Below are 115,343 nucleotides of genomic sequence, written 5' to 3' on the forward strand. Positions count from 1 at the left end.
TAAAATGGCTCTGGCATTGTTACGCATCATCCCCATCCAATGACCTAAGCTTAATGCTGCAAATAGCTTTTGATTCATTTCTTGTGGGTCAAAGTTGGGATCGGTATGCTGAAGCCATTGGTGCATGCTGATGGTGGTAAATTTAATGACAACTTCTATGATATCTTTGAGTTGCAAAATGGCAGTGATAAAGGTGCCTTCATCTAAAATGGTTTGCAATCGATGGTATTCATGAGCAATAGGGGCTGGCCAATTATTCAGGATTTCTTTTTGCCATAGTTCACTGTTTGCTAAGCTTTTACAAAAGTCTTTTTCATTTATTATTTTATCTTCATTTGCGCTTAATATTTTATTCTCAGAGGCAGTTTGTATGGAAGCATTCCATTGATGTTCACAGTCTTCACATGTGTATTGTTGTCTTTTAGTAGATAAAACTGTGTCATCGCTTTGACAATTGGGGCAGATGCTATCAATAGATTGATTTGGCATTTGATTTCCTTTTAGATTATCTTATTTTTATAAATATTTAAATCATTTTTTAATAAAAAACCTTAAAACCCATTTAAATGCAGAAGCATCTGTAGTTCCCATTTTAGCTATTAACAATCTATAACCTTTGCCATACACACTGTCTGAATTTTTATGTGCATCATTACCTACTCTAACATGTGCTAACCTTTCATCATCAAATTCAGCATAAGGCTTTTCATTTAAATAATCTAAAAAAGACTCTTCAGCCCATACAGCATGCCCCTCTATAATATGTTTTCCATATTTACTCTCTAACTTTACATAATCTGTATATTCATATTGCCATATATGGCATAACTCATGAACTAAAGTCCCAGCAGTATTTTCGATACTATGACCAGATTCAAGCATTACTTTATATTTACTATTGCTCAAAGAAGTAGCTGAGCTTAAAATACCTTTACTCACTGCAAGTCCAATCGCTCGACTATCAAAACGAGAGGTAGGAATAAAAGTTGTATTCTGTTGCTGAGATATCTTAGTTTGATCTACCAACTGAATCTGTAAATCAGGAAAATTGCTTATTTCGTGTTGGCTACTATAAAAATCTAGAATTAAGTTTTGATATATTTTTTTTACTTCCGCAACATCAGTAACTCCTACTTGATAACACTCATCACAACTAATGCGTCCATCACTGAGTACAAAACTTGTTTCTTCTTTTGCAATTACTTTTTGACATATATCACACTCATAAATCAAACCTGTGTCATTATCAATGAGCTTATATTTCTCAGCCTGCTTTTCTATACGTCTTCTTCTAGAAGTAATCTTAAACTCATGAGTACTACCAAATAAATTTTTAATAGCCTCTCTTAACCCTAGTAAATCTATTGCATCATCTACCACATGACTACCATAACTAAACCAATTACTAGAAGGATAACTAATATTCTCCAAGCAGACTTGCTTTAATCTTCTATCAACCTCCACTTTAGAATCAACCAAAAACCATTCTAACCAATCGTAACATAAATCTAATAAATGCTGAAAGTTATCATAAATTGTTCGTATGATACCCAAATCTGTATGACTATCTTCAAATATCCATACACAACTTATACGTTTCACTCCATCACTACTAAAATTTAACTCTGGAATACAAATATTTGTTACGACATCTTTTGGTCTATTATTATTATCAACCAATTGGGGGGCACTGACAAAAAATGGATGTATCTCTGGTAACAATGTTATTATTGACTCATTTAGCCATGCGGAAAGAGCAATAGCCGATTGATCTGTTAATAATGATTGGTTGTTATTATTAAGCAGCTTGATACGCAAAACACGCCCAAACGGATAATCTCGTTCAACAAACTCATAATCTGATTTAACAGTTATCGATGGATTTTTCCACATACTATTATTACAGATAATTTCATTGCCACAGTGAACTGAAAAATTCAAAATATAACTATCTATAACTAGCTTTCCATCTTTATATGAAGTGACACTAGAAAGAGAACGAACCTTAGTCCATTGTGCTGGAAACTGTGCAACTGTAATATATTTATCAAGGCGATAATCAAGCAAACTGACATCATTACAATGGGTGACATTAATTAGATTATTGTGTGCATCAATACTCTCAACTGTAAATACTTTCCCAAAAAAAAGTACTTGTTTACCAACCCAATAATACTGATAAATATGATCTTTTAAAATAGTACTGAAATGGTTATTACCGTCTCTAACTTCTACTGATTGCAACCAATCTATACTTCTATGCAAATAATTTTCATCAATAGATACAAAGCCTTTATTTAGATAACCCTGCTTTTCATCATCCCATTCATTTAATAAAGTAAACCTTAACTGATTAGCAACTGTCTCACCAAAATATTTACCCACCAAATATTTAAACTGACCAAATATATCATTTTCATAATAATTACTATCGCCATTTTGAGTATCAATTTTACTCAATAAATAGCTAATATTTACTAATGATAATCGTGAAGAGTGTTTTAAACGCTGCAGTAAAACTAATACTGTATTATAAGGTGAATTTCTCTTTATCCTAGGTGATAGAGGTTGGATTGGTACTGTTGCAAAGCAATGAGCATTTGCTAAAAAATATTCAAGCATTAGAGTTTGTTTAGCCACAACATTTGAAATAGTCAAATCAGGAAAGCTAAATGCTAAACTTTTTAAAGTTAACCATGGATTACCAGTATTATCAGAAATAGTAACAGCACCACTAAATTTTTCATACTTTGCAAAAAACTGCCAAGAAACATTATCTTGCATTTTATACATCACTTGACTTATGTTTTCATCAAGATTTTCCAGTCTATCTTTTTCTCCACTTTCATTGGTAAATACTGCTAGATTATTCGTACGTTCTATCCCCCAACGCCCTGCAAATTGAGCCAAAGGTGCAATAATTCCTATTGATTGACCAGAATTATTGGGAATCAGCTTATTACGGTAATCATCACTTTCACAAGAAGACCAAATTGTCCACCAATGTTTTTTCACTTCATCTGTAGTAATATTGAAATATGTTTCACGCCACAGGGTTGTTTCATTCTTAGCCTTAGAGTCATATAAAGGTAATACCTCCTTTAATGCAGGCTCTACAGAATTTCTCGGTTTAATAAGAATAAGCAAGTTAGGGAATGCTTGCACTTTTAGACCTACCAATTTATCTTGTAATAGATAAAAAGCAGTTTCCCAAATATTGGGTTCATAAAATACATCATCACCTGACTCAATAAGAATTAATCTTACTTTCTTTATCCAAGAATTATACTCATCGTCTTTTAATATATCTATTAAATCATAAATAGAACATCGATAACCAAAACCATGATTAAATGGAGTAGTTATATAAGTTTCATCCAAAAATATATTTTCATGTATTTCAATTTCATTAATTTTTTTAGAGGTATAACCTTTTAAAATTAAAACATGCTCCCCTTTATCTGTAATACTATTTATTTTATTTTTAATACTTATAGCGACCTTCCTATTTGGATAAGTATTGATAACCAAAGCACCTTCCTTATCCATCAACCCTTCAATAGTTTTAATTTTCGCCATTTTTTTTAGGTCCTGTAGATATATTACCAGCTACTAGCCATTTTTCCTTCCAAAATTTATGATAACGTTTCCAGAGATCTTCATAAAGTAAGTTTTTCTCTACATCATCATCTTTCTGCTCTTCAAATTTAGGTTCATAGCTATATTTATGCACCGTACCACTTAACCATAAATACCAATCAACAGCAATCACAATAAAGAAATCAAAAAACCAAACCAACCATGGAATTGGATAAGCAGAGTAATAGACACCACTTGAAAAGTACCATATAAATAAACCACATCCAAGTATCATAAATATAAACGCAAAAGGTTTAGAAAATGTAACCCACGGCTTTAGATAAGTACCTGACAGCTCAGTAATATATGCAATATCATAAATATTTTGAAATATTTTTTTAAAAAAATCTTCATTATTATTTATAATATTTATAAATGAAGCTCTTAACATCAAAAGAATACAAGAATATACTAAACTGAAAATTATAAATATTTCGAATTGCAATTTAGGTATCGAAATATGAAATGATGACAATATATAATTAACAATATTTATTGTAGTACTAGGAGTATTGTTAACTAAAGCACTATACTGATTAATAAAAATATATAATAAAAGAAAAAATATAAGCGTTATAATTATATCAAATATAATAACAATTGAATGCTGAAACCTCTTATTTTTATTTGATTTAAACATAATTAACCAACTAATTATCCATAATAACAATAGGAAAATTCCTAAAGTTGGTATTTTAGAAGTCACATATAACACTATATTTAGAGTAGAAATTATTGACAGCCAAATCCCAAAATGAAATAATATTTTTTTTAATATAGGCATAACCAACCACCCTAGTAAGTTAAATAAAAATTTATTTTAATTCGATACTCTCAACACCTATCAGCTTATTAAGTATACTATAGTGTTGAATACTAGGATTAATAATCTGATTTCCCTGTTTTATGGTAGGATACTGGGGGCTAGATCCTCTCCAACCTAACTCCGACGAAAAAATTATATTTTCCAATGGATTGATATCATAATAGTTGTTTTCATTAATATTATAAATAATGAAATCCTCATTATTATTAGGTATATAACAATATTTGATGTAGTTAATAAGGTTTGTTTTAAAATAAGAGTACTTGCTGTCTTTATTCTTTTGGTATTTTTCAATATTCTCAATTAGGTTTCTATTTTTACCTAGCATTTGAATTTGAAGATTTTTTGATCTAGCATTAATTTCACTCTGACTATCTATAATGATACTATTATGTATATTTGCTAAGTTAGCCTTTATCTTGTTATATTGATCAATGGTTCTACGGTGCTTTATTAATAATAAAATTAAAGAGATTACTATCATTAAAAATAAGCTTATGAGTAATACTGGAATAAGATATTGATATTGTATGGGTAAATATGTAATTGGCTGAAATAGCAACGATGTATTATTTGTGGCATATAAGAGTATAAATAATATAATAAATATAGAGGATACCAAAGTCACATATAATACAGTAGTTGTTGGTCGCAAACGTAATGTATCAATCATTACTTCTCTATTATTTTGCTGCCAATCTTTTAATGTTTTTTCAAAACTTATTATATGTCTAGAAAAATGATTATTATCCTCTGTTTCACTAAGCGTCTGTTTATGTATAGCAATACTTTCATCAATTATACTTTTTATACAAGACAGCTTCTTTTGATTTGAGTTTGACTCAAAATCTTTTAATTTAGGATTACCATCTAGTGAATTAGCTAGCTGCTGAATAGATTGTTGCTGTTGAACTTGATTTAATGCTGCTAAACAGTTTTCATAATCTTCGTTTAACTTAGTCTCAAAATTATGACAACTTGCTAAAGTCTTCTTAATTTCACTATCAAACCACTCCTCAACTTTTCTCTCATCGAGTATTGGATGATAAAAGTAAGAAATATCTATGTCATTTATTATAAACTCTGGCAACTGAGTTTCGATAGTTTGTGCAATGTTTAGTGAATAAAAACTATTATTATCTAAATTATATACATATCTATCATAAGTATCAGACCTTCCAATAAAATCTCTAACTGCTTGATAATATTGCTGCATATAACTCACTGCATCAAATAGTATCTGTTGACTGGATTTTAAATAAAGCTCTTGGTATAAGTTTACTGTTCCAACATGTCCCAATATATTATTTTGATATTTTAAAAAAACCAATGCCATTGGCAACATAAATCTATTAGCAATATTCGTTTGATTATGAGGATTTAAGAGTGTTTTTATTACTACTGGAGGCAGATAAGATATATCTTCTTCATAAGGAACACTATATGTAATTTCTGTATAGCTGTCTATACGACCTAATAATGGAAGTGGCAACCATACTAAAGGCTTTATTTTTATCAAACCTGAGCGCAGACTATCTTTAATGATACTTGGTATATTATTGAGTAAATCACTCCCTAAATAATCATTCAAATTTAAGACATTATAATCATTATTGTTGTACTCATCTATTTCATATAAAAACCAAAATTCAATTGGCATATGTTGATGTTGTATACAGTAGTGCACTAAATTACAACATTCTCTCCAAGCAGTTTTATTAATTTCTGCTGGAGAGAATATCAAAAATCCATCTGAACATTCACTATTTAAATGTGGACTAAATTTATCTAGTTTTCCATCTATATCGAAAACTACTATTTTTCTCATACTCTAGTCCATATAATTATCAATGTATGTCAATACATTATTAACGTATGATTCACTTGTTTTATCTTGTAAACCTACCACGTCTAACTTTAAGCGATTCATTACATTATTAAAGGTCTGTTTGGTTAGATTATTTTCATATCTTGAGCTTATCGTGTTATAAATACTCTTTAATAAAACATTAATTAAAGTCATCTGTCTATCTCGACCTATATTCAAATCTGTGGTCTGAGAAGGAACCTCATAAATTAACTCTAGCAACGCTACAGCATGCTTAATAATTGGAGCAGCTTCAGGTTTTTTATGCAAGTCTTTTAAGCGTTGCTCTTCCCTATCTTTAATTTCTTGCACTAGATGATAATTAACTGCAAATACATCTACTAAGTTAAATAATGTTGCTTCAGCTGCTTTTCTATTTAGACCTGGAATAGGTACAGGATGCCCTTTACTAACATTCCAATGCCATAATGCAATCAAATCAAATTTTAATGAAAAAACTAATGGTTTTTCATTATCATCTAAACGATAGGCTTCATTTAATAATGTGGCTTCAAAGATACTTTCAATTGCTTTTTCTTGTTTTATATCATCTACTTCTGGCAGAAAAGCAGGCGAATCCCAATGATCATCTAAATGAGGGGTAGTAGATTTTCTAGGTACTTTTCTAGAAGCTGCTACTCTTTGCTCATAAGCAAGTCGATAAACACCATTCTCATCACCAATATCACTAATATCTACCGCACACAAACCATACTTCATCGCAAGTTTACTAATTTTATATTCTGAAAACCCACTATTCACAAATGGTTTACCAATAATAGCTTCAATATTATTAGGTGTCCACGCATCTCGAACATCAGGGTGCATACAGACAAAGTTAAAATCCTCTCCTTGTGAACCAGTTTTAAGATTAATGAGAGGTACTGCTAATGCATTCAATTTATTAATATAACTTTGTAACTGATAAGCAGGCTCTATATCACTTGGTATTGCTCCCATTCGTTGATCTATTTCTAGTTCTTTTCTAATAGCTTCAGAGACATTCATATTAATGTTGTCAGATTTCGCTATCTCTTGTTTACACCAACTTAAAACATAATTTTCAAAAACTTCACTAACCCATTTAGTCGATTGCTTTGGTGGTAGTTGATCAATATACTGCTTACCTTTTTGTTTATAAATAGAAGTGTATATTTGTTTTGAAATATCTGCTGGGAACTGATTATTCGCTTTTTGTGTCTTTTCAATTTCCCACAACTTTTCTTTAATACTTTTACTGGCGAGTACATATACTACAGTTGGATTAGTTTTATTATCATGTTGACTGGCAAGCTTGTTGATTGTCTGTTTATTTTGGTTAACCACATTTTCTAAACGATTGAACCAAATACGCCAAGTTTCAGCAAAATCTTCTAGATAACCTAATAGTGTTTCATAGCAATCAATCTGTACTAATAGCCTTGCATTTAATTCGATATTATTTTTTTGTGCTTTAGATTTACTTTCATATTCTTCTGCAAATCTTTTAAGATCACCTTTTAAACGACTCCAAACACCTGTACTTTCTCTTGCTTTATCTACTGCTGACTCTATAGCCTCCGTTTTAGGATTATCATAAACTATACTATAATTATCAAGATTCTCTTCGGTCTTAACTTGTCGAGATTTACACTCTTGTAATTTAGCTGTTAAAATTTGGATAGATTCACATAAGAAATAGCGCATAGCAAGAGGATGCATAGCCTCAGACTGAGATAATAACCATGTATTTAACTGAATCTCTTGTTGAGGCAATACATCCATATTTTTTTGATAAGGTGACCATATGACCTCTTTAGCGACCGCTAATCCTGAGTTTTGTACTCGCTGTTCCATCTCTTTTTGGTAGCGTGATAATGCTTGCTCATAGCCCCTAACTTGTGGTTCAACATTTTCTGAGTCTTTTAGAGCATCTAAATTCAGCACCAACATTTTGTTTTTCTCATCAACTGCTTGTGCTACGATCTCTTCAAGACGCTTTGCAATTTTATTTAGCCACAATATATGTTTAACTTCAGTACGTTCCCCTCTTTCATTAAGCACATGTAAATCATTATATATATGACGATAAAATGGAGTTGGCTTTTGTACTTCACATTTTTCACGAACAAGCTCAGTAAAGCGTTTATTTTGATCAGGAATTTCTTGCAAAATACCTTCTTTGCGTAAGCTCTCTACTCGACGTACCTCTTCTAATATTTGTTCATCTATTTCTAGCCAATCAGCAGATATACCATCAATTGCCCAACGTAGCGACATATACTCAATCATATCTTTTATAGGATATTCTATGCTCGCCACTCCCGCTGAGGAATAATTTGAGCGATTACCTGAAGCAATATGATGATTAATGAGATTATCAGTTTGTGAACCAATACCACCTTTACCAATCAATGGAGAAAATAAATGCAGCCTTATTGTATCAAAAGCATTTTCAATATAATTGTTTTTACTGTTAATATTACCACCTTTAGCATCTGCATAATCAAATAATGTGACCACATCAAAAGGTGGTGTACCTATACCAATTTCAACAGCATCAGTTTGGTTTGGTTGATATTCTAAAGCGATGGGATATAACGTCTTACTACCACTTATGGTATTGTTTTGGCTAGTTCTTATTGCACATACAGCATCCAACTCTTTGAGCGAGGCATAGCCATTTGCTCGAACATTTTCTACTAAACTTTGGCTATTGTAGTCACCAGATTGAATAAAAACCTCTGGCATAACAATAAAGCTGCGAACAGTAATACCCGTTACTCCTTTTTGTTCAAAAAATGCTCTAATATATAACGCCAACTGTAAAAAACATCCTGACCCTGTACCGCCTGCAATTGAATTAATCATAACAATACGGGCAGGCTCCACTAGTTGTTGATCCCTTCTAGCCAAAAGCCGTTGTAATTTGTTATTTAAAATATTAATTCGATTACTTTTTATCGTATCTAACATAGCAAGGCGAGAAATACTACGCACCTGTGCCGCCCCCTCCGGCATAATCTTATATCCTAAGAAACCATCTAATAAATCAACTGGAAACCATTGCTCCACACCTTTACTAACTCGTAATCTATTAACACAAGACATCACCACTTCATTCGGACTGGTTTGAATCATAGAGTTACTATTTTTTAATGTCTCATATATATCCTCTTTTAATTCATGTACGTCTGTATCTAATACCACAGCTTCGACATATTTTTTTTGTTCATCAGAGAGCTCCTCATAAAGGCTATTGGCCATATAACAACCAAGCCCTCCTAAACCAATAATTAAAGTAGGTGCATCACTAATAAACTCATGTATATTACGATTAGTATTATCTGACATATTTTTTTATCCTTAATTAGGTTGTTTTTGATATAAATATAAGCTTTAAAAATAACTATTACTTGGCCAGTTTGGGGTCGTTGAACTAGTTGTATACTGCATACGGTATTCAGGTGTATTATAATTAACCCCTTCTTTTACAATAAGACCACCATCATCTAGTCGTACGTCTGCCTGTACCTTAGCATCTGGATCATACATCCAATTACTTATACTGTGTTTTTCCTCCAAAGACTTACCACTTACTAGCACTGAATGTCCACTGCGACCTACTGCATAAAAAGTAATACCATTTATAGATTTACTTTCACGTTTACTAGGCCATAACCAACGTTTTAATAGATCTTTGCTTCGAACTAAAGGCTCACTATTTCTAAAACCATCACGTTCAATATGAACTCTAGCCTTTCTACCAAAGCGATCTTTAGTAAAAATTATCCTAAATAGATAAGCTAAAAGTAATAAAAATCCAATGAGTACTACAAAAGGACAGCCATATAGCCACCAATACTTTTGTATACCACTCGGCAAACGCCACTCATAGCTTAAATTATTTGGATACTTGATAGTGTCATATTTATTATTTGTATTTACAGATAATATAAAATTACCTATATAAGCTTGAGGGCGAGACCATATAAAAGCACAACAAGTCGTTTTGGGGGTAAATACCACTTTAGAATCTATTATTTGCATTTGCCAACGATCTTGGTCATATTTCCAGTTCCAAGACTCAATCTCATTTTGGCTAACGGCTTTACCATCAATCAAAATACTAAAGGTCATTGCATCTTCATTGCTTAACTCATTAATATTTCGCACCCACATCAAATCACTATCTAACTTTGTTTCATTGACTATCTCAACTTCACGTTCACAATTAATTGGTTGAATATTAATCGTATCGCTTTGAAAGTTAAAATAACCTGGAAATTTAGCATAAGGATTTAGTAAAACTTGATTTTGAGCTGTTAGTATAGTTGTAAAAACACCTGTGGATTTATCATAAGTAGAGAGTAATGGCTGATTACCATTGGCAAAGCCAACTTCAAATTTGCTGCTATCATTGGTATATTTGAGCAATGAATTATTATTATTATCTGTGAGAGAAGACTGAAGCCTAATATTCTGTCCCATACAAACTTCATAGAAGCCACTAGCATTTTTTGCAATGGGTTGCAACTTATCATCTACAACATTCACATTCAGCTTTGCTGCCACTTCAGGTAAGATTGCTAACTCTATAGAATTAATACTACCATCAAACTCAATAACTGCTTTTTCATCACCTAGGTCTATTGGCTGCTCAAAATCTAAATGCGTCACTGTTCCATATTTATGTATCTGATTATTATCTTTTCGTGATTTAATTTGATAGTTAATATTATTCAGAGCTCTATTACCAGCATTAGATTGTAAATAAGCCTTATCAACCTTAATATTATTCTCACCTTGGCTCACAACGACCATACTACGTAATGGAAAAATAGACTGAACGAGTACTTTACTACCTTGTTTATTAAATTTTAGACCATTTGGATCTCTATCTGTTAGCTTGGCTGCCAATATTTCCATTTGTTTGGGTAGTTGTGATGCTTTAGGAATAATAATTTTCTCACCCGCTACTTCTTTGACCCATAAATCTGCTAGCTGTTCATTTGCTCCTTCCTCAATTAACACAAATGAAGTTTTGATACCTGCTCTTTTTATTAATTCCATGTCAGGTTTTAATAATTTTTCATAGTCTTTCTGAGTAAGCCCCTTATCTGGATCATCTTCTCCTTGCATTTCACCATCAGTAATGACAATTAACCATTTAGCAGGTTTATTAGATTTATCTAAGGCTTGTAGAAGTGTAGAAATACCTGCATAAGGAGTACCACCATCTGGGATTGGCTCTTGTTGCATACTCAAAATAAAATGATTGATCTCATTTTGGCCTTGAATCAGTTGGAAATTTTGAGGACTGTTTGTTTTAGCAACATACAACTCATCATCGACTGAAATAAGTCCAGACAATAACTGCATTGAATAGTTAGCAGCAAGCCATCTAGTTTCTGGACCTTTCATACTACCTGAAACATCATAATATATAGCAACGGCTTTACCAGTATTGCTAGTATTTGCCTTTACTGTTGTAGATAAGCCAAAACCAAGCAAAACAAGTAAAAATAAATTAATCAAAAGTTGCTGACTTGTGAGTTGACTGATCATTATTGTCCTTAATAAATACCGGGATACTAAAAAGAAGGTTACTCTGACTTGCTTTAGCTTAACATTACCTTAAGTTTTTTTCTATTAAATATACTGCTTCATTTTTATATATGTAAAATTGTAAATAGCTTCAATTATGTTAACATGTGTTAACAATGTCAAGTTCAATACATACAAATCAACAACCCCTTTTGATTAGGAATAAAAGATAACAATAATCTAAGATTTAATGACTGCACCTTAGTGTCTGTTGAACACTCATCTTCATAAGAAAAATTGAGTTACTAATTTTAACAAGCAATGTCTTAATTAATTAGTCAAGGCAATAAACGCAGATAATTATTGGAATAATAACCTATTTATTAATGCAGAATAAAGCCAATTTTTACATAAAAGAAAAAATAGCTATATCCCTTATGGATATTAGCCTAACGGGGTGAAAGTTCAACAGACCCTATAACAATAAAGTTAAAACTGAATATATAGAATTTCAAATTTTGTTATTAAAAAAGCTCTAGCCTAACAGTAACTGCTAGACCAGAGCTTTTTGATACAAACTCAAGTTTTTTATTACAAAACTAGATATAAATCATTAATCAATATTACCAGACATAAACTTTATTATTGGGTCAATGCCCTCATACACAGGTGCTAGGGCAGACACCATATTATCCTCAGCCATTTCTTGATAGCTTTTAAAAGCGGCAGACTGATCATCTGTTATGTCACTTTCCTGACTTTGCTCTATCTCTTGCAGCTGCATCAGATCATCAAAATTCTGAAACTGGCACATATCATAAGACGGCTCTTGAATAGGCACGCCAATCAACTGTATATACCCCATACTGAGTAGGTATTCTAAATTAACTTTTTCAAGCATCTGTAGTCCGATATAGCGACTCATTTTATCATCGCTTTTTAATAACATACAAAACTGTCGCTCACGTCCCGTTAACTCTGTATTACAAAACTCTGTACTAGTAGCTAGTACTTTTAAACATTTTTTAGTACAACATATGTTCTGATTATTGAACAAATTGTCTGTATAAATACTCATAATAACCTCGATAGAGAAGGTAGATATCTAAGATTAGGATTTGCTTTGTGCAGTATCTACAACTTACAATTTACCATGAATATCTTTCAAAATATACATAAAAGTTATTAATAAAATTAAATTAATAAAAAAAAGTTTTTAATTAGTTGCATACCTCAATTTATAATTTACTCATATATATTTGATTATGTTAATTTATTTTTTAAATATAAATGATTATTAATCATCATAAAACCATAAGTTATGGTTTATAGGAGATTTGTAACTGCTGAATATATTATCGCTGATTGATGCTCATACTGATAAAACCTGCTTAAAAAGCATCGTTATGATATAGAGAATATAAGTGAAATCGATAACAGAAATGAGTGTTGAAGTAGATGGTTAAAATAGATAATTGAATAGATAACTCTGTTTTCAGATAGTTTTCAGATAAGAGTCATTTTATGCTCGTTTTCAGCCATACCAAGGCTATTTATTATGCTGATTAAAACTGGCAATCACTGCCACCATAACAACTGACAATAACACCAAAATGAGCGACATAGTATGAGCAACCTCATAGTTTAGCGCTTCAACCTGCTCATAAATAGCGATGGACACCACTTTGGTCTCCCCTGCAATACTTCCACCAATCATCAACACCACGCCAAACTCACCAATGGTATGGGCAAAACTAATCAAAGCCCCCAAAATAATACCGATACGGGCTTGCGGCAAAGCAACCCGCATAAAGCGTCGCCATGCCTGCGGCTCTAAAAGACGGGCAGCGTCATAGACACTTTGGGGTGTACGCACAAATTGCGCATACACAGGCTGTACAAAAAAAGGTAAGGAGTAGATAACCGAGGCAATAACCAAACCTTCAAAGCTAAACGCCAATGAGCCAACACCATGATTAACAAACCATCGCCCCACAACATAATTGGGGCTAAATAGTAATAGTAAATAAAACCCAATCACTGTTGGTGGTAATACTAAAGGTAAACTTACCAGCCCTAATACCAATATCTTAAATTGCGCCAGTAGTTTTGACTGACTTTTTTTAGCTAGCCAATAAGAAAGAGGTGTCGCCAAAAATAACAAGCACAAGGTTGTCACTGTGGCTAATTTGATGCTTAACCACAGTGGCAATAGCATATCTACAATCTGTGCAGACGCTAATAATGGCAATGATAAAAAAGCGAAGAGCATACTACCCTTATATAATTAGCAAAGCATAAAATAAGGGTATATTGAAAGCTCAATATACCCCCTAAAATGATTGGGTTAAATAAGACAGGCAGTGTCAGTAATATTAGTGTGATTGTACTGGCAAATAGCCTGCTTGTGCAAAATATTCTTGCCCCTTATCAGACTGCAAATAGCTGGCAAAGTCTGCTGCCAGTGTATTATCTGTAAGTAGCATTCCATCTTGCAATATGGCAGGATATGCAGTCACAGGAATTATTTGATAATTATTTAATACTGGTTTGGACTCTTTATTTTCTAACCCCTTTATCTGCGATAAAGCCACAAATCCCAAATCGGCATGTCCTGTGTTGGTAAACTGAAATGCCTGTCCGATATTCTCTGCCATCACCAGCCGCTTTTGTGTACTGAGGGGCTCATACACATTTAATCCTGCCAAATAAGTCTGTGCTGCCTTCCCATAAGGAGCAAGCTCAGGGTTGGCAATGGCAACTTTAAAGTTTGCATTATTCAGCAGCTTTAGATTATCCGTATTCGGATTAATGGTTTGGGTGCTGCTATAAAGTACAAGCTGCCCCTGAGTATAGGTAAATGGCTGCTGGTGTTGCCTCTTATCTGCCATTTCATTTACCAATTTTTGTGGATAAGACTGATTCGCTGCCAAATATAAATCATAAGGCGCACCTGCAACGATTTGTGCGTATAATTTTCCCGATGAAGCATACGTCGATTCAATGGGACAGTCAGTTAATCCCTTATCCGTACAGTAACCCTCGATAATACGAGGCAGCACATCAGCAAGATTGGCGGCGGCAGCAATGGATAGAGTTTGACTATTTGTTGTATCAGCGATTTCTGTAGAAGGTGTTTGTGGTGGCTGGCAGGCGCTTAGGCAAATGCTGGCACTAAAAAATAAAAGCCGTGGTTGGGTAGTAAATGATACAGATTTTAATATTGACTTCATCAAAAGCTCTCACTATCAGACATAACAATCATTATCTAACATAATAGACCAAAACGATACTCAATATTTTTTGTTAGCAACAGACGCCTTTTAGTGTCAGCTAAACGGCGACACATATTCAGGGTATTATTAAAAACACCCTCACAGTGATAACTGTAAGAATCGACTCAGCTCGGCTTTATTTTGGGTAATATCAGCTAAGGTATAGTTACTCAGCACCTGTATAAAAGCTTGCGTGGCTTCGGCAAAGACATGCTTTAGCTGGCAGGTTGGGCTGATAAAACAAGCTTTTTGATTATCACTCTTTACCACCACAGAGGCTGTTTCTTTGTCCGCTGTTTCTTTGTCCTGTATAGAAGTTTGCCCATCCATTTTTTTATCAGCATGCTTTGTTTTAACCGCCCCATTTTCTAGCAAACACGGCACAATAGCAAAATCTGCTTCAGTATGGCGCAGCACCTCTCCAAGATTAATGTCTTTGGGCAGTTTCGCCAGTCGTATGCCACCATTTTTGCCCCGCACACTGTCAATATAACCAAGCTGTGCTAACTGATGGATAATCTTAGTCAGATGACTTTTAGAAATCTGATAACCCTCCGCAATATCGGCAATGGTCGCTAATTCATCAGGGTTGGGCATCACTGCCAGATACATCAAAGTACGCAGCGCATAATCACTATAACTGGTTAACCGCATTACTCGCTATCCTAGAAAATTCATGGGAAAAATAAAGAGTCATCTTAAATGAATGTTATAATAATTCATTTGCATTCATAACGATACAACATAGCAAACACAATAGCCAATACAACCGAACAGACAACCACAGTAGGTAGCGTATATGATTAACATCTTGCTCGTCACCCATCTGGTCGCCGCCTCTATATGGGTCGGGGGGCATTTAATTTTATCCCTAACCATATTACCCAAAGTCTTAGCCACCGATGACGTTGCAGGGCTGCTTGCCTTTGAGCAGCGTTATGAAAAAATTGGTATGCCAGCATTATTACTGCAAGTGATTACTGGTATTTGGATGGCATATCGACTGCTGCCCAGTGTCTCTGCTTGGTTTGCCGCAGATAATGATATCAGTCAACTTATTTGTCTTAAACTCGCCATTTTAACCGCCACCATCATTATCGCCTTACATGCCCGCTTTCGGGTGATTCCCACTTTAAGCGCAAAAACCCTACCCTTATTTGCAGCACATATTATCTTAGTAACCCTACTCTCCATCGCCTTTGTGATTGTTGGTAGTTTATTTCGCACAGGGTTTTAGCTAAGGCGTCACGATTAATGAAAGCAAAGTTTGCAATAAAAAAGGGCAATGCGTATCCACATTGCCCCTATTTTCTATAAAGTCAGTAACTATAAAATCAGTTTATGACTGATAGGTTCTAGCCAAATAAACCATCGGTTCTAGGTGCTACTAGCATCGGAATATAGCTGATAGCAAATAAAGCAAAACAGCCTATCCATGCGCTTTGCGCTATCATCAACCATACTATATAGTGCTCTATATCAAATAATGGCATAATCACTCGAAATACAAACACAATTATCATTAAAATAAACATCGCATAGACAGTTTTGGGCGGCTGATGAATACTACGCCCCGTATGCCCAAGCGATACCCTTGCCATCATCGCCACCGTCATCATACCAATGCCAGCCACAGCCAAAGCGTGCAGCGCCAAGCTGTGATTAAAACCAAGCCACGGCTGGGCAGCAAACATAAAAAAGCTGATGCACATACCAAAAAATGCCATATACAGCGACCACAATAGTGGCTTTTGCCAAATACCGTGATGATACCAACCCAATAGACGCACAATATTCACCAAACCGACGCTTAACGCACTCAGTGTCAGCAACACTTTATTGCCAATAAATATATCCACCACAAAAAACACAAAAAACGACAGCAAACTGGCAATATCTAACCAACGGCTATTTTTCACCACCACTTTTTGCTCACTATCAAAGCTGACGCCTTTTTCGATAAAAAATGGCACAACCCGTCTGCCAATGGTCAGCACCAACCCAATAATCAGATACAAGCCCAAATAATCACCAATCTTAACGTAATCCATATTATTGATAAAGATACCCAAATAACACAGCCCATTACCCATACTCAGCATCGCTATTTTTGCCAAGATTCCCATCTGCTTATACTGCTTTACCGATAGCACCGCACGAAAAATGGCCGTTGCCATCGACAGCATAAAGAGCATGTCAAATATTGCAGCCAAGGCAAACCACAGCATGGCATTACCCACCCCGAGCCCCACAAGCAGCCAAGCAATTCGAGCCACTACCCAGCAGCTAAAGATAGCCAATAGCTTATAGCCATGCGGCATCATCACCCCTGTCCAATTTTTCACAGCAGTCAATAAAAACCCTGCAATGATTGCCATGGTATAGCCATAAAGCATCTCATGCCCATGCCAATAAATGGGGTTGATTTGGGTAACATTAATGTCTGTCTTACCCATCAATACAAATATCCATAACGCCATGGTAATGATGGCAAACACTGCCCCACCTGAGAAAAACGGACGAAAGCCTAGATTTAAAAAAGGATGAATCGAGACAGGACGAGCGGAGGGTGGCTGGATTTGCTGCATATTGCTACCTACTCAAAAGATATATTTTATATGAATGTTTAACGGCAAAATTATAACAGTTTTTCATCTCTGACGTGCAGCAACTTTTTATAGTGGGCTATTGAATACAGCCCTAAAGACATGATAACTAATATAAACTGTCCCCCGCTTTTGGACTTAAACGTAAAAAATACAAGCCTGATAAAATGGTTATCACACCCAATAATAAAAAGGTATATTGAAACGCCACTAATGTCTCAATTTGCCAGCGTCCACGCAGCATATTTAACACCGCAGCACCAAAAGCAATACCAAAACCAATGGCCAATTGCTGATTGACTGCCATTAGACTATTACCACTACTGATTTGCTGACCTTGTAAATCACTGATAGTAATGGTATTCATCGCACTAAACTGAATCGAGTTACAAGCACCTAGTAGTACCATTAACGGTGAAAATATTACCCACTGTGCGGCATCTTTAAATAAAGTCAGACTAATAATTAATAAGCCCAAAAGAATGGTATTAGCAATCAATACGAGGCGAAAACTAAAACGACGTATCATTGGGGTTACCAAAGGTTTGATACCCATTGCGCCAATGGCGATTGGAGCTAAAAACCAACCTGCCTCTGAGGGGCTAAAATCAAATACCACTTGTAGCAATAATGGCAGCAAAAAAGGCACAGCACTGATGCCAAGACGAGTAAATAAATTACCCGCAATACCAATGCGAAAAGTATCAATATCAAATAATGAGAGTGAAAATAACGGTGCGCTATGACGTTTGGCGTGCCAGACATAACCCGCCAGCAATGCTAAGGCGCAAACAGCAACGATACTGGCAAATGATAATTGTCCAACATGCGAGCCAAACTCCAATGCCAAAGTTAAGCCGCTCACCGCAGTGGCAAATAGAAAAAATCCCAACCAATCAAGATGATTGGTTGCCTCACGCAAATCAGGAATGAGTTGCCAACCAATGATAAGTCCTGCCAAACCCATGGGCAGATTAATCAAAAATATCCAATGCCAACTGGCATATTCAACCAAATAACCACCCAATAAAGGTCCAAGCAGGGGTGCAATCAAGGCAGGAATCACCGCAAAATTCATCACACTTAGCAGTTGATTACGTGGAAATGACTTCACCAAAATAAGTCTGGCAACAGGCGTCATCATCGCCCCACCAATGCCTTGAATAATGCGTGAAGCAATTAATATAGGCAGCGAACCTGATAACGCACATAGCAGTGAGCCAAGACAAAATATACTAATGGCTGCCAAAAACACCTTACGGCTGCCATACTTATCTGCCAAAAACCCACTGATGGGAATAAAAATAGCCAATGTCAGCGCATAGCTAATCACCGCCCATTGCATGTTCAGTGGCGACTCGCCCAACGCAGCCGCCATTTTTGGTAATGCGGTGTTTAAAATGGTGGCATCAAGTATCTGCATAAATAGCGCAATCGCCATTACATAAGGCAGATACTTGGTTTGGGTGCTAGTTAATGATGCCACTATACTAATACTCTATGCTAGAAATGTTACTCTATGTTAGTGTTTGACTATCAATGCAGCCTAGCCCATACCCAGCTCTATCAGCTTCGCATTACCGCCAATGGCAGTGGTATTAATGGTCATCACCCGCTCGGTGCTATAACGCAGAATAAAATCAGGCAACAGCATCTCTTGACAGCCAGCCATGTCGGTCACTGCGACTACTTGGGTCAAAATACCATCGGTACTGGCAATGGTAGCTGCCAACGCTGCCAGTTCTTGCTCACTTGCAACCACACCAACCGTTGCCAAGCGTCCCATGTGCAGTAGGACTTCTAGCTGCGAGTCATTTGCCACACTGATGACATCCTCAAATACCCCTGCTTGACGCAATAGGCGACACACTTTTTCACACAGCTCGTCATGACTTGGGTAATGTAATATCACTTCATTGCCTGCCAGCAAAGCTGCAATAAGCTGCCCGATAACTGGTAGAACCTCTGCGCTGGCAATACCAACTATCATGGTCTTGCCCCGTGCTGTGACATACAACGCATTAGATTCACCTGTTGCCCCTTCTAGCTCAGTGACCATATCCAGCTTTTCTGCTTGTGCCAATAGATGGTCAAATAATCGCTTCGCTTTGGCAGAGTCAGCCGCAAGCTCGCTAAGCTCCTGACAAGCAATGGATAAATGCTCTGCGCGCTGCTGAGCCGTTAATAATCGCCAAGCTTCACAACGCTGTGTGTGTTGACCTTTAAAATTAGCAGGCTTTTTATGCTGCTGTTGCTGCGATACTGATTGTTGTATTTGTGACATGATTATTTATCCCCTTATCTTATTGTGCGTCTAAACCAGCTTTTTTAGATACGGCTGCTGGTGAGTTTGACTTTGGTTGCCACTGCATCAGTCTTGCTAGATAGTGTGGCCCCCCTGCTTTAGGGCCAGTACCCGATAACCCACAACCACCAAATGGCTGCACATTCACCACCGCACCAATTTGGTTACGATTAACATAGGTATTACCCACGATTGTACGACGCTCAATATGATACGCTGTGGCTTCAATACGACTATGGATACCCAAAGTCAAACCAAAACCAGTGGCATTAATATTATCAATCAAGGTATCAAGCTGAGCCGCTTTATAACGCAGTACATGCAATATAGGACCAAAATGCTCACCGCCAATGGTATCAATGCTATCAACTTCAAGCGCAGTCGGTTGTACAAAAGTGGCATTATCCATAATATTGGCTGTTTCAGCACTGATAGGGCTTTGCGCAATCAGACGTGCGCCTGCACTATTTTGTAGCTGCTCAATATGAGCGAGTAACCCAGACTGTGCCTCTTTATCAATCACAGGACCAACATCGGTACTGACATTCATTGGATTACCCACCACCAACTCTGCCATGTTACCTTCTAGCAGCTCAATAATGCCATCAGCTACTTCCTCTTGCACACATAAGATACGACAGGCTGAACAGCGCTGACCCGCTGAGCCAAAGGCAGACAATACCGCATCACGCACCACTTGCTCAGGTAATGCCGTTGAGTCCACAATCATGGCATTTTGCCCACCCGTTTCAGCAATTAAAATAGGCAACTGCATATTACCACTGCTATCTATTGCTAGATTTTGGTGTAAACTGTTATTAATGTGTCTCGCTGTTTGTGTCGAGCCAGTAAATATCACCCCAGCAATGCGTTTATCTGAAGTTAACGCTGCACCGACTTCACCAGCACCCAAGACTAATTGCAATGCGGTATTCGGCACACCAGCAGCAAACATAATCTGCACCGCATAATAAGCAATCAAACTGGTCTGCTCAGCAGGTTTGGCAACCACCGTATTACCAGCAGCCAATGCTGCCACGATTTGCCCTGTAAATATCGCTAGTGGGAAGTTCCATGGGCTGATACACACAAAGCTGCCACGAGGTTTGTATACATAAGTAGTAGTATTACCATCTAAATCAGTAACTTGCTGCTCTTCACTACTCAGACGCTCAATTTCATCAGCATAAAAACGGCAAAAATCCACCGCTTCACGAATCTCATCTATACTGTCTTGAATGGTTTTACCTGCCTCTTTTTGACACAGCGCAATCAGTTCAGCATAATTATCTTCGTAGCCATCAGCAATACGGCGTAAAATTTGTGCGCGCTCATGGCTGGCTATCGCTTGCCACTGCTCTTGTCCTTGTATGGCACTTTGTACCGCTTGCTTGGCAACATCGGCATCAGCAAAATGCACTTGTCCGACTTTCACCTCATGATTCCAAGGCGCAACAATTTGCTGAATCTGCTCAGATATGCTATCAACACGCACCCCATCAATACATGAAGCGGCTGTCCAAGTGGTGTCCTGATAAGCATCAATTGCTTGTTTAAAAGGTTGCCACTGCGACTCAATAAAGATATTCACCCCAAAACCTGCACGACGCTGACCATAAATATCTAATGGCTGCACGATAAGCGGATTGGCTAAGCTATCATGTGCCACAAGTTTGTCATAAGGGTGTACCGTTAGCTTATCAATTGGATAAGACTTATCGAGTAACTGGTGTACAAATGAGCTATTAGCACCATTTTCTAATAAACGACGCACCAAATAAGGCAGCAAATCTTTATGCGCACCCACAGGGGCGTAGATACGTACAGGAATCTCATAGGCTTTAAGAATATGGTCGTATAGCGCATCACCCATACCATGCAAACGCTGAAATTCAAAATCACGATGCTCAGCCATGGTCATCACAGAGGCAAGCGTATGTGCATTATGGGTAGCAAATTGCGGCCACAGTACACCACGCACTTGCTGGGATAACAAAAATCTAGCACACGCTAGATACGCCACATCGGTGCCTTCTTTGCGAGTCCACACAGGATAACCCGACAGCCCTTTTTGCTGTGCAAGCTTCACTTCATAATCCCAATAAGCACCCTTAACCAAACGTACTGGGATTTTATCACCCACTTCACTGGCTAGGCTGGCAAGCCATGTCAATACTGCCAATGCACGTTTTGAATAGCCTTGCACTACAATTCCTAGCCCTTGCCAGCCACTGGTTAAAGGGTCACGATATAAAGATTCAAACAGCTTTAATGATATCTCTAAACGGTCGGCTTCTTCGGCATCAATACTAATATCAACATTAACTTCACGAGCTGCTTCAATCAATAGCAAGCAACGCTCACGCAATAAGCCCAATACTTGTGCTTCTTGTGTGGCTTCATAACGAGGGTGCAATGCAGATAACTTGATAGATACCGAAGGGGTTGGCATACCCTCTGCCACCTCAATACTGGCAACCGATTTGACTGCATGTAGATAGTCGTTGAAGTATTTTTCAGCATCGGCATGGGTAATGGCAGCCTCACCGAGCATATCAAATGAATAGGTATAGCCTTTGTTGCGATACGGTTGACTGTTTTTGCGTGCATCTTCAATGCTTTCACCCAGCACAAATTGATGCCCCATGATTTTCATTGCCCGCTGCATGGCACGGCGAATCACTGGCTCACCCATTTTTTTGGTCATACGGTCCAAAAATCCTGCGGCAGTAGTACCTTTATCGATACTCACCACCTTACCCGTCATCATCAATCCCCAAGTTGAAGCATTGACGATAAATCCATTGTCATCTTTTAAGTGTTTTTTCCAATCTGCCACACTCATTTTGTCACGAATCAGCGCATCGGCGGTATGGGTATCAGGCACCCGTATTAATGCCTCAGCCAAGCTCATCAGTAAAATGCCTTCTTTGGTATCAAGGCTGTATTCTAATAATAATGAATCGACCATTTTCACCGCTTTATCATCACGGCGCACATGCTCAACCAATCGCTGCGTCTGCTCAGCTATGGCATGACGCTCTTCATCACTAGGCTTTGCCAATGGCAATAACTGCTCAAGCCATGTGGATTCGTCCACACTATATAATGGAGAGACCCTCGATAACAGTTTATCGCTAGGTTGCTTGATATATGCTGGCTCAAGCACTTGTGAGGGTGAAAATAAGATAGGTTCTTGCGGGGTAAATTTTTTTATAGGACTCATAACAACTCCATTGAGGACACTCTATGACGTTGTTAATACATTTGCATGTTGGCTTAATTAAAATGTCTTTATTTTGATGGTCAGCTTTTTAAATGCTATTTTTTATAAGATAAGTCTCATGTAGTGATTATTATAAAACTTATTATTTATCTATAATATGGCAAATTATGATGCTAAAGCTATACCACTGCTCATACAAACACTAATAAACAGTTGAGTTAAATAAAGAGGGACGTTTGCATGAGCCAACAAACAAGGTATCAACAATGTGAAACCAGACCTTTTTTTTAAATAGCCTATAATCTATAGATAGGTTACTTATAAAAGCTACCTATACCACATAATTAAATACGATATAGCTAAATAACGAAAGGGTCAGCGATAGTATGTCTAATTAGGGTGATAAACTAGACATTAAAAAAGTCCACTAGCGCCTTCTTCTTTGTTGGCTCTGATGATGTTGTCAGACCACCCCTTACAGCTTTGTGCTGCCTTTTAGGTGACTTTTAGTGCTTTAGCTGAACGAAATATCAGGGAAAGAAAAACCTCTACGGCGTTGATTGAGGTTATGGACTTATGGCGTTAGCATAGCATAAAAACCGTCTTTTTCACTAGCGTTTTTATCAACTTACCTATCAAAAAAATTAAACACTCGCACAATATATTAGGAGTTTTTAAGGCTTATTCACCTGTCCCAAAAATAAAATAGCTTTGGTTTTGTTATCCTTAATGAAATAGTACCCTTACTTATTCTTACCATCTTTCTGCCCTTCCTGCTAACACAACCGTTGTTCTACTTACTTATCAAGTTTGTAAGTCAGTGCCATATCAAGACACACCTTGACTTCATCGACTGGTAGTGGCTCATTGACGTTGAGAATGATTGCTCTGTTTTTTAAATAATTAAGCTCTGGTAACAACTCACGAAATGTTTCAACTAAACTCGTTTGACAATGAAAGAAAATAGCAACCTCATTATCTGTATGCCTGTCTATACGCACCGTCGTACCAGAACCACTGACCTCTGTTAAAAAACTCGGTTGTGACCACTTAAGAGTTTCCATCAGCGGACCAATCTCTTCACGTTCGTTAGCAACTTGATAAACAAGTTCTCTGATTTCTAATAATCTATCACGAATTTTATCTGGATAACCTTCAATCACACTCAAAACTTCTGCACTAATCTCTGCATTTTCACATTTCATATTTGCTCCCTCAAATTTATTAAACTTTACTTTTTTGTTTCACTGTACTAGAATGCTGAAATTCTAATAATTAGCCCTAAATATCACCATGACTACCAAAACCGATGACGCTTATCAAAGCCTAATAACCCATCTTGCCAACTGTGATGATAGCAAACAAATTGACGCAGTGTTGACCGCCCTACTTACTGACAAAGAACGGCAAGAGATTGCTAACCGTATCCGTATTTTTGACCTATTAGAGCAAGGTACAACCCAGCGAGAAATTGCCGATACTTTGGGCGTGGGGATTGCCACCGTTTCTCGGGGGGCAAAAGCTCTACAAAAGCATGATATTAGCGATTTATTAACAACACATCGGCAGAATAATTAACTTTAAAAATTACCAACCACTTATTTTAAATAGCTTTCTTAAACGAAAATTTTGGATAACTTTTGGATAACTTTATGACAACGCAAAATAGCACACCTGCTCACAATAAGCCTAGCCCCATCACTATTGCCAGTAAGCCCATGCGGATTAAACTGACGCAAGATATTGATTTTTTTGAGCTATTTAAACGTATTGAAGCGCAATATGACACCTGCTATTTGCTTGAATCATTGGGGGCAGAGAGTCATATTTCTCGCCATCATGCCATCGGTTTTGACCCCATCATGACCATCACCGCCACTGACCGTAACACTTTGGCAATTACCAACAACCAAACAGGGCAAACCGACATTTATACGACTGACAACCCTTACCAACTGCTTAGAGAGATTACCCCACAACACGTCATCGCCCGTAATCAAACAGGCGGACTGGTTGGCTATTTGGGTTATGACAGTGTTAACTTTTTTGAGCCAACCCTCAATGCCAAAGCCAGTGAGCATTTTGAACCGTTTAAATTTGGCGTATATTTAGACGGCTTGACTCTTGATAAAATGACAGGGGAAATTTTTTATTTTTATTATCCAAGCAAGCAAGAAGACAATGCAAACAATAGCCATACCAGTCAAGCCAATCGTATGGCAGAGATTCAAGCTTTGTTAGACGCTCCCATTCCCAGTTATCAGCCACCAAAGGTAGAATTTGTTGGTGATGGCATGAGCCGTGAGCAACACGCTGAGGCAGTCAAAAAGGTCAAAGAGGACATCATTGCAGGGCGTATCTTTCAATGTGAAGTTGGTTTTAAATCCAACTATCGTATTACTGGCGAGCATATGCCGATTTATGAAAAACTGCGTGAGGTCAACCCTTCACCGCACATGTATTTTATGAAGTTTGGCAAACAACGTATCATCGGGGCATCACCCGAACTGCTATTCCGCTTACGGCAAGGCGAGATGGAAACCTACCCACTGGCAGGCACAGCAAAACGGGGGACAAATGAGATTGAAGACCGCAAACTGGCTCGGGCATTGCTCAATGATAAAAAAGAAATTGCCGAGCATAATATGCTCGTTGATTTGCACCGCAATGATATCGGACGAGTGGCTCGTTTTGGTACGGTAAAAGTGCGTAGCCTAATGGACATCAAACGCTACTCGCACGTTCAGCATATCTCCTCTGAGATTGTCGGCATTTTGCACCCTGAGCATGATATGTTTACTGCATTGGCAAGCAATTTCCCTGCTGGTACGCTATCGGGTGCACCCAAAATTGAGGCAATCAAAATCATCAATCAGCTAGAGCCAGACGGACGTGGTGCTTATGGCGGGGCGTTGGGGTCGTTTAATTTTAATGGGGATTGTATCTTTGCCATTCCCATTCGCAGTTTATTTATCAATGGCGAAACCGCCTATGCCCAAACTTGTGGTGGCAATGTTTATGACTCCAATCCAGAAGATGAATATCTGGAAATTCAGCGTAAACTATCAGCAATGAAAGTGGTATTGGATAGTTTTATGAATGATGGTAAGGTTTAGTTTATCTATACCAGAAAACTCTGAACCATTCTGAACAAACATAAAGGATTTTTATGGCTACCTTACATATTGAAAACGTACCTCAGCAAACCGTTAGCCAATTATCCAAACTGGCACAGCAATCTGGCATGAGTATTGAGGAATATCATCAAAGCCTACTAAATTACTGGGTACAATCCCCCAAACAGTTAGACAAAACTGATATCCAAAGCCTTAGTCAAATTCAAAGCCAAACTCCAAGCCAAACTGACACTTTGGTTGACTGCTTACTAAGTATGCCAAATGTGGGATTGGATAGTGACTTTGAACGGGTGCAAGATGACATAAATGACAGGGCTAATGAGGTTTTTGATTAAATTAGTGAGCCATTAGGATTATCAATGTATTTATTAGACACCAATGTTATCAGTGAATGTCGTAAACAAAATAATGCCAATATGGGCGTTATTAACTTTATGCAACAAGTAAAAAGAGAAAAAGCCGTCATTCATCTGAGCGTGGTTACGTTGGGTGAGCTTCGTCGAGGGGTAGAAAAAATTCGTCATCGAGGCGATATCGAGCAAGCTCAAATATTAGAAACTTGGCTAGCCAATGTTAAACAACAATATCAACACACTATTCTAGATTTTGATAAATCTTGTGCAGATATTTGGGGTAAATTAAGAGTACCTAATCCTGAAAACTCTATCGACAAACAAATCGCCTCTACTGCTTTGGTACATGATTTAATTCTTGTCACTCGTAATATCAAAGATTTTAAAGATACAGGGGTCAAGCTACTTAATCCATTTAGCTAATTATTTTTTGACTTATTCCCTATCGCTTATTAACTCTATTTATTTGAAAATTATCACTATTCGTAAATTTAGGAAAACCATGAAAGTTTTAATCATCGACAACTACGATTCATTTACCTTTAATCTTTACCAATACGTTGGTGAGATTTTGCAAGCCCAAGACGGACATGCTGAAGTCATCGTTAAACGCAATGATGAAATCAGCCTAGCAGACGTGCAAGCAATGAATCCTGACCGTATCATCATCTCACCCGGCCCCGGTTCACCTGATGACCCAGCTTATTTTGGCGTCTGTGCTGAGGTGATTACCGAAATGGGCAAAACCACGCCATTATTGGGGGTATGCTTGGGTATGCAGGGTATCGCCCATGTGTTTGGGGCAAAAGTGGTACGGGCAGGACTGCCGATGCACGGTAAAACCTCTCCCATTTATCATGATGGTGCAGGCGTGTTTGCTGGCTTACCACAAGAGCTTGAAATCATGCGTTATCACTCACTCATGGTGCAAGCAGATAGCATGCCTGAGTGTTTATTGGTCACTGCGGTGGTCGCTGACGAACAAAATGATAAGCAAAATAATGCTACTTTTGACCATCAAACCCTGCAACAATTCGCCTTATCATGTCAGGAAATCATGGGCTTACGCCACAAAGACTATCCCATTCAAGGGGTACAATTTCACCCAGAATCCTTTGCTACAGAAGGTGCAAAACGCTTATTAAGCAATTTTTTATTGCAAGCCAGTTAGTCAGTATAAATATGATGGGTTAAGTTGATGACAAAACGCATTGATTTATACTCGTTAACAGGGGCGATGCTAATTTACCCTACCCCATCAGGTATTTGGTTAAATAATCAAGTAGGTGGGCATGCTTGTTTGCAAAAACAGGTGCAAGGCATACTTATTCCCATTGAGCAACACTATAATAACCATGCACTACTGTCTGATTTAGAGCTTAAACTTTATGAGATTTTTGCAGGGTGTGTCAGTGTAACTAAGACAATGGCTGATTGCTTTGATAAGTTAATGCAGGCTGAGGTTACAACCAATTTTATACGTATCAATCGAGATAAACTGACAGATAGCTGTGAGGCGTGGTTATATGTTTGGGTTAACCAAACACCATTGGTAGATTTTCAGGGTTTTGCTCAAGACAATGAGTATTTTGAGGCAATTTTGACTTGGAATAATTCTGATTAAAGCGATAGCAACCATAAGAAAAAAACATGCAACATAAGAAAGCTAGGTGAGAAAGTAGCTGCTTCCACGAAAGCAGCTACTGTGAACGAAGATAACAAAGATTTTATATTGAATCAGCCATATTACCATGCATTAGGTATTGAAAAACTGCCACACAGCCCCCATAAATTGCTAAGACATGATAGTAATTGAAAATTGTGCTAAAATTCAGCACAATTTTTCAAGTCAAATCATCACTGTTACCATTACTGTCTATATAACACTTTACTGTCTATATAACACTTTAATAACCTTTTATTTATATTTTTTATACTTTATTGTTTGCATTCATTATTTATCATCATTTATCGATGGTATTGTTATGTTTTTTTATTCCAACCAATACAATTATATCAATGTCATAAAACAAACAAGACCAACCTATCAATGTTACCAACATAAATAATGTGTCTATAAAGTATAGAATGTTAACGGCAATAGTATGATCATGTCACTATAGATTACAAATAACAGCTAACAGCGTTTACGTAAAAATTAAAACACAGTTTCCATCCAGTATGAATACAGAAAATTTGTGTTCATAACGATTATAAAGCGAGTATTTATGAGCGAAAAGTCAGCCTCTCAATCCACATCACAGTTGGCAACTCTCATCCAAATGGGGAAAGATCAAGGCTATCTAACCTATGCAGAAGTGAATGATCAACTGCCTGCTTCAATTACCGAAAGCGATCAAATCGAAGACATCGTACAAATGCTCATGGATGTGGGTATCAAAATCTTTGAATCAGCACCCGATGATGATGATATCTTAATGAGTGATGAATCAGGTGACGATGAAATGGCAGCCGATGAGGCAGCACAAGTCTTAGCTGCTGTTGAGACTGAACCTGGTCGCACCACCGATCCAGTACGTATGTATATGCGTGAGATGGGTACGGTTGATTTGCTGACTCGTGAAGGCGAGATTGCCATCGCCAAACGCATCGAAGAAGGTATCCGTGATGTGCAACACGCCATGGCTTACTGGCCAGGTACAGTACAATACGTACTCACTGAATATGAGCAAGTTCAAGCAGGTGAAAAGAAACTTTCAGATGTCATCACTGGTTTTTTAGACCCAGAGCTGCCTGAGAGTGAAGCAGAAGAAGACGATGCTGAAGAAGCCATTCCTGTGATTACCAGTAAGAAAAAAACATCACAAAAAGATGATTTAGATGACGATGATGATGACGATTTAGATGATGATGATTTAGATGACGACGAAGATGAAGATGCCGAAGAAAGCAGCGGACTTGATCCAGAAGAAGTGCGGGGACGCATCGAAGAGATACAGGAGCTATTTACTACAGCCAAACAAGCCTTAGCTGACTATGGACGTGGTAGTGCACAAGCTGAAGAAGCCTATGCACAACTTGCTGATCGCTTTATGCTACTCAAACTCAATAACCGTATGGCAGACCAAGTCATGGCAATCATGCACGATGTCTATGACGATGTACGTAAGCAAGAACGTCAAATCATGCGCTTGGTGATTCGCCGTGGTAAAATGCCACGTGCTGAGTTTCGCAAAACCTTCCCTAGTAATGAAACCAATGTCGATTGGCTTGCTGACCGTATCAAAGGTAAACCAAAGTTTGCCGAAAGCCTGGCGAAAGTTGCCGATGATGTGGTGGTGCTACAACGCCGTATCCGTGACCACGAAGACAAGCTCGATATGCAAGTGCATCAAATGAAAGATGTGGCAAGACGTATGGCAGTTGGTGAAGCCAAAGCCCGCCGCGCCAAAAAAGAGATGGTCGAAGCCAACTTACGTTTGGTTATCTCTATTGCCAAAAAATATACCAACCGTGGTTTACAGTTCTTGGATTTGATTCAAGAAGGTAACATTGGCTTGATGAAAGCGGTGGATAAATTTGAATATCGCCGTGGTTATAAGTTTTCAACCTATGCCACATGGTGGATTCGTCAGGCAATCACCCGCTCTATCGCTGACCAAGCGCGTACCATTCGTATCCCTGTGCACATGATTGAAACCATCAACAAAATCAATCGTGTGTCTCGTCAGCTATTACAAGAGATGGGACGTGAGCCAACCCCTGAGGAATTAGGCGAACGCTTAGAAATGGACGAGGTCAAGGTACGTAAAGTCCTCAAAATCGCCAAAGAACCGATTTCTATGGAAACGCCTATCGGTGATGATGAAGATTCACACTTGGGTGATTTTATTGAAGACCAAACCATCTCAAGCCCTGTTGAAGATGCCACCTCCGCAGGCTTACGTGAAGCCACTCGTGATGTGCTTGGTAACTTAACTGAGCGTGAAGCCAAAGTGCTGAAAATGCGTTTTGGTATTGACATGCCAACCGACCACACACTTGAGGAAGTCGGTAAGCAATTTGACGTCACCCGTGAGCGTATCCGTCAGATTGAAGCCAAAGCACTGCGTAAATTGCGTCACCCTTCTCGCTCTGAGCATCTGCGCTCATTCCTTGAAAATGACTAATTTACCCTTATAAAATAAATAGGTAATAGTTAAAAATAAAAAAGCTGAGCTAAGACTCAGCTTTTTTAGCTTAATCACTTTTAATAAAAAACATTCAACTAAAAAGGATACCCTTATGAGTAACAATAACCATCATGATGATGATAAAACAGAAAACCTAAAACAACCCGTCACCCTATCTGCCATTGATGAGCCAAAACCCATCGTTGGCAGAAAAACCGATATCCAAAATCCAGAGCTGTGGGACTTTCCCATGGACTACCCGATGAGTATCATTGGGCACGAAGGGGAGCACGACAGCTTATTTAATGAAGTCAGCTTAATTTTAGCTGCATTATTTCCTGAGTTTGATACCGCCAGTATTGTAGTCAAACCCTCAAAAACGGGACGCTTTCACTCCTTACGTCTCAATCTATACCTCACCCATGCCAAACAGGTCAATGACCTATACGCTGCATTAGATGAGGCAAAAACGGTACGTACTGTTTTATAAGAACTTGTCTATTCTTATCTATGCTATAAGAAGACAGAATCAACACTGCTTAGGACTGATTACTATGCTATGAATCAGCCCAAGCAGTAACCTGTTAAAAAAAACCGCAGTTACATTTTATAACTCAGCAGTTCTCATTATTTAAAAACTCACCAATTTTTTCGCAACTCCCACCAGTATAAGCCTTCCCCATTTAAAGGATACCCCTCTACATTTTCTATGCATAATATTTTTGAAAAATCAATCTAGTAAAATAATTATTTTCACGTTATATTGTGCCTACTCAAGCAAAAGCACCCCATATATAGTATATAGTTGATTTTTATCACCTTATGCTACTAGGCAGTTTTGTCCCAAAAATCAAGCAAAAAACGTAGCAATAAAGTCAAAAATAGGGCATATAGCCAAAGAAAACTAAAACGGATACAAGCCAACAACGTAGCCGTTTAATCATTCTTTGACAATAAAAGTAATAACACATGGTATCAACACCGATTGATGGTGTACTGCTGCCATTTCTAAACATAAATACTTTATAAGAGCCTGTCATATTAAACGAGTCTAAATAAGATAAGTTTTATGATGGATAGTTTTTTAAAGTTAATGGTTTTTATAATGATGATGACTTTGTTGCCAACGTATGGAGAAGAAAAATGACCCACATGGACAACCTTCAAGTCATGAAACGAGATGGGCGTTTAGAACCCATCAATCTCGAAAAAATTCACAAAGTCATTGCATGGGCAGCAGAAGGGCTAAGTAATGTATCTGTCTCACAAGTTGAGCTAAAATCCCACATTCAGTTTTATGATGGCATCAAAACCCGTGACATTCACGAAACCATCATCAAAGCCGCCGCAGACCTTATCTCTGCTGACACTCCAGATTATCAATATCTGGCAGCTCGCTTAGCCATTTTTCATTTACGTAAGATTGCCTATAACCAGTTTGAGCCACCACACTTATTTGACCATGTGACCAAGCTAACCGAGTCAGGCAAATATGATGCACATATCTTACAAGACTATTCTAAAGCTGAATTTGATGAATTAAACGACTATATCGACCACTGGCGTGACATGAATCTTGCCTATGCGGCGGTTGAGCAAATGTCGGGCAAATATCTGGTGCAAGACCGAGTAACTAAAACGGTTTATGAAAGTCCGCAGTTTTTATATATGCTCGTTGGCATGTGTTTATTTGCCAGTTACGATAAAGCCGAACGCCTCAGCTATGTGAAACGCTTTTATGATGCCACCTCGACCTTTCAAATATCTTTACCCACGCCCATCATGTCAGGCGTGCGTACCCCATCACGTCAGTTTAGCTCGTGTGTACTCATCGAATGTGGTGATTCGCTAGACTCTATTAATGCCACCACCAGTGCCATCGTGCGTTATGTTTCACAGCGGGCAGGTATCGGTGTCAATGCAGGGCGTATTCGTGCCCTAGGCAGTCCGATTCGTGGCGGCGAGGCTCAGCACACAGGCTGCGTACCTTTTTATAAATTATTCCAAACTGCGGTCAAATGCTGCTCACAAGGTGGCGTGCGTGGTGGTGCTGCCACACTATTTTATCCATTATGGCATCTGGAAGTAGAATCCTTATTGGTACTCAAAAACAATCGTGGTGTTGAAGACAACCGTGTGCGCCACATGGATTATGGAGTACAAATTAACAAAACCCTCTATACCCGTCTGATTAAAGGGCAAGACATCACCCTTTTCTCACCTTCAGATACTCCAGGTCTATACGATGCGTTTTTTGAAGACCAAGAGCGCTTTGACGCCCTCTATCATCAATATGAGCAAGACGACAGCATTCGCAAACGTCGCCTGCCTGCCACCGAGCTGTTTAGTTTGATGATGCAAGAGCGAGCCAGCACAGGGCGTATTTATATCCAAAACGTCGACCATTGCAACACCCATAGCCCATTTAACCCTGAGCTTGCCCCCATTCGTCAGTCCAACTTGTGTATGGAGATTGCCCTACCCACCAAGCCACTGGACAACATCAATGACGAAAAAGGCGAAATTGCCTTGTGTACCCTATCTGCGGTCAACCTCGGCAAAATCGAGCAACTAGAAGACATTCAAGAGCCTGCTGAGCTGATTGTACGTGCCTTAGATGCCTTACTCGACTATCAAGACTACCCTGTCAAAGCCGCTGAAAATGGCAGCATGCGTCGTCGTACCTTAGGGGTGGGCGTGATTAACTATGCTTATTATCTGGCAAAAAATGGTACTAAATATTCTGATGATGCCGCTTTAGGCTTAACTCATAAAACCTTTGAAGCCTTGCAATATTACTTGCTACAAGCCTCAAATAAGCTTGCCCAAGAGCAAGGGGCTTGCCCTGCCTTTAATGAAACAACCTATGCACAAGGCATCTTACCCATTGACACCTACAAAGCTGACCTCGACAAAATCTGTGACGAGCCTTTGCATCTGGACTGGGAAGCTTTGCGTAGCAACATCAAAGCACACGGACTACGCAACTCAACATTGACTGCGTTGATGCCATCTGAAACTTCAAGTCAGATTGCCAACGCCACCAATGGCATTGAGCCACCACGTGGACTGGTCTCAGTCAAAGCTTCAAAAGATGGCATCTTAAAACAAGTCGTGCCTGATATTGACACCCTCAAAGACCAATACGAGCTACTGTGGCAACTGCCCAATAATGACGGCTACCTTAAGCTGTGTGCCATCATGCAAAAATTTGTTGACCAAAGCATCTCTGCCAATACCAGTTATGACCCCACTCGCTTTGAGGGGCAACGTGTGCCAATGAAGGTGTTGTTAAAAGACTTGCTCACTGCTTATAAACTGGGCATCAAAACCTTGTATTACCATAATACCCGAGATGGTGCGAACGATGCCCAAGCGGATATGGAAGATGATGGCTGTGCAGGTGGGGCGTGTAAGTTGTAGCTAATCCTTGAGAGCTGTTAAAAAATTTCACTGCAATTTTAGGCTTGCAAGAGAAAATCCCTTACTTAAAGGGGATTTTCTGGAAGCTTGTATCAGCATAATTAGGGGTACGGACTTAGGTGTCAGGTTACATTGCTGTTACCTCGACACTGCCCCCCTAACACAGCCAGTAGGGTGCGTTCCACATACCTATTATTGAGTTTTAAATATAATCAAGCACGTATGTAGGATGCACTAAATGCACCCTACAAAATCTTAACAAGAATAGATACATAAGACGTGTTGGCAAATATATAACACATCATCTTAGCTTAGTGACCAAACATGTCAAAGAATTTAAGCGCATACCCAATCTAAAGATTGAAAACTGGATTTAGCTCAAACTTTTAACTTTTACCTTAAAAAAGAAACAATCTATCTATGACCTACTCCATCTTTTGCCAAACCAAAAATGATCCCCTAACCGAACCCATGTTTTTTGGACAGCCAGTCAACGTCGCCCGTTATGACCAGCAAAAATACCCCATTTTTGAGCAGTTGATCGAAAAGCAACTGTCGTTTTTTTGGCGACCCGAAGAAGTTGATGTATCGCGAGATCGCATCGACTATGGCAACCTATCGAGCCACGAAAAGCACATCTTTATCAGCAACCTAAAATACCAAACCCTACTCGACTCGATACAAGGTCGTAGCCCTAATGTCGTACTGTTGCCACTAGTATCCATTCCTGAGCTAGAAACTTGGATAGAAACATGGTCATTTTCTGAGACCATTCACTCACGCAGCTATACCCATATTATTCGAAATATCGTCAATGACCCAAGCCAAGTGTTTGATGACATCATTGACAACCAAAATATCTTAGAGCGAGCCTCTGACATCGCCAAATATTACGATGAATTGTATCAACACTCACAGCTATATAGCCGCTTTGGAGCAGGTACACACCAAATCAATGGCGAGAGTATTTATGTTGATTTACCCAAACTCAAAAAACAGCTTTATCTGTGCTTAATGGCGGTCAATGTTTTGGAAGCGATTCGTTTTTATGTGTCATTTGCTTGCTCATTTGCCTTTGCCGAGCGCAAGCTGATGGAAGGTAATGCCAAGATTATCAAGCTTATCGCTCGTGATGAAGCATTGCACCTCACCAGTACCCAACACATGCTCAATATATTGGCATCGGGTAAAGATGATCCTGAGATGGCACAAATTGCTGAAGAGTGCCATGAGCAATGTATTAAGATTTTCCGTACTGCCGCTGAGCAAGAAAAAGCATGGGCAGGTTATTTATTCAAAGATGGCTCGATGATTGGTCTTAACAAAGATATTTTGTGCCAGTATGTCGAATATATCACCAACTTACGTATGGAAGCGGTGGGCTTGCCAGCCATCTTCTCTGAGTCAAAAAGTAACCCCATTCCGTGGATTAATACCTGGCTGTCTTCTGATAATGTGCAAGTTGCACCGCAAGAGACTGAAATCAGCTCGTATCTGGTCGGGCAGATTGACTCTGACTTATCCGACAGTGATTTTGATGACTTTGAGTTATAACCTATAAACCATTAAATCCAATTTACATGACTGAGATTTTATCATGGCATGGATTATCACCCAACAGACACGATTTTACTTACATGAAGACGAAACCCTACTTGACGGCTTACTACGTACAGGGCATAAGGTCGAATTTCAATGCAAATCTGGCTATTGTGGCAGTTGCCGAGTCAAATGTGTCAAGTCCTCACAACCCATTACCTACGATGATAATCCGCTTGCCATGATAGAAGAACGTGATATTCTGCCCTGCTGCTGTAAAGTGGTAGGGGTACTGACCATCGAATTACCTCTGCTTAAAACAGCCAACATAAATAAGACAAAAAAATAAAGCTTGCCATAGTGAACGGTGACAAGCTTTATTTTTATATTATTGTCTCTAATAGATAGTATTCAATACGATCCATACTAATACTATTGAAACATATTGAGTATTTCTTCACGCAAGCGAGCTTGATCTTCTTCACTCAAACCTTGTGACTCAGGACGCTCTTGCAAATAACGCTCTACATCTGGACTCATTGGTACTTGTGGTGGCAACTCCTGAGGGGGCACACCTTGTGGTGGTATACTACTTGGATTCATCACAAGTTCATTTTGTCCCGGACGTTCCGCCAATACAATTTCAATATCTAAATTTTGTTGCCCACGCAACACTTGCAGATTCAGCTTAGTATTAGGAGTTTTACGCGCCACATATTGTATCAAGCGATTGGCATCGGTCATCTCCACACCATCAATAGATAAAATAATATCGCCCACTGACAGACCACTGATAGCCGCAGGGCTATTGGGTACAATGTGCAACACCTCTACCCCTGTACTGCTTTCAATTCTAGTTGGATCTTTGATTTGTGACTGCACCTCAATACCAAGCCAACCACGACTCACTCTTCCTTCTTTAATAATGGCATTCATCACTTGCTCAACCACCGCTGTTGGAATGGCAAAACCAATCCCCATTGAGCCACCAGAACGTGAAAAAATAGCCGTATTAATACCCACTAACTCACCATAAGCATCTACCAATGCCCCACCAGAATTACCCGGATTAATCGCAGCATCAGTTTGAATAAAGTCCTCAAAAGTATTAATACCCAGGCCTGTTCTATCAGTTGCGGAGATAATACCTTGGGTCACTGTCTGACCCACTCCAAATGGATTACCAATGGCAAGTGCCACATCACCCACCTCAATGGGCTGCTCACGAAAGGCAAGCGGTGTCAGACCTGTCATGTCTACTTTAATCACTGCCAAGTCACTGTCAGGATCAACGCCCACAACAGTCGCTTTACTCTTTCTGCCATCATTAAAGGCAACTACAATCTCATCTGCTTTGGAGATCACATGTGCATTGGTCACAATATAACCATCTTCTGATACTACCACACCTGATCCAAGGTTAGTCGCTCCCCTATCTTGCTGTGGTAAACCACCATGAAACTCATAAAAACGACGTAAAATGGGATCATCTAAATAAGGATTTTGTGCGACCTTTTGGGTGGTATATATATTCACCACTGAATGGGATGCTCTAGCAACCGCATCATGATAGCTTGTTATCGGTACAGGCTTATCTTTTGCCTCGCCTAATGGCAGCGTTGGCATATTTTGTTCACTACGTGGCGGCTGCCAAGTATCTTGTTGTTGGCTTTTTTGCTGCATATAAAACCAGCCAAAAACTGCAATGACAATAAATAAAAGCAACCAAGGTAACAGTTTCCAAATAAAACTCAACTTTGAAGAACCGTTGTTTGGTGAAGACGACATAGGATAACCTCTTGCAATAGCACAAATAGCAAATTATGCTTAAAATCATAAACACATGAACAAAAAAAGTAATCAATTTGAATATATATCAACTCGTTTACAAACGTGTCAGTGTAACATTTTAAGCTCTACTATATAGTCAAAGCTGTAAAATACCTGTTACTTTTTTACAACTACTTTCTTACTATTTTCTTTATCTTGTCTTATCATCACATTAAAGGTGTTTTTTCATTATGCAAAATATAAGTTCATCTAGTCATGATACAACCATAAAAGCCATAACACCGCTACAATTGACGAGCTGGTGTGATCAATACCTAGCAATTGATGCATTTAAAGACTATTGCCCCAATGGACTACAAATCGATGCAGATGTCCCTATTCGCCATTTGGTTACTGCTGTCACCGCCAGCCAGCGACTTATAGACGCCGCTATTGCCGCAAATGCAGATGCCATATTGGTACATCATGGCTACTTTTGGAAAGGTGAAGACCCCGTTTTAACTGGTATCAAAGGCAAGCGTATCCGTAGCTTATTACAAAATCATATCTCACTGCTTGCCTACCACCTACCTTTAGATGCGCACCCAAATGTTGGTAACAACGTACAATTGGCTCAGCGTTTAGGGCTTAAATTCATAGGTGGTTTATATCCACAAGAATCTCATCCTGTTGGTAATATTTGTGAATGTCCCACACAAACTATAGGTTCACTCATTGATAACATCACTCAAGTGCTCAATCGTAAACCCTTACATTTAAGTGCTGGACATACGCAAGTGACAAAGATTGCCATTTGTACTGGTGCCGCTCAAGATATGATTGAGCAGGCAGCAAAACAAAATTGTGACGTATTTATATCAGGGGAAGTCTCTGAGCGTACAACCCATCTTGCGCGAGAATTAAACATCGACTACTTAGCTTGTGGTCACCATGCAACTGAAACCTTTGGCGTACAAGCCCTTGGTGACCTCATCGCCAAACAGTTTGGTATTCAAGTCAGCTTTATTGATGACCCTAACCCTGTTTAATTTGCTGTGAGTCATTACTAAAAATACAATATGTTAATATGACGGCAATCCAAAACTTTTTAACTTCATAGCATTCATTTTGTTAACAGCAATGTGTTAAAAGCAATCGATGATGCACCTTTGATTGCTTTTGACTTTGCTGGATTACAAAAAAAACTTTACATTGCAAAGTTTTTCTCTCTCGTTAATATTCCAATGTTTGATAAATTCAGTCTATAAAATAATTTATTTTTTTAACAAAAAAATATACCATCCATAATATTTTTATCACCTTTTATCATTTATTTTTTAATTAAACTTGAAACTGTATACTATGAAACGCATAGTATTGTCACAACTTGAAACAAAATAGGGGGATTTGTTCATATAAACTGCCAAAATTGGAGGGCTAGATGGAAAGTAATGCGCCTACCAAAATATATGAATAACAACCTATTTTGAATATAGCTGTTAAATTAATTAAGTATTTTATTTATTAAAGAAAGGATGATATTTCAACCCACTTTGTTATACAAAGTTATACAAAGCCCTACAGATAGAGATTGTTAAGATTAACTAGGCAGATGTCGAACTCACTTGAAATCATTCAAATCAGATGATTTGGATGCAATATGTCGGATAGGCTCACCACAGATATGATCAAATACCATATTCTCCCTATTCGTCAATTTATCCCAACACTCATATTTACTCCATTTTGTTAATTATTAACGCCTATGGATTAACAGCAAGTTTATCTCTGCACATGACTTGATATAACTGCTGACATAATATGAATGATAGAATAAAAGAGGCTCTTATGCATCGCTTTACCCAATATTTTAATCACAGTTTCAGCAATTTACGTCAACATACCACACACAAATTAAATCGTTGCTCACAATATTGCAGTCAATTTTTTGCTCAATCAAGCACAAACACAGACAAAAACATCATCTCCAGCAACAAGCCAGCACGTTTTGAAAAAACGAAAAAAGTCGCCCAAATCTCTGGTATCGCATTATTATCGTTGCCTGCCAAAAGCTTTATACCCGCTCAAGTTGCAGACACAACCCCTAGATATACTCAGGTGATCGCATCAAACACCTTAACTGTCGCAGCAGTTGCTGGTGATAGTACATTTTTTGCTATCAATGGTTTTCAACATGGTCTTGGCTATGACTTAACCCGATCCTTTGCCAATACACTTGAAGTGGATTTGGCATTAAAAACCTATGCAACGGAAGCAGAAGCATTACAAGCTGTACAATTAGGTCTAGCAGACATGGCACTAACGACAGCCAGTACTGCTAATATAGAAAGCCACACTTTATCTTCTATTGATCTTAGCTGTGGACAAGATAAAAAATTAACCAAAAATGGCTTACACCCAAAAGTTAACTGGAGCTTTAAGACAACTGAGGATCCTTTAGCAGTAAAAGCAAGTCACTATATCTGTCAGGCAGATGGCAAAAAAGAAACCTCAAGACTTGCCAACTTTTATAATCAAAATCTGCTAAAAGATGCGTATAATCAAAAACATTTTGCTACTGCATTAAATCATAAATTACCCAATTATATCGATTCTTTTAAACAGCAAGCAAAAAACTATAATCATGATTGGGAGCTGTTAGTTGCTATGGGATATCAAGAATCACATCTCAATGCAAATGCAACATCACCTACTGGTGTGCAAGGCTTAATGATGTTGACCAATAGCACTGCCAAAGCCATGGGAGTATCTAACCGCATCGATCCTTTTGAAAGTATTGGCGGGGGGGCACGATATCTTAATGAGATGAAAGAAACCTTTGCCGATGTTCCTAACCCAGATCGGCTATGGTTTGCTCTTGCCTCTTATAATATGGGACCAAATGCCATTAAGAGAATTCAGCGTAAACTTGAAGATCGTGGCGAAGATGGTAATAGTTGGGCAAATGTATATGCTTATATGTTAGAAAACAAAGCACATAACTCTCGCTACGTCCAATGTATGCACTATGTAAAAAACATTCGTAGTTATCTTGAATCCATTAAATTTGAAGAAGACAATATTAAAGTGGTTTAGTTTTTTAATCTATAAAAAAGCCATCTTAGTGTCATAACTAAGATGGCTTTTTGATTACTGCTTATCTAGCAATGTCAGCATAGATATTTATCAATTGACCAATTAGCGATTTGGTACAGTTAACTTTTGACCAATCTGTAATTGTGCATTACTTGCCAAATCATTCATTGCAGCCAACTCACTTGCACTAATACCATAACGACCTGCCAATCCAATCAAACTATCACCAGATTTTACCCGATACGTGGTGGTTAATTGTGGCACTTTAATACGTTGCCCTCGTTGTAGCATGGTATTTGAACTTATCCCATTGGCACTTGCCAAATCAGAGGTACTGACACCATAACGTTTTGCCAACCCAATTAATGTATCACCTGATTTAACAGTATAAGTCTCAGCATTTTTAAACTCTGCACTTGAACTGCTGCTCGAGCTGGCAGTAGATTGAGTATTACCACTGCTAGCAGGGACTTTTAATTTTTGTCCTATGCGCAATTGCTCATTTGTCTGCAAATCATTGGTTGTAGCCAAGTCCGATAAGCTCACATTATAACGACTGGCAAGTCCAATTAATGTATCACCTGATTTTACTGTATAGCTAGTAGTATTGGTCAGACGAGTTCCTGTTGTACTGCTGCCAGCACTGGCTGTATTAGAAGCAGCCTGTGGCACACTCCCCTTCGCAGGGATGGTAATGCTACGACCTAAAATAAGCTGGGCATTGGTTGATAAGTCATTTGCGGCTGCCAAATCACTCACTGAAACGTCAAAACGCTTAGCAACACCAATTAAAGTATCCCCTGAAGACACTTTATAAGTAACTGACTTATTATGCAGATTTAAATCTACTTCTTGACGGCTGGCAGGTACTTTGATGATACTGCCTCGCTGTAGTCTGGCATTTGCACCAAAACTATTTAAAGCAGCAATATCATCACGGCTAACCCCCAAATCATTGGCGATACCAATCAAAGTATCTCCTGCTTTGACTCTATAAGTTGAAGTAGGTCCAGAGTAATTTGTACTTGCAGAGCTAGAAGAGGACGAACTCGCTGCTTGTGAAGTTGCAGGTACGGTTAGCTTCTGACCAATATATAGTCCAGCATTGGTCGCTAAGTCATTCATGGCTGCCAATGTACTTAGTGAGACACCATACTTATTCGATAGCCCAATTAATGTCTCTCCTGATCTGACTGTATAAGTCGTTGTCTTACCAAAATAAGTAGACTCAGAAATATTATTAGTTTGGGTAGCTGTTGGTGCACTACTGGTCACTTTACCAGGGATTAGCCATAATCTTTGCCCAATTATTAATTGCTCATTAGTCGCCATATTATTATAAGAGGCAAGTTGACTGGGTGATAAACCAAACTGATTTGCTGTACCAATCAAAGTATCACCCGAACGTACAATATAGCTGTCTGGGCGACTATTGCTTGCTGTTGCTTGAGTATTGCTTGGTGTACTTGTATTATTGACACTGCTCAATGGCGCAATGGGGCGCGCATTATAAAGATATAGAGTTGAACCTGCTAATAAAGTAGCATTTGGATCAATTTGGTTCCACTCAGCAATATCTCGCCAGCTCACTCCAGCACGAGACGCAATGTTTGATAACGTATCGCCACGCTGTACTCGATAAACGCTACGCTTCCCTTGCGGCTTCGGTTTTGTGGGCACATTATTATTAAATACAATTTTTTTCTCTTGGTTTTTTGCTTCTAGGACTGACTGCTGTGTCTGTACGGCTGACAGCTTGATATTACCATCAACCGAACTGACAACTTCATTGACCTGAGGATCTTGTTGACGAATTTGTGATGCAATAAATTCTTTTTCTTCTTGCGTCAATGGCGGCTCTTGAATGATGGTTCTATTGGGTGTCACTTCTGCTGAAGTCGTTGGTAAGTTATTACTTTTTGCCAACTCTGCATTGATATTACGTACTTCATTTTGTGACATTGTTGGTCGTTGGCTTGAAGTGACTACTGGTTCGATATAACTGGTCGTCTGGGAAGGCACACGTGCATTTTGTGCAAACTTAGCCAGCTCTTGTGGAGATTTAGATAACTCCTCATTAGAATTATAAGTCTGTGGTGAATAGACACCCGCTACCATACCATTACTACCTAAGGCAGAAATTTGATTATCAACCGTAATATTGACACTATTAGGAATGATGACCCTTTTTGGTCCAGAAACATCAACCTGCCCTGCGATTAAAGCTGGATTGAGCTTACTTAGCTCATCATAACTCACCCCTGCTAACTGAGCAACTTGTTGTAAACTAACACCATAATTAATCGGCACACTTCTAAAGTGCTGACGATTGGCAATGGCTGGTAAATATATGCCATATTGATCAGGGTTATTCACGATTTGCGCCACAGCCAAAAAGCGAGGGACATAGTTTCTGGTTTCAGTTGGTAAATCTAATGACCAAAAATCAGTTGGTAAGCCTTTAGCAGCGTTGGCATCAATGGCTTTTTGAATGCGCCCTGGACCTGCATTGTAGGCTGCTAACGCCAACTCCCAGCTTCCAAACTGGTTATGTAAAGTAGTCAAAAAATCATAAGCGGCACGTGTAGATTCAATCACATCACGACGACCATCATAAGAAATACTTTGATTTAATCCATAGATACGACCTGTACTAGGAATAAACTGCCATAAACCAGCAGCGGCTGCATTACTGGTGGCGGTGGGATCATACGAGCTTTCAATGACTGGTAACAATGCCAACTCAGTTGGGATATTACGACGTTCAGCTTCACGTACTGTATGATATAGATAACGACTTGCCCGAGCAGAAAGACGATTGAGATAATCTTGGCGGCTGATAAACCAATTTTTTTGAGCTTCAATACGGGGGTTATAACCATATTGACTTTGATCCATACGGAAGCCTGCACGCAAACGCCGCCACAAATCACCATACTGTTGAATGGCAATCTTATCATCTTCCACCATGCTCATATCAGTTGCTTCAAGCAAATTTTCTAGCTCATCCAAACTCTCATCATCAAGTAAAGCATTGCTATAGCCAGTTGTTGCCTCTGTTGGACTTGGCTGTTGAACTTGTACTGGTGGGGTGATCGTGGTCGACGTTTGGCTGGGTGTTGTTGTAGTAGCTGGTGGCTTAGTTGTACTAGATTTGGTTGTGCTAGGTTTGGCTGTAGTAGGCTTTGTTATAGGAACATGGCTTATATTGTTTGGATTCTTAACAGGTGCTGTATTGCTACAGGCGCTGACTAACAAAGAAGTCACAGCAATTGTTAAGGGCAATTTGATAAACGAGTAAGAAGACATTTTGTGAGACATAATATCGCTCAATTCCTAAATGATAATTTTTAATTAAAAGACTAGGGTTCTGTTGAACTTTCACCCTGTTAGACTAATATCTACAAGGGATATGACTACTTTTTACTTTCATGTAAAAATTGGCTAAATTTGCCTGATGAAGCGTTAATGAACTGGTTAATATCCCGCTGTTATTAACAAAAGCTACCTGTATTCACAACCCACAAAGGTGGCTTTTTGCCTAAAATAGACGTACTACTGTGTTAAATTGTGGGTTATGAATACAGGTTCTAAAATCAGTATCTCAATTTTTCCTATGAAGATGAATATTCAACAGACCCTATAAGATTATATAATTAAGATAGTTGTTGCTGTTTCAAAAATAAACATGGTTCAAAATAAAGTATGTCACAGATAAGTTACCATCAAGGTAGCAGTGAATCAATAGTCAAATAGGCGTAACTTAACTTTTTATTCGTTTATCTATTTATCTTAATCTAGCAGCTTCCTTGTCATGTTATAAGTCGCTTAATTTTAACAGCCATATTTTATAAACAACAATCAAAACATCACAGCTTTTAGTATTAAGATAAAGAGGCTAATTTTCTAGAGGGAAGAACAATGAAATTATTTTTAGTCTATCTTATTCAACAGTCACTTTAGCCACGGCTCTAAATAACTTCGCTTTACCATCTTCATTCACCAGTTTAACTGTTGCAGAGGTTTTTACAGTTTTTGGCTGTCCATCTTTTACCCAACTCTCCACTGTATAAACATCAGCTATTGCTAGATTGCCACTAATAACAATATTACTAACACTAATATCATAACGATAATTCGTAGTTTGATCCCAACTGCTTTGTAACAACTGCAAATACTTGGCTTTATCCAAAACTGTTTCTATCTTATTGCGATTCAAGCGAATGATGACATCACCATCTGAGACTAAACTGCCTACCTTAGCAATATTTTTGCTATTTGCGGCTTGTTTCATGGCTGCTGCATAACTTTGTACACTTGCTTCATCAATACCAGCAGCATGTGATGCGGTAGAAACAAAGAATACTAAAGGCGCAGCCAACACCGCACCTGTAATAACTTTTCGTAATAATTGAGCGGATAAAAACTTCTTCATACCATGCTTCCTTCCATGACCATACTTTTATTGACTAGCTAGCTAAAGATATTGATACAAATATTTTGTAAAATACTGCTATTTTGCTGCCAAACAAAAATGCTTCAACCAAGCCAGTTTAGTTATACTGTACAATAACATAATAACTTTGATAGTTGATGTGATATACCCATAATAAAAGACGAATACAATACAAAACTCAGCCTTTTGTAATCTTTAGTAACATCTTACTGATGGTTTGTCTAAAAATTCAAACACAGTAATATATGGAGCATGGAAACATTATGGGCTACATAGACTTGATATTAGAAGTGCAATTAACCAATTAATTCCTAACTAAGCACAATATCAATAATATTCAGCATCTAATTTTTGTGGCTTAGGAATCTTAGGGCCTGTTGAACATTCATCTTCATAGGAAACATTGAGATAATGATTTTAGAACCTGTATTCATAATCCAAAATTAGAGTATTTTTAGACTAAAATGGCGTAATACAAGGCAAATTTAGCCAATTTTTACATGAAAGTAAAAAGTAGCCATATCCCTTGTAGATATTAGTCTAACAGGGTGAAAGTTCAACAGGCCCTAGTTAGAAGGCCTAGAGTGATCCTCTTGTTTCTCATTGTCTTGTAAGGACATACCCAAACGCACAGCACGCCGATTCATCATTTGTCGAGCCAAAACCTGCATATCCTCTACTCGATCAATCTCATCAACAATCTCTAAACCTAATAAAGTCTCTAACACATCTTCTAAAGTTGCCAATCCTTTTACTTCTCCATACTCACCCACAACAATGGTAATATGAATACGTTTTTTGAGCATAAATTCAAGTAAGTCAAAAAGCTTCATTTTTGAGAATACAAAATTTATTTCTCGTTGATAACTCGATAATGGTTGATTCATTTCCTGATTGGCTTTCGCCAACAACAAATCAGATTTTAATACAAACCCAGTAATATCATTCAAATCTTCATCATAAATCGGCAACCTAGAAAAAGAGAGCTTGGGACGATTTGCCATCAATTCACCCACCGTCGTTTGCTGCTCAAAGGCTAATATGACCGATCTTGGTGTCATGATATCCTCAACCTTGATTGCTCCAAATGCAAGTAAGTTGCGAATAATACGAGACTCTAAAGGATCAATATCTCCTGACTCTTCACCCACACTTGCTAAGGCAGCAAATTCATTGCGACTAAAAGCATGTAGCTCTTTGCCACGCGTCAGCAGCTTGGTGATTTTTTCTGAAATCCAAATCAGTGGAAACAGTATAAAAATGATACCTTTTACAAAATAGGCAACAGGACCTGCTAATTGTCGCCAATAGGCTGTACCCAAGGTTTTAGGGATAATTTCTGTACCAATTAAAATGACCATGGTCATCACAGCTGAGAACACTCCAAACCATGTACTTCCAAACACAATGGTCGCTTGCGCCCCCGATCCTAATGAGCCAATAGTATGTGCCACTGTATTTAGGGTCAAAATAGCGGCTATAGATTGATCAATATTATTAATTTTGACATTTTGTAAAAGTTCGGCTTTTTTGGGCTCAGCTTCTTGAATAGAGGCAATAAAAGAAGGGGTCATCGATAAAATCGTGGCTTCAGATACGGAACATATAAATGAGACCACCACTGATAAAGATATAAACAATATCAATAAGATGACATGCACACCATAAGCAGATGTTTGTACGTCTGCGGCACTGGCATCAACTGCTAGGCAGAAACTTGGCAAAAAAGCGGCACTGATGGCGAATAAGCAACGCATTAAAAAAGAGGGATCTAATCGTCGCAATCTGCTAAAAATCAAAATATGAACCTTAGTAATGACAGTGTTAAATGTATTTATTTATAATATATGTTCAAGGAGAACACTCCCTGATTTAACTATAGTTAATTAGCTAAGTTAGGGGCTGTTGAACTTTCACCCCGTCAGGCTAATATTTATAAGGGATACAGCTATTTTTTACTTTCATGTAAAAATTGGCTAAATTTGCCTGATGAAGCGTTAATGAACTGGTTAATATCCCGATATTACCTGCGTTCATTGCCTTGACTAAGTCACTGTTTATTAAAATCAGTATCTCAATTTTTCCTATGAAGATGAATGTTCAACAGACCCTAATCATTTTGTGACAAAGTTATTTTTCACAATTAACTATCAAGCTAATAATAAGCGTATGATATACCAAAGTCAGCTAGCAATAAACAACTGACCTTAATTAACTCATCTGTTGTGCCCCATAAGCATTTTTTTAGCGACTTAAATCAAGTAGCGGTTATCATTGTGGTGTTTTTTTGGTACTATGCCTGTTATTTTTTATAAATGTAAGGATATTTTATGGGAATTTTCATTCAAGCAGCACATGCTGCTCCAGAAGCAGCAAGTACCACCTCTATGATTGGGCAGTTTTTATTACCCATTGCCTTTTTTGCTATTTTTTACTTTTTGGTCATTCGACCACAGCAAAAACGTGCCAAAGAACACCGTAATATGGTTGATTCACTCAGCGTTGGTAGTGAAGTGATTTTTGCTGGTGGACTCATGGGACGCATCAAAAGTCTAGAAGGTGATTATGCAGTTATCAGCTTAAATGATAAAAATGATGTAATGGTTCAACGTGCTTCTGTTATTTCTGTATTACCCAAAGGTACAATGGATAGCTTGAGCTAATATATAACATAAATTATTACAACAAACTATAGGGGCATCTATACATCAACCAATGGCTCTCAAATCGCAGCATATTCCTGATGTCATAAAATTGCCCCCTTTCATACCATTTGCTATTTACCAAAGATTTATTGATTATATAGTCTACACAACCATTATTTATAACTAATTATAACCAATAAGTCAAAATTAAGTCATCCTTTAGAAGAAGTGATTATGCACTATCCTGCTTGGAAATATATCTTAATCCTCATCGTGTTATTCATATCTGGATTATATGCCCTCCCCAATCTGTATCCTGACGAACCAGCAGTACAAATTACCAGTGCCTCAGCTGGTACACAGTTAACTGCAAGTGTGCTTGAGCAATCAGAACAGCTACTAAAAGAGTCAGGTATTAACTACCATGATGGTAGCTTTGAAGGCAACAGTGCCCTACTACGCTTAGACAGCGCAGAAGCTCAGCTGCAAGCTCAAGAGGTGTTGCGCCAAAAGCTTGGAGATAATTATGTGGTCGCGCTAAATTTAGCGCAAACAACGCCTGAATGGCTGCGTGCCATTGGTGCCAAACCAACCAAACTTGGTTTGGATTTACGTGGTGGGGTGCGCTTTGTACTTGAAGTTGATATGGACAAAGCATTGGAACAACGCTTAAAAAGTACCAGTCGTGATGTTCGTCGTATACTGCGTAGTGAACAAGTACCTGTCAAAGGTATGCAATTAACCACTGATGGCATGATATTGCACTTTAATGATAATGAACTGCGTGATAAAGCCCAGCGTATCATTAAAGCCAACCAAGGTACTCAGTTTGATGTACAAGCAGGTATTGATGATCAAGGCCCTGAATTAACCTTGCAATATAATGAAGCCACCATCAATGAAATCACTCAATATGCAGTGGGGCAAAACTTAACCACTTTGCGTAACCGTATTAGTGAGCTTGGCGTTGCTGAGGCTCTGGTACAATCACAAGGGGCAAACCGTATCGTGGTTGAGCTACCTGGCGTACAAGATACGGCTGAAGCCAAACGTGTACTTGGGCGTACTGCCAACCTTGAGTTTCGCTTAGTTGCTGATGAAAACAGCAATTATAATGGTGGTATTCCACCTGCTGGTACAGAAGCTTTTCCTTTTGGTACTCTAGATGGCCCATCGACCTTATTACAGCGTCAAGCCATTGTGACGGGTGAAAAAGTACAAAATGCTCAAACTGGGCTTGATGAAAATGGTCGTCCAGAAGTGAGTATCACCCTTGATACGGCTGGTGGTAAACTGATGCAAAATGCCACCAAAACTGCTGTGGGCAAACAGATGGCAGTATTGTTTATTGAAAACAAACAAAAAGTTACCTATAGCAAAGATCCTGCTACTGGCGAGACCATTGAAACTCGCACCCCTTACGCAGATATTAAGATTATTAACCAAGCCAATATTCAGGCTGTACTTGGCTCATCATTTCGTATTACTGGGCTTGATAGTAATGCTGAAGCCGCTGAGCTTGCTCTACTACTACGCTCAGGCGCACTAGCAGCACCCATGTACTTTGTGGAAGAGCGCACCATTGGTCCATCTTTGGGTAAAGAGAATATTGAAAAAGGCTTATTCTCTACCCAAGTTGGCTACCTATTAGTGTTTATTTTTATGATTATCTTTTATCGAGTCTTTGGTCTTATTGCCAATATTGCCTTAGCATTTAACCTAATCATCATTGTGGCAATGCTGTCTATCTTAGGCTCAGCACTGACGCTACCTGGTATTGCTGGTATCGTATTAACCATTGGTATGGCTGTTGATGCCAACGTGCTTATTTTTGAGCGCATACGTGAAGAGCTACAGGAGGGGGCAAGACCAAAATCTGCCATTGTTGCTGGCTTTGATCGTGCCTTTAGTAGTATCTTTGATGGTAATATCACCACCCTTTTGGTTGCGATTATCTTATTTTCAATCGGTTCAGGCCCAATTAAAGGTTTTGCCATTACCCTAGCGATTGGTATTTTAAGCTCGCTATTCACCGCCATTATTGTTACTCGTGCTTTGGTACATTTAACTTATGGCAAACGTAAAAATGTTAAAAAACTGAGTATTGGTTAGGAGGCGACATGACAGATCCGCAAAATAATTCAGGTGATAAAATGCCTGCCCCTGAGCAATCAGACACCACCACACGTCGTCGTAAAAAACCACGTCGTAATGGTAAAGGCAGTAACGCAGCAAATAGTAGCCCGATAACAAGTCGTCGTACTGGTAAATCCAATACTTCTACTAATAACACAGTGGTAGAAACAACCACTGATGATGCACTACTTGAAGATGAAGCAGCACTTGCTGAAGGCGGTGTCAAAGCAGTGGGTAATAAACGCATTATCCCGTTTATGAAAATCGAAAAGCTAATGGCAGTATTATCCGCATTGATTGTTATTATTAGCCTTGGTGCGATTATCTTTAAGGGGCTAAATCTTGGGCTAGACTTTACAGGGGGTGTCTCTGCTGATGTAACTTATGCCGAGCCTGTACAGCAAGTTGAAGTGATCAATGCCCTACAAACGCATGGCTTTGATGACCCTGTAGTACAGTACTTGGGTAGCACCAAAGACATACTGGTACGCTTGCCACCACAGTCTGATAATATCGATGGTCTTAATAGCAGATTAAATGACGCCCTTGACTTACCTAATAATGATGCTGATATCAGTAGTGTCAATATCATTGGTAGTCAGGTTGGTAATGAGATTTACCTTAACTCGTTAATTGCCATTGCAGCGGCATTAGGCTGTATGCTGTTATATGTTGCTGTACGTTTCCAGTTCAAACTAGCCATTGGCGCATTATTGGCTCTATTCCATGATGCCATTGTGACCATTGGTATGTTTGCGCTGTTTGGCTTCCCCTTTGACTTAACTGTGTTAGCTGCCGTATTGGCATTAATTGGTTATTCATTAAATGACACCATCGTTGTTTATGACCGTATTCGTGAAAACTTCAGACGGGTGCGTGGCATCACACCTCGCCAAGTGATTGATTTGTCATTAACAGAAACCCTACGCCGTACCATCATGACGGTGACTACGGTTATGCTGGTGGTACTGGCAATGATGTTCTTGGGTGGTGATGGTCTTGAGTGGTTCTCAGTGGCACTATTTATTGGTTTGATTGCAGGTACTTACTCTTCTATCTATATCGCAAGTTCAATTCCATTGGCCATGGGATTATCACGTGATGACTTTATAGTAAAAGTAAAACCTGAGTTTGAAGAAGAAATGGTCACATTTAATGACCCTAAAGCCAGTGACTATAATGACAACGATTTTAATGACTACGAAGAAGAGCCTCGCTAAAAATATACTGTTAGCAGCTAGCTAAATAGTTAGCAATATTTTTATCTGGTTCTGTTTTAAAAGCACCGCTTGCGGTGCTTTTTTATGCGCTATACATGCTGCTGCAAATAAGCCACAATAATTTTATTAGAGGGTAAATCATGGCAAATTCCCTATCTACAGAATCCACAGAGTCATCAATCAATAGCCCTATTGATTTAAGCTATACACATATTATTAAGTTAGCAGTGCCTGTACTGTTGGCAAATCTTGCCATGCCGATACAAAGTGGTATTGACATTGCAGTAGTGGGACATTTTAATCAAGCCAGTAGCCTAGCAGGACTGGGATTGGCAACGCAATTATTAGCCCTAATTTTAGTCAGTTTAAATTTTTTGCAATACGCTTCCTCTGGCTTATCTGCACAAGCGGTAGGCTCAAATCAAACAGCTGAGCAAAAAACCCATGCCCTACTCGCCATCTTACAACGCAGTTTGGTTTTAGCTGTCATTTTGGGGGCAATGATATTTTTATCTCAGCCAGTTTTGATTGACTTAGGGCTTAATTTATTGGGCTCAGCCAATGCCAATAAAGCAGCAGCAAGTAGCTATTTAAATACTCGCTTATTTGGAGTGGCGTTTGAATTGATGAACTATGCTTTTTTGGGCTGGTTTGCAGGGCAAGGCAAAACCACTTATATGCTGTATCAGCAAATTTGTATTGCGGTGCTCAATATCATTTTCACCTTAATTTTAGTGTATGTCTTTGATTTAGGTCTACAAGGTGTGGCACTTGGTACGGTATTTGCGTATGCGCTAGGTATGTTGATGGGGTTTGTTCTAGTGAGTCGTCATTTATCATTACCATTTAATCGTATCTTTCAACTGGATAAAAATGAGTTTAGTTATCAAAAAATGCTTAGGCTATTTTCATTAAACAAAGACATTTTTATCCGCACGCTGGTATTAACCTTAAGTTTTACTTGGATTACTCGTCTTTCTGCCTTACAAGGTGACGTGGTGTTAGCTACCAATGCGATTTTATTACAGGTGCTTAGTATGTCTGCTTTTGCCTTAGATGGAGTGGCAGTAGCAGCAGAGAGTCTATCGGGACAGGCAGCAGGCAAAAACCAACTGTCTTTATTAAAGCAAGCCATACGCCGAACAGGCATCGTTATTTTTATCTTAGCAGCTTTATTGTCGGGTATTTGGTATCTTATTATCCCCCTATTTTTGACCATGATGACCAATATAGAAAATGTCTTGCAGCTTGCAAGGCAATACACTGTCTTTGCCGCGTTACTGCCGCTTGTGGGGGCAGGTGCATACTGGCTTGACGGGGTACTATTTGGACTCACCGCAGGTAAAACCATACGCCAAGTTGCGCTGGGGGTGGCTGTTTTATTTTTTCCTGTCAGTTGGGGATTGTATACTTATCTGCCTATCTCAGATTTATTTGTCGTCAGCACACAAGTACACGCTGCCATGTGGGCAATTTGGCTGAGCATTTATTGGCTGCTGATTGCTAGATTTATTCTATTAGCTGTTATACTATCTCGCAAAAATGCACAACTATTACATAATGTACATAAACATTAAAATTAACCACAAGTTAATCAGTATGCTAAACAGTTACAAACATTGTTTAATCTCACTGTTTAAAAATATTGCTACTCATAAGATTAAGTGTTGCTCACATGACCCAATCTTCAATACAATCAACACCACAACAACAGCAATGTGACTGGCAGCAAGGCTTTCATCTCAGCCTACCTGTTGCCATGGGCTATTTGCCCGCTGGTATCGCCTTTGGCGTATTGGCACAAGTGGCAGGACTGCCACTTTGGGCAAGCCTAATGATGAGTCTATTACTGTACGCTGGGGCAGCGCAATATGCGTGTTTACCGATGCTCAGTGCGGGGCTGCCTGTGGGCAGTATTGCCACCAATATTGCTGCCATTAACATGCGCCATTTATTTTACGCGCTGCCACTTTTATCTGCCCTACCTCAGTCTCGCTTAGCACGTATATACTGTTTATTTGCGCTTACTGATGAGACTTTTTCGGTGATGACCAGTTTAGATACACAGGACAGACAAAAGATTTTTTTACCGATAAGCCTGTTTAACCAAGGCTGGTGGGTCATTGCCACCTTACTTGGGGCAATGGTGGGTGGGGTATTAAATGATTGGATACCACATTTGGACTTTGCTTTGGTGTGCTTATTTGCGGTATTGGCGTATGAGCAGTTTAAAAAAGTAAGCAGTCCACTGCCTATTATCATTGCTGTGATGGCATTATTATTTGCGCATCTTTTGACCGATGATTGGATATTATTAACAGCCATTAGCCTCTGCATTGTGCTGATTGTGGGTAGCGGTTTTATCCCCTCTTTAGCATCGCAGTCTTCATCTGCTAACGATAACGAGTAACTAAGTTTTAACGAGGTTTTAACGAATTTTGTCACGTTAAGCATTCAGTATTCAAAACCTGGCAACTGGCAACCAAAAATGACACACCATGGAACAATAAGCTTATGACGGTTTTCTCTCCTGTCTATTTGATAATGGCAATACTGGCAATGGCAACCGTGACCTTTATCATTCGTGCCCTGCCCGCTTTGATACCTAAAGTATATTTGGATACGCCTTGGCTGCACCGATTAAACAGCTATTTACCCCTATGCGTGCTTATTTTGCTTATTTTAACCAGTCTGCAATTACCCATCGACACTTCTGCGACAACAGATGACGCCACTGCCACAGCAAACAATCAGTTATTATTAGCCCAACTCATTGCCCTAACAGGGGTACTGCTCAGCTATCATTATTTTCGCCAATTATTTGTGAGTATGGTGGTCGGCATTGCCATACTAAACGCCTGCTTGTGGCTATTTACAACAACTTCTGTGCCATTTTAAGCGCATGTATCCCATATAACTCATGCGCCTTAAAAGGATAACGCTCTGAGAGACGATACCAAATATTTTGTTGTACTGGTTGTATGGCCAATATATCAATATCTAAAGTAACCAATTTAAGGGCTTTGGCATTGGCATTGACACTGGCATCAGTATTCGCTTGTTTTAGGCTATCTTGTTGAGATGATGCCAAATTTGAACCATTATTACTAGATACGACAGATTTAGATACCGTAGATTTAGATAAAACAGGTGGCATAGAGGAAGACTGGCGTTGCCGCTGACAATCGGCTTCTATCTGTGCCATCATCGCAACAAATTCGGCAGTTGAGACAGCAGCAGACAAAGATAATAACAGACACTGATTGGTATAATCAGGCTTTGGCTGCGCTTTGGTGGCGGTAAAATCAGGATTGACAAGCTCAGGTGAGCAGCGTATTTGCCCAAGCTCACTGAGTACCCCTCGAGCATAAGCCAGATGCTGCTTAGGGTTATGATTACTACCAAGCGATAAAAATACTTGCCCAACTAATCCAACTAACATGGGCTGTTGCAACATATCTGCCAAAGTAATGGCAACAATAGTGTTAGCCGTGTTGCTATGAGTATGATTATCACTGGCAGCAATCCGTTGCTGACTGTGTATAGTATTTATACTGGTCATGCCAGTTTGATTATCAGCGAATGTCATTTACTGTCCATTTTGCTGCATCGTTTTAGCACTGCGACTCACCTTAACCCCTACCGATGCCGCTTCATAAATAGCGGTTGGCTTGGCAATTTTGACACTGACCTGAGTGATGGGATATTTTTGTAGCAGATTATCAGCTATCAATACCGCCAATCGCTCCAACAGTTGCGCCTTAGTTTGCTGACACCACAGCGTAATGTCATCACACACACTTTTATAGCTGACCGTATCTTCCACATTATCCGTCTGCGCCGCACGCGACACATCAAAGCTCATGGACACATCGATAAATAAGGGCTGAGTTATCTGCCGCTCCCACTGCAATACGCCAATAACAGCATCTACTTTTAACCCTTCAATAAATATCACATCGGTAGTGGCTGTTGCTAATTTATCTGGTAAGTTATCTGTTAAGTTGTCTGCTACATTATCAGAATTGGGCTGGCTTACAGGCTGGCTCATCATTATTTCACCTTTATTTTATCTTTTAAAATCATATCTACAAAAACTTTTACTAAGTGTTTAAACTAATAATAAGGGTTACCCCTTATATACTCACACCTGATAGCTTGCCTTGCGTATCGTTTATTACTTATATTTATTCATCATTCGTTATTCGTTATTCGTTATTTAGTGCTTGTATTTGCTGATGCTGTCCGCTGTAATTGTTTACTGGGGCGATGCCGCCATAAATCAATACTAAACAGTAATAATGCAATCCAAATCAACCCAAATACCAACAAACGCTGAGTATCAAACGACTCATCATAATAAAAGACTGCCAAACAAAATATCAAACTTGGGGTCATATAGTTCATAAAACTCAAAATGCTATATGCTACTTGTTTGGTCGATTTATTAAATAATAATAATGGAATCAAGGTAATCGGGCCTGCCAGCATAAGCAACCAAATATCACGGCTAAACCAAAAACTCAAATGACTACTGTTGACATCGGCTTGCCAAAACCACCAAATAAAAAACGGCACAAGTAATATGGTTTCGATAAATAGACCATCTAACGCTTTGAGCAGTGTCCGCCGCTGCATGATACCATAAATGCTAAAAGTACCTGCAATCACCAAAGACACCCACGGCAGACTGCCCAATAATATTACCTGAATAATCACCGATATCAACGCCAAACCAACCGCTATCCATTGCAACGGACGCAATCGCTCTTTTAAAAACAGCATCGACATCAAAATGCCAATCAATGGACAAATAAAATAACCGAGACTGGCTGCTAATAATTGATTGCTATTCACCGCCCACACATAGGTTAACCAATTTGTCGCAATCAATACACCTGAGACAAAAGTAATTAACAATATTGAGGGTTTTTCTCGCAACTCTTGTATCCACTGCCAACGCCGAGTAGCGGTAAGCACAATAAGGATACACACAAATGTCCACATGACCCGATGCCCAATAATCTCAAACGAATCATAATCTGACAACTGTTTAAAATACAGCGGAAAAGCACTCCAAATCGCAAAAGCAGCAAATGCAGTCATGATGCCTTTACTGGTGGTGACCACGGCTGGTGGTGTCACCTGTTGCTCAGTACCTGCTGCAAACTGTGAGCTGGGTACGGATTTATCCTGAGAAGACATAACAGACAACCTTATTCACAATAAACCACAGCTCCGCTTCACCAGTCTAAAAATATTAGCTGATTTTTAAAATCGGTAAAACAGGTAAAATAGGTTTAATTAATGTTATTACTAAAATAAATGCAGCATTGATGACTAAAATCATTCATGACTAAAATAAAAAAACTTACCATATCAATTCTATTAAATATGGTAAGCCTTTTCAGGTATGATTCGTCATTAATGAGTTAATTATCAATGAGTTAATTTGTTCTAAGGCTAAATCATAAATAATTAGTTATGATTTAGCTATTAGCCATTAGTTACTTTTAGTAGCAATCGACAAACCTATCTGATTGGCAAGCTCAGCAAACCCGGGGAAACTGGTGTTCACCGTTTCCACACCATGAATGGTAATGGTATCTTGCGCTCTGATACTGGCAATGGCAAAGCTCATGGCTATACGGTGGTCATGGTGTGAATATATCTCACCGCCTGTAAATACAGGTTGCCACTGCCCAGCTTTAGCATCCGTCTTAGATACACCGCCACCATTAATAATGATGCCATCTTCGGTCACTTCACAATCTACTCCGAGGGTTTGCAGTCCATCTGCCATCACTGCAATACGGTCGGACTCTTTGACGCGCAGCTCTTTTGCGCCTGTCAGTACCGTTTGTCCTCGGGCACAGCTTGCAGCAACAAACAATACTGGAAACTCATCAATGGCTAGAGGTACAAGATTTTCTGGAATTTCAATCCCCTGTAAATCTGAAGATTCAATGGTAATATCCGCCACAGGCTCTTGACCAACATAAGTCTGATTGCTGATACTAATGTTTGCACCCATCAATTTTAAAATATCAATAACGCCCGTACGAGTCGGATTCATACCAACTTGCTGAATGGTTAATTTACTATCACGAGCGATGGCAGCAGCCACCATAAAAAATGCCGCTGAAGAGATATCAGCAGGCACAGCGATATCACACGCTGTTAACTTACCACCACCTTGCAAACGAATGCTGTTACCATCAACTTCTACCTCATAACCAAAGGCAGACAACATACGCTCAGTATGGTCACGGGTCACTTCTGGCTCAGTGACTGTGGTCGTACCAGATGCCCATAACCCTGCCAATAACACACAAGATTTCACTTGCGCCGAGGGTACTGGCAAATCATAATCAATACCTGTCAACTGACTGCCTGTGGCATCACTGCCTGTAATGCTAATCGGGGCACAACCACGCTCACCCGTTGTCTGAATCACTGCCCCCATTTGTCGTAGTGGCGTTGCGACTCGCTCCATCGGACGTTTGGACAAACTGCTATCGCCTGTGAGCACACTATTAAATCTTTGCGCTGCCAATATGCCTGATAACAGACGCATACTGGTACCAGAGTTACCCATATACAGTGGGGTACGACTGGGTTTAAGACCATGCATACCCACACCATGAATCACCACATTACCATTATCAGGGCCTTCGATGGTCACGCCCATGTCTCGAAATGCTTGCAACGTCGCCAGTGCATCTTCACCTTCCAAAAAGCCCGTTACCCGAGTCACCCCTTCAGCCAAACTGCCAAACATGATGCTACGGTGCGAGATAGATTTGTCACCAGGTACATTAATACTGCCTTGAACCTGTTGGCTTGGGGTGATGATATAAGACGCTGTCATATTATTATCCATTTGAGAAGTCGTATAAGGGGTACTGCTAAGCATGTGTCCAAAGTGACGGCGAGCCGCTTGCGCTCTACCGAGCAAGCCAAGCAATGCCGTAGAATCTTGCGTGGTGATTAAATGGCGTAATTGCTGCAAATAATTGCTATATTCATCAAGCGCGGCAATGACGGCATCTTGATTGGCAAAAAAGATATCATGCCACATAATCGGGTCACTGGCAGCAATACGAGTAAAATCTCGAAATCCACCTGCGGCATAGCGAAAAATATCCATATTATCATCATGACTGGCAAGCTGTTCGACCAGATTAAATGCCAATAGGTGCGGCAGATGGCTGGTGTATGCCAATACTGTGTCATGATACTCCGCTGCCATCGGCATCACCGATGCCCCCACCCCTTGCCACAATGCAATTACTTTTTGTACTGCTTCGGCTGAGCTTGACTCAAGCTGACACACTATCACACTATGATTGACAAACAAATCGGCACGGCGGGCATGATAACCCGAATTTTCAGCCCCTGCGATGGGGTGCGCTGGTACAAAGCTGCTAGGCAAACTCTGTCCTACTTGCGCAAAGGCAGCTTGAGCAGCATCAATGATATTTTTTTTGGTGCTGCACACATCACTGATGACACAAGTCGGGGCAATCTCACCTGCCTGCATTGCTTGTGCTATCTGTTGCCATACGGCAGCAACTGCTTTAACAGGAATGGCAATGATGATACAGTCAATACCGTCATTACTGTCACTGTCAATACTATCGCTTTTTAAAGCAAGCTCAGACTGTATCAGCGTACGCAAATCATCACTGCCTGCGGCAATAATGCCATCACTGAGTGCTGCCTCAATACTGGCAGCGTTTTTATCCACTGCCACAATGCGGCGGCTTAATTGATGGTCATGAATGGCTTGGACAAGGCTTGCGCCAATCAATCCCAAACCAATCACACAGACACGCTCAAAGATAGGGATATGATGACTACGCACCGAAGCGTGGATATTTTGGTTAAAAGACTGCCCCGCTACTGGCTGTTGAGAGAGTTGAGACGTCACCATAATTAGCTCAATACCGTACGCAACGTATCAATGAGTAAGGTATTTTCTTCAGGCAAACCAACGGTAATACGCAGCCACTCTGGCAATCCATATCCTGCCAGTGGACGCACAATAACACCTTGCTCAAGCAATGCCCGATATACCTTAGCTCCGTCGCCAACATTGACCATAATAAAATTGCCAGATGAGGGTACAAAACCCAAACCCAACGCATCAAACTGTTTGCTTAGCCAGCGTTTTTGACCATCATTTAGTTGTCTGACTTTTGCAATATACTCTTGGTCTTTGAGTGCCGCGGTTGCCGCCGCCAATGCCACTGAGCTGACATTAAATGGCTGACGAATCCGATTGAGTAAATCTGCCACATAAGGCGAGCTTAACGCATAACCCACTCTTAGCCCTGCCAACCCATAAGCTTTTGATAAGGTACGTACCAAAATCACATTATCAAACTCATCAATCAATGCACGATTATTACTCTGTGGACAATACTCAATATAAGCTTCATCAATCACCACCAATACTTCAGAGGGTATACTACCAACAAACTCACGTAATGCATCATGAGCTAATAGCGTGCCTGTTGGGTTATTAGGATTTGCAATAAATACTAACTTTGTATTGGCATTAGCTTGTACTGCCTGTTGCATTGCCGCTAAGTCATGACCATAGCGTTTGGCTGGCACTGCAATGCCTGTTGCCCCCAGCATTTTGGTCAACATAGAATACACCACAAACGCATATTCACTATAAACAATGGCATCTTTATGACTGACAAAAGTACGAGCAATGATATCCAATAAATCATTAGAGCCATTGCCTAATGTGATTTGATTCATCTCTGTATCTGTCAAGTCAGCAATGACCTGTTTTAGATAATAGCCATTGCCATCAGGATAACGTGCCAACTGTCCCAACTGCTCAGTAACTGCCAGTGTCACCAAAGGCGAGCAGCCCAGTGGATTTTCATTACTGGCAAGTTTTACCACATCATAAATACCATATTCACGGGTCAACTCATCAACAGGTTTACCCGTTTGGTACGCCTGCAAATCAAGAATACTCTCATAAGCAGGTGGCAACCGCTCAGCGACTGGCTGCTGACTTAAGTCTGTAGCAGCCACATCAGTAGAATCTTGACTGGCAGGGCTTAAGCTATCGACTGGCTGCGTGATAGTATCTGTTTGGGACTGATTAACTTGACTCATAAATACACTCTTTGCTATGTAGGGGGCTATATAAAAAATTTAGCGACACATGGTAAATATCCAATAGAAATTAAAGCACAGCTTTTGGATATGAGCCTAATACCCGCACTTCTTTGACCAACGGACGTATCGCTTCGATGGCAGCACTGACATTGGGGTCTTCAATGTGTCCATTCATATCAATAAAGAACACATACGCCCATTTATTGGGACGCTCTGGACGGGTTTCGATACTGGTCATTGACACGCCATGTTCTGATAAAGGTTTCAAGATTTCAATCAATGCCCCTGCTTTATCATGGGCAGACACAACAATCGAGGTTTTATCCTGTCCTGATGGCGCAATCGATTCTTTACCGATGATTAAAAAACGAGTGGTATTACCTGGATTGTCCTCGATATTTTCATGCAGTTTGTGTAGGTCATATTCTGCCACCGCCACATCACCTGCAATCGCAGCCGAATGCCATTCATTTTTAAGGCGTCGTGCGGCTTCACCATTACTTGATACCGATACCCGCTCGACATTGGGATAATTCACATCGAGCCAATGACGACATTGTGCAAGCGACTGCTGATGCGAGTAGATACGGCTCAAACTTTCAACTTTGGTATGTGATGCCACCAAAAAGTTTTGATGAATGGGCAATTCCACTTCACCAATGATTTTTAGATTTGATGCCAAAAATCCATCTAGGGTATGGTTCACCACCCCTTCCGATGAGTTTTCAACAGGTACAACCCCATACATTGCTGAGCCTGACTCTACTTCACGAAACACGTCAGTGATGGTGGTCAAAGGAATCGTGGTTGACGCTTTACCAAAATGTTTTAAAGCAGCGGCATGGGTAAAAGTACCAATTGGACCTAAAAAGGCAATCTTTTGTGGTGCTTCTAAATCCAAACACACCGACATAATTTCACGAAACAGCTTGCCCATTTTTTCATCAGCAATTGGACCTGTATTGCGTGCCATCACTGCTTTTAATACCTGTGCTTCACGCTCTGGACGATAAAATATTGGGTGGTCTTCATTGTCTTTTTTGACGGTTGCCACTTGCTGTGCCAAAGTGGCACGCTCATTGAGCAATGCTTGTATTTGTTGGTCCACACCATCAATTTTTTGCCGTAAAACATTCAAAAACTCAGGCGTTGCCCCAGCTTGTGGCGTTTGAGATAATGGCGACTGCTCAACCTCATTACCCAATGATTGCGACTCCTTATCAGATAAATTGTCAGATGGATTGCTCATAAGTTATATCCTTTATTCATTTTTTTAAATCTTGCTAGCCTTTGATTAGCTTAAAGGGGTTAGTCTACGTTTAAAACAGCACCCAGATAAATTTTTTAATTGTTTTTCAGCAAAAGTGTATGTCATGTGGTCTATCACTACAAATGCCACTATAAAGGCTAAATATTACTGCAATATTTAGCCTTTATAGTGATAGACAAACAACCTTGTAGAAAAACAACGGGTCACATTAAAATATGACAGTAATTTCTACTTTTGTTAGCCTAGGGGCTGTTACCAATAGACAAAACATGAGATAGTAAATTATATATTATGAATGCTTTAGTTTAACATGACACTGCCAGTATGCGCATAGATAATACTAGGGTTTTGACATGGCAGCAACATGACATCTATGATTTAAACTATTTAACTGAACCATATTGTTAATCCTATTGTTATTATGTTAAGAATCGCTGACGTTCGCAACCACACTTTGCGATACTTTTTATCTTTTGACAATTCTTTCATAGCCTTTTGGCTCTTTAATAACCTTTTGGTAGACCTTTAACCATCTTTTGATGACGACTTCACACAAGCGGATTAAGGCACATCATTCATCACAGTAAAGTGAGCTTATCTCAACCTCTGGCTGCTTTTTTGGCTAATTTTGTCACTACTTTACAACTTACATAACAGGAATACTTATGAACGCACTACAACAATTAAAAACCATGACCACCATTGTTGCTGATACAGGTGACTTGCAAGCCATCGCACGCCTAAGACCTGTCGATGCCACGACCAATCCCAGCCTCATTACCAAAGCCCTTACCCACCCTGATAAGCAAGCCATGCTCTCTGACTCCCTCAATCATTACTCAGGTAATATTGACTCAGTCATTGACAATCTAACCATACAAGTCGGCTGTGATATCCTAAAACTTATCGAAGGGCGTGTCTCTACCGAAGTTGATGCTCGTCTGTCTTATGATACAGCCGCTACCATTGCCAAAGCGCATGACTTCATCGAAGCATATAATAAAGCAGGGGTGGATACGCAGAGTATTTTGATTAAAATTGCTGCCACATGGCAAGGCATTGAAGCGGCAAAACAACTTGAAAAAGAAGGCATACATTGCAATCTCACCTTGATATTTGGACAACATCAAGCGGTGGCATGTGCTGATGCGGGTGTCACTTTAATATCACCTTTTGTTGGTCGTATTTTAGACTGGCAAAAACGTGAGCAAAACCGCCAAAACATCAGTGTCGAAGAAGACTTAGGGGTACAATCTGTCAAGCGCACCTATCAGTATTACAAGCAGCATGGCTATGATACCCAAGTAATGGGAGCAAGCTTCCGTAGTACCGAGCAGATTTTGGCATTGGCAGGGTGTGATTTACTCACCATTTCACCTGACCTACTCGATGCCCTCAGCAACCTCGACACACCTGTGGTACAACAACTGTCTGCCGATATGCAATACGAACCCATGAACAAAGTGAGCCTAACCGCACAAACTTTTAGTGACGCTTATGAGCAAGATAGCATCACCCAAGATTTATTACCCAAAGGTATTGATGGCTTTATCCGTGCACGCGAAGAGTTGGCAGAAGCATTGAATATGTTGACTCGCAAAGCATAGCCTATTACTTTTTGTCTTGGTAGCATGTAGCATTCTGCTGATATTTCAAAATATATATCTAGGACTTACGCAAAAGATAGATACCAATTTATTTTATTATAGTTTCAAATTACTGTAATATTATTAATAAATAGGTTTAACTAAACCACCTACAGGTGGTTTTTTATTGGATAAAGTTGCCACTGTGATGGATGACTACCACGAATGAAAATCCTTAATCCTAAAGTACTCATGATAGCTATAACTCCTTGCCTTTTTTTATATTCATATACAGCTATGGCAACGAGTGTATTTACTCATGAAGAATTTGAACATAACCTATATAATGAGTTAAGCCTTGAAATTGATAACGAATTTTTGGATTATGAAAGAAAAATAAAAAATCAGGATCATACTACTACTAAAATCAAATTTCATAATTTATTGCCAAGCAATATCACAAGGCTAGAATTAAGGTCTGCACTGTTGGGTGAATATATTTATGTTGGAGAATACAAATCAGAAATCTTCGTAAACATACCTAATTATGCCTTTGAAAAGGATGGCTTTGATTCTCTCATTATTTCTTTAAACAATCCTTCAAACTTTGAATCATATACAATTCAACAGGAAGTAGCTTACAAAACATGGGAAAAAGATAAAACGGTAAATATATATTTCTTACCATTTAAAAAATTAGATGAGGCTTCAGGCACTTATTATGGATATACAATTAAACTGGAGTAATATTAAAATAAAATTAACTCTCTATTTCATTTTGTAAAAATTACCATCTTATCGATATTCACATTATATTATGAAAACTATCCTGACCAATTCTAAGCAATCACCAGCATAATATATAATCTTGAGCCTATAAAATGAAATGAGTAGCATATTTGGATTATCAGTTGCCACATCTACGATGTCACTATAGGGTCTGGGTAGTAGTATGATGTCACTGGTATCTTGGATAGGTAGTGTGTCCATATTCAGTAGTCACTTTTTCTTCCTGACTTGATACAGATAAGATTAACTACATTTATCTTTCTATTCAATTTATTATTGAAGTTATCTAAGCAATTACCAGCATAACGTATAACTCTGTACAGGCAAATCTTCGAGGTTGATGCTTTGTATTCATTGGATGATTTTTTAATGTTCCTAAGTCTAATTTAAAGGCTGAGGGCTATTTGCCACACAGTACACCTCTAAGATAAGTTTTTTTGCATGACTTTTATTCTGTATGTAACTCTTGAGTATGACTTAGTGCTGCTGGCAGTGGAATACATTCTGTGGTCTTTTGTGATTGATGGGGCTGACAATATGCAATAGGTCCTTCTATATATTCTTCTTGAACTTTTGCTCCTTCAGCATCTTTGGCTGTGAGATAGACTTTTCCCATATCTATATATCTTTTTTCTTCATAGGAAGATACGGTTCGCTCTCCAGTTGCATTGATAGTAGGCAAGTCTCCAACGGCATATGACTTTAATTTATAACCATCTGCCATAAACATGAGTGATGAATAATTATAATAACCATACTCATAACGTTTGGGCGGTGATACTCTATAATGATACTCTGCAGGGGGTATTAAAAATTGTCCTTTTTCATCACTTATATCAAAGTCACCCGAACTATACATGACTTTGACATTACTAATCGGCTGCTCTGTCATTCTATCTATCACTTGCCCTTTTATTTCAGCCGTCATGTATTCTACTTTTTGTTGACAACCCATCATGGATAAGCAAATTAAGATAAGGTATGGTTTTATTAGTTTCATTAATAAGCCTTCCGTTTTCATTGTCATACTTTTCTTCTTCTATATCAGCACCGCCATTGTCGCTATTATATATTGCTGTATCATTCACTTCTGTACTGGCTATTAAATATGTTTGCTCGACTGTGGATGATATCTCAGCTATAGATTGGTCATTTTTATTATCAGTAGTACAGGCAGCCAAGACAAATAGCACATGCTAAGATAAATTGGTTTTTTCATGATTTTACTCTATGTGAGGCTCTTGAGTATGACTTAGTGTTGCTGGCAGTGGAATACATTCTGTGGTCTTTTGTGATTGATGGGGCTGACAATATGCAATAGAATCGTCAATACGCTCTTCCTGAACTTTTGCTCCTTCAGCATCTTTGGCTGTGAGATAGACTTTTCCCATATCTATATATCTTTTTTCTTCAAACGAAGATGTTATTGTGGTCTGTGCTTTATTTGTACTAAAAAAATTATTAATATAATAAGATTTTGTAATGTACTTATCACTGATAAACTCTATAGATGACATAGATAGATCCTGTATATCATGATAGTTTGGTGCTTTGACTCTATATTTATACTCTATTGCTGGAATATAGAATAAACCATTAGCATCTGTAATATCCAAGTCCTTTGATGTTATCCAAACTTTTACACTCTCTATAGGTTGATTGGTTTCTTTATCAATGACTTGTCCTTTTATCTCAGGAGTAACATATATAACTTTTTGTTGACAGCCCATCATGGATAAGCAAATTAAGATGAGATATGGTTTCATTAGTGAGCATTCCGTTTTCATTGCATACATGGCTGTAATATATCCACTTCGATACTATCCCCTTCAAAGTCCAGTTGCTTATATAGACAGTCTATTTTTTTGATAAGCTGTTGCTCTTCTGCTTTGCTTAAACTTTGTGCATCATTATAGTTATCTTTTGGATAGCGATTAAAGTCTAAGGCTAAGCCGTATTCTCTACGAATGTTATAGCGCAAATAGTCTAGTCTTATAGTTGTTCTTCTAATATCTTCAGGAAGTTCATTTTTATCACAAATACAGATGTTCTTAAAATGAGTGATATAATGAAGCATCTGAGCATCACCTGCTTTAACCATTAGTTTAGGAGAGGGATAATAAACTGACGCAGAGCTATATCTATTCCATGCTGTACCATATTTACCTCTAGCAAACTCCATATCCCCCTCTTTTTCTAATGCTAGCAAAGAATCATAGCTACTCTGTATTTGCGATGAGCCATTAATAGTCTGCCAACGGTTTGTCGCTCTATTTAATATAGCTTCACTATCTTCAAACCTCTCTTCTTTTTTATTAGTGTCGCTATCATGTATTACAATATCATTCACTACTGTACTGTCTATTAAATCTGTTTGCTCTGCTGTAGACGATATCTCAGCTGTAGATTGGTCATTTTGATTATCAGTAGTACAGGCAGCCAAGACAAATAGCACACTGCTAAGATAAATTGATTTTTTCATGTTTTTACTCTGTGTGAGGCTCTTGAGTATGACTTAGTGCTGCTGGCAGTGGAATACATTCTGTGGTCTTTTGTGATTGATAGGGCTGGCAATATGCAATAGGTCCTTCTATATATTCTTCTTGAACTTTTGCTCCTTCAGCATCTTTGGCTGTGAGATAAACTTTTCCCATATCTATATATCTTTTTTCTTCATAGGAAGATACGGTTCGCTCTCCAGTTGCATTGATAGTAGGCAAGTCTCCAACGGCATATGACTTTAATTTATAACCATCTGCCATAAACATGAGTGATGAATAATTATAATAACCATACTCATAACGTTTGGGCGGTGATACTCTATAATGATACTCTGCAGGGGGTATTAAAAATTGTCCTTTTTCATCACTTATATCAAAGTCACCCGAACTATACATGACTTTGACATTACTAATCGGCTGCTCTGTCATTCTATCTATCACTTGCCCTTTTATTTCAGCTGTCATATATTCTACTTTTTGTTGACAGCCCATCATGGATACACAAATTAAGATGAGGTATGGTTTCATTAGTGAGCATTCCATTTTCATTGCATATATGGCTGTAATATATCCACTTCAATATTATCGCCTTCAAAGTCAAGTTACTTATTCAGACAGGCCATTTTTTTAATAAGCTGTTTAACTAAAAGAAAATTTACAATGAGATATTATCTGCAATTTACCTACGTTTTATTTTTTAGTTTCTTTTTAACATCTTGTAACGCTTATGATAAGGTAAACTCTACTATGCCTGAAGAACCATTATATATTGAACTTAATATGACTGCTGAAGAGATGTACCAGCGTAATCCTGAATATAGAGCCTTTCAGGAAGCTGATGCCCAACCTATGGGGGTTACTTTTCAGGGGTATAACTTTCCAAGATATAGAGAACCTACAGTCATTATTAAATATCCTAATGGTACGTTAAGTGTTGATGGCGTAATGTCCGTATTGGCGTATGATGATAACAAACAAGAAAACTACCAACTTTCTAAAATTAATCTTGGATTTTTGTTCAATCATGAAGTAAGTGGCATCTCAGACAAAGATGCCTACAGCAAAATGATGAGTTTTTTTCAAGAACTGCAAGATAAAGGCTGGATATATTCTCATTCAAACGATGCACCTAGGTTGACCGCTAAAGACAGTTTTATATTTGCAACAACAGAAGGCGGCTCAAGTAATTATCTTGATTATAGTTATCCACTGACTTTTGATGAATGGATGCAGCTTAGTGATTTTCAGCGATGGCAATTAAGATACAACACAGAAGCTTATATGGATATAAGAATAAATAGACAAACAGATCCTTCTACTGGTCATCGGCACTATCTTATCAGTTTGGATATTTATGATGAGTTAGAAGAAATCAAAAGCAATATTGATGCTAAGGATAGAGACAGATGGCAGGCTGCCTATTCAGAGGTCTACCCAGAAATAGCTTCGTGGAGATTAGAAAGTGAATCTGCTGCTGTCAAAATGGGGCTAAAAATACAACAAGATCAGCCTGACTATACCCTACCACTTGTACTCAAAGAAACTGGTATTGATACTGCTGATTTCGTTTCTATTGACCCCTACAAAATCACTTCTAAAGAGTTTATAGAGCGTTCTGATGCAGGGGAAGACATGACCCCTTATTATGAAAATTATTCTGAGAAAAGTAAACCTGACACCACACTTAGTAGCCGAGATAATAGACGTTGCCTAGCAGGACAACCTTGCCCACAATCTGGATATTAATACCCCTTACCAAGGTGGAGGATAAAATTAATGTGTCTAACTGCCTTTAAACCAGCTATTTTATCGTTAGTCTCAATACTTATTTTTATTACTATTCAATATAGACAAGAAAGCAATAAAACCACGCCGCCTCCACAAACTATGTTACTAAGCTTTTTAACTACTGCATATAATGATGAATATCAACAATATAAAACAACTGAAGAATAAGTGAATAATGGCTTTGGTGGCAAAGTTGCTCCGTTACACAAAGATCAAAGCCACTAAAAATCAATAATGATAGTCAATTCAAAATAATACTGGTACAAAAAAGCCCTGCTAAGCAGTGAGCACAGTATATACAGGCACAGGGAAAGCATCGTGCAACTCTGCTAAATCAAGCAGTACCAATGCACCAACCACTTCATGCCCCGCTGAAATACAAAGCTCATGTGCTGTGTTTAATGTTCCCCCAGTAGCCAGTATGTCATCAACCAACAATACCTTAGCGGTAGGCAAACCATCTTGCATCTCCAGCGTATCTGACCCATATTCTAAGGCATAAGATTTATTAGCAACAGGTGGCGGTAGTTTACCTTGCTTTCTAAGTAAAATAATACCTTTACCCAAACGTCCCGCCAATAAACTGGCAAATACAAACCCACGCGCCTCAATTGCTGCCAAACAATCGACCTCATCTAGCAACCCTTCTGGCAATGCTGCCAACATGGCATCAATCACTTCATTAATATGTGTCCGCAGCAGTGGCGTGATATCATAAAAGTCAATGCCTTCTTTAGGAAAGTTAGGCACAGTACGAATAATATCCCAAAAATGATGCTGATTGCTGGCTGATGACTCTGACATAAATCAATCCCTATAACATAAATACAGATAAAAATGATGGATAATCCACAACATAAACATTAAATAAATACTGTATAGCACCAGTGTATAAGAGTATAAAAGACAGACACATAAAAAATGGGCGAATCACTTTGCCCATGTTGATAAGCTGCCAACTGATGCCACTTAATTTTTTGCAGCACCAGTTTAGCATAACTTGACGCACAGATTAAGGTTAGAAATTATTTGCAAAAAATGATCATCACCAATGACGTATGCTTCTACTCTGAATTACAAAAAAGCGATAATATGCTAAAATAGTTTTATACGAGATTGGATACGATATTTGTTTGAGCTAAATAGCCAAATAATTGCTATAAATAGCTACTGCCTATCAATCTACCCATAGGATTGAGCCATAAAGCAGCAATATTTATCCTATCATTCTCGTTTCTTAAGTTAATAAAGGAAATGGTTGTATGAAGAAGTATGAATGCATCGTCTGTGGTTGGATATATGATGAAGAATTGGGCTGCCCTGAAGAAGGCATAGCACCAGGTACAAAATGGGAAGATATCCCTGATGACTGGACTTGTCCTGAGTGTGGCGTGGGTAAACTTGATTTTGAGATGATGGAAATATAATCCACCGCTTTTAACAATGACATTTTTAATCATGGTAGTTTTAAATAGTAGTTTTGATGCGAACCCACATGTTTAAATAACAAGTATTTAAATAAAACGTGTTGTACGTAAATCATACAATATACAATTTGGATAAAACCTAGCTTTTACTAGATAACTTACTCTATATAAAAGGGTGCATATTTAATATTGCACCCTTTTTTTATGTCTATTATTCTTTTATACTCAAATGACTCATATACCAACTGATTAAGCATTTACCATGTCTACAGACAATGACTCAACTCAAACCACAAGCTGGGATAATACTAGCAATCACTCAAACTTGCCTTCAGGTTGGGATAAATTAGCAAAATTTGACTGGCAACCCTCAGCACTGTGCCCACAGATGTATTCCTGCTTCATTGATATAGATGATGAGCTGTCTTTGTGTGTCGAGGCAGGTGGTCATCCCAAAAACCCTGCCATCATTCTAATCATGGGGCTAGGCTCACAGTTGGTATTTTGGCCCAATGAATTTATTGAGCGACTCATCGCCGCAGGGTTTTTTGTGGTACGCTTTGATAATCGTGACATGGGCTTATCTACCAAGATAGACCTTGGTCATCATGAAAATCTTAGTGTGATGAAAATGATGTTGCGCTTGCAAGTTGGATTAAGCAATCAAGATGCTAAAGTTGCTTATCATTTAACCCATTTAGCTGATGATACCGCCAAGCTTATTAAGCGTCTAGACTTAGATGAAGTCAATTTGGTCGGTGCGTCTATGGGGGGTATGGTGGCACAAATTACTGCTGCTGGGTATCCACATTTAGTACAAAAATTAGGGCTATTATTTACCACCAATAACCGCCCATTTTTGCCTACGCCCAAACCACGTCAACTGTATACACTATTTAAAAAACCTGACAGCCCTAAGCGAGAGGATGTGGTTCGTCATGGGCAATGGTTTTCAGATGTGGTCGGCAGCCCAGGTCATATTGACCAGCAACGCAATATTGAAGCCGCTCAACTACGTTATCAACGTAATTATCGACCCAAAGGCACAGTACAACAGTTGCATGCCATCTTAGGCACAGGCTCTATAGCCAGCTATAGCCAAAAAATTACTGCTCCTACTTTGGTGTTACATGGCAGTAAAGATGGGTTATTGCCACCTGCACATGGTCGACAAGTCGCTGCTGATATTCCTAATGCGCGCTTTGAGCTGATTGACGGCATGGGACATGATTTACCACTATACTATCTGCCCTTTATTGTGCAAAGGCTACAACGTCACTTTATGAGTTATTAAGCCAGACAAAATAACTTTTTATTGCCGTCTAATAGCAACCCTATTTACACCTGTGTCATCTCACTGACATATCTTGGCTTTATCTTAATATAATATTCCTTAGTTTTTTATAATATCTTTATGCTACATGGCTAAACTCATTTAAGTATCATCTTAAGCAAACTATAATAAAAGATATGGCAAATTATAAAGTCCGTAAAAAATCCTCTAAATATGCCAGCTTTATGCAAGCATATAAAGTCAACACCCCAAAATATAAGTTTTATGTCGAGCGGGGTGGTGAGCGTGATAAACCTGTTATTTTGTTAATCATGGGACTAGGCGCACAATCACTGGCATGGTCAAACTTATTTTGTAAACGCTTGATTGAATCAGGCTATCACGTTATTCGCTTTGATAATCGTGACATAGGAAAATCCAGCAAATTAAAGCACAAAAACTCGCTGCTAAAAAAAAATCAACCCCTCAACAAACAGCTAAAACTCATCTCTCGCTTTAAACTTGGTCTTCCCCTACCCTTAAATACTGATGATATTCCTTATAATCTTTATGCAATGGCAGAAGATGTCAATCAACTGCTAACTGCACTAAAAATAGAATCTTGTCATGTATTAGGTATGTCGATGGGCGGTATGATTGCGCAAATTTTGGCAGCAAACTATCCGCATCGAGTACAAAAATTAGGACTATTAGCCACCAGTAACAATCAACCTTTTTTACCACCACCACATTTACAAGCCCTAAAAGCCTTGCTGGCACCCATGCCAAATAAAAAAGACACCAAGGCGATTATTGAAAAAAAAGTTGAGTTATTACGTAGTATCGGCTCGCCTGCCTATTTTAATGAATACACCACTCGCAAACATGCTGCCATCCTACACAATAGAAAGTTTTATCCCAAAGGCGTAACAAGGCAGCTATTAGCCATATTGGCAACTGGCTCACTGCTGACAATTGACCAAAAAATCACTCAACCCACGTTAATCATTCATGGAGAAAAAGATAGACTGCTGCCCCCTGCACATGCCCGTGCCCTTGCCAAAGCCATCACTCATGCCAAGCTACAAATGATTCCTGAATTAGGGCATGATATCCCCTTAGTTTTAACTCGATATTTAGCCGATAACTTTGCCATTCATTTTGCTGCGTATGATGATATTGAAGGTGATAGTATCTATCCTCTAACAAAAAAATAACAAGCCACCTTATTCCAAAAGCGGCTATTTAATCCATAAAAAAACTCTAGCATTAAGCTAGAGTCTTTTAATAACTATATTTTAAGAACTATAGCTGCTGCTTTATCATACATACTTGATAACCCTTGATAGCCTTTTGCGCTATCATCAAGTTAATCACGCAGCTTTATAGTATCTTTTTTATAGAATATATTTATAGAACTTCTGCTGTGTCAGTTACTACTTCATTCAAAACCCATACTGGTTTGACCACACCTTTTAGTTTATCAGTAACCGTTTCTTGACGCACATCTAGCAGATAACGGTGACCTGGTTGATAAGTGAAGCCTTGGATATCACTATGTAGGGTATTGAAATTCTTTTGGAATGGCTGACGATATTGCAGACATTCTGATTCAGTCACACCACCATCAGTGGTTGGTACTTGACAAACTGCTTTACGAGGCGCAATTTCAACTTGGAAGCTTGGAATATTGACTACTTTAACTATCTGTGGCTCACCGTCAACCATAAGTACACGTTGGTCGTTCAGTCCCATGCTTGAACAACCAGCTAAAGTCATGCTTGTTAAAATTGCGGCAATGGCTAATTTTTTCATAATATCCTCTTTAAGTTGTGAATTGTGGTTTAAAATTAATTATATTGCTTTTATAGTTAAACTTCAGTATAAGCAATCTCTCAATCTTGTATAAAGTCTCTTGTATTAAGTTTAAGCATTCTGCTATTTAGATCAGAACTTTTAAAACACTTCAATTTTAATTAATGATTAAACTTTCCAAAAGATTATACAAGGACGTAACAGTTTCAATCTATGTTATCTTTGTAACGTATCGTAAGATAAATAATAGATAACATAACTTTTACTTAACTACTGAAACACGCCAGCTACCTATGAATTAACTGCGATAATCTGCATTAATCTTAATATAGTCATAGGATAAATCACAAGTATAAACCGTATCCTCGTAGTCGCCTCGTGCCAAATCCACCTTAATAACAATCTCAGGGCGTGACATTGCAGCCTGCCCACGCTCTTCTGTGTAATCTTCAGCTATTTGCCCACGCTCACAGATATTTACCTCATTTAGGCTCACAGAAACATTATTTTGATCCAGCCCTTCTACTCCAGCATAGCCAATGGCTGCCAATAAACGACCCCAATTAGGATCACTGGCAAAGCAGGCAGTTTTTACCAAAGGTGAATGCGCTATTGCATACGCCACATCACAACATTCTTGCTGAGTTGCACCACCACACACATTCACACTAATAAACTTTGTTGCCCCTTCGCCATCACGAACAATCAGTTGCGCCAAACGCAAAAATACGCGTGCCAATGCCTCATACAATGCTTGATAGTGAGGATGCCTATCTGAATCAATGACACCAGTATTCGCTTTTGCAGTGGCTAATAACACACAACAATCATTGGTTGAAGTATCACCATCAACAGTAATTCGATTAAATGACTGCTGTGTTAAGCTGCTAAGCATCTGTTGTAGCAATGGCTGAGTAATATTAGCATCAGTAGCAATAAAGCCCAACATGGTTGCCATATTGGGACGAATCATACCCGCCCCTTTTGACATACCAGTAATGTGATAGGTCGTACCATCAACTGCTACTTGCTCACTGGCAAGTTTGGCAATAGTATCAGTTGTACGAATGGCATTTGCCCCTACCTGCCAATTTGCCACATTTAAATTAGCCAATGCAGCATCTAATCCAGCAATGAGTGCATCGGTATTTAATGGCTCACCAATCACCCCAGTAGAAAAAGGCAATATATTTTGTGCGCTGATACTTTCATCTAGTCTTTCTGCTAATGACTCACAGGTCAACTGTGTCCGTTTGATACCTTCTCTTCCTGTGCCTGCATTGGCATTGCCCGTATTAATAAGTAAATAGCGTGGCTGATAATTAGCTATATGCTTACGCAATACTTGCACAGGAGCAGCACAAAAGCTGCTTTGTGTGGTCACAACCGCACAGCTCGTTTTTTCAGCAAGCTCAATCACTACCAAATCATTACGATTTTTATAGCGCACACCGGCAGCAGTCACACCAATTCTTACACCATCAATCTCATAAATCGTCTCAGGATTCGCAACATTTCCTACTGGCATAACAGTAACCTTCTTATCAATTAAATAGTTAAAGTGTTTTTCTATAACACATAAATAAATATCATAATATCAAACAGCTATCACTTTAATAGTCAATATTATAGTGATAGCTGTTTTATAAAGCCCATACCACCAATTTAATTAGTCATTGGATGCAGAAAAATCAAATGCAGCCCAAATCGGAGCATGATCAGATGGCTTTTCCATCGCTCGTAGCTGATAACTAATACCTGCATCTTGACAAGAATCTTTAAGATTTGGGGTACACAAAATATGGTCAATACGAAGCCCACGTTTAGGCTCATCATTAAAACCACGACTGCGATAATCAAACCAGCTTAACGCATCACTGTCAGGATAATGTAATCGATAAGTATCATAAAGTTCTCGTGACATCAAACTAGCATACCATTCACGCTCTTCGGGCAAAAATGAGCATTTTTCTGTCTTTAGCCAGCGTTTGGCATTCACCTCTCCAATACCAACATCAATATCTTGTGGCGCAATATTCATATCGCCCATGACAACCAACGACCGCCCTTCTGCAATTAGCCCATCGATATAAGTCATCAGACTGGCATAATATGCCCGCTTCATCGGAAATTTGGTCTCATGGTGGCGATTTTCTCCTTGCGGAAAATATCCATTTAACACATCGATTTCTTGCCCATCAAATTCATAACGAGCATGGATAAACCGCTTTTGCGTGTCCTCACTATCTTCTGGAAAGCCTTTGTGCACAAAAATAGGCGCTATTTTCGACAGCAAAGCTACTCCATAATGCCCTTTTTGACCAAAATATTCGACATGATAACCAAGTGACTCAACTTGGCTTAAAGGAAACTGCTCATCATGAACTTTTGTTTCTTGTAATCCAATCACATCAGGGTCTATCACATCTCGAAGTGCCTCTAACTGATGTTGACGTGCACGAATACCATTGATATTAAAACTAACAAAACGCGGCATAACACTTCCTATAAGAATATACTAAAAACTTGTCTTGAGTGGACTATAAAATACAGACAGGCGTTATAGAAACTCTATAACGCCATCTAAACAATAAATTTTAGGATAATCAATTAAACTTGAGTTTGATTGGCAAATTGCTCACGCATGGCTTTTTTATCATGCTTACCAACAGAAGTTTTTGGCATCTCATCAACAAATATATACTGCTCGGGCACACCATACTTTGGAATCATACCTTTTTGTGCTGCTTGCTCAGCAATGGCTTTGATGTCTTTTTGCTCCGTCTGCTGATGCTCAGGTTTAAGTACAATAATCGCCAAAGGTCGCTCACCCCATTTTTCATCATACACACCGATAACAGCAACATCAGCAACCGCAGGATGCAAGGACAAAATGGTCTCAATCTCAAGCGATGATATCCACTCACCACCTGATTTAATCACATCTTTTAAGCGGTCAGTAATGCGAATATAGCCATCTTGACGAATATTGGCGATATCTTGGGTGTGCATATACCCGCCTTCCCAAAGCTCTTGACCTGCATCTTCATTTTTAAAATAGCTTTGGGTCAGCCACGGTGCACGTAATACCAACTCACCCGTTTGTTTACCATCACGAGGTAACAACTGATTATCTGAGTTCCAAATATCTGCCTCTACCATAATCACAGGTTGACCTGTCATACAGCGGCGATTGATGTCCTGCTCGGTATCCATCTGTGGCTCATTGATGGCAAAACTACTTAAGCTAATCAAAGGTGCCGTCTCCGACATACCATAACCAGTATATACCTCGATGTTTTGAGCCAATGCAGCTTTAGCAAGCCCCTCAGTCAGTCGTGAACCACCGATAATCATTTTCAGACCACCGAAATCTTCTGCACGGCTCTGCCCTTCTTGTAACAACATCTGCAAAATGGTTGGCACACAATGAGTCAAAGTGACTTTTTCATTTTGAATCAAATCAAACAATACATCAGGTGCATAACGCCCCGGATAGACTTGCTTCAGCCCTACCATGGTTGCGGTAAATGGAAAACCCCACGCATGTACATGGAACATGGGCGTCAACGGCATATACACATCGCCATAGCTTAGACCTTGTTTTTGTGGCAATACCCCTATTGAAGCCGCCTCAGTTAAGGTATGTAGCACTAACTGGCGATGGCTAAAGAAAACACCTTTGGGATTACCTGTCGTACCAGAGGTATAAAAAGTACTGGCAATGGTATTCTCATCAAAATCAGCAAATTCAAATTCATCACTGGCAGCCTCTAATAACGCCTCATATTCTCCCACCACACGTTTTTGATTGTCACCAAAAATCCCCTCACTACTCACCCCATTATCATCTAGCCAAATAATGTGCTCTATCGAGGAGTTTTCAAATTGGTAATTTTTGACCAAAGGCGCAAACTCAGAATTTAACAATAATACTTTAGGTTTGGCATGGTTGATGGTATATAAAATCTTCTCAGGAGATAAACGAATATTTACTGTTTGAATAATGAATTCAGACATGGGAATGGCAAAATAGGACTCTAAATAGCGATGGCTATCCCAATCCATCACTGCCACCACATCGCCTTTTTGCAAATTCAAATCTGCCAATACATTCGCCAGTTTATTGATACGTAAAAACAAATCGGCATAAGTCATGCGTTTTTTGTTGGCATAAACTATCTCTTGGCTAACAGAGACTTGACGGGCACGATTTAATAATTGTTTTATAATTAAAGGGAAATTATAAGCTTCTGGGGCTGCGGCATAAAGATTTGACATAACGAGACGACTTCCTTATATGATATGAATTTAACAAATTTAGTAATAATAAAGTAGTAATAATAAATTTTAATTATTATAAACATACACATTATTTATGTTATTGAAAAACAGCCCAGTTGTAAAGATAAGCCGTCTTTATATTATGGTAACAGTCGTTGTATGTGCCATGTATCATTTTGCTTACCGTATGTATAAAGGATACGGTCATGCATACGATTGGCTCGACCTTGCCAAAATTCAACTGCCTCAATCATCAGCTCATACCCACCCCAAAACTCAGGTCTTGGTACAATGCTGCCTTGTGGATATTGTGCCTTTAAGTCTGCAAATTTTTGTTCCATCTGTTCACGACTGGCAACCACGCCACTTTGCGGCTCACTCACCCAAGCTGCCAATTGGCTATCGTGAGGGCGTTTATGATAATAGTCATCTGACTGCTGTGCAGGCAGTTTTTTTATGGCACCACGAATACGTACCTGACGCTCAAGCTTATGCCAAAAAAACATTGCTTCTGCTTTTGGATTGACTGCCATATCTTGTGCTTTAGCACTCAGATAGTTAGTATAAAATAGCAAACTATGTGCTGTTAAGTTACGCATCAATACGATACGTACTGACGGCATACCATCTTCTCCACACGTTGCCAAACTCATGGCGTAAGGCTCATTAACGTCTTGCTCTACGGCAGTATCAATCCACTGCTGTAAAAGCTCATAGGCAGTATCTGGTAGATTATCTTCATCGAGTTTGTCTTTTTCATAAGACATCCTGTGACTGGTAAAATCAATACTCATAATGTGCCTAATCCTCACTCATCTCAAGTTCAATTTTCATTGCCAGTTCTTCTGCAAGCTGCTGACAATATGCCGCATCATCAGACTCTATCATCACTCGTATCACAGGCTCAGTACCAGACAAACGAATCAATAACCGCCCTTTTCCCTCTAAACTTGCTGATGCTTCATTAAATGCTTTGACCAATTCTGGATAATCATAAGGATCACGTTTTTTATCCAAACGTACATTAATCAGCGTTTGTGGCAACACATCAAAATCTGCTGTTAACTCACTCAAAGATTTGCCAGTTTGTGCCATGACTGCCAATACCTGCATCGCTGCCACTAAAGCATCGCCAGTGCGGCTTTTATCCAAACATAAGATATGTCCAGATGGTTCACCACCTAATATCCAGCCTTGCGCTTCAAGCCCCTGCATCACATAACGATCACCTACTTTTGCCCGATCAAATGGAATACCTGCTGCTTGCAGTGCCAACTCTAGACCCATATTACTCATCACTGTACCCACAACACCAGCAACCTTAGTCTCAGCTTGAGTAGCTAGGACATACAAAATACCATCACCATCGACAAGCTGACCTTGCTCATCAACCATAATGATACGATCCCCATCACCATCTAAAGCAATCCCAAGATTAGCTTTATTTTCTAATACCGCTTGCTGCAACGATTTGGGGTGGGTTGAGCCACATTCATGGTTAATATTAACCCCATTTGGCGTATTATGAATGGCAATAACCTGTGCACCGAGCTCTGCTAACACCCGAGGCGCAACGCTATAGCCTGCACCATTGGCGCAATCAATCACAATTTTAAGATGCGACAAGTCATATTGATAAGGAAAAGTCCCTTTACAAAACTCAATATAACGTCCTTTAGCATCGTCAATACGATGATTTTTACCCAGCAGTGCAGGATCAGTAATATCAATCACTGCCGTATTACCACTTCTTTTTGACTCTAAAAGCACATCAAGCTTTTTATTAATGGTATTTTGCATCGCATCAGGCAGTTTTTTACCGTCACCAGTAAATAGTTTGATGCCATTATCTTGATAGGGATTATGTGAGGCAGAGATGACCACGCCAGCATCAGCATGAAAGCTACGAGTAATATGCGAGATGGCAGGGGTTGGTAGTGGACCTGTCATGTGCACATCAACACCAGCAGCATTAAATCCTGCTTGCAATGCTGCCTCGATCACATAACCAGATAAACGCGTATCTTTACCAATGACGACGCTGGGTTTACGCTCAGGGTGAGTATTTTGTTCAACCAATACCTGACCTGTGACATAGCCTAGCTTTAAGATAAAATCAGGTGTGATTGGAAACACACCAAACTGTCCTCGAATACCATCTGTACCAAAATAACCCATGTGTTACCAGTCCTTTTTATTTATCACGTAATTGAATATATTGACTAAAAGTATAAACCCACACAGTATATGGGTCTAGTAATTTTTGTTACCTCCCATGCCCTATTTTTCAGCCTTTATATACTTTTACAATCACCATCATTAATTATATAAAATTACTTCTATGATAAAATAATAGCAATAAATACTAGAAGTTATAGAGCCATAGGCTAAAAATGGTCAATCAAAAAATCAATACTTATGCTTATAAACTCGGTTTTATACCCAATTTAGATGATTGGTTAACAGAATTAAGAACACTTATTAATAATTACAGCAAAAATACTAAGAAAAAAATATTAAGTCCTGCACAAAAAAAAGTCTTTTTAGCCAGCATTGATGCCTTATTCTTTTTGTATAACAATGGTACTTATTATGAAGTAGATAAAGAGAATAAAGCGAAAATTTCAGCCATAAAAAATGAATTAATCCACTTCTTTGACACTCAAGATTGGAATGAAGAAGAGCAGGAGCTTTTATATCAAGTTTATTTACATTCGTTTTAATGATATTCCTAAACCTTTTCTGTCAATTTAACAAACCTATACACAAAAAAAGCAGCCACTATCTTTTAATGGCTGCTTGTATTTTTCTACCCTCAAGCAAATTAACAACCTATTAATTGCTACGATGGTTAACGATGGTTAATTGATACGATAGTTTGGCGCTTCTTTAGTAATCTGCACATCATGCACATGTGACTCTTTCATACCTGCTGAAGTCACTTTAATAAACTGCGGCTTGGTACGCATATCAGTGATGGTCGCACAACCTGTATAGCCCATTGAAGAACGTAGACCACCGACAAGCTGATTAATAATACCATTGACAGGTCCTTTATAAGGTACACGACCTTCGATGCCTTCTGGTACAAGCTTTTCTACCCCATCTTTGGCATCTTGGAAGTAGCGATCTGATGAACCATTTTGTCCCGACATCGCTCCTAAGCTGCCCATACCACGATAAGCCTTGTAATAACGACCTTGAAACAGCTCAACTTCACCTGGTGCTTCTTCTGTACCTGCCAGCAACGAACCAACCATAATACAAGATGCCCCCGCTGCAATGGCTTTTGCCATATCACCTGAGAAGCGAATACCACCATCAGCAATCAAAGGAATGCTGTCTTTTAGGGCAGTTGCCACGCTATCAATAGCAGATATTTGTGGCACACCGATACCCGCAATGATACGGGTGGTACAAATAGAACCAGGACCAATACCAACTTTTACCGCATCTGCACCTGCATCACGCAATGCTTTTGCCGCATCACCAGTGGCAATATTACCACCAATCACTTGAATATGTGGGTAGTGCTTCTTCACCCAAGCCACTCTATCAATAACGCCTTTTGAGTGACCATGCGCTGTATCGACAACGATGATATCAACCGCCGCATCAACCAACGCTTCAACTCGAGCTTCCGTATCTGCACCTGTACCAACCGCTGCACCAACACGCAAACGACCTTGTGCGTCTTTACAAGCATTGGGGTTGTTTTCTGCTTTATTAAAGTCATTGACCGTAATCAAACCTTTTAAACGAAAGTCATCATCAATCACCAATACTTTTTCAATACGATGCTCATGCAACAGCTTTTTGATATTCTCATTGGTTTCGCCCTCTTTGACTGTCACCAATTTTTCTTGTGGGGTCATCACATTGCTGACTGGTTGCGTTAAATTGGTTTCAAAACGTAAGTCTCGATGGGTCACAATGCCCACCACTTTATCACTACCCGCTTCGATTACAGGCACACCAGAGATGTTATTTGTCTTAGTCAGATGCAACAGCTCACCCACACTCATATCTGGCGTCACAGTAATGGGATCAACCACAGTACCCGCTTCAAATTTTTTCACACGCCGTACTTGCATCGCTTGTTTGGTGATGTCCATATTTTTATGTAAAATACCGAGCCCACCAAGTTGAGCCATGGTAATTGCCATTTCAGACTCAGTCACCGTATCCATGGCAGCAGAAATAACAGGTAAGTTTAAAGAGATTTCTTTGGTTAAACGGGTGCTCAAATCTGCTGTTTTTGGTAACACTTCAGAATAGGCAGGCAATAATAAAACATCATCAAAGGTCAAAGCTTCATCAACAATACGCAACATACATACCCCTTGGTACAATCGTGATCAAAATTGTGGTCACAGTAAGTGGTTATAGGGTCTGTTGAACTTTCACCCCGTTAGGCTAATATCTACAAGGATACAGCTACTTTTTACTTTCATATAAAAAATGGCTAAATTTGCATAATGAAGCGTTAATGAACTTGTTAAAATCTTGATATTAATAAGTTTATTGCCTTGATTAAGTCAAATTTTTCTCAATTTTTCCTATGAAGATGAATGTTCAACAGACCCTAATTAAATTCATCATCTGTATTTAGTAGACCGACTGCTTTTATATCCTTGTTATACCGTAACATTGGTATAATCTGTATAAATAGCATCAGCCTAGCTATAAAATAACCGCGTATTATAGCAAACTTTATCCAAAACCAGCTACAAACTCTACAAAAACTCAACACCTAACTAGGGACTGTTACACCGTCATCTTTATGTAAAAAATAGCTGTATCCCTTGTAAGTACCTCACTCTCAACTTCTACCCCCTCCTAGCCTCCCCGTTAAAAAAGAAGGAGGAACTGGCTTTTAAGTCCTCCCCTTACTTCAAGGGGAGAGTTTGGGAGGGATCATATATCAATTTAGTAAAATAAGTTGAGAGTGAGGTTTGTAAGTATAAGTCTGATTTAACAAACCTTATTACCAATAAATATAAAATTATGTACGTGATACCAATGTGATACGCTCAGTTGGCAAATAATTTTCTTGCTCCTCTTTAAGATAAGTCACCATCTGCTCACGGATAGCACATTCCAAAATCCATGTATTTTGTGGTCCATCAGAGCTAACCTTACAGCGCATTTTGATGGTTTCTTCCGTTACATCTGTAATTAATAGCTCAGGTTGTTGATTTTTATCCCACAACTCATGCGCCTTCACCAACGCAAAAAATTTCTTTCTAATTTGCTCAATATTCGCACCATAATCTATATACAAATAAATTGCTGAAGACTGAGCAGGATTAGTATGAGACCAGTTCTCCAAAGTCTCAGTCACAAAATACTTCATGGGCACAATCATACGTTTGTTATCCCATGTCTTTAATACTGCATAGGTATAGCGCAAGTCTTCTACCTCACACCACACACCATCAAGCATCACCGTATCACCAATACGTACTGGCTGAGTAATGGCAACTTGCACTCCAGCGATAATATTACCCAATGTTGGCTGTGCGGCGACGCCCAATATAACCCCAGCAATACCCGCCGAAGTCAGCAAAGTTTTACCCAAACCTTCTAAGTCAGCAAACTCTGCTAGACTTATCCACACCCCACCAATAATCATTACAAAAATAAAGACACGGCGAAATACGGATAAATAAGTACGCCTTTTGCGCTCTTGTTTAAACTGCTCATCATCTAAATTTTCAATTTGTAGATTTTGATAACGATTGGCAAAAAAATTGATGATGCGTATGCCTAGCCACAAACAACTAAATACCAAACACACCCATAAAATTGGCTGCGTCGACACCGCAATGGCAGGAATGCTAGGTAAGCCACCTGATACTAAAGTAAATACTAAAACAAAACTCACAGTCACTGCAAAAGGGGTGGTAATCTTACTAAAAAAATCTGCCACGCTGTGATTAGAAACCGTCACGTCACCTTGTTTCTTTTTGTGATTGGCATACCAATTGATACACTTTTCCACACCTTGACTAAACACCCAGCCTAACCCTAATGTTAACAACATAAATAACAGTAAAGCCAAATATTCCCAAATACTGATACCAAAAAACTTACTGACCAACCAATCTGGCAAATAACGTTCAAACTCAGCAGGTTTATGCACATCATACAAAGCATCAATATTAATGACTGTTTGTGATGAAAACACCCAAATAGGGGCATTATCTTTAACCCGTACTCGCTCCATAAATATCGGAATATTGCGAGATTTATAACTGATATAACCAAGCTTAATAGAGCGGCGTGGAATACCCATGATGCTATTTTGACTACCAATCGGTGGCTCTATTAATCCATCGGGACGGTCTGGTAAGTCATCATAAAGATATAAATTATTCTCAAGTAACAGATAATCAAGCTTTTGAGCCAAATCTGCACTGAGCGTGGTTTGCTGCTCGGTAGGAATAGAATTAAGATTTAACGCATACGCCGCCAAGCCAAACTTTTTTTGTGCAATGGCAGTTTGAAAAAACTCAATGCTGGCGAGCGGCGTTTGTAAATTAGCAGGGGTTTTTAAGGGAGGTAAGCCTTGATTAAGGCTAGTCAGTGGATAGTACGCTTGATTGTACTCTCCAGTCAGCGCATTGTTTGCTTGTAATTGGCTGGCATGATTGGTTTGTGAATTGGGTTCTCGAACCAAACTTTGAGCTTCTCCAATCCATTGCTGCTGTATATAGTCCGTTAAAGTATCAGGCTGCTCAATGATTTGACTAGATGCTTGATTAGATGCTTGATTAGTTTCAGCAGCCTGAGCATCTGTTGCCATCACACTCATATAAATGACAACAATGCCTATTACTACAGTTAACATTAAACAACTGACATATCTAGCCGAAGAAATTGCTTCTTTACCATCCCTCATTAACACTCCCTACCAACAAACTCACTAGCCTATTATTAGCAGGTAATTTATTGATGATTATTCAATATTCTTATCTTAGTTTGACCATAAAATTAACTCTCTCTGCGCCATGTTGTCCCTTGACGACTGTCTTCTAATACCACACCTTGCGCTTTTAGCAGCTCACGTATCTCATCTGCTCGGGCAAACTCTTTATTGGCTTTGGCTGCTTGTCTGTTAGCAATCAACGCTTCAATTTGTTCAGTGCTAAGCCCATTATCTGTTTGCAAACCAGTCGATGCCTGCAAAAAATCTTGCGCACTGTTTTGTAAGATATTCAAACTTGCTGCCAAAGTTTTTAATTGGCTCAATAAAGTTGCAACCTCAGCAACTTGCTCCGCTTTCACCGCTATATTAATGTCTTTTGCCAAGCCAAACAGCACACTAATAGCTGCGGCGGTATTAAAGTCATCATTCATCACCCGCACAAACTCTCTACCCACTTCTGAGGTATAAACCACATCTGTCTTATTTGCTTTATCTGTATCTGCCTTATGGCTATCATTCTTGGCATCTGCCAACAACTGTTCAGCATTTTTTATCGCTTGATATAAGCGCGTCAATCCAGTATGAGCATCGTTTAATGCCGTATCCGAAAAGTTGACCTGACTACGATAATGGCTAGACAAAATAAAGAAGCGGATAGTCTCAGGGTTATATTGCTGCATCACCTCACGAATGGTAAAAAAATTGCCCAATGATTTTGACATTTTTTCGCCATCAACATTGATAAAACCCACATGCATCCAATGATTGGCATAGGTGCAGCCAGTGGTCGCTTCTGACTGTGCAATCTCATTTTCATGATGTGGAAACTGTAAATCATGTCCACCACCATGAATATCAAAGGTGTTACTCAAACACTTTATCGACATTGCCGAACACTCAATGTGCCAACCAGGGCGACCATCTCCCCATGCAGATGCCCAATGTGGCTCACTAGGTTTGGCTGCCTTCCACAACACAAAGTCAAATGGATTGCGCTTAATCGTATCCACTTCTACTCGAGAGCCTGCCTGCATCTCATCAAGCTGACGACCTGACAGTTTGCCATACTCAGCAAAACTATCAACCGCATAATATACATCACCATTATCAGCAGCATAGGCATGATTGCTACTAACCAACTTGGCAATCATCTCTTGCATCTCCTCGATATGCGCTGTGGCTCTCGGCTCAATATCAGGCGATACACAGCCCAATGCAGCGGCATCTTCGTGCATGGCTTTGGTAAATCTTTGCGTCAGCGCACCAATGCTTTCATTATTTTGCTGCGCACGGGCGATAATTTTGTCATCAATATCGGTGATATTACGTACATAGGTCACTTCATAACCTAACTGCCGAAACCAACGCACAATCATATCAAATGCAACCATGACCCGAGCATGTCCAATATGACAATAATCATAAACAGTCATACCACACACATACATATCCACCTTACCTGCTTGCAATGGCTCAAATTTCTGCTTTTGATTATTCATTGAGTTATATACAAATAAAGGGGCAATTTGCTGTGACTGTGATAAAGACAAAGGTGTTGATAAGCTTTGCGTTGCTGCCGTCATGACATTCATATCCTTACAACTATAATTAACAAAATGGACTAATAAGATAAATCAATAAAATAGGTTATTATTACTCAAAAACTATCACATACCAAATAAACATAAATGCCATTAAAACAAATGATTTTAATATAAACCATTGACCAAAACACTTTAACATCTAAATCTAAATCCAAAAAAACAAACTATAAACACGCTTGATTTTAACTACAGTAAGCACGGCCAATACCCTGCTGGATTTTAGGCAAGCCATAGACATAGTAAACTTACTTCAATCCGCTATAATTCATACACTAATCACTGTAAACTAATAGCCTGCAATCATAACCTAATATAGCTAAAGAACAACTAAACAGCCGACACGTTAGCAAAACATTGATTAAACTGCAAGGACGACACATGGGCAATCGACTCAGCAAAATATATACACGCACAGGGGATAATGGCAAAACGGGCATGGCAGATGGTAGCCGAGTGAGCAAAGCAGATAACATCTTTACTGTTATGGGCGATATTGATGAGCTTAACGCACATATTGGTATGATTAGAGCCTTATTAACAACAGCATCATCGACTAAGATGCCTGCACCCACTAATCCAACACCCTGCAAAATCAGCCACTATCAGCATCAACTTAGTATCATTCAACACCTTTTATTTAACATTGGTGGCGAATTGGCAATGCCTGAATATCAAGGTGTCAAGACGCAGCATATCGACTGGCTTGAAGCAGATATTGATGCGATGAATGCTCACTTGCAACCCCTCAAAGACTTTATCTTGCCAGCAGGCAAGCCGTTAACCTGCCAAATTCACATCGCACGTACTGTATGTCGCCGTGCTGAGCGTCATGCTGCACGACTCAATGAAGACAAGCCCAATGCGCTATCAACCACCACCTATCAATTTATCAACCGTCTATCTGACTGGTTGTTTGTTTTTGCTCGGCTTAGCAGTCACACCGCTTTTTTGGCAACTGACGATGAACAGAACAATCCCAGTCAAGAAGTGTTATGGGATAAAAATATTTTAGATAACTTTAATCAAAGCAATCAGACTTAGCCTTTATTTACAGTGCATTTTCAACAACTCAATATAGTCTGCCCAATATAAATCCACCACGGTGTTAACCTCACTCGATGTACTACTTGTACTATCTTCACTCGGTTGCCTTGTGGTGAAATTATATTAGATTGACTATAGCAAATAAAAAACGACAATTTTTAGCTAAGATATATGTAGCAAAAATTGTCGTAGCTCATAGAAAATATATTAAACAAAACACAATTTTATTTTTAATAAAAATTATTTAATAAGTTACATCTTCTTCAATAATAACCATATCCATACTATCATCTGTTGGTACATTCAACTTCTGATTGGCTTTGGGTACAGATGGTGCTGCATTACGATTCTCATTAATCGTTTGTTCTACTGACTCATCTTGAGTATTACTGGTAATCGGATTGCGTATGGTTTCCACCTGATTTTGCAACTCTGTGCCACGACTACCCAAACTTGAACCTGTCGTATTAGAAGATTGACGATTTTGACGTGTTGTGTCATCTTGAATTCTAGGCTCTGCTGGTGGACGAGGTATAACAGGGGCAATCGGGCGCACCGTATGGTTGCTATTCGCACTGGTTTCTACCATTTCTTTAAGCTGAGACTTTGCCATAATATCTGCCACTGCTCTGATAATGGCAGGTTGTCCAACGACTTTTGCCACTGCTTGACCACCTTGCATACCTACTACATAGGTAAAAGCATCATCAACCAGCATATTATTACTTAGTCGTACATTTGCAGCCGCCAAAGTTTGCTGCATATTTTTACCTTCTACCCCATTATATACTTCATTCGCTAAATAAATATTTTCACTTGGTAATGTCAAACTTAAACTGGTTTGGCAAGTTTGCATTCCATTGCTATTGGTCGAATCCATCACTGTTGGCGTAGCAAAATCGATGATAATGTCATTCATAGCACCATTGACGGCTGCCATATCAAAGTTTGCACCAACTTGGGTCGCATACTTTGATATCTCAGTACGAGATTGCTGAGCAATCAATTCTTTTATTGAGCGTGATAAAGTATTTTTAATTGTCGCATCATCGCAGGGTATAACAGTAGTGGCATCTGGAGACACTACCTGAGTTTCTACTGTGCTATCAGTCTCTGCCGTGGTGGCAGTATCCTTATCTTTTTTACTACAGCCACTCATACTTACCACGCACAGCAAGCTCAGGCTCAAGGCAGATACCCATTTGCCTTTTGAATATGTCAATGCCATTATTAAAACCTCACTAAATTAAATGAATAATGAATAGATAACTGGTATATTTGGTTATGACTAACAATAACAACAAGTAGCTAAAATTAAAATATGAGTTTTAACAACCACAACGTCGTTTTGTCATAAAAAATATATTTTTAGCTGCTAATATATTTGCCACATAACCAAACTTTTATAAGTTATTAATCGTTGTCTTCGTCATTGTTTTAAATAAATATTATTTAATAGTTAAATATAACCAATCATCATACTATTAACCTATATTTATTTTAACAAGTCAGTAAGTATATTACGACTATTATATAAAGTTTGTTTACCTAATTGCTTTATAATATCCTATTCGCTATGACACTCATAGCCATTAATGATAATAAATTTTTTTGTTATTAAAGATGCTGTCATGAAATCATCAACGTCTTTACAAAATTTAGCCAATTTATCTACAGCCACTTATGCTACGCCAGCCGTACCAACTGTACGCCTACTGGGACATCGTGGCGCACGCGGGGAGTTTATCGAAAACTCTGAATATGGCTTTAAAAATCTGCAACAGTTTTATCTTAATACCCTCAGCAATCACTGCACCCACCTAAATAACAAACCGCAAAGGCAGTTAGTTGGTATAGAATTTGATGTTCAGCTAACCTCAGATGGGGTATTGGTTGTGGTACATGATGAAACCCTCGAACGCTTTTATCGCCTACAAGCTCATATTAATGAATTAAGCTATATTGAGATTAAAAAACTCACCCAACCCATTTTACCCATCATACGGTTGCAAGACTTACTGCCACTGCTATCAAAATATCCACGTATCGAATTAGAAATAAAAACTCATTCACGTTCGCAACCACAAAAGATTGTTGATGCACTGATAAAAACATTTGCATCAATAAAAAACAATGATAATGATATTGATCTCCGTCACTTACCGATTACCTTAACAAGCTTTGATGAAAATCTACATGTCTGTCTACAACGACATACTGCCTTAGCCTCTTTTGCCCGAGGATTATTAATCGAAAAGTTTGACAACCCCGAAAAAATCAATTTGGCGAAACGACTTGGCTGTGGACATTTAGGTCTTTATTATGCCGCCATTACACCAAAAATAATCGCCAGTTGCAAAAAAGCACACATGACAACCAGCGCATGGACCGTCAATGAAGCACAACACATTGATTACCTAGCGAGTATTGGTGTCGATTTTATCATCACTGATTACCCCTGCCTTTATAGCAAATATAACAAACTACCCATTCATAAAAATGAGAGCTAATTAATATAAAAACCTTGATAACTGATAGAAACACCCAATTTATCTATTATGCTTTATAAAAAAGCAATCACTTTATGGTTATTTATAAAAATTGCATCTTATCAATATTTTAAACCATAATTTGTAAATCATAGGTTGCAGAAGTTATGTATCTCAATTTTCTCTTTTAGCGACAACATTTAGATACAATAAGGTGATATTGGGACATTTCTACTACCAAGTAGCATTAAAAAACATCATTTTTTAGTGCATAAGTGTTCACATTTACCCTGTTTTAGAGTAAGCTATGTCTTACTAACTTCTTACCTTTTTTATTTTTTCGGCGTTAGGATATTTAATATGAAAGTTACAAAAATCGCAAAAATGGGCATCAAAGTTCCATTGAATGTTATGCGTCACTCCGTAAAATTTGGTAAGAATCTGTTAAATGTAGCAACTGAACAACTCAATCAACGTAGCCAACAACGTAATCAACAACATGGTTATGATGGATATGCCGCTTCAGCAGCAAAAACAACGGGTTCAGCAAAAGCAAACGAAATCAATGTGGCTGTTAGTAAAGGCGGTGCAAGTACACTAGCAACCAAAAAAACCCTAAGCAAAGTTAAAGTTGCAGATGATAGAGAATATACTGAAGAAGAATTACAAGAACTGGCATTTCAACATGCCTCTATTAACTGGATTCCTGCAACCGTACTGATTGCCACACCCATTGCCGCTGCCGTCATCACTCCTTGGTATCTCATGACCCATGAAGTCAGTGCACCCGTTTGGGGCGTATTTGCCGCATTTATGGCTTGGACAGGTCTGAGTATTACCACAGGCTACCATCGTTTAATGGCACATCGAGCCTATAAGGCACACCCTGTGGTACGTAATTTCTTTTTGCTTGGAGCGACGTTTGCGCTAGAAGGCTCAGCATTTGATTGGTGCTCAGGACATCGTACCCACCATCGTTATGTTGATGACCCCATTCAAGACCCCTACTCTGCCAAACGTGGATTTTGGTTTAGTCATATTGGTTGGATGCTGAGAAAATATCCAAGTGGTGACTTTGATTACAAAAACATTCCCGATTTAACCAAAGACAGATTATTACAGATTCAACATAAATATTATGGTATCTGGGTATTGGCGACAAATGTTGGTCTGATAGCAGCCATTGGTTGGCTGATTGGTGATGTTTGGGGTACATTGGTACTAGCAGGATTACTACGCTTAGTACTGACCCATCACTTTACTTTCTTTATTAACTCACTGTGCCACATGTTTGGTACACGTCCTTATACTGATACCAATTCTGCCCGTGATAACTTCCTACTGGCAATCGCAACGTGGGGTGAAGGTTATCACAACTATCACCACTTCTTCCAATATGACTATCGTAATGGCGTTAAATGGTGGCAGTATGATCCTACAAAATGGGTGATTGCAGGCTTAGCAAAAATAGGTCTTGCCAGCGATTTGCGTACCGTAGATGACATTACCATCAAGCACGCTGAAGTGAAGATGCAGTTTAAACGTGCTGAGCAAAAGATTGAAAAGTTATCTAGTGAAACTTTTACAGATATTGACCACGCTTTACATACTTTTAAAGATCGTATCACCTTTGAATATGAAATGTTTAAAGAAACGGTTGCTGAATGGCAAGATCTGAAAGCAAAAGCCATAGAAATGAAAAAGACAGAGTTTGCTGATCGGCTACATGAAGTTGATGAGATACTTAAAGATCAATACACGCTACTTGAAAAACGTATATTGACCCACAATCGCAATTTAAAACAAGCATTTCGTCTGATTGCTAAACAACCTATTTAAATAACTGATATTAATTAACATACTAACAATAAACTCATAATAATTACAGATTTTTCGCTTTCTCCTACCTCTCGTATTTCTTTATACGAGAGGTTTTTTTTGCAATTTTTTTGTAGGATAACTCCATACTATTTTTTTATAGTTTAGTAGCCATAGCAACGCAAATATAATACCATTTCATCACATCATGTACTCTTCAACCACCATACTAAGCAATCCCTATGAAATTTGATAACAGCTATGCCACTTTAGATCCACGTTTATATCATAAGCAGCCACCTACCCCACTAAAAAACCCACAAGCAGGGCATTTTAATCCCATCATAGCCAAACGCATCGGCTGGAGCGATGATGTTGAGTTAATGCAAAACTGGGTATCTATCTTGGGCGGTGAAGTTATACCTAATGGCTTTGCCCCTTTAGCAATGGCGTATGCAGGTCATCAATTTGGACAATGGGCAGGACAACTTGGTGATGGACGTGGGTTACTGATGGCGCAAGTACGTGACAACAATGATCAGTTAATAGACTTGCATCTAAAAGGTATTGGTCTGACACCTTATTCACGCATGGGAGATGGACGCGCAGTGCTACGCAGTACTATCCGTGAGTATCTGTGTGGACATGCCATGACACAGCTAGGCATTGCCTCATCTTCTGCACTTGGCTTTGTAGTCTCAGATACTGCGGTACGCCGTGAGACGATAGAAGCAGGAGCTGCCCTACTTCGAGTTTCGGACTGTCATATACGGCTTGGGCATGTTGAATGGATTGCCAGTTTTGCCCCTGACCTGCTTGTAGAGTTTACCGACTATATGATTGACACCTACTATCCTGATAGTCGTCAAGCCAACTATCCAGTGGTAGACTTTTTGACCCAAGTGGTGAAAAAAACTGCCATAATGATTGCCAACTGGCAATTGATTGGCTTTGCTCACGGTGTGATGAATACGGATAATTTATCCATCACCGGCAGTACCATTGACTACGGTCCTTTTGGATTTTTAGAGCGTTTTAACCCAGCATGGATAAATAACCATTCAGATTATACAGGACGCTATAGTTATCAAAATCAGCCTGCCATTGGGCATTGGAATTTAAATGTATGGCTACCACATTTTATGCGTCTGACCCAAGCTGGGGTAACCAAAACAGCACTGGCAGAATGTTTGGCGCACTATGAAACCAGCTTTATGCAACATTATCAACATGGCATTTGTCAAAAATTAGGCTTAGCATATCCTATCCAACAACCTAATGAATCGATATCAGCACCAGACTTAGCAACCAATCGTCTGGCATTAACGTTAGCTTATGATTTATTGTCCATCATTGAACAAAATCGACTAGATTATACTAATAGTTTCCGTGCTTTATTAGCAGTCATTGATGCCAGTAACTTTCAACATGAGCATGACCTACTGCAACAACTCACATTGTCTTTAGATGCCAAGCAACTAAAACTTTGGCAAGATTGGAAGACTCGTTATTTACACTATATTGACCAATATACAGAGGCTAACGAAGTTGTCAGCACACTACAAAAGCATAATCCAGTGTATATACTGCGTAATGCCATGGCACAGCGTAGCATCGAGATGGCAGAGGCTGGAGATTTTAGTGAAGTCGAGAGACTATTTCAACTTCTTAGTAATCCTTATGACGTTCAAAATATTGCCACTCAAGCAGATGTTACCCCACCTGCGGCTGATGCACCTGAGATTGTTATTAGCTGCTCATCTTAAGCTTAGCCATAATTTAGCCGAATAAAGATAGGTTTATTTTTTTTGTAAATTTGACTATTTTTATTTATGATATTGGCGAGTTTTTATACTTAGCCACTGGTCAATAGTTAAATAAATGTTAGAATAGTCAACGACTTTTTTAAGATTCTACTCAACTGACTGTTGTTTTAATATTCAATTGTTTTGATATTCAACATGACTGAGTAGCAGATTTATACCTTTGTATCACGACAATTTCATTCTCCTTTCTTCCAACTGATTGGTTTTTACAATGAGCAATAATTCAAGCAACACATCTTCAGACACTATCTCTGATGTTATCCCCACAACACCTTCTGCCAGCATGAATGCCGAACAATTCGAGCAAGCAGCCTTACATTATCATCAGCATCCTGTACCTGGAAAAATTGCAGTTGTGCCGACGAAACAGCTAGCAAACCAGCGTGATTTAGCCCTAGCATATTCTCCGGGTGTTGCCATTCCCTGCTTAGAGATTGAAAAAGATCCTAAACTGGCCGCCCGCTATACCGCCCGTAATAATTTGGTTGGGGTGATTACTAATGGTACCGCTGTATTAGGACTGGGTAATATTGGTCCGCTTGCCTCAAAACCTGTGATGGAAGGTAAAGGGGTATTATTTAAGAAGTTTGCAGGTATTGATGTCTTTGATATTGAAGTAGCACAAAATGATCCAGACAAATTTATTGAAGCAGTTGCTTCTTTAGAACCCACTTTTGGTGGTATTAATCTAGAAGACATCAAAGCACCTGAATGTTTTAAGATTGAACGTGAATTACGTGAACGCATGAATATTCCTGTATTTCATGATGACCAACATGGCACATCTATTATTGTTGCCGCTGCGATGATTAATGCCCTTGATCTCATTAATAAAAAAATTGAAGACATCAAAGTTGTCTGCTCTGGTGCTGGTGCAGCCGCAATCTCTTGTCTAGATCTTATCTGTGCGCTGGGGGTGCAGAAATCTAATATCTATGTATCAGACTCTCGTGGCATCATTGCCACTAGCCGTACGAATCTAGATGACTCTAAACAACGCTATGCTCGTGACACCCAATTTGCTACCCTTGATGATGTTATTGAAGGTGCAGATATGTTTTTGGGGCTTTCAATGGCTGGCATATTGACACCAGAAATGGTGAAAAAAATGGCAAAAAATCCGATCATCTTTGCTCTTGCTAACCCTACACCAGAGATTATGCCAGAGCTGGCACATGCAGTACGTGATGATGTCATTATGGCAACTGGTCGCTCTGATTATCCCAATCAGGTGAACAACGCCTTATGTTTCCCTTATATTTTCCGTGGTGCACTTGATGTGGGCGCAACCACCGTCAATGAAGAGATGAAAATTGCCTGTGTGCATGCCATCGCTGCCATGGCACACGTTGAGGCAACTCCGATGCCTGGCGCAAAAAAAGTCGATACCGTCAAACGTTTTGGGCGTGAATACTTAATTCCAGGACCACTTGAGCCAAATTTAATCTTAGAGATTGCACCAGCCGTTGCCAAAGCAGCGATGGACTCAGGTGTTGCCACGCTTCCAATTGAAGACTTTGATGCCTATCATCAAAAACTCTCTGAGTTTGTATATAACTCAGCATTTGTGATGAAACCGATCTTCGCCAAGGCAAAATCTGATCCGAAGCGCATTGTATACTGTGAAGGTGAAGATCCTAATGTACTGCGTGCGGTACAGGTCGTGGTTGATGAAGGATTGGCATACCCAATTTTGGTTGGTCGCCCCGCGGTTATTGCTGCTCAGTCAGAAGCGTTAGGACTGCGCTTAAAAGAAGGCGAGAATATCGAGATCATCAACCAAGATAGTGATCCTCGCTACAAAGACTACTGGCAGTTTTATTATGAGAAAAATAAACGTCGTGGTGTCAGTATTGAGTTGGCACGTCGTGATGTGCGCCGTAAAACTTCATTGATTGGCTCATTGTTGGTCGAAAAAGGGGATGCTGATGGCATGATTTGTGGTACATTCAGCTACTATCATCTACATTTAAAATATGTACAAAATGTCATTGGTAAAAAAGAAGGGATCAAAGACTTCTATGCGATGAACGCTGTATTGATGCAAGATCGTAACGTATTCATTGCCGATACCTATATTCATGAAGACCCAACTGCTGAGCAACTTGCTGAAATGACAATATTAGCAGCTGAACAAATTCAACGTTTTGGTATTACCCCTCGTGTTGCTCTGTTATCTCATTCAAACTTTGGTACTTCTGATCGTGCAAGTGCAGTCAAAATGCGCCGTGTGTACGAACTGCTAACAGAGATGAATGTAGATTTTGAGTTTGATGGTGAAATGCATGGTGACGCAGCGATGGATGAAAGAATCCGTCAACATGATTTGCCTTCGAGCACCTTAAAAGGCTCTGCAAACTTGCTGATTATGCCAACACTGGACGCGGCAAATATTGCCTTTAACCTACTAAAAACAGGGACACACAGTGCTTCATTAGGCCCTATTTTACTGGGTGCTAATAAACCAGTACATATCTTGACACCATCTGCTACTGCAAGACGAGTGGTAAATATGACAGCCTTAGCTGTTACTGAAGCACAAGATTTACTTGAAGAACAAAATACTAATAGCTAACTAATTACATTGCATAAATAGTATTAGATAGTATTATAATTTAGTTTCTTTTATTATATTAGATAGTTGAGCCAGTTAATGATTATTAGCTGGCTTTTTTATATGGGTATAAATAACGCAATTAAGACCTAACAGTATGCACTAAATAGATCTTAAGAATAAGAACCTGTATTCACAACCCATAATGGTGGCTTTTTGCCTAAAATAGACATACTACGGCGTTAAATTTTGGGTTAAATAGAGTAACTATTCGCCCCAAAATTTGCCTTGTATTACGCAATTTTAGTTTAAAATTCCCCTGATTTTGGATTATGAATACAGGTTCTAAGAAATAGCTAGAAATATTAGTATTTATCAGTTTAAATATTATCTAACTCATATCTTTAGCAACAACTCTCTAGCAAAAAAGGATGATGACCATGCAAGTTTATTTGGTTGGTGGTGCAGTGCGTGATAAGCTGCTCGGTAAACCCATTAAAGACCAAGATTTTGTGGTTGTGGGTAGCAGCGTCAAGCAAATGCTAGAAGCAGGATTTCTACAGGTCGGTGCAGACTTTCCAGTATTTTTGCACCCCACGACCAAAGAGGAATATGCCTTAGCGCGTACAGAGCGTAAATCTGGACATGGCTATCAAGGATTTGAGGTACACGCCAGCCCTGATGTCACCCTTGAGGAAGACCTACAGCGTCGAGATTTGACCATCAACGCCATGGCTCAGCAAATTCATGGACTACATGATAGCCGCCCGATCAATGATATAATTATAGATCCTTTTGGTGGGCTTGAAGATATCAAAAACAAAAAACTACGCCATGTCTCCAATGCCTTTATCGAAGATCCTCTACGGGTATTGCGTGTGGCTCGATTTTATGGACGCTATGCAAACGATGGATTTTGTATTGATGACAGTACAAAAGCACTAATGACTCAACTGGCAGATTCAGGTGAGCTAGATCATCTAACCCCTGAGCGCATCTGGCAAGAATCTAGTCGAGCACTGATGCAGGAGGCACCACAATTATACTGGCAAGCACTTTATGATACAGGTGCTCTACAACGCCTAAGCCCTAGTCTAACATTGGCATGGAAATCATCACTTACGCGTAGATTAATTAACCACGCATTACAACTGAGCGCTCAACTTTCACTGACGCTGCAACAACGCTGGGCTATATTAATGAGTAGCTTTGCACCCACAGAGTTCATTTTTTCTGAGCAAACCTCCTGTGCTACTAACAATACTGTACCTACCCTTATCAAAGCGTGGCAACTCAATACTCAAACGATTGCGCAGCAGTTGAAAATTCCAAAAAATTTAAACAAATTTGCTGAGTTATTCGCCACCTATTTTACTCAATTATCTCACTTTGCTAATTTAACTGCCACCGAACAACTACATATTATCCAACAAACCCACGCCCATAAAGAGGCGCAATTACTACAGGATTTATTAACAACAGTGCAGACTATCCTGTTGGCAAAAAATTATCTTGCTTTAGATGATGCCATTACTTGCTTTCATGCTGCTGACATCAAAGACATTGATGCAACGCTACAAGGTGCTCAAATAGGAGATGCCTTGATGCAAATTAGAATTGAAAAATTAGAAAACCTACGTGCTGACTATTAATTTTGGCTTTTTGGGTAATAATTTATGATTATTTTATATTTTTACTTGAAAAATTTTAATAATCAGGTATGATTGTCGGTCTAAGATTTAGGGCCCATAGCTCAGTTGGTTAGAGCAGCGGACTCATAATCCGTTGGTCGTAGGTTCAAGTCCTACTGGGCCCACCATATTTGAAAACCCCGTATGCTATAAGCTTCGGGGTTTTTTATTGCCATTCTATATAGAATTAAAACAATAGTGAATAAGTCTGTTTTTAACTTTCTGATACTATTCTGATACTTTGATATTAGCTTTTAATGCTTTATTATGGCTTTGATTGTTGCTTATTGTTGTTTGGTGATTCATGAAAATAAAGCTTACTAAAAAGTTTGTAGATACAGTGCCATACGCAAACAATGGCACAGATATTTATATGGATGAGGATCTATCAGGTTTTGCTTTATATGTGGGCAAACAAACCAAAAAATACAGATTACATAAACGCATAAATGGTGAGTTACGTCGTGATGAGGTTGAAGAAACACACTTAATTACTCTCACAGAAGCACGTGAAAAAGCCAAGTTAATGATGGTTAATATCAAAAAGGGGCTAGATGCTTACGATGGTATTAATGCTGAGCCTAAAATACAAGAATCCAATATTAATGTGCCGACACTACGAGAGGCTTATAAGTATGTCAAAGAGTCAAAGAAGCGGCTATCAAAACGCACCATAGAAACTTATGATAATCAGATATTATCAAAATTAGAAGATTGGCTAGATCTACCATTGAATGATATTAACAAGTCAATGGTTAGCGATATGCATAAAAAAATAAGCAAGACTAGCAAGGCTCAAGCTAATGCTACTATGCGTGCATTTCGATCAGTATGGAATTATTGCCGAGTAAGTTTTTTAGATGAAAATGAAGAGTATGTTCTTAAAGAACATCCTGTAAGTATTTTAAATGCCAAAAAGGACTGGCATAACATAAAGCCAAGAACTAGACATGTAGAAGAAGAATATATACAACCCTACTTTAAAACACTGATTGATCATGTTAATGGTAGTTCTCACAAGTTTGCACCACATAGTAATAATGCTAGGGATATATTAATCATCTTCTTATTTACTGGTGTACGCCTAAACGAAGCCCAGCCACTACGCTGGACGAATGTTGACTTAAAAGCAGGTAGAGTTGTATTTAAAGCGACTAAAAATGGATCTGACTATCACATGCCCGTCGGCAAAATATTACATGCCATTTTACGCGAGCGAAAAAAACTCAGCATGGGCGACGAATGGGTATTCCCAAGCAATCTAGCTACAAGCAATGATCACATTAAAGATTTAAGTAAGAGTTATCATCATATCTCAAAAAAAGCTGGCTTGCATATTACGCCACATGATTTGCGACGTACATTTGGCACAGTAGCAAACAGCCTTAATGTAAACTATCCTGTACTTAAAAGATTACTAAATCATCGTGAAGCCAAAATTACAGATGACGTGACGCTGCAATACATTCAAGTATCACAGCGTCAATTAAGAGATGCTTTAAATGAAATAGAAAAGTTTTATTGTAAGCATGTCAATATGACTCAAGATGAGGTTATACAAAAACTTTATCCGTATTAGGGAGGGGAGGAAGCCAACCATATTAAATATAAATAATAGGCTCATCAACACTATTGCGACTTTCCATATCTTCATCGTACAACACATAATCACCAGATTCATCATCTAGTGTCCATCTATTGTTAGATACTATCACTTTGTTACTCATATCCTCATAGAACATGTCTGCCGCTACAATCGTCTCAGCATCATTAGCCCCACGGTAGACTTGAGCAACCTCATCGTCTTTCTGGCTACCCACATTGAAGCCCTGCTTGCGCAACACCTCTTTTAACGCCCACCAGTAAGGACCATATACTCGGTAACGCTGAATATTGCTTTTGAGTCGTGCGTAAATAATATTAGAGGCAAACTCAGTAAAATCCACCTCTGGCTTTTTTTTAGCTAGATTTCTTTGTTTTTGGGCAGTTTGCTTACTCAAAAATTCTGGTTCAAAAATATAATTTTTCATACTAACTCACTTTCTCAATTTGTAAATCATTGCTTGCTTGTGGTTTATCTTCAATAAGTTTTAAATATGCTCCATAGCTAATAACCCAACACTTATCCCTACCATTCCACAGATATTTTCGATTACCCTTAATTTTAGCACCATAGTTACTGGCATAATCTTTAATATCATCTTTCCATGCTCTGGTATTACCAGTAATATTGACTAAATCATCAGCTTGCATGGCATCATTAGATGATGTGGATGATTGCTGCATTGATAAATCATGCAGATAATCACTTAAATACTCATACTTAGCACCAAGTCTTAGTTTTATCGCTAATAGCCTATCTATCTTATGCTCATCTAAGTCGTCTGGCAGATAAGTACTTTCATAGAAATATTCTTGATAAAACTGTTTTATAAGTTCATTGAGTGTTGGATTATCTGACTCATTTAATTTGCTAACCATATCAGCAATAATATCATCTATGTTGGTTGGCTTATCATTAAGCAATACAACTAATAATGAGTTTATTGCTATCACAGATTCGTCATTAATATCCAGTTTTATATTATTAGCTTTAATAAAGTCAGCAAGCATACTACTAACCATACTCTCCAGTGCATAAAATCCATCTCTTACAACTGTCACATGACTATCATGCTCTAATGTAAATGTCTTATTGGTCAAATCGACAACTACACCATCTTTTTCATAAGATTCTATAAGCTTATCGGAAAGCAGTGTACTGCTATTTAACATCCAAACAGGTAAAACAAAAGGAAATTTACCATTGATTAATTTATGATGATGTCCAACTAAAGCAATTTTAATATCATATATGGGCTGAATATCTTTATCGCGATATTCGGTAACCATAGGTACAGTATTGCTGTACAAAGGTTCTTGCAAATCACCTTGAGCATGAAGATTATCCTCTATTTGTGCGGCTTGCTTAATATATTCTAGATAATCCTTGTCATCAGGCAAAATTACTTGAGCATTAGCAAGATTTATATGAGCTCGTTCAGCCTTGCCCTTATGATATCCATCTATTGATATCTGATAGATATTCAAATCATCAGTAATCACAGCCAAAGTTTCAGTTTCATCATCAACAACAAATGCTTCTTTTTCAACATAAGTATCTCTAACAACCTTTGCCTCACCTTTGACTATTTTTACACCCGCTCCGACTGGTAGCCCACCAACCTCTTTGGCAATATCATCAATGGCAATGCCCGACTGTTTGATAAGATTTTCTGCCGTCTGCCTGGTTTCATCATACTCCGCTTGATAGTCACTATCCTCTTTGATAATTACTCCCATGCTATATGAACCTGATAGCAATTTCTCAAATCCATTCTTCCAGAAGCGCCCTTTATCAGATGGCTTAAACTCTTTATAATTTTGCTCTAACTTATCATATAGATCATCAGCCGTGATAGTCACAGCAACCTTTTCTTTTTCTGGCTCATCAGGCTTGCCATAAGAATAACTACGTTCTTGCAACTCCACTGAATCAATGATGGTTTGTAATTTAGCAATGGCAATAGCTTTGGCTGACTGATATTTTTTGATGTCGTTTTGCCTAGTTACCTCTTTACGACTATTCTTTTGTGAGTTTTGTAGATTTTTAACATTATCACGCACAATGCTTATTACATCAGTAAAATCACGCTCATAAAAACTCTTGATACTTAGTTTATCTAAAAGCTGACGTTGTTCAGTAATAATATCTAAGTTAATCATTTGTCGACGTTTCGCTGTCTCTACCCTTGCTTTTTGCTCATTTTTCGCCCTTTGCGCCTGATACTTATCAATGGCATCTTGATCACCAATAGAAGAGATTAAGGCATCTTGTTCTTCGCGTGAGATACCACCAGATACTGCCACTGTGTTTTTATCATCATTAGACAATACACTACTAATCCACTCATCTTTTTTATTGATCATGGTGCGTTTAAACTCATCAAACGTGCCATCAGCGTCATAATGATAGATGGTGACTTTATCAGTTTTATTGCCCTGCCTTGCCCCACGTCCATTACGTTGCTCAAGGCTATCTGGGGTCCAACCTGTAGTTAAATGATGGATTGCTTGCGTACCTTTTTGCAGATTGATACCTACTTCTGCTTTTTTATTGGCAATCACCACTTGATATAAGTTATCTTCACCCATCGCATTAAAGCCATCTTGAATATCAATCATTTGGTCAGGCTCATTATTCGTCTGACCTGTAATAATAACGATTTTATTGGCAGACATACCTGCTTGAGTGGTTAATAGACGCTTAATTTTGTTATGCAAAAACAGATGATCACAAAAGATAATTTGCTTAACAATTTTGCTATTTGTGCCATCATTATGTACACCACGAGGATTTGCCATCTCGTTTTTAAAGTTTTCTAACATCATAGCTAGTTTGGCTGGTACAGTAACGTCCAGTTTTAATCCTGCTTTATCTGCCATTGCCTCAAATGAGCTTTGTACCTTAGCGTTAAGCGTATCAATGACAATTCTCTCACGCCCTTGATCCATAATAATACTAGCTTTGATGATAACCTTATAACCAATTAAGGTTTTTACGCCATCAGATGACTGCCATTTTTCACTGGCATTATCTGGGTTAGTAAATGGGCTGATACGAGATCGCTCATCACTGTATTTCTTTTTGTTGAAAGTGTTGATGACTTTTTCAGCAATATTCTTTTGTTCTTTATCAAAATCATAAAATGTGGCTTGATTGCTAAATTCATCATCAGCAATCATCACGTCCATTTTACGAATAAGGTTAAATGGGTGCGCCATTAACTCATCGGGCTCACCAAACATTCTTTTAACTTGTAGATAGGGGCTATTGGGATTAAAAGGGCTATTGGGGTCTTCTGGAGGTAGTCGCGCCTCTAATTTATCATTAACAATGGCTTGAGCCATTTTATAGGCTTGTTGAAACAGCTTGATTTTTTCTACCGTGTCATCATCAAGCTTAACCTTTGATGCGACTTCATCACGTTCTGGTATCACCACTGATAAACCCACATCACTGGCATCTTTAATGGTTGCCGTTGAGTTAATCGCATGGCGTAATATCTGTACGTTACGAATGCCTATAAACACATTTTGCGACCGTTCTCCACCATCAATGGTGGGCACTACTTCCTCCTCAATCTGGCACATCACCTGGATAAAGTCATCTGCCCCATTAATGCCACCTGCCATGCTGTTAACTGCCCGTCGTCCACCTGCCAGCGACAACATAGAGTAAATTTCTAGGGGTGAGTTGGTGATTGGGGTGGCTGATAGTAATTGTACTCCATCATTATTAGCTGATAGACTGCGGATATACCATAGCTTAGCTTGTGCGTCCTCACCCCTTGTAGATGTTTGCGACAATGATAGATATTTGACTTGGCTTTCAGTGTTGGGTGCTGATATGGAATTTTTAAAGGCATGTGCCTCATCAACCACCACACTATCAATGCCCATATCTTCCAAATAAGGAGCATTGGATTTAATATCAATGGTTTGTATCAGTTCGGCAACCAATCCCTGTGCTTTCTCATCTTCTTTTTTTAACTCATGATGTTCATAAGCGGTATCAGTGAATTTAAGATATTTGGCATACTCCTCAATACTGCCCTCTTTTAAGCGAATACGTCGAAATGCTTCATAGGTCACAAACACCTTGCGGTACTTGCCATTGATTGCCTCTAATAAATCCTCATCATATTTATTAGAATATACCCGAAAGCCATCACCTTTTTGGCGTAAGCCAACAAAGATACAATCGTCCATATTCTCAAAGGCAAATTGCGCCTCTTTTCGCCAGTTTGATAACACACTATTTGGCACAACAAATAAAGTTTTTTGCTTAGCACCAATATTATGTACATGCTGGGTACTAGCTAAGGCAGAAAAGGTTTTACCAAGCCCTACCCCCATGCCATTAATACCACCAAAATACCGTCCTTGACTGCGGACAAAGGCGTTTTGATAGCCATGTAAGGATAATTCTGGATTAAGCCCTGCAATATCAATCGGACTTTCATCGCTATTTTGAGTAAAGTACAAATTGTCATCGCTGTTGGCTTTTTGGTCTAACTCTAACATTAACTTATCATTGGCTTTTACCCACGCATTAAACTGTACATTGGCTTTATTAATATCTTCAGATAGCCAGTCCAATGCTTCACGATCCGACATTCCTAACTTAATACCGCCTAAAGTAATCGTGCCTTTTGCCAACCAATCACCAATACGATTATATAACTTCTCACTGTCATACAAGTTACTTCCAGATACATCAATATCAGGCGTACCCCGCCCATATTCATCATAAGATACGTAAGCATCTTTATGTACAAACTGCTTTAAAAACTTAACCTTAGTTTCAGCATCAATTAGTGGTGAACGTAGGTCAAACTGCATTTTACGGAAGTCAATACGGTGCACTTGTTGCCGCGCCACAGCTTTTTGAGCAATCAATTTAGCTTTGATATCTTCATCAGTCGCTTTACTAATTTGACTATCTATGTCCCTTAAGCGTTCTGCTAAATTACCCACCAAAAAGTCATCAGCATGGATAACTTGACTGCCATCATGATTGATAAACCAGTTATCATCACGTAATGGGTCAATTTCTGGGTAAAGTTCGGCAAGTTGTTCACGGCTTAGATAGAGGCTTTTGTTTTCATACTGCATACGTGCCATTTTATTCTCATAGCTATTTGCACTATCGCCTGTATCAATCGTAGTATCAACATCTCCACGCCATGTACTGCTATACTTACCTTTTTGGTAATGCAAGCCAATAAGTTTCCATGCTTGTTTGGCTTGCCCTGTCAGTTTGCTATTTTTGCCATCTAAATAAGCAGTTTTCATCGCCTCGGTTAAATCTGGGGCATGATTGACATAATCATATCCATAACCATGTTTGGCAATAGTATCCTCAATCGCTTTTGCCAAGGCGATACATTGCCATGTTGCTTGTAGATTATTGCGAGTAGCAGATTTTTTAGTATTATCAATCAATGCCATCATACGGCTATCAATCAAATCACGCTGATTAGTAGATTGACAATAAGCCAGAAGTTCTTCTATTTGCTGCCATGTTACTTCATTGATTACTACGCCAGTAGCATCACTCAAATTGGCTAACAATGATTGCATTTCTCGGTCTGTATCAGTAACGACATTCTCAGTTTCATGCCAAACACCATCGCGGTATGTCAACTGTTTGCCATTTTGAAATACCGTATCACCATTGTGATACTGGATAAATGTTGGCTCACTGGCATTAAGTAGTTGCCAATCAATACGACTATCTCCGAACTTAGTCATCATTTTGGCAATTTCACTGGTAGGCTTGGTGCTAACAACCTTATCTGCTAATTTGCCAAAGCGGTCTGTAACCTGTTTAACTTCACCCAAAATAAAGTGTTTGCCTGTTTTTTCAAAGTATTTACCGCTTAAATATTCGTCCCATAGCACATTACTGGTGGTTAAGGTATCTAACTCACCTGATTTATATAATTCATCAATGGCATCTAGCGCATCACTGCTGTGCTTGCGATAAACCACCACATCAGTAATTACATCAGCTCCCGTTTGGCTAAAGACACTATTAGGCAGACGATATGCCCCCATAAACTCAGCTTTGAGGCTGGTAAGTTTGCGTAGCTTTTGATGGCTGGATTTTTTACCTGATACTACTGCTGTGGGAGTGATGAAGATGGCTAAACCACCTGGTTTGATTTTTTCGAGTGAACGTAGGATAAAATAGTTTTCTAAGCTTTCATTTTGATAGGCATTATCTAACAAACGGTTTGCCCCGCGTGCCGTTTTACTGCCAAATGGCACATTGGTAATTACCATATCTTGACTGTTATCGTCAATACGTGACGCTTCTTGCTCAAATGGGGCAACCACGGTATGACTACGTTTACCATCGTTTAATATTTTGGCAATACCGCCAGAGGTTTCGTCTAGCTCAACACTATCAATAATTGCCGTTTGAGGGCTAGTAGCAGTAAAAATACCCGTACCTGCCGATGGGTCAAGTACCTGACCACCTGTAAAACCCATTTGTTTGGCCAACTCCCACATACCAGAGGCAAGCTCTTTGGGGGTGTAGTATTCATAAGCACTACCCCGCTTACCATCACGCCCCGTTAACCCGCCACCATTGCCTGTATATTTTGCTAAGGTTTCAATTTGCTCATCAGTTAAGTCAGATCGAGTTAAGCCTTTTGTTTTAATTTGCTCTAATAATTCAATAGCTCGGTTATTGCTTTTTTGGCGTGTGGCTTGAGTAGTAGGAGTATCTATACTATTACGATTATATGGAGACGCACCTATGCTAGTGGAAGTTATGTTATCTGGCTCTTTGTCATCATCTTTGTCTAATGGTTGATTTATCCCTTTCAATAAAGATTGCAAATCAGATAAATCACTCAATAAATCATATTTACCTATCTCATCAATGCTAACCCATGCAAACCCTTGTAATTCCCCTTTTTGTAATTTTACAGTGACATCATCACCCACATTAGCAACAAAACGATGGGAAGTATTACCATTTTCTAATCGCTTACTATCAATAGCTTTAAGCTTTGATGGGCTAATCTTAATTCCAGTTTCCTCAAATAACTCTCGACTAGCCCCCTCAGCACTGCTTTCCCCTTCTTCAATCTTTCCACCAGGTATCCACCACTTATTCGGCATAAAATCATCATCGGCATTACGCTGAACTAGCAAGATATGATTGTCTTGGTTAATAACCAAAACATCACCATAATTTAATGAATCTTCTGCATGATTATCATCAATCAGTTCTACTTCCAAACTATCTAGCAATACTTCAAATATAGTGGCATTGGTTGTTTTATCAGTGAGTTTATCAAATTGGTTGACTTCATTGTTAAGCTGTGGTGTAATAAATAAAAGCTCATCACAGTACCTCATACTGGGTCGATTTTTTAAATCGAACTTGTTCAGTTTACGAGATAAACATGATGAGTTTTCTTTATTTTGTAAGCTATCAAGCTGTTGTGAAGCAATATAGTAAGCAGAATTTCCTCCATCTATACGCTCACCAATTTTAATTCTTGCCAAATAAGTTTTGCTATCAATTTGTATTTTTTTACTAAACTCATAGAAAGCAATAAAACTATCACTACGGTCTTTATTTAATTCTTCTCTATCTCCAACACTACCCTGTAATAATATCTCTGGAATGCGAGGTATAGCTAATGCTATAGCTTCACGATTTGCTCGTGATGTCATCTTACCTTTTGCCTTACTATTTAGTAGAACATAACCTAATGTTGTTTTGACAGCATAGCCTTGTAATTTTTCAGCAAAATAAGTTGCAGATGCTGTCTTTAAATTACCTTGTTTAGATTTCAAAATAACTTGGAAATCCTTATCTGCCTTTTTACTATCCCACGAATGTATAACTTTAAAGCTAGCAGGCAAAACCGCCTCCTTTGGCTCTACCGATGTTGTCTGTGAGACTTCCTGTTTGTCTTGTACTGCATATACCCCCAACTTTTGTAGCTCAAGTGCCACCTGCTTACTAGCACGTATTCGCGCCACCGCATTATCTGCATTTTTAAGCTGTAACATGGCTTGTTTTAAGGGTTTAAGCTTTTTAATTCTTTCAAGTGCAGACATATTCAATTCCATCACAGTTAACAAAGTAATGAAGTTATTATCGCAGTCTCTATCACTTGAGTTTTCAGGTGTTCCTAAAGCAAGTAGGGTTTGTGTCACTTTATTTATTTAATATTAAGTTTTACTAGAAACGATTGCTGAGACTGTACATATAGTATAGTATTATAGTTGTGGTATAACGATATGGCTGAAAAAGCAGCCTGACAAGCTAGGTTGTTATCATAAATAAGTCAATTCTTAAAGAAAATATAATATGACTGCACCTCAAGCACAGACTAAACTTAATGATTTAAGCGAATTCATGAATAGTTATGAAGGGCTTGTAAATCCTAAGAAATTAGAGTGGCATCGTTGGCTCAAAGATGCTCAGGCACTTCGTATAAATGATCCTGCTGAAGGTTATTTAATGGAAGGGTTAGTGTATCGAGCACAAGGGAAAATTGCTAAGGGTTTGGAGTATCTAACAAAATCTTATAGACTCGATAAGATGGTTGCTGGTAAAAATTATGCGTTTATGCTGGCTGAGAATGGGCTACATAGTGAAGCAGAGTTGGCATTTTTGCAGTTACTAGAAATTAATAGAGCTGACTCTAGTTTATTAGAGGGTCTATTACTTAGTGTGCATCGAACTTTGAATAAAGATAGTTTAATGAAAGCAATTAAATTATTTTGTCCAACCAATCCTGTTGCTGACAAAGTCAGGGCTGATGCTTTTGTTCTTATAGAAGAGATAGATGCTGAGATAGCTAGCTTAGAAATGTTGGATATTCCTATTGAGGCATACAGAGAGTTTTGGGAAATAGTAGATAAAACTAAAAATAAGTATTACATGGGTAACACTAAAGTTATTATTGAGCATCAGACAGATGAGTTTGGTAAGTCATTATTAATTGAAGATGTTTTGCCTAATGTCAGTGCTGAGGATTGTGCAAGACTAAATTATGAGCTAGAGAAAGCGATTAATAATGAATACCTATCAGATATATATCGGAAAACAAACTTTAAGTTTACACCATGGATAAAAGAGCAAGAGACTAATACTCAAAGTCAGCCAGAGACTACTAGTGTGAGAGAGATGCCAGAACCATTTGACTTCGATTTAGAGCGTATGGAAAAAATGCTAGATACGGAGTTTGTAGAAGTGCCTCATTTTAATACCGATGAAGAGCTGATTGCTTGGATTGAGGATGGTGCATGATAAAGGTTGAAATGGGAGAGGCTTTTCGTTCAGAATTTTCAAACTATCCTAGTTCAGATAAACTAAAAATTGCTCAATTTATCCGTCATGTTAAGCAATATGGATTTGAAGGGTTAGAGGGTAAAAATAGACGTTCTGATGGTTTTTCAAATGATGACCCTTTATTTACACAAAAGATGGATTTGGTAAAAAAGTATAATTTGTGGCATTACCATATTGGTATTCCTAATTATGAGAAGTCATACTCAGGAGATTATAAAACTTCTGAATATGTGTTGCACTATATGAAAGGGGATGATTATATTAGAATTGTTGATATATCACCCCATCCACCATTCAAGTTACCAGATGAAAGTTATTTAAAATAAACAAACCCACTTGCTTAGGTGGGTTTTTTGTTTGTATAAGTTAGCTGAAACCTTTATTTTTCGGTATGAGCGTAATTTTACGCTTATACAAATAGCTTGATACTTTTATTTAAGTACCTTAATATAGGTACAATCATTAAAGTAGGTGAATTATGGATATTGAATTATTAGAAGCAATCGGAAATACATTATATGGTGACCAATGGCAAACTAACTTAGCAAGAAGTTTGGATATTGATTCTAGACGAGTGCGGCAATGGATAAATAAAGAAAGACCTATTCCTGATTGGTTAGCAAAGGAGTGTAAAATTCTTCTTGAGAAGAATAAATTAGAGTGTGAAGAATTAATTAAAAAATTATCTTGACCGTGTTCCTATAATTAGGTACATTAATAACATTAAGACAAGGCAATCGTGCCAGTCTGTAACTTGGAGATACACAAATGAATGCTATGGCATTGACTTATCAACAGCTTGTACAAACCCATGATAATCAAGTAATCACTACCTCAAAAATTATTGCTGATACTTTTGGCAAATTGCATAAAGATGTTTTAAGAAAGATTGAGCATTTATCAGCTGAAATTCAAAAAACATGGTATAAGACAAATTTTCGTCTGATACAAATTGAAGTAGATTTAGGTCAAAATCGTACTCGATTAGATAAAGGCTACGAACTCACCAAAGATGGGTTTATGTTACTGGTGATGGGTTTTACTGGTAAAAAGGCGATGGCATTAAAGATTGAATTTATCAATGCCTTCAATTGGATGTATGATCAGTTACAAAGAACAGACAGCAAACAACGAGAATGCCTCATATCAGCATGTGACAAGTTAGCGGTTGGCAATACACTCAGAAGTGAAGTGTATACGATGGTCGCAAATCATTTTGGCTATGAGCGAGTAACGCAGATACCAACGCCTTTATTACCTGAAGCCGTCGCTTTTGTTTACGATGTAATTTTAGCAAGACAGAAAGGCAGTACCAACCAAGACTACCAAAATAGCCTACGTTTACTAGGTTTATCTAAAGTTGAAGACATTAATCATGCGGTAGGCGTTGCTAAAAAGCAATTGTGCCAGTTTGAGCATGTTTTAAAAGCCTTAGATTGTGCCATTGAGGTTATCCATACCCATAATCATACCAACGGTAGTGTATTTAAAAACTTAGAGAATGAGCTAATCGGTAATAACAAATAAGATTTAATTTATCAGTAAATAGAGAAAACCCCCAATCAGCAATGGTTGGGGGGTTTTAAGAAGAGAAAATATAGTTAGGCAGCTAAAAACATTGCCCGTTCATCTTTACGTCGTCGAGTAAGACCCTTTAACTCGACTAAATCTCCTCTTACCCGCCCCTTATTCCATAACAAGAAACTATCACCAGCTTTTTTATAATCACCCGCCTTAATATATCGTACCACGCTTGACCCTGCCAAACCACGAGTACCAATGTTATAAGCCAATGAAACCAAAGCGTCAAACATATTTTGCGTAATCTTACCTTCAGCAATTTCATCAGCAAACAGCAAATTAACCGCTGGTGCAAAATCCATATTAATAATATTTTGTTTAAGTTCACTAGCCCGCTTTTCTGTTATGGGTTTATCGCTCATAGATACAGATTTACGGTTTTCATAGTACGTATTACCATAACCTATGGTCCAAACTCCAACAGCGTCACGGTATGGGTGTGCAACAAACTTCTCATATTGTTTGATAAAATCAGAACCTGATTTAGATAATTTCATTTGTTTGGTTTTATCTTCATCTTTCCAACCATTAATCTTTTCCAAGGCTAACATTAGCTTGGTAGTACCAATGAGAGCCAATACCTCATTAGCGCCATCAACCATATCTTGAGTCAACCGTCCATTGTCTTGATGCTCACGCAACCAGTTAAAAAACTCTTCTTCAGTCATACTTATCTCCACCTGATTTTTGTTGCATTTTATTAATTAAAGACTGATTAACAGCCTTTAGGCGTTTAATTTCATTTACTAAATTTAGAATATTACCTGTCATACTACGCACATACATAACGATTAAAATCATAGTTATTAGCAATATGATACGAGCTGACATCGTTTGTAGAGACGCATGAAACACATCACTTGCAAAGTCTGCCCAGGTTAATGTCAACCACATTAGTGCCAGTAAAATAACAATTGTTGAGATTGTTTTTTGTTTGGTACACGACTTACGGCTAAACATCATAAAGGCACATAGTGTTATCCCAATAAAAGGAATAGCATCATTGACATGATTCCATGTGATTAAATTCATTTGTTGCCTCCTGACAGCAAATTGATAATGCTCACCAGACGTTTAACAATTAACTTACGCACAGAAGTTTGTAATTCATCATCTCGCTTTAATTCTGATAAGTTATGAATCAAAACAGAACCTGCAAACGATACAACTAATGATGTTATTAGCATAATTCCCACTGGAGGGTGTGCAGTAAAAGCAGGTAGAACAACAAATGTGCCAATAATTCCAGTTATAAAACCAATAAATAGATTACCTATCTTTCGACCATTACTTGATTGATATTTTTGGTCTTTTTCCGATAATGTATCTGTAAAAAATGCCACAAGAGAACCAATAGCAGATAATAAAAAGACAGCAACAAAGAAATACCAAATTGGCAAATTTAAATATAAAAACTCATGAGGTTGATTTAACTGTTCACCAATGCTCAGTTTAGTCAACCCACTATTGATACCATCGCTAATAACAACAGCACTTGTTGATGCACCAATGATGCTTGCTGAGGAGCTAATAATAAGTGCCAGTGTTGTCTTTGCTGCTGCAATATTTTGCGGCATAAAATCTCCTAACGCTTTGCTAAAAGCTTGCTAAGTGCATCAATGCGATCAATCAAAGCACGTTTAAAGTGATGCTCGTTTTCCAGTTTTTTGGAGTTAAACTCGAAAGTTGGTGATGTTTGATACAATTGTGTAAATGATAGCCCCATTGTAAGTGCTTCTTTTAAGCTCATTTTGCCATGTTCCATCCATATATTTGCTTCACTAAGTAATAAGCTTTGCAAGTTGGCTGGCTGTCCCGCGCAAAGCGGCAAGGGTGAGAAATCGCGCAGGTTCAGAATGAACCAAACCCTCCGTGTTTTGTTCCTGATTACTAGCTTGATTAACAGATAACAAAGTAATGCCTTGGTTATCATTACTAATATCAACAAAATGAGTCAGACTAGCTAACATATCACTATAGATAGTCACCAAATAATTAAATATATACTCTGGTAAGCTTGTCAGCATTGCTACTCGATTTTGCATCAACTCGTTAATCTCGTTTTCAGTCAAGCCAACGCTAATAGCCTCCCACTTATCATATTTATCATCACTATTATCTTCCCCCATAATTTGAGTAAAAATATCACCATATAACTGACATGCCATTTGTCCACACAACCAATCAAATAAGTTTTCACACTGGGTTTCTAGCACACAAACATGTTTACCACGTAAATGCTGAATACTAATATTTAAGTTAGGATGCTCAAAACTATCTGGCACATCAGATTCAATCGTTGGCAATAAGTAGCGATGCTGGTCACCCTGCTCAGAATATTTATGCTCTGCTAGCATTTGTTGGTTAAGCAAGATGTAATATCGTTCTTGCACAGTCAGAAGGTCGGCTAACTCAGCGTCATTTGTTAAATGAGTGATTAAGGCACTCAGTCGTTTTTCATTAAATCGCTCAGGTATTTTGGCAATGTCCATTGCTTGGCCAATGGTCAAATCAGGTAAACTGATTTTGTCTTGTAATAACTGTAACTGTATGGCTGTTTGCATACTAAAACTCTCTTATTATTTAACGTCTAAGGTTGGTAATATCGCTTTTATCCCAGGCTGTCAGAGATAACAGTGTAATTGTTGCACGCACAGCTATACGGCTGCCGTCGGGTGTCATCGGAGCAGTAATAGGAGCTGAAATACTTTCGATAAATAACGGCTTATAAGTACAGCCACCATATTGCATTTGTACGATAGGAGGTATGACAGAGGGGAACAAACCTTCAGTTATTCCATTTTGTGCCGCACCAACTATCAATGACTGACTCGATAGTTGCTTAGGGGAGGTCCATTGCTGTAGCTTTTGCATGACCGCTTCAACTTCGGTTTTAGCATCTGCCCATGCTTGTAGTACCAATGTGCCACTGATACGCACAGAATTAGAGGAGGTATAGATTTGACGGCTATTAAGCTTGGTGAAATTGGAGCGATTAACTAACCCTTTTAATGTGCCATTCACTGACTGCAAAGCACTATCTATCAAGCCACCATCACCATCGTCACCAATGCCAAAAAAACTATATAAAGCAGATGGCAGTTGCCCTGATTGAATCATACCCATCATATTGGGCATACGCCCTTCGGGATTTGAGGATTCAAAAGGGGTAGAATATTGCGCCTCAATAGAAAATTCAGCATCTTCAAACAAAGACATCACTTCTGGTTCGTTTGTGTCAACTGTATAAGTCTGATTGCCCTGCCCACCTTCAATATTACCCTCTATGATAGGACGAATTTTAGCTATCAAATTAGGGTTAAGCCCTTTTTCTAGCCATAATCCGCCCAATGTCTGTGTGGACTTCTTTTCAGGTGCATTGGCAATATAAGTATTTTTCACGACAACTACTCAGTATCATTACTTGTACTATTGTCATCTGAAGCAGACTGAGCATCAGCTAACATGCACTGCTTAACATGCAGGGCGACTTTATCCAGACGGTCTGCAAGCTCTTGATTGCTTTCTACTTGATGATATAAATCCTCAAAAGCATCATCATCTAGGCTTAATGGATTCCAATCATCAGCAAATACTTCTTGTTCTAAAGCAGTGACTTGAGCTTCTAAATCAGCTAGATTTTCAGATTTACCCCCATCGTTATCATCTTCCACAGGTGGCACTGCCTTTTCTTTCATCGCTTCATCAATTTGCTTATTCAGTAACTCAATATCCTTATTAAGTTGCTCAATAGTAGCCTGTTTATCAGCGACCATTTGCTCAGCTTCTTTTAATTCAGCTTCGGTTTTGGCTTTGCGTATTTGAGTACGTTGAAAGCGAGTAGAATTTTTGGCTGCCAGCCGCATCATACGATTAGCAAGGGCGGGAATTTGAACATTTTCACCATTTTTTGGTGATAAAACGGCTGTCACATCACGTTTATTAAGTAGCCATTTCCAGCTAATCATAATGTCGTCAGGTAGAAGTTTTGTCGGGGTACTATCAGGGTTATGAAACCAGATAGAGAGTTTTTGTCCATCGGACAAGTCAAATACAAATGCAACGTTAGATACACCTTGGCGTTTAAATGGCTTGGTTTGAGTGACATTAGTAACCTGAATATCATCATTACCCGCCCGACTCATGGCACTATAAAGACGGTCCTTGAGAAGTGGCAAACGATTATTAGTATCCATCAATGAGTCAAAACTAGCAGCTTCAGCCCCCATCTGCATTAAAGCATCACGTAAATTAAACTCACCTACCAACTCATTGTGTGTATCACAACGCATCATATCACGATATAAATCACTATCATTACCACCATGACTAGCAAGGCTCATACCGTCCCATGCCACATCATCAAAAGTTACTCGGGTTGCCTCACACGCCAACTCGGGAGCGGTGATAACTGGTAAGTAATGTTTATCTTGCGATGGATTATCAAGTAGTTTTTGGACAGCATCAATAGACCATGTACCATCCTGTTTACCCAAAATTAGATTATCAAACTGGTGTTCACTATCTAAAGCAACAACCACACCGTAATCTGTACTCTTGCCACAATCGGTTTCCATGTAATCAAATTGAGTCTCAGCAATGGTCAAAGCATGGTCATCGTCTATTGCACCAGCAATTGCTACCGTATCAATATACCTGCCACCATCAGCAAATAGATTGATAACGTGCCAATTATCATCTTCACTACCCACACTGGTATCAAAACCCATGCCATCAAAGCCTCCTTCATCGGCAATTAACGCATGAATATCCCGATGTTTGCCTGTGATGATGCCTGTTTCGTAGCGACAATAACGAGTCGTTTGGCTACCATCAGGTAGTGTAATGGTGTGATTAGAATGAGCTTTATTAAGTTTGTTATACATGACCCTACCTTGCCAATAAGATTTTTGATGGTACTATTGTGGCAAAGTCAAAGTAGATTGGTTGAGGGGTGTTCCAAGGCAAAAAACCCCCAACCATTGCTGATTGAGGGTTTTGTTTATTTACTGGTAAATTAAATCTTATTTGTTATTGCCAATTAGCTCATACTCTAAGCTTTTAAATACACTACCGTTAGTACCATTATGGGTATGGATAACCTCAATGGCACAATCTAAGGCTTTTAAAACATGCTCAAACTGGCACAATTGCTTTTTAGCAACGCCTACCGCATGATTAATGTCTTCAACTTTAGATAAACCCAGTAAGCGTAGGCTGTTGTGGTAGTCTTGGTTAGTACTACCTTTCTGTCTTGCCAATATCACATCATAAACAAAAGCTACTGCTTCTGGAAGAAGTGGCGTTGGGATTTGCGTCACTCGCTCATAGCCAAAATGATTTGCAACCATCGTGTACACATCACTGCGTAGGGTGTTGCCAACTGCCAAGCGGTCGCAAGCAGTGATTAGGCATTCTCGTTGTTTACTGTCTGTGCGTTGCTCATTTGTCCAATATCGCCATAGCACATCATCACATTCTTCTTGATATATAATGACCTTTTCACGTAATTCTGACTTAACTTTATTTGGACTAATTGTGTACAACCAACCTGCTAATTTACGTACTGGCAAACAAGTCATTAAACGTTCTTTACCATCTTGGGCAACTATTGCGATTTCCACAATGGTTGAGCTAAATCTTTGTTTTATCTTAGTATATTGGCTTGCCCAGTTCAAACCCATATTTTCTACAATAGGTTTCATAGGTGTGTATGGCTCACCATCATGATTGACTAAGAATAAATTCTGACCATGAAAAGGGATTGTGATTGTTTCGTGTAAAACTGATATACTATTCATAGGAATATTCCTTGAT

The 115,343-nt window shown here is 38.7% G+C and carries 88 protein-coding genes and 1 tRNA gene (1 of these 89 only partly in view); 39 read left to right on the forward strand and 50 right to left on the reverse strand.

Annotated features, from left to right (window positions below; all coding sequences use genetic code 11):
• From FHK89_RS05180 to FHK89_RS05225, 10 genes are all read right to left on the reverse strand, one after another.
• Positions 1-489: the beginning of a hypothetical protein gene (locus FHK89_RS05180; RefSeq protein ID WP_230657588.1), read on the reverse strand. Its footprint begins 3,978 nt before the window's first position; the window shows 489 of its 4,467 coding nt (coding positions 1-489); it begins with the start codon at positions 487-489; its stop codon lies off the left edge, out of view.
• 42 nt (positions 490-531) lie between these two features.
• Positions 532-3,579: a hypothetical protein gene (locus tag FHK89_RS05185; protein WP_230657592.1), complete on the reverse strand. Its 3,048-nt coding sequence runs from the start codon at positions 3,577-3,579 to the stop codon at positions 532-534.
• Positions 3,566-4,423 carry a hypothetical protein gene (locus FHK89_RS05190; protein ID WP_230657595.1) on the reverse strand — a complete coding sequence of 286 codons (858 nt, stop codon included), beginning with the start codon at positions 4,421-4,423 and terminating at the stop codon, positions 3,566-3,568. Before FHK89_RS05190 ends, FHK89_RS05185 begins: the two co-directional genes overlap by 14 nt.
• Before the next feature lie 31 nt (positions 4,424-4,454).
• Positions 4,455-6,293, reverse strand: a complete 1,839-nt coding sequence (locus FHK89_RS05195) for a hypothetical protein (protein WP_230657597.1) — start codon at positions 6,291-6,293, stop codon at positions 4,455-4,457.
• A gap of 3 nt (positions 6,294-6,296) precedes the next feature.
• Positions 6,297-9,665 carry a tubulin-like doman-containing protein gene (locus tag FHK89_RS05200; RefSeq protein WP_230657600.1) on the reverse strand — a complete coding sequence of 1,123 codons (3,369 nt, stop codon included), beginning with the start codon at positions 9,663-9,665 and terminating at the stop codon, positions 6,297-6,299.
• 45 nt (positions 9,666-9,710) lie between these two features.
• Complete coding sequence (locus FHK89_RS05205) at positions 9,711-11,879, reverse strand: vWA domain-containing protein (RefSeq protein ID WP_230657603.1); 2,169 nt, start codon at positions 11,877-11,879, stop codon at positions 9,711-9,713.
• Between the two features lie 592 nt (positions 11,880-12,471).
• A complete protein-coding gene (locus FHK89_RS05210; RefSeq protein ID WP_230657605.1) occupies positions 12,472-12,807 on the reverse strand; it encodes a hypothetical protein in 336 nt (111 codons plus the stop codon).
• 600 nt (positions 12,808-13,407) lie between these two features.
• On the reverse strand, positions 13,408-14,130 hold the full coding sequence (gene modB / locus FHK89_RS05215; RefSeq protein ID WP_230657609.1) for a molybdate ABC transporter permease subunit: 723 nt from the start codon (positions 14,128-14,130) through the stop codon (positions 13,408-13,410).
• A 103-nt stretch (positions 14,131-14,233) separates the two neighbouring features.
• On the reverse strand, positions 14,234-15,091 hold the full coding sequence (gene modA, locus FHK89_RS05220) for a molybdate ABC transporter substrate-binding protein (protein ID WP_230657612.1): 858 nt from the start codon (positions 15,089-15,091) through the stop codon (positions 14,234-14,236).
• 141 nt (positions 15,092-15,232) lie between these two features.
• Positions 15,233-15,787 carry an RrF2 family transcriptional regulator gene (locus tag FHK89_RS05225; protein WP_230657616.1) on the reverse strand — a complete coding sequence of 185 codons (555 nt, stop codon included), beginning with the start codon at positions 15,785-15,787 and terminating at the stop codon, positions 15,233-15,235.
• Between the two features lie 145 nt (positions 15,788-15,932).
• Here FHK89_RS05225 and FHK89_RS05230 point away from each other — a divergent pair, with 145 nt between their 5' ends.
• Entirely contained in the window at positions 15,933-16,370 is a 438-nt protein-coding gene (locus FHK89_RS05230; RefSeq protein ID WP_230657619.1) for a CopD family protein, read from the forward strand.
• A gap of 118 nt (positions 16,371-16,488) precedes the next feature.
• Here FHK89_RS05230 and FHK89_RS05235 read toward each other — a convergent pair whose 3' ends face one another.
• The 5 genes from FHK89_RS05235 to FHK89_RS05255 form a co-directional block, all read right to left on the reverse strand.
• Complete coding sequence (locus tag FHK89_RS05235) at positions 16,489-17,721, reverse strand: NnrS family protein (RefSeq protein WP_230657622.1); 1,233 nt, start codon at positions 17,719-17,721, stop codon at positions 16,489-16,491.
• 127 nt (positions 17,722-17,848) lie between these two features.
• Complete coding sequence (locus FHK89_RS05240) at positions 17,849-19,225, reverse strand: DHA2 family efflux MFS transporter permease subunit (RefSeq protein ID WP_230657626.1); 1,377 nt, start codon at positions 19,223-19,225, stop codon at positions 17,849-17,851.
• Positions 19,226-19,285: 60 nt separating this feature from the next.
• Entirely contained in the window at positions 19,286-20,023 is a 738-nt protein-coding gene (locus FHK89_RS05245; RefSeq protein WP_230657629.1) for a 1-pyrroline-5-carboxylate dehydrogenase, read from the reverse strand.
• A 19-nt stretch (positions 20,024-20,042) separates the two neighbouring features.
• On the reverse strand, positions 20,043-23,270 hold the full coding sequence (gene putA / locus FHK89_RS05250) for a bifunctional proline dehydrogenase/L-glutamate gamma-semialdehyde dehydrogenase PutA (RefSeq protein WP_230657633.1): 3,228 nt from the start codon (positions 23,268-23,270) through the stop codon (positions 20,043-20,045).
• Between the two features lie 797 nt (positions 23,271-24,067).
• Positions 24,068-24,475: a DUF1801 domain-containing protein gene (locus tag FHK89_RS05255; protein ID WP_230657636.1), complete on the reverse strand. Its 408-nt coding sequence runs from the start codon at positions 24,473-24,475 to the stop codon at positions 24,068-24,070.
• An 88-nt stretch (positions 24,476-24,563) separates the two neighbouring features.
• Here FHK89_RS05255 and trpR point away from each other — a divergent pair, with 88 nt between their 5' ends.
• From trpR to yfaE, 11 genes are all read left to right on the forward strand, one after another.
• Positions 24,564-24,848: a trp operon repressor gene (gene trpR / locus FHK89_RS05260; protein WP_230657641.1), complete on the forward strand. Its 285-nt coding sequence runs from the start codon at positions 24,564-24,566 to the stop codon at positions 24,846-24,848.
• 74 nt (positions 24,849-24,922) lie between these two features.
• Positions 24,923-26,386 carry an anthranilate synthase component I family protein gene (locus FHK89_RS05265; protein ID WP_230657644.1) on the forward strand — a complete coding sequence of 488 codons (1,464 nt, stop codon included), beginning with the start codon at positions 24,923-24,925 and terminating at the stop codon, positions 26,384-26,386.
• Positions 26,387-26,439: 53 nt separating this feature from the next.
• Positions 26,440-26,742 carry a hypothetical protein gene (locus tag FHK89_RS05270; protein WP_230657648.1) on the forward strand — a complete coding sequence of 101 codons (303 nt, stop codon included), beginning with the start codon at positions 26,440-26,442 and terminating at the stop codon, positions 26,740-26,742.
• A gap of 24 nt (positions 26,743-26,766) precedes the next feature.
• Positions 26,767-27,183 (forward strand): type II toxin-antitoxin system VapC family toxin, encoded by a 417-nt coding sequence (locus tag FHK89_RS05275; RefSeq protein ID WP_230657652.1) that lies wholly within the window; start codon positions 26,767-26,769, stop codon positions 27,181-27,183.
• A gap of 79 nt (positions 27,184-27,262) precedes the next feature.
• Complete coding sequence (locus FHK89_RS05280; protein ID WP_230657654.1) at positions 27,263-27,931, forward strand: anthranilate synthase component II; 669 nt, start codon at positions 27,263-27,265, stop codon at positions 27,929-27,931.
• A gap of 27 nt (positions 27,932-27,958) precedes the next feature.
• Positions 27,959-28,384, forward strand: a complete 426-nt coding sequence (locus tag FHK89_RS05285) for a DUF6210 family protein (RefSeq protein ID WP_230657656.1) — start codon at positions 27,959-27,961, stop codon at positions 28,382-28,384.
• Positions 28,385-28,988: 604 nt separating this feature from the next.
• Positions 28,989-30,890, forward strand: coding sequence for an RNA polymerase sigma factor RpoD (gene rpoD / locus FHK89_RS05290; protein ID WP_230657658.1), 1,902 nt, complete (start codon positions 28,989-28,991; stop codon positions 30,888-30,890).
• Between the two features lie 115 nt (positions 30,891-31,005).
• Positions 31,006-31,383 (forward strand): YbeD family protein, encoded by a 378-nt coding sequence (locus FHK89_RS05295; RefSeq protein WP_230657660.1) that lies wholly within the window; start codon positions 31,006-31,008, stop codon positions 31,381-31,383.
• 653 nt (positions 31,384-32,036) lie between these two features.
• Positions 32,037-34,316 (forward strand): class 1a ribonucleoside-diphosphate reductase subunit alpha, encoded by a 2,280-nt coding sequence (nrdA, locus tag FHK89_RS05300; RefSeq protein WP_230657662.1) that lies wholly within the window; start codon positions 32,037-32,039, stop codon positions 34,314-34,316.
• 420 nt (positions 34,317-34,736) lie between these two features.
• The gene (gene nrdB, locus FHK89_RS05305) at positions 34,737-35,870 is read left to right on the forward strand and encodes a class Ia ribonucleoside-diphosphate reductase subunit beta (protein ID WP_230657664.1); all 1,134 of its coding nucleotides are present in this window, start codon (positions 34,737-34,739) and stop codon (positions 35,868-35,870) included.
• A gap of 43 nt (positions 35,871-35,913) precedes the next feature.
• The gene (gene yfaE / locus FHK89_RS05310) at positions 35,914-36,204 is read left to right on the forward strand and encodes a class I ribonucleotide reductase maintenance protein YfaE (RefSeq protein WP_230657666.1); all 291 of its coding nucleotides are present in this window, start codon (positions 35,914-35,916) and stop codon (positions 36,202-36,204) included.
• Between the two features lie 83 nt (positions 36,205-36,287).
• On the opposite strand, the gene FHK89_RS05315 is transcribed toward yfaE, so the two are convergent.
• Entirely contained in the window at positions 36,288-37,643 is a 1,356-nt protein-coding gene (locus FHK89_RS05315) for a S1C family serine protease (RefSeq protein ID WP_230657670.1), read from the reverse strand.
• A gap of 233 nt (positions 37,644-37,876) precedes the next feature.
• Here FHK89_RS05315 and FHK89_RS05320 point away from each other — a divergent pair, with 233 nt between their 5' ends.
• Complete coding sequence (locus FHK89_RS05320) at positions 37,877-38,674, forward strand: Nif3-like dinuclear metal center hexameric protein (protein ID WP_230657672.1); 798 nt, start codon at positions 37,877-37,879, stop codon at positions 38,672-38,674.
• A 799-nt stretch (positions 38,675-39,473) separates the two neighbouring features.
• The gene (locus tag FHK89_RS05325) at positions 39,474-40,721 is read left to right on the forward strand and encodes a transglycosylase SLT domain-containing protein (protein ID WP_230657674.1); all 1,248 of its coding nucleotides are present in this window, start codon (positions 39,474-39,476) and stop codon (positions 40,719-40,721) included.
• 102 nt (positions 40,722-40,823) lie between these two features.
• Here the strand turns inward: FHK89_RS05325 and FHK89_RS05330 are convergent, their stop codons facing one another.
• The 3 genes from FHK89_RS05330 to FHK89_RS05340 all read right to left on the reverse strand — a co-directional run bounded on the left by FHK89_RS05330 (position 40,824) and on the right by FHK89_RS05340 (position 46,934).
• Positions 40,824-44,042, reverse strand: a complete 3,219-nt coding sequence (locus tag FHK89_RS05330) for a LysM peptidoglycan-binding domain-containing protein (protein ID WP_230657676.1) — start codon at positions 44,040-44,042, stop codon at positions 40,824-40,826.
• 622 nt (positions 44,043-44,664) lie between these two features.
• Positions 44,665-45,156 carry a DUF4440 domain-containing protein gene (locus tag FHK89_RS05335; RefSeq protein WP_230657678.1) on the reverse strand — a complete coding sequence of 164 codons (492 nt, stop codon included), beginning with the start codon at positions 45,154-45,156 and terminating at the stop codon, positions 44,665-44,667.
• A 587-nt stretch (positions 45,157-45,743) separates the two neighbouring features.
• Positions 45,744-46,934 (reverse strand): CNNM domain-containing protein, encoded by a 1,191-nt coding sequence (locus tag FHK89_RS05340; protein WP_442966562.1) that lies wholly within the window; start codon positions 46,932-46,934, stop codon positions 45,744-45,746.
• Between the two features lie 573 nt (positions 46,935-47,507).
• Here FHK89_RS05340 and yajC point away from each other — a divergent pair.
• From yajC to FHK89_RS05370, 6 genes are all read left to right on the forward strand, one after another.
• Entirely contained in the window at positions 47,508-47,840 is a 333-nt protein-coding gene (gene yajC, locus FHK89_RS05345; RefSeq protein ID WP_230657682.1) for a preprotein translocase subunit YajC, read from the forward strand.
• Positions 47,841-48,056: 216 nt separating this feature from the next.
• Positions 48,057-49,934 (forward strand): protein translocase subunit SecD, encoded by a 1,878-nt coding sequence (gene secD, locus FHK89_RS05350; RefSeq protein WP_230657684.1) that lies wholly within the window; start codon positions 48,057-48,059, stop codon positions 49,932-49,934.
• A gap of 8 nt (positions 49,935-49,942) precedes the next feature.
• The gene (gene secF / locus FHK89_RS05355; RefSeq protein ID WP_442966560.1) at positions 49,943-51,178 is read left to right on the forward strand and encodes a protein translocase subunit SecF; all 1,236 of its coding nucleotides are present in this window, start codon (positions 49,943-49,945) and stop codon (positions 51,176-51,178) included.
• Between the two features lie 140 nt (positions 51,179-51,318).
• Positions 51,319-52,755 (forward strand): MATE family efflux transporter, encoded by a 1,437-nt coding sequence (locus tag FHK89_RS05360; protein WP_230657686.1) that lies wholly within the window; start codon positions 51,319-51,321, stop codon positions 52,753-52,755.
• Between the two features lie 98 nt (positions 52,756-52,853).
• Positions 52,854-53,588 (forward strand): AzlC family ABC transporter permease, encoded by a 735-nt coding sequence (locus tag FHK89_RS05365; RefSeq protein WP_230657688.1) that lies wholly within the window; start codon positions 52,854-52,856, stop codon positions 53,586-53,588.
• Positions 53,589-53,692: 104 nt separating this feature from the next.
• Complete coding sequence (locus tag FHK89_RS05370; protein WP_230657689.1) at positions 53,693-54,076, forward strand: AzlD domain-containing protein; 384 nt, start codon at positions 53,693-53,695, stop codon at positions 54,074-54,076.
• On the opposite strand, the gene FHK89_RS05375 is transcribed toward FHK89_RS05370, so the two are convergent.
• The 6 genes from FHK89_RS05375 to pheA form a co-directional block, all read right to left on the reverse strand.
• Entirely contained in the window at positions 54,051-54,767 is a 717-nt protein-coding gene (locus FHK89_RS05375) for a hypothetical protein (RefSeq protein WP_230657691.1), read from the reverse strand. The two genes, FHK89_RS05370 and FHK89_RS05375, sit on opposite strands and share 26 nt — an antisense overlap.
• The gene (folB, locus tag FHK89_RS05380) at positions 54,768-55,229 is read right to left on the reverse strand and encodes a dihydroneopterin aldolase (protein ID WP_230657693.1); all 462 of its coding nucleotides are present in this window, start codon (positions 55,227-55,229) and stop codon (positions 54,768-54,770) included.
• A 164-nt stretch (positions 55,230-55,393) separates the two neighbouring features.
• The gene (rarD, locus tag FHK89_RS05385; RefSeq protein ID WP_230657818.1) at positions 55,394-56,284 is read right to left on the reverse strand and encodes an EamA family transporter RarD; all 891 of its coding nucleotides are present in this window, start codon (positions 56,282-56,284) and stop codon (positions 55,394-55,396) included.
• Positions 56,285-56,681: 397 nt separating this feature from the next.
• The gene (locus tag FHK89_RS05390; protein ID WP_230657694.1) at positions 56,682-59,114 is read right to left on the reverse strand and encodes a bifunctional prephenate dehydrogenase/3-phosphoshikimate 1-carboxyvinyltransferase; all 2,433 of its coding nucleotides are present in this window, start codon (positions 59,112-59,114) and stop codon (positions 56,682-56,684) included.
• A gap of 2 nt (positions 59,115-59,116) precedes the next feature.
• Positions 59,117-60,322, reverse strand: a complete 1,206-nt coding sequence (hisC, locus tag FHK89_RS05395) for a histidinol-phosphate transaminase (protein ID WP_230657696.1) — start codon at positions 60,320-60,322, stop codon at positions 59,117-59,119.
• A gap of 70 nt (positions 60,323-60,392) precedes the next feature.
• Entirely contained in the window at positions 60,393-61,574 is a 1,182-nt protein-coding gene (gene pheA, locus FHK89_RS05400; protein WP_230657697.1) for a prephenate dehydratase, read from the reverse strand.
• A 686-nt stretch (positions 61,575-62,260) separates the two neighbouring features.
• Between pheA and FHK89_RS05405 the strand changes: the two genes are divergently transcribed.
• Entirely contained in the window at positions 62,261-63,202 is a 942-nt protein-coding gene (locus FHK89_RS05405) for a transaldolase (protein WP_230657698.1), read from the forward strand.
• Between the two features lie 204 nt (positions 63,203-63,406).
• Entirely contained in the window at positions 63,407-63,928 is a 522-nt protein-coding gene (locus FHK89_RS05410; protein WP_230657701.1) for a hypothetical protein, read from the forward strand.
• A 490-nt stretch (positions 63,929-64,418) separates the two neighbouring features.
• Here FHK89_RS05410 and FHK89_RS05415 read toward each other — a convergent pair whose 3' ends face one another.
• From FHK89_RS05415 to FHK89_RS05430, 4 genes are all read right to left on the reverse strand, one after another.
• Positions 64,419-64,997, reverse strand: coding sequence for a carboxypeptidase-like regulatory domain-containing protein (locus tag FHK89_RS05415; RefSeq protein ID WP_230657703.1), 579 nt, complete (start codon positions 64,995-64,997; stop codon positions 64,419-64,421).
• Between the two features lie 196 nt (positions 64,998-65,193).
• Positions 65,194-65,736: a carboxypeptidase-like regulatory domain-containing protein gene (locus FHK89_RS05420; protein WP_230657705.1), complete on the reverse strand. Its 543-nt coding sequence runs from the start codon at positions 65,734-65,736 to the stop codon at positions 65,194-65,196.
• A 17-nt stretch (positions 65,737-65,753) separates the two neighbouring features.
• Positions 65,754-66,452 carry a hypothetical protein gene (locus tag FHK89_RS05425; protein ID WP_230657707.1) on the reverse strand — a complete coding sequence of 233 codons (699 nt, stop codon included), beginning with the start codon at positions 66,450-66,452 and terminating at the stop codon, positions 65,754-65,756.
• Positions 66,453-66,456: 4 nt separating this feature from the next.
• Complete coding sequence (locus FHK89_RS05430) at positions 66,457-66,999, reverse strand: carboxypeptidase-like regulatory domain-containing protein (RefSeq protein WP_230657709.1); 543 nt, start codon at positions 66,997-66,999, stop codon at positions 66,457-66,459.
• 219 nt (positions 67,000-67,218) lie between these two features.
• Here FHK89_RS05430 and FHK89_RS05435 point away from each other — a divergent pair, with 219 nt between their 5' ends.
• Positions 67,219-68,217 carry a hypothetical protein gene (locus FHK89_RS05435; protein WP_230657711.1) on the forward strand — a complete coding sequence of 333 codons (999 nt, stop codon included), beginning with the start codon at positions 67,219-67,221 and terminating at the stop codon, positions 68,215-68,217.
• Between the two features lie 318 nt (positions 68,218-68,535).
• Here the strand turns inward: FHK89_RS05435 and FHK89_RS05440 are convergent, their stop codons facing one another.
• Positions 68,536-69,063 carry an adenine phosphoribosyltransferase gene (locus tag FHK89_RS05440; RefSeq protein WP_230657713.1) on the reverse strand — a complete coding sequence of 176 codons (528 nt, stop codon included), beginning with the start codon at positions 69,061-69,063 and terminating at the stop codon, positions 68,536-68,538.
• 458 nt (positions 69,064-69,521) lie between these two features.
• On the opposite strand from FHK89_RS05440, the gene FHK89_RS05445 reads away from it, so the two are divergent.
• The 3 genes from FHK89_RS05445 (at position 69,522) to FHK89_RS05455 (ending at position 72,176) form a co-directional block, all read left to right on the forward strand.
• Entirely contained in the window at positions 69,522-69,686 is a 165-nt protein-coding gene (locus tag FHK89_RS05445; protein ID WP_230657716.1) for a rubredoxin, read from the forward strand.
• A gap of 262 nt (positions 69,687-69,948) precedes the next feature.
• Complete coding sequence (locus FHK89_RS05450) at positions 69,949-70,980, forward strand: alpha/beta fold hydrolase (protein WP_230657720.1); 1,032 nt, start codon at positions 69,949-69,951, stop codon at positions 70,978-70,980.
• A 176-nt stretch (positions 70,981-71,156) separates the two neighbouring features.
• Positions 71,157-72,176 carry an alpha/beta fold hydrolase gene (locus tag FHK89_RS05455; protein ID WP_230657722.1) on the forward strand — a complete coding sequence of 340 codons (1,020 nt, stop codon included), beginning with the start codon at positions 71,157-71,159 and terminating at the stop codon, positions 72,174-72,176.
• Between the two features lie 193 nt (positions 72,177-72,369).
• Here FHK89_RS05455 and FHK89_RS05460 read toward each other — a convergent pair whose 3' ends face one another.
• The 6 genes from FHK89_RS05460 to glmM all read right to left on the reverse strand — a co-directional run bounded on the left by FHK89_RS05460 (position 72,370) and on the right by glmM (position 79,236).
• Positions 72,370-72,774, reverse strand: coding sequence for a DUF4377 domain-containing protein (locus FHK89_RS05460; RefSeq protein WP_230657724.1), 405 nt, complete (start codon positions 72,772-72,774; stop codon positions 72,370-72,372).
• Positions 72,775-73,072: 298 nt separating this feature from the next.
• Positions 73,073-74,302: a bifunctional glutamate N-acetyltransferase/amino-acid acetyltransferase ArgJ gene (gene argJ / locus FHK89_RS05465; RefSeq protein ID WP_230657726.1), complete on the reverse strand. Its 1,230-nt coding sequence runs from the start codon at positions 74,300-74,302 to the stop codon at positions 73,073-73,075.
• 141 nt (positions 74,303-74,443) lie between these two features.
• Positions 74,444-75,271, reverse strand: coding sequence for an exodeoxyribonuclease III (gene xthA, locus FHK89_RS05470; RefSeq protein ID WP_230657728.1), 828 nt, complete (start codon positions 75,269-75,271; stop codon positions 74,444-74,446).
• A 113-nt stretch (positions 75,272-75,384) separates the two neighbouring features.
• Positions 75,385-77,055, reverse strand: coding sequence for a fatty acid--CoA ligase (locus FHK89_RS05475; protein WP_230657730.1), 1,671 nt, complete (start codon positions 77,053-77,055; stop codon positions 75,385-75,387).
• A 143-nt stretch (positions 77,056-77,198) separates the two neighbouring features.
• Complete coding sequence (gene pdxH, locus FHK89_RS05480; protein WP_442966563.1) at positions 77,199-77,846, reverse strand: pyridoxamine 5'-phosphate oxidase; 648 nt, start codon at positions 77,844-77,846, stop codon at positions 77,199-77,201.
• A 13-nt stretch (positions 77,847-77,859) separates the two neighbouring features.
• The gene (gene glmM / locus FHK89_RS05485) at positions 77,860-79,236 is read right to left on the reverse strand and encodes a phosphoglucosamine mutase (RefSeq protein ID WP_230657733.1); all 1,377 of its coding nucleotides are present in this window, start codon (positions 79,234-79,236) and stop codon (positions 77,860-77,862) included.
• 215 nt (positions 79,237-79,451) lie between these two features.
• Here glmM and FHK89_RS05490 point away from each other — a divergent pair, with 215 nt between their 5' ends.
• On the forward strand, positions 79,452-79,781 hold the full coding sequence (locus tag FHK89_RS05490) for a hypothetical protein (RefSeq protein ID WP_230657734.1): 330 nt from the start codon (positions 79,452-79,454) through the stop codon (positions 79,779-79,781).
• Between the two features lie 138 nt (positions 79,782-79,919).
• On the opposite strand, the gene guaB is transcribed toward FHK89_RS05490, so the two are convergent.
• The 3 genes from guaB to cysS form a co-directional block, all read right to left on the reverse strand.
• A complete protein-coding gene (gene guaB / locus FHK89_RS05495; RefSeq protein ID WP_230657735.1) occupies positions 79,920-81,392 on the reverse strand; it encodes an IMP dehydrogenase in 1,473 nt (490 codons plus the stop codon).
• Positions 81,393-82,063: 671 nt separating this feature from the next.
• A complete protein-coding gene (locus FHK89_RS05500) occupies positions 82,064-83,962 on the reverse strand; it encodes a mechanosensitive ion channel family protein (protein ID WP_230657736.1) in 1,899 nt (632 codons plus the stop codon).
• 92 nt (positions 83,963-84,054) lie between these two features.
• Positions 84,055-85,515 carry a cysteine--tRNA ligase gene (gene cysS, locus FHK89_RS05505; protein WP_230657820.1) on the reverse strand — a complete coding sequence of 487 codons (1,461 nt, stop codon included), beginning with the start codon at positions 85,513-85,515 and terminating at the stop codon, positions 84,055-84,057.
• A 456-nt stretch (positions 85,516-85,971) separates the two neighbouring features.
• On the opposite strand from cysS, the gene FHK89_RS05510 reads away from it, so the two are divergent.
• On the forward strand, positions 85,972-86,634 hold the full coding sequence (locus FHK89_RS05510; RefSeq protein ID WP_230657737.1) for a cob(I)yrinic acid a,c-diamide adenosyltransferase: 663 nt from the start codon (positions 85,972-85,974) through the stop codon (positions 86,632-86,634).
• A gap of 247 nt (positions 86,635-86,881) precedes the next feature.
• On the opposite strand, the gene FHK89_RS05515 is transcribed toward FHK89_RS05510, so the two are convergent.
• Positions 86,882-87,865, reverse strand: a complete 984-nt coding sequence (locus FHK89_RS05515) for a hypothetical protein (RefSeq protein ID WP_230657739.1) — start codon at positions 87,863-87,865, stop codon at positions 86,882-86,884.
• A 403-nt stretch (positions 87,866-88,268) separates the two neighbouring features.
• On the opposite strand from FHK89_RS05515, the gene FHK89_RS05520 reads away from it, so the two are divergent.
• From FHK89_RS05520 to FHK89_RS05550, 7 genes are all read left to right on the forward strand, one after another.
• Complete coding sequence (locus tag FHK89_RS05520) at positions 88,269-89,147, forward strand: glycerophosphodiester phosphodiesterase (protein ID WP_230657741.1); 879 nt, start codon at positions 88,269-88,271, stop codon at positions 89,145-89,147.
• Between the two features lie 651 nt (positions 89,148-89,798).
• Positions 89,799-90,965 (forward strand): acyl-CoA desaturase, encoded by a 1,167-nt coding sequence (locus tag FHK89_RS05525; protein WP_329958689.1) that lies wholly within the window; start codon positions 89,799-89,801, stop codon positions 90,963-90,965.
• A 221-nt stretch (positions 90,966-91,186) separates the two neighbouring features.
• Positions 91,187-92,710: a protein adenylyltransferase SelO gene (locus tag FHK89_RS05530; protein WP_230657747.1), complete on the forward strand. Its 1,524-nt coding sequence runs from the start codon at positions 91,187-91,189 to the stop codon at positions 92,708-92,710.
• Between the two features lie 343 nt (positions 92,711-93,053).
• Complete coding sequence (locus FHK89_RS05535; protein WP_230657822.1) at positions 93,054-95,345, forward strand: NADP-dependent malic enzyme; 2,292 nt, start codon at positions 93,054-93,056, stop codon at positions 95,343-95,345.
• Between the two features lie 419 nt (positions 95,346-95,764).
• Positions 95,765-96,976 carry a tRNA nucleotidyltransferase gene (locus FHK89_RS05540; RefSeq protein ID WP_230657749.1) on the forward strand — a complete coding sequence of 404 codons (1,212 nt, stop codon included), beginning with the start codon at positions 95,765-95,767 and terminating at the stop codon, positions 96,974-96,976.
• A 90-nt stretch (positions 96,977-97,066) separates the two neighbouring features.
• Positions 97,067-97,143 (forward strand) — tRNA-Ile (locus tag FHK89_RS05545).
• 176 nt (positions 97,144-97,319) lie between these two features.
• The gene (locus FHK89_RS05550; RefSeq protein ID WP_230657751.1) at positions 97,320-98,594 is read left to right on the forward strand and encodes a tyrosine-type recombinase/integrase; all 1,275 of its coding nucleotides are present in this window, start codon (positions 97,320-97,322) and stop codon (positions 98,592-98,594) included.
• Between the two features lie 22 nt (positions 98,595-98,616).
• Here the strand turns inward: FHK89_RS05550 and FHK89_RS05555 are convergent, their stop codons facing one another.
• Both FHK89_RS05555 and FHK89_RS05560 read right to left on the reverse strand, forming a co-directional pair.
• Positions 98,617-99,045, reverse strand: coding sequence for a hypothetical protein (locus FHK89_RS05555; protein WP_230657753.1), 429 nt, complete (start codon positions 99,043-99,045; stop codon positions 98,617-98,619).
• 1 nt (position 99,046) lies between these two features.
• Positions 99,047-106,705 carry an NUDIX domain-containing protein gene (locus FHK89_RS05560; RefSeq protein ID WP_230657755.1) on the reverse strand — a complete coding sequence of 2,553 codons (7,659 nt, stop codon included), beginning with the start codon at positions 106,703-106,705 and terminating at the stop codon, positions 99,047-99,049.
• Positions 106,706-106,958: 253 nt separating this feature from the next.
• On the opposite strand from FHK89_RS05560, the gene FHK89_RS05565 reads away from it, so the two are divergent.
• The 4 genes from FHK89_RS05565 (at position 106,959) to FHK89_RS05580 (ending at position 109,472) form a co-directional block, all read left to right on the forward strand.
• A complete protein-coding gene (locus tag FHK89_RS05565) occupies positions 106,959-107,903 on the forward strand; it encodes a hypothetical protein (protein ID WP_230657757.1) in 945 nt (314 codons plus the stop codon).
• Positions 107,900-108,271, forward strand: coding sequence for a hypothetical protein (locus tag FHK89_RS05570; protein ID WP_230657758.1), 372 nt, complete (start codon positions 107,900-107,902; stop codon positions 108,269-108,271). Before FHK89_RS05565 ends, FHK89_RS05570 begins: the two co-directional genes overlap by 4 nt.
• Before the next feature lie 152 nt (positions 108,272-108,423).
• On the forward strand, positions 108,424-108,636 hold the full coding sequence (locus tag FHK89_RS05575) for a helix-turn-helix domain-containing protein (protein WP_230657759.1): 213 nt from the start codon (positions 108,424-108,426) through the stop codon (positions 108,634-108,636).
• Positions 108,637-108,713: 77 nt separating this feature from the next.
• Entirely contained in the window at positions 108,714-109,472 is a 759-nt protein-coding gene (locus tag FHK89_RS05580; protein ID WP_230657760.1) for a Rha family transcriptional regulator, read from the forward strand.
• Between the two features lie 74 nt (positions 109,473-109,546).
• Here FHK89_RS05580 and FHK89_RS05585 read toward each other — a convergent pair whose 3' ends face one another.
• From FHK89_RS05585 to FHK89_RS05620, 8 genes are all read right to left on the reverse strand, one after another.
• Positions 109,547-110,194, reverse strand: coding sequence for a lysozyme (locus FHK89_RS05585; RefSeq protein WP_230657762.1), 648 nt, complete (start codon positions 110,192-110,194; stop codon positions 109,547-109,549).
• Complete coding sequence (locus tag FHK89_RS05590) at positions 110,187-110,558, reverse strand: hypothetical protein (RefSeq protein ID WP_230657766.1); 372 nt, start codon at positions 110,556-110,558, stop codon at positions 110,187-110,189. The genes FHK89_RS05585 and FHK89_RS05590 overlap by 8 nt, the downstream gene beginning before the upstream one ends.
• Complete coding sequence (locus FHK89_RS05595) at positions 110,555-111,103, reverse strand: hypothetical protein (RefSeq protein ID WP_230657768.1); 549 nt, start codon at positions 111,101-111,103, stop codon at positions 110,555-110,557. The genes FHK89_RS05590 and FHK89_RS05595 overlap by 4 nt, the downstream gene beginning before the upstream one ends.
• A gap of 8 nt (positions 111,104-111,111) precedes the next feature.
• The gene (locus FHK89_RS05600; RefSeq protein WP_230657770.1) at positions 111,112-111,276 is read right to left on the reverse strand and encodes a hypothetical protein; all 165 of its coding nucleotides are present in this window, start codon (positions 111,274-111,276) and stop codon (positions 111,112-111,114) included.
• Between the two features lie 31 nt (positions 111,277-111,307).
• A complete protein-coding gene (locus FHK89_RS05605; protein WP_230657772.1) occupies positions 111,308-112,090 on the reverse strand; it encodes a hypothetical protein in 783 nt (260 codons plus the stop codon).
• 19 nt (positions 112,091-112,109) lie between these two features.
• The gene (locus FHK89_RS05610; RefSeq protein ID WP_230657774.1) at positions 112,110-112,928 is read right to left on the reverse strand and encodes a hypothetical protein; all 819 of its coding nucleotides are present in this window, start codon (positions 112,926-112,928) and stop codon (positions 112,110-112,112) included.
• Between the two features lie 5 nt (positions 112,929-112,933).
• A complete protein-coding gene (locus FHK89_RS05615) occupies positions 112,934-114,412 on the reverse strand; it encodes a hypothetical protein (RefSeq protein WP_230657776.1) in 1,479 nt (492 codons plus the stop codon).
• A 138-nt stretch (positions 114,413-114,550) separates the two neighbouring features.
• Positions 114,551-115,327, reverse strand: coding sequence for a phage antirepressor N-terminal domain-containing protein (locus FHK89_RS05620; RefSeq protein ID WP_230657778.1), 777 nt, complete (start codon positions 115,325-115,327; stop codon positions 114,551-114,553).
• Positions 115,328-115,343 lie beyond the last annotated feature (16 nt).

Source organism: Psychrobacter sp. I-STPA10 (assembly GCF_021012795.1).
Taxonomy (GTDB): domain Bacteria; phylum Pseudomonadota; class Gammaproteobacteria; order Pseudomonadales; family Moraxellaceae; genus Psychrobacter.

What these genes read in the sequence shown, in the direction of transcription:
- FHK89_RS05415 (WP_230657703.1), bottom strand. Translation starts at nt 64,997, where the DNA reads ATGACAATGAAAACGGAAGGCTTATTAATGAAACTAATAAAACCATAC.
- FHK89_RS05520 (WP_230657741.1), top strand. Translation starts at nt 88,269, where the DNA reads ATGAAATCATCAACGTCTTTACAAAATTTAGCCAATTTATCTACAGCC.
- FHK89_RS05185 (WP_230657592.1), bottom strand. Translation starts at nt 3,579, where the DNA reads ATGGCGAAAATTAAAACTATTGAAGGGTTGATGGATAAGGAAGGTGCT.
- FHK89_RS05255 (WP_230657636.1), bottom strand. Translation starts at nt 24,475, where the DNA reads ATGAAATGTGAAAATGCAGAGATTAGTGCAGAAGTTTTGAGTGTGATT.
- FHK89_RS05605 (WP_230657772.1), bottom strand. Translation starts at nt 112,090, where the DNA reads ATGCAAACAGCCATACAGTTACAGTTATTACAAGACAAAATCAGTTTA.
- FHK89_RS05205 (WP_230657603.1), bottom strand. Translation starts at nt 11,879, where the DNA reads ATGATCAGTCAACTCACAAGTCAGCAACTTTTGATTAATTTATTTTTA.
- xthA (WP_230657728.1), bottom strand. Translation starts at nt 75,271, where the DNA reads ATGCCGCGTTTTGTTAGTTTTAATATCAATGGTATTCGTGCACGTCAA.
- pheA (WP_230657697.1), bottom strand. Translation starts at nt 61,574, where the DNA reads ATGAGCAATCCATCTGACAATTTATCTGATAAGGAGTCGCAATCATTG.
- modA (WP_230657612.1), bottom strand. Translation starts at nt 15,091, where the DNA reads ATGAAGTCAATATTAAAATCTGTATCATTTACTACCCAACCACGGCTT.
- FHK89_RS05445 (WP_230657716.1), top strand. Translation starts at nt 69,522, where the DNA reads ATGAAGAAGTATGAATGCATCGTCTGTGGTTGGATATATGATGAAGAA.
- FHK89_RS05540 (WP_230657749.1), top strand. Translation starts at nt 95,765, where the DNA reads ATGCAAGTTTATTTGGTTGGTGGTGCAGTGCGTGATAAGCTGCTCGGT.
- rpoD (WP_230657658.1), top strand. Translation starts at nt 28,989, where the DNA reads ATGAGCGAAAAGTCAGCCTCTCAATCCACATCACAGTTGGCAACTCTC.
- FHK89_RS05210 (WP_230657605.1), bottom strand. Translation starts at nt 12,807, where the DNA reads ATGTTATTAAAAAGCGATGATAAAATGAGTCGCTATATCGGACTACAG.
- modB (WP_230657609.1), bottom strand. Translation starts at nt 14,130, where the DNA reads ATGCTCTTCGCTTTTTTATCATTGCCATTATTAGCGTCTGCACAGATT.
- guaB (WP_230657735.1), bottom strand. Translation starts at nt 81,392, where the DNA reads ATGTTGCGTATTGTTGATGAAGCTTTGACCTTTGATGATGTTTTATTA.
- FHK89_RS05515 (WP_230657739.1), bottom strand. Translation starts at nt 87,865, where the DNA reads ATGGCATTGACATATTCAAAAGGCAAATGGGTATCTGCCTTGAGCCTG.
- glmM (WP_230657733.1), bottom strand. Translation starts at nt 79,236, where the DNA reads ATGGGTTATTTTGGTACAGATGGTATTCGAGGACAGTTTGGTGTGTTT.
- FHK89_RS05565 (WP_230657757.1), top strand. Translation starts at nt 106,959, where the DNA reads ATGACTGCACCTCAAGCACAGACTAAACTTAATGATTTAAGCGAATTC.
- FHK89_RS05325 (WP_230657674.1), top strand. Translation starts at nt 39,474, where the DNA reads ATGCATCGCTTTACCCAATATTTTAATCACAGTTTCAGCAATTTACGT.
- FHK89_RS05585 (WP_230657762.1), bottom strand. Translation starts at nt 110,194, where the DNA reads ATGACTGAAGAAGAGTTTTTTAACTGGTTGCGTGAGCATCAAGACAAT.
- FHK89_RS05390 (WP_230657694.1), bottom strand. Translation starts at nt 59,114, where the DNA reads ATGGTGACGTCTCAACTCTCTCAACAGCCAGTAGCGGGGCAGTCTTTT.
- FHK89_RS05455 (WP_230657722.1), top strand. Translation starts at nt 71,157, where the DNA reads ATGGCAAATTATAAAGTCCGTAAAAAATCCTCTAAATATGCCAGCTTT.
- FHK89_RS05375 (WP_230657691.1), bottom strand. Translation starts at nt 54,767, where the DNA reads ATGACATTCGCTGATAATCAAACTGGCATGACCAGTATAAATACTATA.
- FHK89_RS05575 (WP_230657759.1), top strand. Translation starts at nt 108,424, where the DNA reads ATGGATATTGAATTATTAGAAGCAATCGGAAATACATTATATGGTGAC.
- FHK89_RS05425 (WP_230657707.1), bottom strand. Translation starts at nt 66,452, where the DNA reads ATGAAAAAATCAATTTATCTTAGCAGTGTGCTATTTGTCTTGGCTGCC.
- nrdB (WP_230657664.1), top strand. Translation starts at nt 34,737, where the DNA reads ATGACCTACTCCATCTTTTGCCAAACCAAAAATGATCCCCTAACCGAA.
- argJ (WP_230657726.1), bottom strand. Translation starts at nt 74,302, where the DNA reads ATGCCAGTAGGAAATGTTGCGAATCCTGAGACGATTTATGAGATTGAT.
- hisC (WP_230657696.1), bottom strand. Translation starts at nt 60,322, where the DNA reads ATGAGTCAAGTTAATCAGTCCCAAACAGATACTATCACGCAGCCAGTC.
- FHK89_RS05500 (WP_230657736.1), bottom strand. Translation starts at nt 83,962, where the DNA reads ATGAGGGATGGTAAAGAAGCAATTTCTTCGGCTAGATATGTCAGTTGT.
- FHK89_RS05560 (WP_230657755.1), bottom strand. Translation starts at nt 106,705, where the DNA reads ATGTCTGCACTTGAAAGAATTAAAAAGCTTAAACCCTTAAAACAAGCC.
- FHK89_RS05535 (WP_230657822.1), top strand. Translation starts at nt 93,054, where the DNA reads ATGAATGCCGAACAATTCGAGCAAGCAGCCTTACATTATCATCAGCAT.
- FHK89_RS05270 (WP_230657648.1), top strand. Translation starts at nt 26,440, where the DNA reads ATGGCTACCTTACATATTGAAAACGTACCTCAGCAAACCGTTAGCCAA.
- putA (WP_230657633.1), bottom strand. Translation starts at nt 23,270, where the DNA reads ATGAGTCCTATAAAAAAATTTACCCCGCAAGAACCTATCTTATTTTCA.
- FHK89_RS05440 (WP_230657713.1), bottom strand. Translation starts at nt 69,063, where the DNA reads ATGTCAGAGTCATCAGCCAGCAATCAGCATCATTTTTGGGATATTATT.
- FHK89_RS05410 (WP_230657701.1), top strand. Translation starts at nt 63,407, where the DNA reads ATGAAAATCCTTAATCCTAAAGTACTCATGATAGCTATAACTCCTTGC.
- FHK89_RS05570 (WP_230657758.1), top strand. Translation starts at nt 107,900, where the DNA reads ATGATAAAGGTTGAAATGGGAGAGGCTTTTCGTTCAGAATTTTCAAAC.
- trpR (WP_230657641.1), top strand. Translation starts at nt 24,564, where the DNA reads ATGACTACCAAAACCGATGACGCTTATCAAAGCCTAATAACCCATCTT.
- FHK89_RS05435 (WP_230657711.1), top strand. Translation starts at nt 67,219, where the DNA reads ATGCCTGAAGAACCATTATATATTGAACTTAATATGACTGCTGAAGAG.
- FHK89_RS05530 (WP_230657747.1), top strand. Translation starts at nt 91,187, where the DNA reads ATGAAATTTGATAACAGCTATGCCACTTTAGATCCACGTTTATATCAT.
- FHK89_RS05340 (WP_442966562.1), bottom strand. Translation starts at nt 46,934, where the DNA reads ATGCGTTGCTTATTCGCCATCAGTGCCGCTTTTTTGCCAAGTTTCTGC.
- FHK89_RS05225 (WP_230657616.1), bottom strand. Translation starts at nt 15,787, where the DNA reads ATGCGGTTAACCAGTTATAGTGATTATGCGCTGCGTACTTTGATGTAT.
- FHK89_RS05275 (WP_230657652.1), top strand. Translation starts at nt 26,767, where the DNA reads ATGTATTTATTAGACACCAATGTTATCAGTGAATGTCGTAAACAAAAT.
- yajC (WP_230657682.1), top strand. Translation starts at nt 47,508, where the DNA reads ATGGGAATTTTCATTCAAGCAGCACATGCTGCTCCAGAAGCAGCAAGT.
- FHK89_RS05335 (WP_230657678.1), bottom strand. Translation starts at nt 45,156, where the DNA reads ATGAAGAAGTTTTTATCCGCTCAATTATTACGAAAAGTTATTACAGGT.
- secF (WP_442966560.1), top strand. Translation starts at nt 49,943, where the DNA reads ATGACAGATCCGCAAAATAATTCAGGTGATAAAATGCCTGCCCCTGAG.
- secD (WP_230657684.1), top strand. Translation starts at nt 48,057, where the DNA reads ATGCACTATCCTGCTTGGAAATATATCTTAATCCTCATCGTGTTATTC.
- FHK89_RS05360 (WP_230657686.1), top strand. Translation starts at nt 51,319, where the DNA reads ATGGCAAATTCCCTATCTACAGAATCCACAGAGTCATCAATCAATAGC.
- FHK89_RS05315 (WP_230657670.1), bottom strand. Translation starts at nt 37,643, where the DNA reads ATGTCGTCTTCACCAAACAACGGTTCTTCAAAGTTGAGTTTTATTTGG.
- FHK89_RS05555 (WP_230657753.1), bottom strand. Translation starts at nt 99,045, where the DNA reads ATGAAAAATTATATTTTTGAACCAGAATTTTTGAGTAAGCAAACTGCC.
- FHK89_RS05450 (WP_230657720.1), top strand. Translation starts at nt 69,949, where the DNA reads ATGTCTACAGACAATGACTCAACTCAAACCACAAGCTGGGATAATACT.
- FHK89_RS05430 (WP_230657709.1), bottom strand. Translation starts at nt 66,999, where the DNA reads ATGAAACCATACCTCATCTTAATTTGTGTATCCATGATGGGCTGTCAA.
- FHK89_RS05600 (WP_230657770.1), bottom strand. Translation starts at nt 111,276, where the DNA reads ATGAGCTTAAAAGAAGCACTTACAATGGGGCTATCATTTACACAATTG.
- FHK89_RS05590 (WP_230657766.1), bottom strand. Translation starts at nt 110,558, where the DNA reads ATGAATTTAATCACATGGAATCATGTCAATGATGCTATTCCTTTTATT.
- FHK89_RS05230 (WP_230657619.1), top strand. Translation starts at nt 15,933, where the DNA reads ATGATTAACATCTTGCTCGTCACCCATCTGGTCGCCGCCTCTATATGG.
- FHK89_RS05490 (WP_230657734.1), top strand. Translation starts at nt 79,452, where the DNA reads ATGGTCAATCAAAAAATCAATACTTATGCTTATAAACTCGGTTTTATA.
- FHK89_RS05580 (WP_230657760.1), top strand. Translation starts at nt 108,714, where the DNA reads ATGAATGCTATGGCATTGACTTATCAACAGCTTGTACAAACCCATGAT.
- FHK89_RS05420 (WP_230657705.1), bottom strand. Translation starts at nt 65,736, where the DNA reads ATGAAACCATATCTCATCTTAATTTGCTTATCCATGATGGGCTGTCAA.
- yfaE (WP_230657666.1), top strand. Translation starts at nt 35,914, where the DNA reads ATGGCATGGATTATCACCCAACAGACACGATTTTACTTACATGAAGAC.
- FHK89_RS05195 (WP_230657597.1), bottom strand. Translation starts at nt 6,293, where the DNA reads ATGAGAAAAATAGTAGTTTTCGATATAGATGGAAAACTAGATAAATTT.
- FHK89_RS05405 (WP_230657698.1), top strand. Translation starts at nt 62,261, where the DNA reads ATGAACGCACTACAACAATTAAAAACCATGACCACCATTGTTGCTGAT.
- nrdA (WP_230657662.1), top strand. Translation starts at nt 32,037, where the DNA reads ATGACCCACATGGACAACCTTCAAGTCATGAAACGAGATGGGCGTTTA.
- rarD (WP_230657818.1), bottom strand. Translation starts at nt 56,284, where the DNA reads ATGACTGCATTTGCTGCTTTTGCGATTTGGAGTGCTTTTCCGCTGTAT.
- FHK89_RS05475 (WP_230657730.1), bottom strand. Translation starts at nt 77,055, where the DNA reads ATGTCAAATCTTTATGCCGCAGCCCCAGAAGCTTATAATTTCCCTTTA.
- FHK89_RS05595 (WP_230657768.1), bottom strand. Translation starts at nt 111,103, where the DNA reads ATGCCGCAAAATATTGCAGCAGCAAAGACAACACTGGCACTTATTATT.
- folB (WP_230657693.1), bottom strand. Translation starts at nt 55,229, where the DNA reads ATGAGCCAGCCTGTAAGCCAGCCCAATTCTGATAATGTAGCAGACAAC.
- FHK89_RS05615 (WP_230657776.1), bottom strand. Translation starts at nt 114,412, where the DNA reads ATGTATAACAAACTTAATAAAGCTCATTCTAATCACACCATTACACTA.
- FHK89_RS05370 (WP_230657689.1), top strand. Translation starts at nt 53,693, where the DNA reads ATGACGGTTTTCTCTCCTGTCTATTTGATAATGGCAATACTGGCAATG.
- FHK89_RS05295 (WP_230657660.1), top strand. Translation starts at nt 31,006, where the DNA reads ATGAGTAACAATAACCATCATGATGATGATAAAACAGAAAACCTAAAA.
- FHK89_RS05190 (WP_230657595.1), bottom strand. Translation starts at nt 4,423, where the DNA reads ATGCCTATATTAAAAAAAATATTATTTCATTTTGGGATTTGGCTGTCA.
- FHK89_RS05620 (WP_230657778.1), bottom strand. Translation starts at nt 115,327, where the DNA reads ATGAATAGTATATCAGTTTTACACGAAACAATCACAATCCCTTTTCAT.
- FHK89_RS05510 (WP_230657737.1), top strand. Translation starts at nt 85,972, where the DNA reads ATGGGCAATCGACTCAGCAAAATATATACACGCACAGGGGATAATGGC.
- FHK89_RS05280 (WP_230657654.1), top strand. Translation starts at nt 27,263, where the DNA reads ATGAAAGTTTTAATCATCGACAACTACGATTCATTTACCTTTAATCTT.
- FHK89_RS05235 (WP_230657622.1), bottom strand. Translation starts at nt 17,721, where the DNA reads ATGCAGCAAATCCAGCCACCCTCCGCTCGTCCTGTCTCGATTCATCCT.
- FHK89_RS05245 (WP_230657629.1), bottom strand. Translation starts at nt 20,023, where the DNA reads ATGTCACAAATACAACAATCAGTATCGCAGCAACAGCAGCATAAAAAG.
- FHK89_RS05550 (WP_230657751.1), top strand. Translation starts at nt 97,320, where the DNA reads ATGAAAATAAAGCTTACTAAAAAGTTTGTAGATACAGTGCCATACGCA.
- FHK89_RS05265 (WP_230657644.1), top strand. Translation starts at nt 24,923, where the DNA reads ATGACAACGCAAAATAGCACACCTGCTCACAATAAGCCTAGCCCCATC.
- FHK89_RS05365 (WP_230657688.1), top strand. Translation starts at nt 52,854, where the DNA reads ATGACCCAATCTTCAATACAATCAACACCACAACAACAGCAATGTGAC.
- FHK89_RS05460 (WP_230657724.1), bottom strand. Translation starts at nt 72,774, where the DNA reads ATGAAAAAATTAGCCATTGCCGCAATTTTAACAAGCATGACTTTAGCT.
- FHK89_RS05330 (WP_230657676.1), bottom strand. Translation starts at nt 44,042, where the DNA reads ATGTCTCACAAAATGTCTTCTTACTCGTTTATCAAATTGCCCTTAACA.
- FHK89_RS05285 (WP_230657656.1), top strand. Translation starts at nt 27,959, where the DNA reads ATGACAAAACGCATTGATTTATACTCGTTAACAGGGGCGATGCTAATT.
- FHK89_RS05200 (WP_230657600.1), bottom strand. Translation starts at nt 9,665, where the DNA reads ATGTCAGATAATACTAATCGTAATATACATGAGTTTATTAGTGATGCA.
- FHK89_RS05320 (WP_230657672.1), top strand. Translation starts at nt 37,877, where the DNA reads ATGCAAAATATAAGTTCATCTAGTCATGATACAACCATAAAAGCCATA.